84 protein-coding genes and 4 pseudogenes (1 of these 88 running past the window's edge) are annotated in these 115343 nt (G+C 71.4%); 31 read left to right on the top strand and 57 right to left on the bottom strand.

Annotated features, from left to right (window positions below; all coding sequences use genetic code 11):
* Together QQM72_RS22805 and QQM72_RS22810 are read right to left on the bottom strand one after the other, a co-directional pair.
* Nucleotides 1–4159 (bottom strand): beta-ketoacyl synthase N-terminal-like domain-containing protein (locus tag QQM72_RS22805; protein WP_314222719.1); only part of this gene is annotated, 4159 nt, incomplete at its 3' end.
* Between the two features lie 585 nt (nucleotides 4160–4744).
* Nucleotides 4745–5377, bottom strand: a complete 633-nt coding sequence (locus QQM72_RS22810; RefSeq protein ID WP_314222720.1) for an FMN-dependent NADH-azoreductase — start codon at nucleotides 5375–5377, stop codon at nucleotides 4745–4747.
* Nucleotides 5378–5644: 267 nt separating this feature from the next.
* On the opposite strand from QQM72_RS22810, the pseudogene QQM72_RS22815 reads away from it, so the two are divergent.
* A pseudogene (locus QQM72_RS22815) lies at nucleotides 5645–6124 on the top strand (metallophosphoesterase); the annotation flags it as partial.
* Nucleotides 6066–6242 (top strand): annotated as a pseudogene (locus QQM72_RS22820) (4'-phosphopantetheinyl transferase); the annotation flags it as partial. The pseudogenes QQM72_RS22815 and QQM72_RS22820, both read left to right, overlap by 59 nt.
* On the opposite strand, the pseudogene QQM72_RS22825 reads toward QQM72_RS22820, so the two are convergent.
* Both QQM72_RS22825 and QQM72_RS22830 read right to left on the bottom strand, forming a co-directional pair.
* Nucleotides 6230–6354: pseudogene (locus QQM72_RS22825) on the bottom strand (IS5/IS1182 family transposase); the annotation flags it as partial. The pseudogenes QQM72_RS22820 and QQM72_RS22825 sit on opposite strands and share 13 nt — an antisense overlap.
* Nucleotides 6355–6423: 69 nt before the next feature.
* Nucleotides 6424–7389 (bottom strand): helix-turn-helix transcriptional regulator, encoded by a 966-nt coding sequence (locus tag QQM72_RS22830; RefSeq protein ID WP_314222721.1) that lies wholly within the window; start codon nucleotides 7387–7389, stop codon nucleotides 6424–6426.
* A 1135-nt stretch (nucleotides 7390–8524) separates the two neighbouring features.
* Between QQM72_RS22830 and QQM72_RS22840 the strand changes: the two genes are divergently transcribed.
* Nucleotides 8525–9286, top strand: coding sequence for an isocitrate lyase/PEP mutase family protein (locus QQM72_RS22840; protein WP_314222722.1), 762 nt, complete (start codon nucleotides 8525–8527; stop codon nucleotides 9284–9286).
* 528 nt (nucleotides 9287–9814) lie between these two features.
* On the opposite strand, the gene QQM72_RS22845 is transcribed toward QQM72_RS22840, so the two are convergent.
* The 9 genes from QQM72_RS22845 to paaA are packed head-to-tail and all read right to left on the bottom strand — an operon-like array spanning nucleotide 9815 to nucleotide 17510.
* The gene (locus QQM72_RS22845; protein WP_314222723.1) at nucleotides 9815–11065 is read right to left on the bottom strand and encodes a kynureninase; all 1251 of its coding nucleotides are present in this window, start codon (nucleotides 11063–11065) and stop codon (nucleotides 9815–9817) included.
* Nucleotides 11062–11946: an alpha/beta hydrolase family protein gene (locus QQM72_RS22850; protein WP_314222724.1), complete on the bottom strand. Its 885-nt coding sequence runs from the start codon at nucleotides 11944–11946 to the stop codon at nucleotides 11062–11064. Before QQM72_RS22850 ends, QQM72_RS22845 begins: the two co-directional genes overlap by 4 nt.
* Complete coding sequence (locus QQM72_RS22855) at nucleotides 11936–12781, bottom strand: tryptophan 2,3-dioxygenase (protein WP_314222725.1); 846 nt, start codon at nucleotides 12779–12781, stop codon at nucleotides 11936–11938. Before QQM72_RS22855 ends, QQM72_RS22850 begins: the two co-directional genes overlap by 11 nt.
* 53 nt (nucleotides 12782–12834) lie before the next feature.
* Nucleotides 12835–13611, bottom strand: coding sequence for an SDR family oxidoreductase (locus QQM72_RS22860; RefSeq protein WP_314222726.1), 777 nt, complete (start codon nucleotides 13609–13611; stop codon nucleotides 12835–12837).
* Nucleotides 13612–13657: 46 nt separating this feature from the next.
* The gene (locus QQM72_RS22865) at nucleotides 13658–14803 is read right to left on the bottom strand and encodes a 2Fe-2S iron-sulfur cluster-binding protein (RefSeq protein WP_314222727.1); all 1146 of its coding nucleotides are present in this window, start codon (nucleotides 14801–14803) and stop codon (nucleotides 13658–13660) included.
* Nucleotides 14800–15300 carry a 1,2-phenylacetyl-CoA epoxidase subunit PaaD gene (paaD, locus tag QQM72_RS22870; RefSeq protein WP_314222728.1) on the bottom strand — a complete coding sequence of 167 codons (501 nt, stop codon included), beginning with the start codon at nucleotides 15298–15300 and terminating at the stop codon, nucleotides 14800–14802. Before paaD ends, QQM72_RS22865 begins: the two co-directional genes overlap by 4 nt.
* Nucleotides 15297–16097: a 1,2-phenylacetyl-CoA epoxidase subunit PaaC gene (paaC, locus tag QQM72_RS22875; protein ID WP_399078254.1), complete on the bottom strand. Its 801-nt coding sequence runs from the start codon at nucleotides 16095–16097 to the stop codon at nucleotides 15297–15299. Before paaC ends, paaD begins: the two co-directional genes overlap by 4 nt.
* The gene (locus QQM72_RS22880; RefSeq protein ID WP_314222729.1) at nucleotides 16081–16422 is read right to left on the bottom strand and encodes a 1,2-phenylacetyl-CoA epoxidase subunit B; all 342 of its coding nucleotides are present in this window, start codon (nucleotides 16420–16422) and stop codon (nucleotides 16081–16083) included. Before QQM72_RS22880 ends, paaC begins: the two co-directional genes overlap by 17 nt.
* On the bottom strand, nucleotides 16419–17510 hold the full coding sequence (gene paaA, locus QQM72_RS22885) for a 1,2-phenylacetyl-CoA epoxidase subunit PaaA (RefSeq protein WP_314222730.1): 1092 nt from the start codon (nucleotides 17508–17510) through the stop codon (nucleotides 16419–16421). Before paaA ends, QQM72_RS22880 begins: the two co-directional genes overlap by 4 nt.
* Before the next feature lie 322 nt (nucleotides 17511–17832).
* Between paaA and QQM72_RS22890 the strand changes: the two genes are divergently transcribed.
* Nucleotides 17833–18081 carry an acyl carrier protein gene (locus QQM72_RS22890; RefSeq protein ID WP_314222731.1) on the top strand — a complete coding sequence of 83 codons (249 nt, stop codon included), beginning with the start codon at nucleotides 17833–17835 and terminating at the stop codon, nucleotides 18079–18081.
* Nucleotides 18081–19559: a class I adenylate-forming enzyme family protein gene (locus tag QQM72_RS22895; RefSeq protein ID WP_314222732.1), complete on the top strand. Its 1479-nt coding sequence runs from the start codon at nucleotides 18081–18083 to the stop codon at nucleotides 19557–19559. The genes QQM72_RS22890 and QQM72_RS22895 overlap by 1 nt, the downstream gene beginning before the upstream one ends.
* Before the next feature lie 188 nt (nucleotides 19560–19747).
* On the opposite strand, the gene ccrA is transcribed toward QQM72_RS22895, so the two are convergent.
* The 3 genes from ccrA to QQM72_RS22910 are packed head-to-tail and all read right to left on the bottom strand — an operon-like array spanning nucleotide 19748 to nucleotide 33448.
* On the bottom strand, nucleotides 19748–20977 hold the full coding sequence (gene ccrA, locus QQM72_RS22900) for a crotonyl-CoA carboxylase/reductase (protein WP_314222882.1): 1230 nt from the start codon (nucleotides 20975–20977) through the stop codon (nucleotides 19748–19750).
* A gap of 2 nt (nucleotides 20978–20979) precedes the next feature.
* Nucleotides 20980–24858 (bottom strand): type I polyketide synthase, encoded by a 3879-nt coding sequence (locus tag QQM72_RS22905; RefSeq protein ID WP_314222733.1) that lies wholly within the window; start codon nucleotides 24856–24858, stop codon nucleotides 20980–20982.
* Nucleotides 24851–33448 carry a non-ribosomal peptide synthetase gene (locus tag QQM72_RS22910; RefSeq protein WP_314222734.1) on the bottom strand — a complete coding sequence of 2866 codons (8598 nt, stop codon included), beginning with the start codon at nucleotides 33446–33448 and terminating at the stop codon, nucleotides 24851–24853. The genes QQM72_RS22905 and QQM72_RS22910 overlap by 8 nt, the downstream gene beginning before the upstream one ends.
* 425 nt (nucleotides 33449–33873) lie before the next feature.
* Here QQM72_RS22910 and QQM72_RS22915 point away from each other — a divergent pair, with 425 nt between their 5' ends.
* Together QQM72_RS22915 and QQM72_RS22920 are read left to right on the top strand one after the other, a co-directional pair.
* Nucleotides 33874–35163, top strand: coding sequence for a phthiocerol/phthiodiolone dimycocerosyl transferase family protein (locus QQM72_RS22915; RefSeq protein WP_314222735.1), 1290 nt, complete (start codon nucleotides 33874–33876; stop codon nucleotides 35161–35163).
* A gap of 55 nt (nucleotides 35164–35218) precedes the next feature.
* Complete coding sequence (locus QQM72_RS22920; protein ID WP_314222736.1) at nucleotides 35219–35737, top strand: RNA polymerase sigma factor; 519 nt, start codon at nucleotides 35219–35221, stop codon at nucleotides 35735–35737.
* Between the two features lie 445 nt (nucleotides 35738–36182).
* Here QQM72_RS22920 and QQM72_RS22925 read toward each other — a convergent pair whose 3' ends face one another.
* Entirely contained in the window at nucleotides 36183–36833 is a 651-nt protein-coding gene (locus QQM72_RS22925) for a LuxR family transcriptional regulator (RefSeq protein ID WP_314222737.1), read from the bottom strand.
* Nucleotides 36834–37255: 422 nt separating this feature from the next.
* Between QQM72_RS22925 and QQM72_RS22930 the strand changes: the two genes are divergently transcribed.
* From QQM72_RS22930 to QQM72_RS22955, 6 genes are all read left to right on the top strand, one after another.
* A complete protein-coding gene (locus tag QQM72_RS22930) occupies nucleotides 37256–38503 on the top strand; it encodes a helix-turn-helix domain-containing protein (RefSeq protein ID WP_314222738.1) in 1248 nt (415 codons plus the stop codon).
* A gap of 627 nt (nucleotides 38504–39130) precedes the next feature.
* Nucleotides 39131–40195, top strand: a complete 1065-nt coding sequence (locus tag QQM72_RS22935) for an MBL fold metallo-hydrolase (RefSeq protein WP_314222883.1) — start codon at nucleotides 39131–39133, stop codon at nucleotides 40193–40195.
* Between the two features lie 63 nt (nucleotides 40196–40258).
* Nucleotides 40259–41068 (top strand): alpha/beta hydrolase, encoded by an 810-nt coding sequence (locus tag QQM72_RS22940; RefSeq protein WP_314222884.1) that lies wholly within the window; start codon nucleotides 40259–40261, stop codon nucleotides 41066–41068.
* Nucleotides 41065–41871, top strand: a complete 807-nt coding sequence (locus QQM72_RS22945) for an SDR family NAD(P)-dependent oxidoreductase (protein ID WP_314222739.1) — start codon at nucleotides 41065–41067, stop codon at nucleotides 41869–41871. The genes QQM72_RS22940 and QQM72_RS22945 overlap by 4 nt, the downstream gene beginning before the upstream one ends.
* Before the next feature lie 62 nt (nucleotides 41872–41933).
* Entirely contained in the window at nucleotides 41934–42929 is a 996-nt protein-coding gene (locus QQM72_RS22950) for an alpha/beta fold hydrolase (RefSeq protein ID WP_314222740.1), read from the top strand.
* A 25-nt stretch (nucleotides 42930–42954) separates the two neighbouring features.
* A complete protein-coding gene (locus QQM72_RS22955) occupies nucleotides 42955–43431 on the top strand; it encodes a cupin domain-containing protein (protein WP_314222741.1) in 477 nt (158 codons plus the stop codon).
* Between the two features lie 424 nt (nucleotides 43432–43855).
* On the opposite strand, the gene QQM72_RS22960 is transcribed toward QQM72_RS22955, so the two are convergent.
* The 3 genes from QQM72_RS22960 to QQM72_RS40925 are packed head-to-tail and all read right to left on the bottom strand — an operon-like array spanning nucleotide 43856 to nucleotide 49848.
* Complete coding sequence (locus QQM72_RS22960; RefSeq protein WP_314222742.1) at nucleotides 43856–46636, bottom strand: ATP-binding protein; 2781 nt, start codon at nucleotides 46634–46636, stop codon at nucleotides 43856–43858.
* 57 nt (nucleotides 46637–46693) lie between these two features.
* A complete protein-coding gene (locus tag QQM72_RS22965; protein ID WP_314222743.1) occupies nucleotides 46694–49495 on the bottom strand; it encodes a helix-turn-helix transcriptional regulator in 2802 nt (933 codons plus the stop codon).
* On the bottom strand, nucleotides 49414–49848 hold the full coding sequence (locus QQM72_RS40925; protein ID WP_399078349.1) for a chaplin family protein: 435 nt from the start codon (nucleotides 49846–49848) through the stop codon (nucleotides 49414–49416). Before QQM72_RS40925 ends, QQM72_RS22965 begins: the two co-directional genes overlap by 82 nt.
* 341 nt (nucleotides 49849–50189) lie before the next feature.
* On the opposite strand from QQM72_RS40925, the gene QQM72_RS22970 reads away from it, so the two are divergent.
* From QQM72_RS22970 to QQM72_RS23000, 7 genes are all read left to right on the top strand, one after another.
* The gene (locus tag QQM72_RS22970) at nucleotides 50190–51836 is read left to right on the top strand and encodes a protein kinase domain-containing protein (protein ID WP_314222744.1); all 1647 of its coding nucleotides are present in this window, start codon (nucleotides 50190–50192) and stop codon (nucleotides 51834–51836) included.
* Nucleotides 51833–52546 (top strand): hypothetical protein, encoded by a 714-nt coding sequence (locus tag QQM72_RS22975; RefSeq protein ID WP_314222745.1) that lies wholly within the window; start codon nucleotides 51833–51835, stop codon nucleotides 52544–52546. Before QQM72_RS22970 ends, QQM72_RS22975 begins: the two co-directional genes overlap by 4 nt.
* A 537-nt stretch (nucleotides 52547–53083) precedes the next feature.
* Nucleotides 53084–53254 (top strand): hypothetical protein, encoded by a 171-nt coding sequence (locus QQM72_RS22980; RefSeq protein ID WP_314222746.1) that lies wholly within the window; start codon nucleotides 53084–53086, stop codon nucleotides 53252–53254.
* A gap of 295 nt (nucleotides 53255–53549) precedes the next feature.
* Nucleotides 53550–54575 (top strand): transporter substrate-binding domain-containing protein, encoded by a 1026-nt coding sequence (locus QQM72_RS22985; protein ID WP_314222747.1) that lies wholly within the window; start codon nucleotides 53550–53552, stop codon nucleotides 54573–54575.
* A 260-nt stretch (nucleotides 54576–54835) separates the two neighbouring features.
* Complete coding sequence (locus QQM72_RS22990) at nucleotides 54836–56068, top strand: MFS transporter (protein WP_314222748.1); 1233 nt, start codon at nucleotides 54836–54838, stop codon at nucleotides 56066–56068.
* A gap of 87 nt (nucleotides 56069–56155) precedes the next feature.
* Complete coding sequence (locus tag QQM72_RS22995) at nucleotides 56156–56992, top strand: LLM class flavin-dependent oxidoreductase (protein WP_314222749.1); 837 nt, start codon at nucleotides 56156–56158, stop codon at nucleotides 56990–56992.
* Nucleotides 56993–57027: 35 nt separating this feature from the next.
* Nucleotides 57028–57576, top strand: a complete 549-nt coding sequence (locus QQM72_RS23000; RefSeq protein ID WP_314222750.1) for a nucleoside deaminase — start codon at nucleotides 57028–57030, stop codon at nucleotides 57574–57576.
* Nucleotides 57577–57648: 72 nt separating this feature from the next.
* Here QQM72_RS23000 and QQM72_RS23005 read toward each other — a convergent pair whose 3' ends face one another.
* The 9 genes and pseudogenes from QQM72_RS23005 to QQM72_RS23045 all read right to left on the bottom strand — a co-directional run bounded on the left by QQM72_RS23005 (nucleotide 57649) and on the right by QQM72_RS23045 (nucleotide 70655).
* Entirely contained in the window at nucleotides 57649–58101 is a 453-nt protein-coding gene (locus tag QQM72_RS23005; protein WP_054244704.1) for a cupin domain-containing protein, read from the bottom strand.
* A gap of 114 nt (nucleotides 58102–58215) precedes the next feature.
* Nucleotides 58216–59439 carry an MFS transporter gene (locus QQM72_RS23010; RefSeq protein ID WP_314222751.1) on the bottom strand — a complete coding sequence of 408 codons (1224 nt, stop codon included), beginning with the start codon at nucleotides 59437–59439 and terminating at the stop codon, nucleotides 58216–58218.
* Nucleotides 59440–59490: 51 nt separating this feature from the next.
* A complete protein-coding gene (locus QQM72_RS23015) occupies nucleotides 59491–60747 on the bottom strand; it encodes an ATP-grasp domain-containing protein (protein ID WP_314222752.1) in 1257 nt (418 codons plus the stop codon).
* An 81-nt stretch (nucleotides 60748–60828) separates the two neighbouring features.
* Complete coding sequence (locus QQM72_RS23020) at nucleotides 60829–62103, bottom strand: ATP-grasp domain-containing protein (protein ID WP_314222753.1); 1275 nt, start codon at nucleotides 62101–62103, stop codon at nucleotides 60829–60831.
* Entirely contained in the window at nucleotides 62100–63434 is a 1335-nt protein-coding gene (locus tag QQM72_RS23025) for a cysteine synthase (protein ID WP_399078352.1), read from the bottom strand. The genes QQM72_RS23020 and QQM72_RS23025 overlap by 4 nt, the downstream gene beginning before the upstream one ends.
* Before the next feature lie 21 nt (nucleotides 63435–63455).
* A pseudogene (locus tag QQM72_RS23030) lies at nucleotides 63456–64340 on the bottom strand (ATP-grasp domain-containing protein); the annotation flags it as partial.
* Between the two features lie 82 nt (nucleotides 64341–64422).
* Nucleotides 64423–65031 (bottom strand): serine O-acetyltransferase EpsC, encoded by a 609-nt coding sequence (gene epsC, locus QQM72_RS23035; protein WP_314222754.1) that lies wholly within the window; start codon nucleotides 65029–65031, stop codon nucleotides 64423–64425.
* Nucleotides 65032–65093: 62 nt separating this feature from the next.
* Nucleotides 65094–69113: an amino acid adenylation domain-containing protein gene (locus QQM72_RS23040; RefSeq protein ID WP_314222755.1), complete on the bottom strand. Its 4020-nt coding sequence runs from the start codon at nucleotides 69111–69113 to the stop codon at nucleotides 65094–65096.
* Nucleotides 69114–70067: 954 nt separating this feature from the next.
* Complete coding sequence (locus QQM72_RS23045; RefSeq protein WP_314222756.1) at nucleotides 70068–70655, bottom strand: DUF4383 domain-containing protein; 588 nt, start codon at nucleotides 70653–70655, stop codon at nucleotides 70068–70070.
* 489 nt (nucleotides 70656–71144) lie between these two features.
* Between QQM72_RS23045 and QQM72_RS23050 the strand changes: the two genes are divergently transcribed.
* The 4 genes from QQM72_RS23050 (at nucleotide 71145) to QQM72_RS23065 (ending at nucleotide 74756) form a co-directional block, all read left to right on the top strand.
* Nucleotides 71145–72185, top strand: a complete 1041-nt coding sequence (locus QQM72_RS23050) for a MerR family transcriptional regulator (protein WP_399078355.1) — start codon at nucleotides 71145–71147, stop codon at nucleotides 72183–72185.
* 383 nt (nucleotides 72186–72568) lie between these two features.
* On the top strand, nucleotides 72569–73063 hold the full coding sequence (locus QQM72_RS23055) for a MarR family winged helix-turn-helix transcriptional regulator (RefSeq protein ID WP_314222758.1): 495 nt from the start codon (nucleotides 72569–72571) through the stop codon (nucleotides 73061–73063).
* Nucleotides 73064–73518: 455 nt separating this feature from the next.
* Nucleotides 73519–74325 carry an MBL fold metallo-hydrolase gene (locus tag QQM72_RS23060; protein ID WP_314222759.1) on the top strand — a complete coding sequence of 269 codons (807 nt, stop codon included), beginning with the start codon at nucleotides 73519–73521 and terminating at the stop codon, nucleotides 74323–74325.
* Entirely contained in the window at nucleotides 74316–74756 is a 441-nt protein-coding gene (locus tag QQM72_RS23065) for a nuclear transport factor 2 family protein (protein ID WP_314222760.1), read from the top strand. Before QQM72_RS23060 ends, QQM72_RS23065 begins: the two co-directional genes overlap by 10 nt.
* A gap of 327 nt (nucleotides 74757–75083) precedes the next feature.
* Here the strand turns inward: QQM72_RS23065 and QQM72_RS23070 are convergent, their stop codons facing one another.
* From QQM72_RS23070 to QQM72_RS23085, 4 genes are all read right to left on the bottom strand, one after another.
* Complete coding sequence (locus QQM72_RS23070) at nucleotides 75084–75689, bottom strand: dihydrofolate reductase family protein (protein WP_314222761.1); 606 nt, start codon at nucleotides 75687–75689, stop codon at nucleotides 75084–75086.
* A gap of 239 nt (nucleotides 75690–75928) precedes the next feature.
* Nucleotides 75929–77914, bottom strand: a complete 1986-nt coding sequence (locus tag QQM72_RS23075) for an ABC transporter ATP-binding protein (protein ID WP_314222762.1) — start codon at nucleotides 77912–77914, stop codon at nucleotides 75929–75931.
* Nucleotides 77915–78295: 381 nt separating this feature from the next.
* Nucleotides 78296–81439 carry an AMP-binding protein gene (locus QQM72_RS23080; RefSeq protein WP_314222763.1) on the bottom strand — a complete coding sequence of 1048 codons (3144 nt, stop codon included), beginning with the start codon at nucleotides 81437–81439 and terminating at the stop codon, nucleotides 78296–78298.
* Nucleotides 81440–81626: 187 nt separating this feature from the next.
* On the bottom strand, nucleotides 81627–82919 hold the full coding sequence (locus QQM72_RS23085; RefSeq protein WP_314222764.1) for an MFS transporter: 1293 nt from the start codon (nucleotides 82917–82919) through the stop codon (nucleotides 81627–81629).
* Between the two features lie 274 nt (nucleotides 82920–83193).
* Between QQM72_RS23085 and QQM72_RS23090 the strand changes: the two genes are divergently transcribed.
* Nucleotides 83194–84972, top strand: coding sequence for a condensation domain-containing protein (locus tag QQM72_RS23090; RefSeq protein WP_314222765.1), 1779 nt, complete (start codon nucleotides 83194–83196; stop codon nucleotides 84970–84972).
* 6 nt (nucleotides 84973–84978) lie between these two features.
* On the opposite strand, the gene QQM72_RS23095 is transcribed toward QQM72_RS23090, so the two are convergent.
* Nucleotides 84979–86442 (bottom strand): condensation domain-containing protein, encoded by a 1464-nt coding sequence (locus QQM72_RS23095; protein ID WP_399078280.1) that lies wholly within the window; start codon nucleotides 86440–86442, stop codon nucleotides 84979–84981.
* A gap of 78 nt (nucleotides 86443–86520) precedes the next feature.
* Between QQM72_RS23095 and QQM72_RS23100 the strand changes: the two genes are divergently transcribed.
* Nucleotides 86521–86826, top strand: a complete 306-nt coding sequence (locus QQM72_RS23100) for a phosphopantetheine-binding protein (RefSeq protein ID WP_314222767.1) — start codon at nucleotides 86521–86523, stop codon at nucleotides 86824–86826.
* Nucleotides 86827–86862: 36 nt separating this feature from the next.
* Here the strand turns inward: QQM72_RS23100 and QQM72_RS23105 are convergent, their stop codons facing one another.
* The 16 genes from QQM72_RS23105 to QQM72_RS23180 form a co-directional block, all read right to left on the bottom strand.
* The gene (locus QQM72_RS23105; protein ID WP_314222768.1) at nucleotides 86863–88173 is read right to left on the bottom strand and encodes a condensation domain-containing protein; all 1311 of its coding nucleotides are present in this window, start codon (nucleotides 88171–88173) and stop codon (nucleotides 86863–86865) included.
* A 324-nt stretch (nucleotides 88174–88497) separates the two neighbouring features.
* A complete protein-coding gene (locus QQM72_RS23110) occupies nucleotides 88498–89901 on the bottom strand; it encodes a condensation domain-containing protein (RefSeq protein WP_314222769.1) in 1404 nt (467 codons plus the stop codon).
* Nucleotides 89898–90770: a glycosyltransferase family 2 protein gene (locus tag QQM72_RS23115; RefSeq protein ID WP_314222770.1), complete on the bottom strand. Its 873-nt coding sequence runs from the start codon at nucleotides 90768–90770 to the stop codon at nucleotides 89898–89900. Before QQM72_RS23115 ends, QQM72_RS23110 begins: the two co-directional genes overlap by 4 nt.
* The gene (locus tag QQM72_RS23120) at nucleotides 90767–91732 is read right to left on the bottom strand and encodes an ROK family protein (protein ID WP_314222771.1); all 966 of its coding nucleotides are present in this window, start codon (nucleotides 91730–91732) and stop codon (nucleotides 90767–90769) included. The genes QQM72_RS23115 and QQM72_RS23120 overlap by 4 nt, the downstream gene beginning before the upstream one ends.
* Complete coding sequence (locus tag QQM72_RS23125; protein WP_314222772.1) at nucleotides 91729–93876, bottom strand: AMP-binding protein; 2148 nt, start codon at nucleotides 93874–93876, stop codon at nucleotides 91729–91731. The genes QQM72_RS23120 and QQM72_RS23125 overlap by 4 nt, the downstream gene beginning before the upstream one ends.
* On the bottom strand, nucleotides 93873–94343 hold the full coding sequence (locus tag QQM72_RS23130) for a type II 3-dehydroquinate dehydratase (RefSeq protein WP_314222773.1): 471 nt from the start codon (nucleotides 94341–94343) through the stop codon (nucleotides 93873–93875). Before QQM72_RS23130 ends, QQM72_RS23125 begins: the two co-directional genes overlap by 4 nt.
* Complete coding sequence (locus tag QQM72_RS23135; protein WP_314222774.1) at nucleotides 94340–94999, bottom strand: HAD-IA family hydrolase; 660 nt, start codon at nucleotides 94997–94999, stop codon at nucleotides 94340–94342. The genes QQM72_RS23130 and QQM72_RS23135 overlap by 4 nt, the downstream gene beginning before the upstream one ends.
* Complete coding sequence (locus tag QQM72_RS23140; RefSeq protein WP_314222775.1) at nucleotides 94992–96212, bottom strand: DegT/DnrJ/EryC1/StrS family aminotransferase; 1221 nt, start codon at nucleotides 96210–96212, stop codon at nucleotides 94992–94994. The genes QQM72_RS23135 and QQM72_RS23140 overlap by 8 nt, the downstream gene beginning before the upstream one ends.
* Nucleotides 96209–97279, bottom strand: coding sequence for a Gfo/Idh/MocA family protein (locus QQM72_RS23145; protein WP_314222776.1), 1071 nt, complete (start codon nucleotides 97277–97279; stop codon nucleotides 96209–96211). The genes QQM72_RS23140 and QQM72_RS23145 overlap by 4 nt, the downstream gene beginning before the upstream one ends.
* On the bottom strand, nucleotides 97276–98487 hold the full coding sequence (locus tag QQM72_RS23150; protein ID WP_314222777.1) for a DegT/DnrJ/EryC1/StrS family aminotransferase: 1212 nt from the start codon (nucleotides 98485–98487) through the stop codon (nucleotides 97276–97278). Before QQM72_RS23150 ends, QQM72_RS23145 begins: the two co-directional genes overlap by 4 nt.
* Before the next feature lie 23 nt (nucleotides 98488–98510).
* Nucleotides 98511–100238, bottom strand: a complete 1728-nt coding sequence (locus QQM72_RS23155; protein ID WP_314222778.1) for a carbamoyltransferase family protein — start codon at nucleotides 100236–100238, stop codon at nucleotides 98511–98513.
* A 40-nt stretch (nucleotides 100239–100278) separates the two neighbouring features.
* On the bottom strand, nucleotides 100279–101025 hold the full coding sequence (locus QQM72_RS23160; protein ID WP_314222779.1) for an FkbM family methyltransferase: 747 nt from the start codon (nucleotides 101023–101025) through the stop codon (nucleotides 100279–100281).
* Nucleotides 101026–101044: 19 nt separating this feature from the next.
* Nucleotides 101045–101296 carry a phosphopantetheine-binding protein gene (locus QQM72_RS23165; protein ID WP_020129798.1) on the bottom strand — a complete coding sequence of 84 codons (252 nt, stop codon included), beginning with the start codon at nucleotides 101294–101296 and terminating at the stop codon, nucleotides 101045–101047.
* Nucleotides 101297–101390: 94 nt separating this feature from the next.
* The gene (locus QQM72_RS23170; RefSeq protein WP_314222780.1) at nucleotides 101391–102542 is read right to left on the bottom strand and encodes an aromatic ring-hydroxylating oxygenase subunit alpha; all 1152 of its coding nucleotides are present in this window, start codon (nucleotides 102540–102542) and stop codon (nucleotides 101391–101393) included.
* Nucleotides 102539–103390 carry a shikimate dehydrogenase family protein gene (locus QQM72_RS23175; RefSeq protein ID WP_314222781.1) on the bottom strand — a complete coding sequence of 284 codons (852 nt, stop codon included), beginning with the start codon at nucleotides 103388–103390 and terminating at the stop codon, nucleotides 102539–102541. Before QQM72_RS23175 ends, QQM72_RS23170 begins: the two co-directional genes overlap by 4 nt.
* Nucleotides 103391–103398: 8 nt before the next feature.
* A complete protein-coding gene (locus QQM72_RS23180) occupies nucleotides 103399–104445 on the bottom strand; it encodes a 3-dehydroquinate synthase family protein (protein WP_314222782.1) in 1047 nt (348 codons plus the stop codon).
* Nucleotides 104446–104750: 305 nt separating this feature from the next.
* On the opposite strand from QQM72_RS23180, the gene QQM72_RS23185 reads away from it, so the two are divergent.
* Entirely contained in the window at nucleotides 104751–105848 is a 1098-nt protein-coding gene (locus QQM72_RS23185; protein WP_314222783.1) for a radical SAM protein, read from the top strand.
* On the opposite strand, the gene QQM72_RS23190 is transcribed toward QQM72_RS23185, so the two are convergent.
* Genes QQM72_RS23190 through QQM72_RS23205 form a run of 4 tightly spaced genes read right to left on the bottom strand, consistent with a single transcriptional unit; the run spans nucleotide 105830 to nucleotide 109960 of the window.
* Nucleotides 105830–106777 carry a Gfo/Idh/MocA family protein gene (locus tag QQM72_RS23190; protein WP_314222784.1) on the bottom strand — a complete coding sequence of 316 codons (948 nt, stop codon included), beginning with the start codon at nucleotides 106775–106777 and terminating at the stop codon, nucleotides 105830–105832. The two genes, QQM72_RS23185 and QQM72_RS23190, sit on opposite strands and share 19 nt — an antisense overlap.
* Nucleotides 106774–108516, bottom strand: coding sequence for a B12-binding domain-containing radical SAM protein (locus QQM72_RS23195; protein ID WP_314222785.1), 1743 nt, complete (start codon nucleotides 108514–108516; stop codon nucleotides 106774–106776). Before QQM72_RS23195 ends, QQM72_RS23190 begins: the two co-directional genes overlap by 4 nt.
* Before the next feature lie 56 nt (nucleotides 108517–108572).
* Nucleotides 108573–109319, bottom strand: coding sequence for a 4'-phosphopantetheinyl transferase family protein (locus QQM72_RS23200; protein WP_314222786.1), 747 nt, complete (start codon nucleotides 109317–109319; stop codon nucleotides 108573–108575).
* Complete coding sequence (locus QQM72_RS23205) at nucleotides 109316–109960, bottom strand: hypothetical protein (RefSeq protein WP_314222787.1); 645 nt, start codon at nucleotides 109958–109960, stop codon at nucleotides 109316–109318. Before QQM72_RS23205 ends, QQM72_RS23200 begins: the two co-directional genes overlap by 4 nt.
* A 119-nt stretch (nucleotides 109961–110079) precedes the next feature.
* On the opposite strand from QQM72_RS23205, the gene QQM72_RS23210 reads away from it, so the two are divergent.
* Both QQM72_RS23210 and QQM72_RS23215 read left to right on the top strand, forming a co-directional pair.
* Nucleotides 110080–111153, top strand: a complete 1074-nt coding sequence (locus QQM72_RS23210; RefSeq protein ID WP_314222789.1) for a PIG-L deacetylase family protein — start codon at nucleotides 110080–110082, stop codon at nucleotides 111151–111153.
* A 12-nt stretch (nucleotides 111154–111165) separates the two neighbouring features.
* The gene (locus QQM72_RS23215) at nucleotides 111166–111861 is read left to right on the top strand and encodes an alpha/beta fold hydrolase (RefSeq protein ID WP_314222790.1); all 696 of its coding nucleotides are present in this window, start codon (nucleotides 111166–111168) and stop codon (nucleotides 111859–111861) included.
* A 10-nt stretch (nucleotides 111862–111871) separates the two neighbouring features.
* Here the strand turns inward: QQM72_RS23215 and QQM72_RS23220 are convergent, their stop codons facing one another.
* Nucleotides 111872–112273: an S-adenosylmethionine decarboxylase family protein gene (locus QQM72_RS23220; RefSeq protein WP_314222791.1), complete on the bottom strand. Its 402-nt coding sequence runs from the start codon at nucleotides 112271–112273 to the stop codon at nucleotides 111872–111874.
* A gap of 216 nt (nucleotides 112274–112489) precedes the next feature.
* Between QQM72_RS23220 and QQM72_RS23225 the strand changes: the two genes are divergently transcribed.
* Complete coding sequence (locus QQM72_RS23225) at nucleotides 112490–113596, top strand: BtrH N-terminal domain-containing protein (RefSeq protein WP_314222792.1); 1107 nt, start codon at nucleotides 112490–112492, stop codon at nucleotides 113594–113596.
* A gap of 145 nt (nucleotides 113597–113741) precedes the next feature.
* Here QQM72_RS23225 and QQM72_RS23230 read toward each other — a convergent pair whose 3' ends face one another.
* Together QQM72_RS23230 and QQM72_RS23235 are read right to left on the bottom strand one after the other, a co-directional pair.
* Entirely contained in the window at nucleotides 113742–114809 is a 1068-nt protein-coding gene (locus QQM72_RS23230; protein WP_314222793.1) for a bis-aminopropyl spermidine synthase family protein, read from the bottom strand.
* 86 nt (nucleotides 114810–114895) lie between these two features.
* On the bottom strand, nucleotides 114896–115252 hold the full coding sequence (locus QQM72_RS23235) for an acyl carrier protein (RefSeq protein ID WP_314222794.1): 357 nt from the start codon (nucleotides 115250–115252) through the stop codon (nucleotides 114896–114898).
* 67 nt (nucleotides 115253–115319) lie between these two features.
* Between QQM72_RS23235 and QQM72_RS23240 the strand changes: the two genes are divergently transcribed.
* A protein-coding gene (locus tag QQM72_RS23240) for an acyl carrier protein (RefSeq protein WP_314222795.1) crosses the window boundary here: on the top strand, nucleotides 115320–115343 show its beginning. It continues 228 nt past the right edge of the window; 24 of the gene's 252 nt are visible here — the first part of the coding sequence; its start codon is at nucleotides 115320–115322; the stop codon falls past the right edge of the window.

Raw genomic sequence — 115343 nt, forward strand, 5'->3', positions numbered from 1 at the left:
CGATGTTCGACTTCAACGACCCCAGCCACAACGGCCGGTCCTCGGGCCGGTCCTGCCCGTAGGTGGCGATCAGCGCCTGCGCCTCGATCGGATCGCCGAGTACCGTGCCCGTGCCGTGCCCTTCCACTACGTCGACCTCAGCCGCCGAGAGACCAGCCGACGCCAACGCCTTACGGATCACCCGCTGCTGCGAAAGACCATTCGGCGCCGTCAGGCCATTCGACGCGCCGTCCTGATTCACCGCGCTGCCGCGGATCACCGCAAGGATCCGGTGCCCGTTGCGCCGCGCCTCCGACAGCCGCTCCAGGACCACGACACCGGCGCCCTCGGCCCAGCCAGTACCGTCCGCGGCATCCGCGTACGACTTGCACCGGCCGTCCGAGGACAGTGCACGTTGCCGCGAGAACTCCACGAACGTGGAGGGGTCCGCCATCACCGTCGCGCCGCCTGCCAGCGCCATGGAGCACTCGCCCTGGCGCAGCGACTGGACCGCCAGATGCATGGCCACGAGGGAGGACGAGCAGGCCGTGTCCACGGTGATCGCAGGGCCCTCGAAACCGAACACGTACGACACGCGCCCGGATGCCACGCTCGACGCCGTGCCCGTCTCGCCGAAGCCCTCGAGTTCCGCCGGAGCCGCACCCGACAGCCCGTACCCTTGTCCCATCAGGCCTGAAAAGATCCCGACGTCACGACCTTTCAGCGCCCATGGGTCGATCCCGGCCCGCTCCAGCGCCTCCCACGAGGTCTCCAGCAGCAGCCGTTGCTGCGGATCCATGGCAAGTGCCTCACGCGGTGAGATCCCGAAGAACCCGGCGTCGAAGAGGCCCGCCTCGTGCAGGAAGCCGCCCTGATCGACATACGACGTGCCGGTCTTCTCCGGGTCAGCATCGAACAGGCCGTCCAGATCCCAGCCTCGGTCCTCCGGGAAGCCGGACACACCGTCCCGGCCCTCTCTGACCAGCCGCCACAGGTCCTGGGGGCTCGCCACACCGCCTGGAAGGCGGCACGCCATACCCACGATTGCAATCGGCTCCGCGGGGTTGGCGGCCCCGGTCCGATCCTTGTCAGCCGTCGCCTCCCCGGCCGTGTCGTGCAGACCCAGGATCCTGGCCCGAAGGTGTGCGGCAAGGGCCTCGGGAGTCGGGTGGTCGAAGGTCACGGTTGTGGGCAGACGCAGCCCGGTCCGTTCGGTCAGCCGGTTGCGCAGCTCGACGACGGCGAGGGAGCCGAGGCCGAGGTCGCGGAAGGACCGGCCCACCGGGGTTGGTTCGGTGCTCGTGTGGGTGTGGACGGCGGCAGTCTCCTTGCGGACCATCTCGCCGAGCAGGGCAAGCTGGGCCCGCTCGTCCAGATCGGCCAGGCGTGCGCGTAGGGCGGCGGTGATCGTCTCGTCGGCCTGGGCGGTGGCGCGGGCCTCTTGTTCCGTCAGAGTGTCGAGTAGCGTCTGCACTCGGTCGCCGGGGTTGATGGTGTTCGGCCAAAGCGCCAGCAGGGCCGGGGATCCGGTCTCGATCAGCGCGTCGAAGGCGGCGGGGCCCTCGTCCGGCCGGCCGAGGGCCAGCAGCGAGCCGGGCAACCCTTGCAGTCGGCGGTTGCGGACCACGGCCTCGGTGAGGGCGGCGGTGACCACCGTCGAGGCGAGGCCGTCGGACCGCGCGCCCACCAGTGCGGCAGCGTCGGTCACCACGACGAACGCGGTGAGATCGTCGTCGGCGGTGAAGTCGTGCAGCGCTCGGGCGAGTTCGGAATCATCAGCGGTGTGGACGACCGCGGTCACCGGACCGGTCCTGGTCAGCGCCTCGTACAACTCCAGCGAATCCGAGCCGTCGGCCACGACGCGGACGATATCCACCCCCTCCGGCAGTGGCTCGTCCTGGCTCCACTCGTCGTAGGTATGCGTTGCCTGGACGAGCACGAGGTGTCGTGTTCCGTGCTCGGTGACCAGGTGGCGGGCGAGGACCGAGCCAGTCTCGGTGTCGGCACCTGTAACGACCACGACGCCGTCGATCCCCGGCGTGGCAAGATCCGGCCTGTCGGCGACGGGGAGGCGCACGAGCCTGGGCCGCATCAGTTCCCCGTCCCGTACGGCGAGCTGGGGCAGGCCCGAGGAGACGGCGGCGATCAGCGCCGCAGCGTACTCGGACTCCGGGGTGCAGGCTTCGACGTCGACGATTGTCAGCGGCGCGGCGTCACCCCCATCGGCCTGTGCAGCCCGTGCGGCTGCCCACAGGGCAACTTCGGCGCCATCTGGCGTCTCGTCCCGGTCGGTGACGCCCATCGCGCCCCGGGTAAGGACGACGAGGCGGGACCCGGTCTCCTTGCTCCCTCCAGCGCAGGTCGGCGTCAATGTGTCCGCGTCTGCCTCTGCGAGGACCGTCACGTCGGTGGCCGTGTCAGGGGTGGTGCGTGACGTTGAAAGGTCAGCGTATTGCCGTACGTCGGCGACGCCGGCCTTCCGAAGAGCGGCGACCAGGCCGTCGGTGACGGCGGTCCGACCGACTACCGCCCAGCGCAGCTCTTCCGGCGCGTCAGGGGAGACTGCCACCCTGCTCCAGTCCCTCAGCATCAGTCCCTCGTGGTGACCGTCGGCGGCGTATCGCAGCCGGGCCGGCAAGTCACCGAGAAGGCGCCGGACGACCTTCCCCGAGGCGGTCCTGGGGATGGTCCGGGCCTCGTATATGCGCTCGGGGAGCTTGTACTGGGAGAGTTGGGTGCGGCAGTGGTCGAGCAGCCGGGCGAGGTCGACGCCGGCCGGACCAGGGACCACCCAGGCGACGGGGACCTCGCCGAGGGTGTCGTGAGGCATGCCGGCGACTGCGACGTCGGCCACGCCCTCGGCCACGCGCAAGGTGGCCTCGATCTCGTCGGGGTGGATGTTCTCACCGCCGCGGATGATGACATCCCTGAGGCGGCCGCAGATGGTGAAGTAGCCGGCTTCGTCGCGCCGGGCCAGGTCGCCGGTGTGGAACCAGCCGTTCTGCAGGGCCTCGGCCGTGGCCTGTGGGTTGTTGTGGTAGCCCACCATGACGTTCGGCCCGCTGACCCAGACCTCGCCCTCGTGCCCGGCGGGCACGTCCTGCCCGGTGCGGGGGTCGACGATCCGGACTCCGACACCGGGCACGGGAAGGCCGCAGGAGCCCTCGACCAGGTGGCCGTCGGGCGGGTTGATGGTGATGGCCCCGCAGGTTTCGGTGCTGCCGTAGGCGTCGACGAGGGGGATGCCGAAGGTCTCCTCGAAGGAGCGGCGCAGTCCAGCGCCGGTGACGGCACCGCCGACGAGGCCGACCCTGAGATCGGGCAGCGAGAGGCCGGTGCGGCGGGCGCTGCCGACCAGGTGGTGGTAGGTGGTGGGAACGCCGGCCAGGAAGGTGGACCGGTCCTCGCGTAGGGCAGTCAGAATGTCGTCGGCCGAGCTGCCGTCCATGATCCGGGCGGTGGCGCCAGAGACAGTGACGGACAGGACGCAGGCGATGTGAGACAGGCTGTGGAAGAGCGGCAGTGGCCACAGCACGCGGTCATGCTCGGAGAGTCCGGGCACGGGAATGTAGCAGGAGGCAACGGAGTAGAGGCAGTTGCGCTGGGTGGAAAGGACGCCCTTGGGGCGGCCGGTGGTACCCGAGGTGTAGAACATCCAGGCCACCTCGTCAAGGCCGAGGTTGTCCGGGGCATCGTTGACGGGCTCGGTGGCGACGAGTTCCTCGAACGGTACGGTGCCCGGCGGCAGCATGTGCCCGGCACGGGCGCCGGGGGCGCCGGCCACGACGACGGACACCCCGCGGGTTGCACGGGGAATTGACTGAAGGAAAGTTTCCGCGTGTGCAGTGCCGGTGAAGGCGAACGCCGCTGCGCTGTCGGCCAGGAGGTATTCGATTTCCGCAGGGGCGGCCTGTGGGTTGATCGGTACGCCGATGCCGCCAGCCCGTACCACGGCGAGGTAGCTCTCCACCATCGCCACCGAGTTGCCGAGACACAGAGCCACCCGGTCGCCACGCCGGACACCGAGGCCGACCAGGTGACCGGCCAGTCTCCTCGTCCGTGCGTCGAGTTCCCTGTAGGTGACCGCGTACCGGTCGTCCTCGAAAGCGATCTTGTCCGGGAACCGGCCCGCGTTCTCACTCAGGATGACCGGAAGCGGGGTGATCAGGTCGGGAAGCACCTTGACTCGAACTCCTAACCGGCTTTCGGGGACGGCCAACTGCTGCTCGGCAAGCAGGGATGTCCATAGGGGTGAGTCAGCTCGACCGTGTGATGGTCGGCCTCCGAGCTTGCGATGTCTTGGACCGGCTGGCGCAGCCTGAGCGGGGCCGAAAGACTCCGGATGGTCCGCGAAGGTCGAGGACTGACCTGCATGACACCAGACAGGACGGCCTTCGCGGGGCATCCCCTGCTCTGGCGCTGTCCTCCAGGCGCACCACATCGCCCCGGTGGTACTCCGGCAGACGCACACCCGCCACATCTCCCGATGTGACCTCCTCAGAGAGGAGAGCGCTGATGATCTCGTTCACAGGCTGTCTTCTTCTTGTGGTTGCGTCATCGGCCTGCGCCGGTCACCTGCAGCAGGGCGCGGGCCGCCAGGCCACCGGGGCGATGATGTCGGCTGCACGGTCGGCGAGGAAGAAGTGGCCGCCCCGGAAGACCTTTGCCCTCGGCCGGCCGGCGATGCGCTTCCGCCCGCCCGCGGTCTCCAGCGGGCTGCGGCAAGCGGGTGCGGACTCCTAAGAGATCTGCGGGCATGCAGGCATCAGGCGGCGAGCTTCTTGAGCGTCTCCTGGGCAGTTGCCAGGGACTTCTCCCCCAGCGGCTTGAGCTCCGCCATGGCCGGCACGATCGCGGCCAGGGTCAACTCGGCGTGCACAAAGGTGAGGTTGTCCGCGAGACCGATCGCCTTCAGGATGTGCCGCAGGTACGGCTCCTGGTAGTCATGGCCCTCGCGCGGGGTCCCCGGAGCGTAGGAGCCGCCGCGCGCGGTCACCACGATGACCGCCTTGCCGCTGAGCGGACCGGAATCGGCCCCCGGGAGGATCGCGTGGGCCGGGCTGACCAACAGGTCGATCCAGGCTTTGACGTTCGACGGGATCGTGTAGTTGTACATCGGCACGCCGAGCACGATCGTGTCGGCGTCATGCACTTCAGACACCACCGTGTCGACGAGCGCCTTCTCCTCGTCCGTCTGACCGTGATCGCGGCTGGGGTCCAGAACGTACTCGCGCACGGGATGGGTGAGATGGGGGATGGGCTGGGCGGCCAGGTCGCGGTGGACGTAGCCGGCGTCAGGGTGGTTCTGCCGCCACCGGGTCGCGAAATACGAGGTCAGCTGACGCGACGTGGAACCCTCGTGGCGGATGCTCGCATCGATGTGGAGAAGAGAAGACACAAAGACCCCTGAAATTTGCTGGGCAGTTCGTCAAGACCGCAGTTGGTCCGCGAAACCGAGAGCTGACCTGCACCACACTAGACAGTGCGGTCTTCGCGAGGCATCCCCTGGTCTGGTAGCTCCTGACCGAAGGCATGAGACCCATGAAGACGGCATGTAGGTTTGGCATCATGCGTAGCTCAACAGGCATTTCCCAGCACCGGGCTTGGTCTGGGCCCGGCGCTGTACCGATGGGCCCCTGGACTACGGCCGGCTCGGGCAGCGCGGGAGGGACTCGCGCACGGCACCGGGGTCGTGTGCTCCGACGAGTACCTGCTACACCCCGATCCCTATCCCAGCCGTGAGGCGTGGTGCCGGACCCGGGTAACTGCGACCCAACGCAGGCTGGAGGAGATCCCCGGCGATCTCCCCGTGGTGCTGGTGAACCACTATCCGCTGGACCGGCATCCCACGCGAGTCCTGCGCTACCCGGAGTTCGCCATGTGGTGCGGCACCCGCCTGACCGCCGACTGGCACCGCCGTTTCCGGGTCGCATGCATGGTCTACGGTCATCTGCACATTCCGCGGACCACCCACCACGAAGGCGTCCGCTTCGAAGAGGTGTCGTTGGGCTACCCCCGGGAATGGGGACCGCGCGCACAGCCGCCGGGAAGGCTGCGTCAAATTCTCCCGAGGGAGGACCAAGCACGTGTTCGAGGAGTTGCTCCCGGGGTCGGTCGCGGTGGTGGTGGAGACGCTGGGCAGTGACGCCCTCGGCGACGGCGTCATCCTCTACCCCGAGGAGGAGGCGGTCATAGCGCGGGCCGTGGAGAAGCGGCACCGCGAGTTCACCGCCGTTCGGGGCTGCGCACGGCTCGCCATGGAGAACTCGGACGGCCGGAGTGTGCAGTGTCGGCCACCCTCACGGGTGACGTTCAGGACGTCACCCACTCCACCAGTGCGTGCGGCAGATCGAGTGCGGCAGGATTCGGAACCAACAGCGCTCCTGAGCTGGCGAGTTGAGAGATAGACACCTCTCTCGACGGCACGGGAGCCCTGTCCGTTGCCTACGCGGTCCCGCCGTCACCCGTCCGGAGGCCACCCTGAAAACCCCCGATATTGGTCCAGTCCCTGGCTAGTTCCACACGTGAGGAGATCTGCAGCTTGCAGAATATCTTCTTCAGATGATAGGCCACAGTATGGGGAGATATGAAAAGGTGTTTAGCCGTCTGGGTGTTGGTCATTCCCTGTGCTACCAATTGAGCCACCTTGGCTTCTGTTTCGGTGAGATTAGCGATCGCCGACGGTGGGGTTGCGCGCCAACGGGATTGGTGGTGCCTAACACCGAGACCCCACAGTCTCTTCTTGATTCGCAAGGCATCGAGTGGGGCTCCCGCCTTGATATAGGCGTCAGCGCTCTGCTCAAATATTCTTATGGCCTGGTCCTGTTGCGACCGCTCACGGGCCAAGAACTTTCCGATGTCTTCTATAGTCGAAGCTCGCGCCCAGGGGTGGACCTGCGCCTTCGCCGCGAGCCGGAGATCGACCAAATTTCGCTCGAATAGACTTTGCGCATGGAGGGCTGAAGCGGCTAGCGCATGGTGCTGCGGGTTCATTTCAGCAAGTTTCTGAGCCAGCTTCACCGCTTTGTGCGCCGTTGGCTTTTGGTCGAATTTCAGCGCCAGCCGCACGATCCAGGGGGCGGCAGCCGACTGTGACAGGAGTACGCTCCTGCTGACCGGGCCGAAGTCAACGAGTTCCTCGATGACTGGTGCGACGCCCTCGGCTCCCCTTTGGGCTTCGCGTATCCGCACGTTTACCCATGCACACTGTCCCGCCAGCAGGGTGAGACGCCCCATGAATGCGTCGTCGGCTATCATCTGCATGTGCGACGAAGCCACATTCACTTCTGCACGCCGCAAAGCGATCAATGCCAGGATGAGGTGGCTCGCGATACGGATTTCAGAGTTACCGTCGGCTTGCGCAAGCACCTGATCACTCAGGGCCGCTGCCGCGTCCAGGTCTCCGGCCATGAAAGCCAGGTGTGACCGGGCTAGCGAGAGTCCGGCCGGCGAGATAACCGGGCCGAAGAGACTGCTATTCGGATTCTCGGGATGGTAGAGAAGTTTCGTTACGCGTTTGAATTCTCCTCTCCTCGTCAGCACGAAAGACAACCACATTCCAGTAAGCAGGGCACAGTCGCATGAAGAATCAGGGGCTGTCTTGGCAGCAGATTCTTCGGCAAGATACAGACTGCGGTCGGACCAGCCATTCAGCCAGAGAGCTATCGCCTGTCGGATGAGTTGACATTTTGCGCATGTTCCAGCATTGGGAAATATGCGCGCAGAATCTGCCAGAAATGACCTTGTCGGCATTTGAATTCCTCCCCCGTCCCCTCAGCGAGGAGGCTTTCAGGTTCGATTTAAACTTTCAAGTGCCCTTCCTGGCCTTCATGGCTTGATGTGATCGCTCTCGACAACGACCGTAAATATTGACGGAGCCGTTTCAAACCTGCCACTCCAGGGTATGGGCGGGGCCGCGGCGATTGACGGCATTCGATTCGAATCGCACCGGGGCCTGCGGAAGATCCGGCACGCCTTCAGCCGTGTGACGCCGCCGTCGACCGGCGCCCGTGCTGTGGCCAGGGCTCGGTCGACGGTTTGCCGAATTGGCCAGATCTTGTCGTTTAACCCGCGGCTGTCGAATCAGGCTCCAACCCGTAGGTGACATGAACTGATTCTCGACGTCATGACCGGATCGCGAGTCCCGGCCCTGTCTCGAGTTCCGTGGAATTCCGAACTCAGCCGGCCGAGGCGGAGGGTGATCATTCCTTCCGCGCGGAACAGCCCTGGTCTCGGTCTCCTGGGAGCTCGCGGGTACGTGGGCCGTACACGTCTTGGGCGCCGCCTCGCTGGAGACCGCCGACCTGATCATCGAGGAGACGGCACGGCAGCTCGGCGAGGCCGCCGGTGAGACCGCCCTCAGTCAGAGGATCAACGGCTGAAGCCATGGAGCCGATCACGTCCGGAGCCAGATGGGGCATCCCTCAGACCGCCCCGCCCACTGCCCACCTCGGCAACCCGGAAAGGATCCAGGCTGCGTCTTTCCGTCACCGGGCGGCGCCCTGCGGCACGTTGTTTGTGGCAATCCAGGTGTAGCGTCCTTGGCATGGACTCTCGCACCACTGTTGAGCGCGCTCAACGCCTCAAGCAGCTGCACGCCGAGTACAAGCCGCTCGTGCTGCCGACCGTCTGGGACGTCTGGTCCGCCCGGACGGCAGCCGCCGTCGGGTTCCCCGCGCTGACGATCGGCAGTCATCCGCTCGCCGACTCCCGGGGAGCCGACGACCACGAGGGGCAGACCTTCGAGGAGGTACTCACCGCCGTCAGGCCGATCATCGCGGCGGTCAACGTCCCCGTGTCCGTGGACCTGGAGGCCGGGTACGGACAGAAGCCGGCGGATCTCGTCGCCGGGCTCATCGAGGTCGGCGGCGCCGGTCTCAACATCGAGGACACCGTCCACTCGGACGGCGGCCGTGTGCGCAGCACACAGGAGCACGCGAGCTACATCGCCGGCCTGCGCGCGGCGGCTGACGACGCCGGAGTTCCGGTCTGGGTGAACGGCCGCACCGACCTCTTCCTGCACGCGAAGGACGCTGCCGGCGTCCTCGACGAGGCGATCGAGCGGCTGCGAGCCCTGGAGCAGGCCGGCGCCGACAGCGTCTACCCGGTGGGTATTCAGGACGACGACGACCTGCTCGCGGCGGTGACCGGCGCCGTCGCCGTTCCCGTGAACTCCACCGCCCATCCCGTCAGGCACGATCTTGAGCGCTTCCGCCGCCTGGGCGTCGGCCGGATCACCTACGGCCCGCTGCTGCAGTTCGCAATGACGGATGCCATGAAGGACATGCTCGGGCCGTGGACGCCCTGAGGAGCTGATCGAGCGACGGGACCGGCCGTCGGTGTCCTTCGCCTCACGGCGGAAGTGACGCGTGTGCTTGTCGAACTCGGCTGCGCCGACCGGGGCTTCCTCGGTGCAGCCCTCGACCTCGACGGACAGCGGCGGCCGCCTGGCCTTCACCAAGTGACGGCCGGGCTCTTCGGGCGGGTCGTCGCGGCCGTGGCGCGCCACCGTCTCATCCCGCCCCGCCCCGCCTCGATGTCGAACCGGACGCGTCCTGCGCGCCGCGGCGTTCCTGCACCCCGTTCCTGAGGCCGCTCCCCTCCCTGAACGTCCGGTTCGCGTGTGCCGTCACCATCGCCTGCACGCACGCGAGCTACGAGGACATCGACGTCCCGTACGGCGAGCAGGTCGAACTGTGCAAGGACCTCATCGCGGGCAAGGACACCGTGTCCGGTACCGCCGGCCGCATCCGTTCCTGGCGCGTCCGACCGGGACCGCAGGGCAATTCGAGGGTCACGGCGGGCAGGAGGCGGGAGTTCGACACGGAGTTCAGGCTCAGGTGACCGGGCCCGACCGTGAGGGTGCGGGGTCGTAGGACGACTCGCGCACGATGGCGCTCAAGCGCTGTACGGCGGTGAGCAGTTCGGTGTGGGTGGTGTAGAGCGCGTTGACGCCGAAGCGGAGCAGGTCGGGGGCGCGCATGTCGATGACGACGCCCCGGTCCGCCAGGGCCCGGGTCAGGCCGAGGGCGTGCGGGTGACGCAGGGACACATGGCTGCCCCGGCGGGCCGCGTCGCGGGGGGTCACCGGGGTGATGCCCAGCGGGGTGAGCAGTTCCTCGGCGCAGGTCAGGAAGAACTCCGTCAACGACACGCTCTTGGCCCGCAGTTGTGCGAGGTCCACGTCCTCGAAGACGGTGAGGGCCGCCTCCAGGGCGAGCAGGGACAGGATGGGCGGGGTGCCGATACGGGCGCGGGCGATGCCCGGGGCGGGTGTGTAGTCCCGGTCCGTGGCGAAGGGACTCGCATGACCGTTCCAGCCGGTCAGCGGGGTGTCGAGGGCATCGTGGTGTCGGCGGGCGGCGTAGAGCCAGGCGGGCGCGCCGGGGCCGCCGTTGAGGAACTTGTAGCCGCAGCCGACGGCGAGGTCCACCTCCAGGGCGTCGAGGTGCAGCGGCATCGCCCCGGCGGCGTGGCACAGGTCCCACACCGCGAGCGCGCCGGCCCGGTGCGTGGCCTCGGTCAGCGCCGCCATGTCGCACAGCTCGCCGGTGCGGAAATCGACCGGTGAGTAGCTGACCGCCGCCACCCGGGAGCCCTGTTCGGCGAGGAACTTCTCCAGGTCGGCCGGGGGTATCCGGCGCACTTCCAGGGCGTCGCCGCGGCGGGCCACCGCGTCGGCGAGGTAGCGGTCGGTGGGGAAGTGGCCGGGATCCGTGACCAGCAGGGGCCGGTCGGGGCGCAGCGCGGTGGCCGCGCTGAGCGCGGTGAACAGCTGCACGCTGGTGGAGTCGCCCGCCACCGTCTGCCCCGGCGCGGCGCCGACGAGGCGGCCGATGGCGTCGCCGATCCGCAGGGGCGCGTCCCACCAGCCGCTGTCGTTCCAGGAGCCGATCAGGCCGGTGCCCCACTGGCGGGCCACGACGTCCGCCAGGGCGGGCGGGACGGCGGCGGGCAGCGGGCCCAGGGAGTTGCCGTCGAGGTAGATGACGCCCTCAGGGAGGACGAACCGCTGGGCGAGCGGGGCCAAGGCGTCCTCGGCGTCTGCACGGGCGGCCCGGTCCTCGAGCGGGGTGGCGGCGGTCATGGGTGCGTGGCCCTCCCTGGGGCGGTGCCGGTGTCGGTGCGGGGGGCGGTGGCCGTGTCGGCGCCGTCGCGCGGTGCGGCGAAGCCGGCGGACATCTCCCACAGGGTGTCGGCGACCGCGCGGGCTCCGGGGGCTCCGGGCTCGATGAGGGTGTAGTGGCCGGTGCCGGGCAGCACGACCGTCCTCAGGTCCTCGTGCACGGCCGCGTAGTCGGTGAACTGGGTGAGCGGGACCTCCTCGTCCACGGCGCCGTGGAGCAGCACCGTAGGCACACCGGTGGTACCGGCCCCGCGCAGCAGGGTGAGGGGGTCGACGGCGGGCAGCCGTTCCTCGAACACGGCTTCTCCCCCGAGGAGTTGCAGGGCCGCGTCGTTGCTGAGGCCGTCCCGGCGGGTGGCGGTGAGGTCCGTGATCGGGGCGAGTGCGAGCACGCCGGTCGGGAGGGTGCCGGTGTGCCAGCGGGAGCCGTCGGGCAGCAGGCCGCGCGCCGCGCACCACAGGGCCAGATGGCCGCCGGAACAGTGGCCGGCCAGGACGTAGGGCCGCCCTTCGGGAAGGGTGTCCACGATCCGGGCCACGTCGTCGAAGGTCTCGGGATGGCCGCCGGCCCCGCCGGAGCGGCGGAAGCCCGGCAGCAGCACGTCGAAGCCCTGCTCGCAGAGGTAGGCGGCGAATGGAGTGAGGTGCATGCGGTCGTAGCGCCAGTAGCCGCCGTGCAGCAGGATCACCAGGGGGGCGCCGGGGTCCCCGGCAGGCCAGGCGTCGTAGGCCTGGTGCGGGTGGTCGCCGTAGCGGCCGTGCGCCGGAGCCAGCACCGGCTTCAGGCTCAGTACCCGCTTCTCCTCCTCCGCCGCGAAGGCGGAGATCACCCTAGACCCCACCGCGCACCTCCCACAGCTCCGGGAAGACCGGCCGGTTCACCCGCTGTTCGAGCCAGGCGAGGCCGGTGGAGCCGGCGCTGCCGCTCTTGGCGCCCATGGCCCGGCGGACGACCATGACGTGGTCGAAGCGCCAGCGCAGGACGAGTTCGGCTATGTCGGTGAGCAGTTCGCCGAGGACGAGCAGCGGATGGTGCTGGGGGCCGGAGTAGATCAGCCGCCACACCTCCACGACGCCCGGGTCCGACGTGTAGGGCGCGCTCACGTCGCGTTCCCGGACGTGTTCCGGAACGGGCAGCCCCCGCCGGTGCAGACAGCCGAGCACCTCGTCGTAGAGGGACGGCTGGCGGTGGGTGTCGCTGAGCGCCTCGTGCACGTCGGGGTCGCCCTGGTGCAGGCGGAGCATCGCCTCGGACTTGTCGCCGAGCAGGAACTCCAGTTGCCGGTACATCGCGGACTGGAAGCCCGAGGCCTTGCCGAACGCGGCTCGGAAGCCGTTGAAGCGGGCGGGGGTCAGCGCGGCCAGGGGCGCCCAGGCGGCATTGAGGGCGGTCAGGGCGCGGCGGCTGCGTGTCAGGGCGTCCATGGCGGCGTCCAGGTCGTCCTTGGCCAGGGCCGTGCCGGCGCTGCGCCACTCGTGGACGATCAGGGTGAACCACAGCTCCATCACCTGGGTGGTGACGACGAAACCCATCTCGTCGGGTGCCTCGGTGAGGGGCTGCTGGAGGTTGTTAAGGACGGACGCGTGCACATAGGCGTCGTAGGGGCTGGCACCGTCGAAGGGCCGGGTGAGTGAGTCGTCCGCGGCCCGGGGCGGTGCGGACGTGCCGTCGTTCATGGTGAGGGCCTCCTGTTGCTGCCGCGGGCGGCGCGGCGGGACGGGCGCGGGGCTCACGGGCCGAGGTGGACCCCGCCGGAGGCGTCGATCCACTGGCCGGTCACCCAGCGGGCGTCGTCGCTCGCCACGAAGGAGACGACGTCGGCGATGTCCGCGGGGGCGCCGAGCCGGCCGAACACGGAGGCCGCCTCGTACCTCTGGCGGATCTCCGGGACGGCGAGCGTCGGGTTGATCTCCGTCTCGGTGTAGCCGGGCGCGACGCTGTTCACCGTGATGCCCCGCGGTCCCAGTTCCTGGGCGAGGGCCAGGGTGAGGTAGTCGAGGGCGGCCTTGGTCATGGTGTAGGCGATGATCGGCGGGAAGGCGACGCGCGTGGCGACCGAGGAGACGTTCACGATCCGGCCGCCGTCGCGCAGCCGGTCCAGACCGCGCTGGATGATGAAGAACGGCGCCCTGGTGTTGATCGCGAACGCACGGTCGTAGTCGTCCTCGGTGACGGCCGCGATCCGGCGCGGGACGGTGATGCCGGCGTTGTTGACGAGGATGTCCAGGCCGGGTGCGGCGTCCTGCCCGGCGAGGGCGTGGTCGAAGGCCGTCCACAGGGTGTCGGCGTCACCGGGCACGCCCAGTTCGGCATGGACCGGGAAGGCGCGTCCGCCGTCGGTCTCGATCTCCTTGACGGTGCGCTCGGCCGCCTCGTGGTCGTGTCCGTAGTGGACGGCCACGAGGGCGCCCTCGCCGGCCAGCCGACGGGCGACGGCCCGGCCGATGCCGCGGCTGCCGCCGGTGACCAGAGCGGTCCTGCCCGTGTGCCGCAGGGGGGTGGTCATCGTGATCTCCTTCTGCTGGGGTGGGTGGTGGCCGGGGCGGGTGCCGTCATGCGTCGAAGTCGACGGTGACCTCGCTGCCGAGGGGCCTGGCGCGGCAGGTGAGCGTGTAGCCGGCGGCCAGTTGCCCGGCGTCGAGGGCGTACTGGGGGCCGGTCGCGACCTCGCCGGTGAGGACCTTGGCACGGCAGCTGCCGCAGATGCCCTCGCGGCAGGCGTACGGCACGTCCGGGTGGTCGCGCAGCAGCGCGTCGAGGAGCGCGGGGTCCCGCGGCCCGGCGGTGACGACCCGACGGTGGCCGTCGTAGAGGGCGGTGACCCGGGTGCCCTCAGGGGTGCGCGGCGCGCCGGGTCGGGGCAGGGTGCCGGGCACCGACAGGCCGCCGGGCACGGGCGGGAGCGGCGGGGTGTCGCCGAGGGCGAACAGCTCGGAGCGGACCAGGGCCGGGTCGGCTCCCGCGTCCGTCAGCACCCGGCGGACGGTGGCGATCAGACCGGCCGGACCGCACAGGGCGAAGGTGGTGTCCGGGCCCGGCCTGATGTCCAGCGCGGCGAGCAGCCGCGGCAGGCCCTCGGCATCGATCCGGCCGCCCAGGGGCGGGCGTCCTTCGCGGGTCAGTATGTGGAGCGCGGTGAACCGGCCGACGAACGCGTCCTTGAGCAGGGCGAGTTCGTCGGCGAGCAGGGCGTCCGCGGCCGTGGGCACCGAGTGGACGAGATGGACCCGGCAGGTGGGGTCCGTGCGCAGCGCGCTCGCGCCCATGGCCGCGAGCGGGGTGATGCCGGAGCCGCCCGCGATCAGCACGTGGTGGGCTCCGGGCAGCTCGGGCAGGGCGAAGGCGCCGGCGGGCGCGGAGAGTTCGAGGCGGTCGCCGGGTGCCAGCCGGGTCAGCGCGTACGCGCCGAAGCCGTCCGGGGCGCCCCGCTTGATCACCAGCCGCAGCGCGCCGGGCTCCTCGGGCGGCGGGCACACCGAGTAGCTGCGGCGCAGTTCCTCGCCCGAGCGGCGGTGCCGGACGACGACGTGCTCGCCGGGCCGGTGGGCGAAGGTGGCGCGGAGGGGGTCCGGTACGTTCAGGGTGACGGCGACGGCGTCCCCGGTGAGGTGCTGGACGGCGGTGACCGGGAGCCGGTGCCAGCCGGTGCGCCGGCGGGCGCCGTCGGTCGCGAGGAGGGGGTCAGGACGCGTCCTCATAGCGCGCTCAGGTGGGGGAACAGCTCGCGGCAGGCGGTGCAGCGCAGCATCGACTGGCAGCGGGTGGGGCCGAACGCACTGTGCGGCCGGGTGGCTCGGGAACCGCAGTGCGGACAGGGAACCCCGGTGAGCCGGACGAGGACCGGGCCGTCTCCCGGTGCGGGCGTGGGCGGGGCGATGCCGTGGGCGGCGAGCTTGGCGCGGCCGGCCGCGGTGATGCGGTCCGTCGTCCACACCGGGGACAGCACCTGCCGTACCCGGGCGTCGGGGTGGCCGCAGTCCGTCAGGACGTCGCGGATCGAGGAGGCGATGGCGGCCTGTGCCGGGCAGCCCAGGTAGGTGGGGGTGAACTCCACCTCGAGACGTCCGTCGGCGGCAGGGCCGACCGAGCCGATCACTCCGAGGTCGCCGAGGGCGATGAAGGGCAGCTCCGGGTCCGGCACCGCCTCCACCCGGGCGCGGACCTCCGATGCCGCGACGGCCGTGCCGCCGTTCACCAGGTACCTCCGGGGAACTGGCGTCGCACCGACTGGAGTTCGGCGACCAGGGACGCGAACTCCTCGGTGTGCAGGCCCGCACGGCCGCCCCGGGCCCGCCAGCGGGGGGACGGCACGGTGAGTCCGGCCCGGGTGATCACCTCTGTGGTGCTCCGCTCCCATGCCGGGCGCAGCGGGGCGGGCGAGGGGGCCGTTCCGGCGGCGGCGAGGTCGCGTACCGGGTCGTCCTCGTCGAAGAGTTCCGCCGTGTACGGCCACACGTGATCGAGGCCCTCCTGCATGCGGCGGGCGCTCTCGGGGGTCCCGAGGCCGAGGCGTTCGGTCCAGGTGTCGGCGTGCAGCCGGTGGAAGGCGGTCTCCTTGGCGGCCCGCTGTCCGAACGCGGCCAGCTCGGGGTCCGCGCAGCCGCCGAGCGCCCCGTAGTAGGCCACGGCGTAGTGGGTGTAGACGAGTTGCCGGGCGACGGTGGCCGCGAAGTCGCCGTTGGGCAGCTCGGTGAGCAGGGCGTTGGTGAACTCGCGGTCGGTCCGGGCGAAGGCGAGGTCGTCCTCGTCGCGTCCGGTGCCGTCGAGGCGTCCGGCGAGGGTGAGCAGCAGCCGGGCCTGGCCGACGAGGTCGAGGGCGATGTTGGACAGCGCCAGGTCCTCCTCGATGGTGGGCGCCCGGGTGATCCACTGGCACAGCCGCTGGCCGAGGACGAGGGCGTCGTCGCCGAGGCGCAGCAGCTGGACGGCGAGCCCGGGGTCGGTGCGGCCGTCCGCCTCGGCGGCGGCCGCCCGCTCAGTCGTCGTGGCCACCGTCGGGGCTCCTCTCGGTCGTCAGCGGCACGAACTGCTGGGGGTAGCGGTACGGCTTGTGCCGCGCGTTGGCGAAGTACGCGTCGCGTTCGTCCGGGGAGGCGGTGTGCACCGCGTCCGAGCGGACCACCCACAGCGACAGCGGGTCGCCCCGGCGGGTGTAGAGGTCACGCGCCCTGAGCAGGGCGGTGTCCGGGTCGTAGGCGCGTACCGATCCCACGTGCTGGTGGGAGAGTCCGCGCCGGGGCCGCAGGAAGACCTCCCAGGACCCGGGTACGCCCTCCGTCCGCGCCACCGGGGCGCCTTCCGGCTGCCCGCCGCTCATGCCCGTACCTCCGTGCGGTCGTGGCCGTGCCCGTGGCCGTGCTCGTGCCCGTGCTCGTGGGCACCGGCGTCCTGGCCGGCCGGCCCGTCGCCGTCCCGGGTGCGGGCGGCGTACGCGGCGGCGGCCTCCCGTACCCAGGCGCCGTCCTCGTGCGCCGCGCGCCGGTGGGCGACGCGCTGCCGGGCCCAGTGCGTGTCCTCGCCCAGGGCGCGCCGGTAGACGTCCCAGTCGACCGGGGTGAAGTCGTAGTGGCCGCGTTCCTCGTTCCAGCGGATCGCCGGGTCGGGCAGGGTCAGGCCGAGACGTTCGGCCTGCGGGACGCAGCTGTCGACGAAACGCGCTCGTAGTTCGTCGTTGGTGTGCCGCTTGATGCCCCAGGCCATGGCGCGGCGCGAGACCGCGGCACCGACCGCCGCGGTGCGCGCGTCGGCGCCGCCCGCCTCGGTGTCGGGCGGGCCGAACATCAGCGCCACGGCCGGCAGCCACCAGCGGTCCACCGCGTCCTGCGCCATCGCCTTCTGTGCCGGTGTCCCCTCGCACAGGGCGCGCATCAGGTCGTAGCCCTGCCGTACGTGGAAGGCCTCCTCCTGGCAGACGCGCCGCATGGCCCGTGCGTAGGGTCCGTACGAAGTACGGCACAGCGGGGCCTGGTTGATGACGGCGGCGCCGTCCGTCAGCCAGGCGATGGTGCCGGTGTCGGCCCAGGTCAGCGCGGGGTGGTCGAAGGTCGCCGAGGCGCGCTGGCGGCCCTGGTGCAGGGCGTCCAGCAGGTCGTCGCGGTCCACGCCCAGCGTCTCGGCGGCGGAGTACAGGTACAGGCCGTGGCCGGCCTCGTCCTGGACCTTGGCGATGAGCACCGACTTGCGGTGCAGGGAGGGCGCCCGGGTGAGCCAGGCGCCCTCCGGCTGCATGCCGATGATCTCGGAGTGGGCGTGCTGCGCGAGCTGCCGGAGCACCATGCGGCGGTAGCCGTCGGGCATCCAGTCGCGCGGTTCGACGGCCTCACCGGCGCCGACGAGCGCCTCGAACCTCGCCGTCAGTTCGTCCTCGCCGGCGGCCGCGGTGTCGGCGGGCCCTACCGCGCTCATGCCGCGCCTCCCCGGCCGGTCCGCGCCGGGGCGGGGACGTACACGCCCCTGGACCGGACCCCTCGCCTGGGCACTGGCATCACTCCTTCGGTGCTTCCCGGGCGCCGGTGCGCCCGCCTCGCCCGGTGGATCGGGCGCGGCCTGCCTCTGGGAAAGAGGCCGTGCGGGAGGCCCGCAATCCCCCGGCGGGCCGGATGGGGCGCGTGACAAACGTCACGCGGGGGTGCGGGGATTGCGGTTCGGCGCGGGGGCCTCTTGTTCGGGTGACAGGCGAAGGACGCGATCCGCTCGGCGGTCGGCCTGCCGGGCGAAAGGGGTAACCATGAGCACCGTCAGGGAGTTGCTGGTCGAGCTGACCGGCACGGAGGAGTTCGCCGACGCCACGCGGGTCGGTGACGACCTCGACCTCGCCGCGAGCGGCATCGACTCCGGGGACCTGGTGCGGCTGGTGCTGCTGGTCGAGCAGCGGGCCGGAGTGGAGATCACCGCAGACGACATGGAGAAGCTGCAGACGATCGCCGACTACGAGCGTTTCGTGGCCGAGCGGTCCGCGGCCGGTGGCGGTGCCTGATGTGGCTCACGCAGCTGCTGGAACGCAATCGGCAGTGCTTTCCCGGGCGGACGGCACTGGTCGACGAGCGGCGCGCGGTCACCTGGGCCGGTTTCCACGACCGTACGCTCGAACTCGCGCGGGGATTCGCGGAGCTGGGAATCGAGCACGGTGACCGTGTCGCCGTGCTCTCCAAGGACCGCATCGAGGTGCTGGAGACCTACTTCGCGCTCGCCCGCCTCGGCGCGCTGTTCGTACCGCTGAACCACAGCCTGGCCGTGCCCGAGGTCGCCGACATCGTGGCCCGCGTCGGCGCGGTCGCCGTGTTCGGCGAGTCCGAACTGCTCGACCGCCAGCCGGAGTTCCCCGCCTCGGTGCGGATCACGATGGCGTTCGACAAGCCGGCCTTCGAGGCACTGGGCAGTGTGGCGGCGCGACGGGAGCTGCCGCCCGTGGCCGACACCGATCCGGTGGCCGTGCTGCACACCTCGGCGACCACCGGGCGGGCCAAGGGCGTCACGGTCGACAGCGCCTCGTTCCGCGCCATCGCCCTGGGCTGGCTGGTGCAGGCCCGGCCCACCGACGACATCGTGATGGTCAACTGCTGCCCGCTGTACCACGGCAGCATGGTGGTGTCCCTGACCTACATGGCGACGGGCGCCACCATCGTGCTCATGCCGGGCTTCACCCCGCAGCGGGCGCTGGCCGCGGTGGAACGGCACCGGGCGACCCACATGTGGATGGTCCCGCAGATGGTGCGCTTCATGCTCCAGGCCAAGGGCGCGGACCGCACCGACCTGTCCACGCTCCGGGAGATCCTGTACGGCGCCGCCCCCATGCCCCTGGACGTGTACGAGGAGGCCGTACGGCGCCTCGGCTGCGGCTTCCGGCAGGTGTACGGCATGACGGAGGTCGGCGGCCCGTTCGTCACCCTCGGCCCCGACGAGCACCCCTCGCCCGGGGACGCCGCCGCGCGCATCCCCTGCGGTCGCGTGATCCCGGGTATGTCCGCCCGCGCGGTGGGCCCGGACGGGACCCAGTCGCCGTGCGGCGAGATCGGCGAGATCGTGGTGCGCGGACCCGGTGTGATGCAGGGCTACTGGAACGATCCGCAGGCCACGCGGGAGATCGACCTCGACGGGTGGATCAGGACCGGGGACCTGGGGTTCGTGGACGAGGCGGGACGCATCCACCTCGTGGACCGCACCAAGGACGTCATCATCCGGGCCGGCCAGAACGTCTACCCCTCGGAGATCGAGCGCGCCCTGATGAGCCACCCGGCGGTACGGGACGCCGCGGTCGTCGGGATGGCGGACGAGGACTACGGCGAGGTGCCGCTGGCGTACGTGGTGGCCGAGCCGGACACCGGCGCCCGGGAACTGCTGGGCCACGTCTCGGGGTTGCTCGCCCCCTACAAGAGGCCGCGGCGAGTGGAGTTCATCGAGCAGGTGCCCCGCAACCCCGCGGGGAAGATCGTCAAGAAGCTGCTGCGGACCTGAGGGCACGCGCCTCCCCGCGGCCTGCCCGACCGTCGGCACCGGGCCCGGCCACCGCTCCCCCGGTGGCCGGGCCCGGCCGGTGCCGAGTCCCTCGCGGGCCGGCTCGCCGTGCCGGGGCCGGACCGCGGGTCTTCGGTCGGAGGGGCGGGGGCCGGGGCGGCCGTCGGACGGCCCGGCCACCGCACGCCCTACTCCGACGCGTTGACCAGGACCGCCATGTTCCCCATCGGGTGACGGTTCTCGTGGATGAGTTGGTGGGCCAGACCGATCTTCTCGAAACCGAAGGTCCGGGACAGGCACGGGTCGATGACACCCTGGTCGATCAGCCGGGTGATCTCACGGGCCTCGCGGGCGCAGGCGGCGTGCGAGCCCTGGAGCCGCTTCTGCCGCATCCACAGGAACCGCAGGTCGACGTCGCCGTTGTAGCCGGTGGTGCCGCCGCAGATGACGACCATGCCCGCGTTGTCGCACAGGTAGACGGAGGTGGGGATGGTGTCGGCACCGGAATGCTCCAGCACGATACGGGGGCTGCGCCGCTCGCCGAGCACGTCCCAGAAGCGCCGCCCGAAGGCCCGCGCCCCGGACAGCCAGCGGCTCATCGCGGCGTCGTCGGAGGTATCGGGCATCCGGCCCCAGTGGTCGAAGTCGCGCCGGTCGATCCAGCCCTCGGCGCCGAGCCGCATGCAGAACGCGCCGCGTTCCTCGCTGGAGACGACGGCTACCGGGATGCCGCCGACGTGCCGGACGAGCTGGATGGCGATGCTGCCCAGGCCACCGGCACCGCCCCAGATCAGCACCGGGTCGCCGGGCCGGACGGTGTGCGGGTCCCAGCCGAACAACTGCCGGTAGGCGGTGGCCGCGGTCGCCATGTAGCAGCCGGCGGCCGCCCAGGACAACCGGGCGGGCTTGGGGTGGCACATGTAGTCGTCCACGACCGCGAACTGGGCGAAGGAGCCGTAGTTCTCCTCATAGCCCCACACCCGCTGGCTTACGGACGCGGCCGGGTCACCGCCCAGGCGGATGTCCTCGGCCGACTCGTCCCAGCGGCTGGCGAGCACGACGACCTCGTCCCCGAGCCGGACGCCCCTGACGTCCTCTCCGACGGCCCACACGATGCCGGACAGGTCGGAGCCGCCGATGTGGAAGTCCTCGACCCCACCGGCCTTCTGCCGGGTGGCGATCACGTCGAGCGGCTTCCCCAGCGCAGCCCAGACGTTGTTGTAGTTGACGCCGGCCGCCATCACCTTGACCAGCACCTGGCCACGGCGGACCGGGGGGACGTCGACCACCTCGGTGCGGAACGCGTCGACGGGCTGCCCGTAGCGCTCCCGGCGGATCAGCGAGGCGTACATCTTCCGTGGCACGGTGCCCGGTTCGGGCGCGTCACCGAGTTCGTAGAGGTCCTGGGGTGCGGTCACGGTCATGCGGGGTCTCCTGGACGGTCGGGGCCCCCGGGGGGCGGAACGGATACGGGCACGGTGGGATCGGCGGTGCCGCGCAGTGCCTTGGCGACCGCCGTGCCGATCAGGGCGAGGGGCTCGGGTTCGGTCATCTCGTAGTGCCCGCACGGCACCCGGTGGTCGTGCAGGGTGCCCCGCACGTGGGCCCGCCAGGCGTCCGCCTTGCCGGGCAGTACGGCAAGGTCGTCGGCGAAGTCCGTGGCCGGTTCGTCGTCGGCGCTGAAGAACAGGACGTCCCCGTGGAAGACACCGGGCTCGAACCGGGGCGCGAGGCGCAGGTTGTTGCGCATGACGTCGGCGACTGCGGCGGCCTGCGCGCGGTCGACCGGAGAACCGGCGGGATCCGCCGTGACCTTGGCGTCGATGCGGTCCAGGACGGCAGCCACCGCGGGCGGTTCGCCGTCCGGGGGCACGGGCAGGCCGGCCACCCGCATCAGCAGGGCCGCCACCTGGCGCTCGGCCGTCCCGGCGTCGTACGCGCCGGCGTAGGGCTGCGGGGCGTCCAGCATGGCCAGGAGTTCCACCCGCTCCCCCTGTTCCTGGAGCGCGCAGGCCATCGCGTGGGCGACGAAGCCGCCGTACGACCAGCCCAGCAGCCGGTAGGGGCCGTGCGGCTGGACCTCGCGGACCAGATCGACGTAGGAGGCGACCATGGCCGGGGCGTCGGGTGCGGGCGGCCGGGTGCCGTCGAGCCCGGCGGCCTGGATGCCGTACACCGGCTGGTCGCCGCCGAGGTGGGGCAGCAGGCCGGTGTAGCGCCAGGAGACGCCGGCGCCGGGGTGGACGCAGAACAGCGGTGCGGCGCCGCCCTCGCGGCGCAGCGGCAGCAGGGGGGCGAGGGCGTTCGCGGTGCCGCCGGACCGCTGGTCGTCGGTGTCCTCGGTGGCGGCGAGGACACCGGCTACGGTCGGCGCGGCCAGCAGGGTGGCGGCGGGTACGTCGAGCACTCCGGCCCGGCGGAGCCGGCCCGCCAGCAGGACGGCCCGCATGGAGTCGCCGCCGAGGTCGAAGAAGTTGTCGTGGACGCCGATGCCGCCGATGCCGAGGGTCTGCTCCCACAGCCGGACGACGGCCTGTTCCCGCTCGGTGCGCGGCGGCACGGCCTCGGTGGTGAGCCGGGGCCGGGGCGCGAGGTGCGGCTCGCCTTGGACCGTGTCGGGGGCGTCGGACGCGGTGGAGCGGGCGCCGGGGGCGTCGATCCAGTGCCGGTGCCGTTCGAAGGCGTACGGCGGCAGCGGCACCGGCCGCGGCGTGCCCGGCACCGGCGGGAGCGCGGTGTCCGCACCGGCGCTCCACAGCCGGCCCAGCGCCTCGGCGAGGACGAAGCCGTCGCGGGCGTCGGCCTTGGCATGCCGCATGGTGGTGACCGTCACCGGTGTGTCGGGGTCCAGCTGGGCGGTGGCCAGTCCGGTCAGGGTGTCCGCCGGTCCGATCTCCACGAGGACCGGGCGCCCGCGCTCCCACAGGGCCGTGACGGCGTCGGTGAACCGCACGGTACGGCGGGTGTGGTCGAGCCAGTGCCGGACCGAGGTCGCCTGGGCGTCGGTGATCCAGGTGCCGGTGACGCTGGTGACGAACGGGATGCGGGGCGGGCTCAGGGTGACGCCGCGCAGGTGCCGCTCGTACGTTCCCAGCACCGGGTCCAGGACGTGGGAGTGGGCGGCGGCCGGTATCCGCACCCGGCGGAACGGGAGGTCCCGGCGGGCGAGTTCCCGCTCGAAGCGGGCCACGGCCTCCTCGTATCCGGCGACGGTGCAGGCGGCGGGCCCGTTCACGGCGGCCAGTGACAACTCCTCGTCGAGCAGCGGCAGTACCTCCTCGGCCGGGGCCGCCACACCGACGGTCGCTCCGCCCGCCCCGCTGATCAGCCGGATCCGTTCGGTGACCAGGGGCAGCATGTCCGCGAGGTCGATGACCCCGGCCAGGCAGGCCGCCGTGTACTCGCCCAGGGAGTGGCCGATGAGCGCGTCGGGGCGGACCCCGGCGGCCATCAGGGTGCGCGCGAGGGCGTACTCGGTGACGACCAGGCCGAGGAAGGTGGCGGTGTGGTCGGCCGGTGCGCCCTCGAAGAGGGAGGTGCGCAGGTCGGTGCCGAGGACGGGGCGCAGGATGCGGGCGCACTCGTCCACGGTGTCGCGGTAGACGTCCTGGTCGCGGTAGAGCTCGGCGCCCATGCCGGGGTACTGGGTGCCGCCGCCCGGCAGCAGGAACGCCACCCGGGCGGGTTCGTCCGGCACGGCCGGGGTGGCGGGGGCGGCGGCCCGCAGGGCGGACAGGGCCTCCTCGCGGGAGGCGGCGCTGACGGTCAGGCGGTGGCGCAGGGCGGGGCGGGCGGTGCGCAGCGTGTGCGCCACGTCGTCCAGGCGCAGGTCCGGGCGGCGTTCCAGGTGGCGGGCGAGGGCCTCGGCCTGGCCGCGCAGGGCGCCGGCGGTCCGGGCGGACAACGGCAGCACCAGGCGGCCGTCTTCCTCGGGGGCGCGCGGCGGTACGGGCGCGGGAGCGGGGGCCTCCTCCAGGACGACGTGGGCGTTGGTGCCGCCGATCCCGAAGGCGCTGACCGCGGCCCGCCGGGGGTGGCCGGCGGCGGGCCAGTCCTCCAGCGCGGTGGGGACGCGGAACGGTCCGGCCGCGAAGTCGATGAGCGGGTTGGGCCGGTCGAAGTGCAGACTGGGCGGGATCTGCCGGTGTTCCAGGGCGAGGACCGCCTTGATGAGCCCGGCGATGCCGGCCGCCGCGCCCAGATGGCCGATGTTGGTCTTCACCGAGCCCAGCGCGCAGTAGCCGCGCCGTCGGGTGGACTCCCGGAACGCCTCGGTGAGCGCGGCCACCTCGATGGGGTCGCCGAGGCGCGTCGCGGTGCCGTGCGCCTCGACCAGGCCGATGCTGTCGGCGTCCACCATCGCCTGGGCCTGCGCGGCCAGCACGACCTCGGTCTGTCCGGCGGAACTGGGCGCGCTGAAGCCGACCTTGCGCCGTCCGTCGTTGTTGACGGCACTGCCCCGGATCACGGCCCGGACGCGGTCGCCGTCGGCCAGGGCGTCCGCCAGCCGTTTGAGGACGACCGCGCCGACGCCGTCCCCCGAGGAGGTGCCGGCGGCGTCCGCGGCGAACGCCCGGCAGTGTCCGTCGGGCGAGAAGGGCCCGTCGGGTACGTGCCGGTAGCCGAGCGCGGCCGAGGGGTTGAGGGAGACGGCGGCGGCGAGGGCGGTGTCGCAGCGGTGGTCGAGCAGGTCCTGGCAGGCGGTGTGCACGGCGACGAGCGCGGTGGAGCAGGCCGTCTGGAGGGACACGCTGGGGCCGGTCAGACCCAGTTCGTAGGAGATGCGGGGGGCGAGGGTGCCCAGGGAGTTGGCGGTGGCCGCGTGCACCAGCTCGACGGAGCCGGGCTGTCCGGCGTGGCGGGGGTGGACGTGGGCGGGGTAGTACCGGCTGTCGCCGGCGCCCGCGTAGACGCCGAAGGTGCCGTGATCGGTGCCGGGTGCGAGGCAGCCCGCGTTCTCCAGGGCGTGGTAGGCCGTCTCCAGCAGCAGGCGCTGCTGGGGGTCGACCACGGCGGCCTCGGCGGGCAGGTAGCCGAAGAACCCGGAGTCGAAGCGGTCGATGCCCTCGACGACGGAGGCCATGCGGATCAGCGACGGGTCGTCCAGGTCGCGCGGGTCGCCGCCGGCGGCCAGGAACTCCTCGTCGGTGACGGGTCGTACGGCTTCGCGGCCCGCGGCCAGGTTGTCCCAGAACGCGTCGAGGTCGTCGGCGCCGGGAAACCGGCCGGCCATGCCGATGACGGCGACGGCCGGCAGGTCCTCCTCCGGTGTGTCCAGCGGCCCGTTGGTCTCATGCATGGCCTTGGCCCTTTCCGTTCCGTGCGGAGCGGCGGGTCCGGGCCGCGCGCTGCCGTCGTGCCTGTTCCTTCGCCCGGTCCAGCCCGCTCGGCGGGTCCCCGGCGCCGTCGGCCGGGGTCCCGGGGGCCGTCGTACGGCCGACGAGGTGGCGGGCCAGGTCGCGCACGGTGGGGTGCGCGAACAGGTCGACCACGGTCAGGTCGCAGCCGAACTCCTGGTTGACGGCGCTCTGCGCGCCGACCAGGAGCAGGGAGTTGCCGCCCAGGTCGAAGAAGTTCTCGTCCCGGCCGACCCGGTCGCGGTGCAGCACCCCGCACCACAGCTCGGCGAGCCGCTGTTCCAGGGCGTGGATCCGTCCCCCGGTGTCGTCGGCGGCCGCCGGCCGTTCGGCGCTGCCGGCGGCGCGCAGCACCCACGGGGCGACGCCCGCGGCGTCGGCGGCCGCCCGGTGCAGGGCGCCGAGGTCGGCGCCCTCCTCCAGCGCGACGCGGGCGGCCAGCCGCCGTACCTGCCGGGCCGGTTCGGCGACATGGCTGCGGACCCAGGGGGCGGTGCGGTCGGCGCCGATCAGCAGATGGGGTTCGTCCAGGGTGCGGGCGAGATCGAGGGAGCGCAGTGCGGCGGCCGGGTCCAGTACCCGGTAGCCGCGTGCCTCGGTGAGTGCGGTGAGACCGTAGCCGCTGCTCATGCCCCGTTCGTGCCACATGCTCCAGGCCAGGCTCTGCGCGGGCAGGCCCCGGGCGCGGCGGTGCAGGGCGAGCGCGTCGAGGTAGGCGTTGGCCGCGGCGTAGGCGGTGTTCATGGCGCCGCCGAACCAGCCGTTGACGGAGGAGAACAGCACGAACGAGGTCACCGGATGGTCGGCGCTGACCCGGTGCAGGGTCCAGGCTCCGTGCGCCTTGGCGTCCAGCGCCGAGCGCCAGGCGTCCGGGTCCAGGTCGCCGACGGGCCGCTCCACGAGTGCGCCGGCCAGATGCCAGACCGAGGTCAGGGGGACGCCCCAGGCCTCGGTGGCCTCGTCCACCGCCGCCCGCACCTGGTCCTCGTCGGTGACGTCGGCGCGCGCGTAGCGCACGTCGCCCGGCTCCCGCAGCCGCTGGTGGGTTCCGCCGTCCTCGGGCAGCGGACTGCGGCCGAGGAGGAGCAGGCGGGTGCCGGGGGTCGCGAGCAGGTGGGCGGCCAGTGCGCCGCCGACTCCGCCGAGCCCTCCGCTGACGAGGTGGAAGCCGTCGGTGGCGGGCGGCTCCCTGCGGTCGGGCGCCTCGGGCAGTGGGGCCAGCCGGCGCACGTGACGCCGTCCGCCGCGGTGGGCCACCTCGGTGTCCACGGGCTGCTGCGCGGCCTCCGCCGTCACGAGCGGTACGGGGTCGGTGTCCCGTTCGACGTCCAGGTGGACGCAGCGCAGCCCGGGTGACTCCTCCCGCAGCGATTTCAGGACCGCGCCGGCCATGGCCTGGGCCGGGGAGGGCGCTTCGCCCGCGCCGACCGCCTGGGCGTCCACCGTCACGTGGAGCAGGTCCGCCGGCCGGGTGCCGAGCGCCCGGGCGAGCGCCAGCAGGGTGCGGGCGGCCGACTCGTCCGGCGCCGCGTCCCCGCCGTGCGGGGCGGTGAGGTGGACGACGGCGTCGACCGGCCGCTCGTCGGCGGCCAGGTCCCGCAGCAGCGCCGTGTGGTCGGCGTCCTCGGCGGGCCGGATCCGGTAGCGGGCGGCGTCGAGGCGTTCGTAGGACGGTCCGTCCGTGGCGACGGTGCAGCGGGCGCCGTCGGCGCGCAGGGCCCGGGCCAGGCGGTCGGCGAGGCCGTGGGTCCCGGGGCCGTCGCAGGCCAGGACCAGGGTGTGCCGGCCGGGCGGCAGGACGCGCGGGGCGCGGGGGGCGGCCGGCTGCCACACGGGCTTCAGGAACCAGTCGGGGAGGGTGGCGGCGGTGCCCAGCAGCAGGTGAGCCGCACGGACGGCGTCGTCGAAGTCTCCCGCCTCGAAGCTCTTGCGCAGCTTGGTCCGCTGGATCTTGCCGATCTCGGTCTTGGGGATGTCACCGGGGCCGACCGGGACCAGGAAGGCGGGGCTGACGCCGATCTCGCGGGTGACCTTGCCCGCGATCTCCCGCAGCGCGGCGGCGCGGTCGGGGACGGGGGCGAGGTGGAAGAACAGGGCGAGTTCGTCGGTGGCTGCGGACGCGTCGGAGCGGACCGCGCAGGCCGCGGTGAAGCTGCGGACCACGGCGGGCAGTTCCTCGACGCAGGTCTCGATCTCGTGGCTGTAGTGGTTGACGCCGTTGACGATGATGACGTCCTTGGCGCGGCCGGTGATGAACAGCTCGCCGTCGCGCAGGAACGCCAGGTCGCCGGTGTCGAACCAGCCGTCGTCGGTGAACGCCTCGGCGTTGGCCGCCGGGTTGTCGTGGTAGCCGCCGGTCACGGAGGTGCCCCGGACCTGGAGCCGGCCGGCCTCGCCCTCGGTGAGCACGGTGGTGTCCTCGCCGACGACGCGCATGGCGAAGCCGGGGTAGGGCAGGCCGCAGCTGACGAACGTCTCGTCGGTGCCGGGCGGTTCGGCGGGCAGCACCGCGTCCGTGACCACCGAGCAGGTCTCGGACATGCCCCAGCCGGGGTGCATCACGTCCTGCGGCAGTCCGAAGGGCCGCAGCGCGTGCAGGAAGCCGCGGGCGGCGGCGGCCACGACGACCTCGCCGGCGTTCATCACCAGCCGCATCGGGGTCAGGTCCCAGTCGCGGTCCGCGAAGCGCGGGGCCTGTCCGGCGAGCAGCCCGAAGGCGAAGTTGGGGGCCCAGGTCACGCTGACCCGGTGCCGGTGGGCGAGGTCCATCCAGCGCGGCGGGTCCTGGAGGATCCAGGAGGTGGGCGCGTGGATCTGCCGGCAGCCCAGATACAGGTCCCGCAGGTGGAACATGACGACGCCGGTGACGTGGTCGAGCGGGATCCAGTTCAGGGTCACGTCGTCGGCGCCGAGTCCGTTCATGGCCTCGGTGGCGGCGGAGCGGGCCAGCACGTTGCGGTGGGTCAGCCGGACGGCCTTGGGCAGGCCGGTGCTGCCCGAGGTCATCAGCATCAGGATGAGGTCGTCCGGCCGCGCGGCGTACCAGTCGCGGTCCTCGGGCGCGTCCCGCAGGGCGTCGGCCGTGGTCAGCCGGAGACCGGACCCGCCGTCGTGGCCGATCCGGTCGCGCAGGCCCGCCTCCAGCGCGGGCGAGCAGACGATCCAGGGCCGGCCGAGCATCCGCCAGATGCCCTCCAGTTTGGTGAGGGCGGCCGAGGGGGTGTCGTAGGAGGCGGGCACGGTGAGCGGTACGGCGACGAAGCCACCGAGGATGCAGCCCCACAGCACCGCGAGGAAGTCCTCACCGGCGTCGCACTGGAGGATCACCTGGTCGCCGGGGCGCAGTCCGGCACGCCGGAGTCCGGCGAGGACCCGGGATGCCTCGGGGACGAGGGAGGCGTAGTCACGGCGGGTCTCGCTGCCGTCGGGGTGGACGTGCACGATGTCGCCCCGCGCGTGGTCGGCGGCCCGAACCAGGGCCTGGGCCCAGGTGGCCACGGTGGGTTCGGCCTGCTCGGGGCCCTCGCTGAGGGCGGGCCGTGTCCCGGCCGCCCCACGGGTGCCGCCGTCGGACGCCGGCGCGGCGCGGCGCGGGACGCCGGCGTGCCTGCGGGCCAGTTCCCGCGGGGTGTCCTCGACCCCTGCCTCGGCGGCGCCGACACCGGTGACGCGGGCGAGGCGCTGCTGCCAGGCCCCGGCGGCGGCGCGGTCGACGGCGGGCAGGGCGGTGAGGGCGGCCGGGTCGAGGGCGCCGTCGGCATCGCGGGGCAGGGTGCTGACGGCGGTGACGCCGACGGTCGTGGTGCCGGTGCGCTCCAGCAGGCGTTCGACGGCCTCGGTGGCCTCCGCGCGGCCCGGTACCACGAACAGCCGGGGCGCTCCGCCGTCGGCCGCGGGCAGCGCGACGGCGTCGCGGATGCCGGGCACGGACCGGGCCATCTCGGTCAGACCTGCGATGTCGGGGCCGGGTGCCTCGGCCGGTGTGCGCGGCGCGGGCGCCGGGAGTCCGCCGAGGCGTACGTCCGGGTCGGCGCTCACGGCCGCGAGCAGCCGGCCCAGCGAGCGGGCGAACTCCTCGGCGGTGGACGGGTCGTACAGGTCGGTGGCGTACTCGATGTGCAGGTCCAGGCCGTCGGGGGTGCCGTCGGCGGTGTGCCGTTCGAGGACGTCCACGAAGAGGTCGAACTTGGCGGTGCCGGTGGCGGTGGGCCGCAGCAGCGTCGAGTGCCCGTCGAGGCGGAGCACGGCGGGCTCGTTGTTCTGCAGGGCGAGCATGACCTGGAACAGCGGGTGCCGGCCGGGCCGGCGGGGCGGGTTCAGTTCGTCGACCAGCCGGTCGAAGGGCAGTTCCTGGTGGCCGAGCGCGGCCAGGTCGCCGGGCCGGACGCGGGCCAGCAGTTCACGGAAGGCGGGGTTGCCCGAGGTGTCGGCGCGCAGCACCAGGGTGTTGGTGACCAGGCCGATCAGATCGTCCAGGCCGGGTTCGGAGCGCCCGGCGACGGGGACGCCCAGCACGATGTCCTCACCGGCTCCGCAGCGGGTGAGCAGGGCGCTGACGGCGGCGTGCAGCAGCATGAACAGGCTGCTGCCCTCGCGCTCGGCGAGGCCGGTGAGGTCGCGGTGCAGGGCGGCGGGTACGTGCTCGGTGACATGGGCGCCGTCGCGGGGAGCCGTGGGCCGGGGCCGGTCGCCGGGCAGGGTGCACTCCTGCGGTGCCGCGGCCAGCGCCTGCCGCCAGTGCGCGGTGAGCCGCTCGGCGTGTCCCGTACCGTCCGGCCCGGGGGCGAGGAGTGCGCGCTGCCAGAGCGCGTAGTCCGCGTACTGCGCCGAGGGCGCGTCCCACGCCGGGGCGGTGCCCGCTCGGCGTGCCGCGTAGGCCGTGGTCAGGTCGTCGGCGAGGGGCCGCAGGGACCAGCCGTCGGCGGCGCTGTGGTGCAGGAGGAGCAACAGGGTCCGGTCCTCGCCGGTGCCGAACAGCCAGGCCCGCAGGGGAGGTTCGCCGGTGAGGTCGAAGCGGTGGCGGGAGGCGGCGGCCAGGTGCGCGCCGATCTCGTCGGCGGGGCAGTCGACGGCGGGCAGCGGCGGGCGCGGCCCGCCGGCCGGCAGGATCCGCTGGTACGGCGTGCCGTCGTGGTCGGCGAGCACCGTGCGCAGGATCTCGTGCCGGTCGGCGAGGTCGCCCAGCGCGGCTCGCAGCGCCTCGGTGTCGGCGGCGGCGCCGAGCGGCACGACGAGGGGGATGTTGTACGTCGCCGTGGAGCCGTCGAGCCGGTTCAGGAACCGCATGCGTTCCTGGGCGTAGGACAGCGGGAGGCGCTCCGGGCGGGGCCGCTCGCCGAGAGCGGGCCGGGCGGGAGCCGTGCCGGGGCGTCCTTCGAGGAGCCGGGCGAGGGCGGCGGGCGACGGACCTTCGAACAGGGCGGTGATCGGCACGTCGGTGCCGGACCCCTGGCGCAGCCGGGCCAGCAGCCGGGTGGCGAGCAGCGAGTCGCCGCCGAGGTCGAAGAAGTTCGCGTCGATGCCGACGGTGTCCCGGGGCAGCTTCAGCACGTCCTCGAACAGGGCGCACACCAGCGCCTGTTCGGTGTTCGTGGGGCGGGTGCCGGCCGCCGTACGGTTGAGGTCGGGCGCGGGCAGCGCGTCGGTGTCCAGCTTGCCGTTGGCGGTCAGCGGCAGGGAGTCCATGAGCACACAGGCGGCGGGCACCATGTGCTCGGGCAGGTGGGCGGCCGCGTGGGCGCGCACCTCGGCCACTGCGGGCGGTCGTTCACCGGTGGTCACGAGATAGGCGACGAGCTGTTCGGCGCCGTGGTCGGCACGGCGCAGGACGACGGCGGCGCGGGCGATGCCGGGGTGCTCGGCGAGGACGGCCTCGATCTCGCCGGGCTCGACCCGGAAGCCTCGCAGCTGCACCTGCCGGTCCGCGCGGCCGAGGTGGTCGAGGGTGCCGTCGGCGCGGAGCCGCGCCAGGTCGCCCGAGCGGTACATGCGGCTGCCGGGCGGGCCGTGGGGGTCGTCCAGGAAGCGGTCGGCGGTCAGTTCGGGACGGTGCAGATAGCCGGGGGTCACCCCGGCGCCGGCCACGTACAGCTCGCCGACGGCGCCCGGCGGCACGGGCCGGCCCTGCGGGTCCAGGAGGTACACGCGCAGGTCGGCGAGCGGGGTGCCGACGACGTTGCCCCGGCGGGGGTCCGTCAGGTCGTCCGGGGTGAGGCGGTGGTGGGTGACGTGCACGGTGGTCTCGGTGATGCCGTACATGTTCACCAGGGCCGGCCGGTCGAGGCCGTGCCGGGCGGTCCACGGGCGCAGCCGTTCGGGACGCAGCGCCTCCCCGCCGAACACGACGTAGCGCAGCGCTCCGGCGGTGGGCTCCTCGTCGGCGTCCACCAGCTGTTCGAAGGCGGACGGTGTCTGGTTGAGGACGGTGACGCCCTCGTCGTGCAGCAGCCGCAGGAAGTCCCGTGGGGAACGGCTGACGGCGTACGGCACGACGACGAGCCTGCCGCCGTGCAGCAGGGCGCCCCAGATCTCCCAGACGGAGAAGTCGAAGGCGTAGGAGTGGAAGAGGGTCCACACGTCGTCGGCGCCGAAGTCGAAGTGCTCGGCCGACGCGGCGAACAGCCGGACCACGTTGGCGTGCGGGACGGGCACGCCCTTGGGGCGGCCGGTGGAGCCGGAGGTGTGGATGACGTACGCGATGTGCGTCGGGCCGGTCGGTCCGCCGCGGTCGGCGTCGGTCAGGTCTGCGGCCGGGCGCGCGGCGAGGTCGGCGGTGACGGCGGGCTCGTCCAGGACGACGGCGGTGACGTCACCGCCGAGGTCCGCGGCGAGGCCGCCCTCGGTGACCAGGAGGACGGGCGTCGCGTCCGCCATGACCAGGCGCAGGCGTTCGGCCGGGTGGGCGGGGTCCAGCGGGAGGTAGGCGGCTCCGGTCTTGAGGACCGCCAGCAGGGCGGGCAGCAGTCGCGGGCCCCGGTGCAGCGCGAGGGCCACCGTCCGACCCGGTCCCGCGCCGCGTTCGACGAGCAGCCGGGCCAACCGGTTGGCCTCTTCGTTGAGTTGCCCGTAGGTGAGGTGTGCGCCCTGGTGGGTGACGGCGATCCGTCCGGGCCGGGCGCGCACCTGCCGTTCGAACAGCTCGGTGAGCGTGCCGGTGACCGGGAACTCGCGTACCGGCCGGTCGCGCGGGTGCTCGCCGGGCAGCACCAGGTCCAGATCGGCGAGCGCGGTGGTGGGCGCCGCCTGCGCCAGCCGCCGCAGCAGCGCGAGGAACCGTTCGCCGTGCAGGGCGAGTTCGTCCGCCTCGTACAGGTGGGGGTTGGCGTCGAAGGCCAGCCAGAGGGCGCCGGGCCGGGTGCCGGGCCGGACGTTGATCTGGAGGTCGTCCACGGCGCCGCCCGACAGGTGGTGCCAGGTCGCCGCGCTGCCGGCGAAGTCCAGTTCCTCGGTGAAGGGGACGATGTTCAGCACGGGTCCGTACAGACGGCGCCCGGTGCCGAGGAGGCCGAGGTCGCGGCGGATGAACTCGCCCCGGTACTGCTGGTGCCGTCGCAATGCGGCCAGCTCGTCGGCCACCGTGCGCGCGAACTCCGCCAACGGGGTGCCCGGTCGGGCGGTGACGCGCAGGGGCAGCACGTCGGAGGCGGTGCCCGGGGTGCGAAGGGCGGCGCTGCCGAGCCGGCTCATGGTGGCCATGCCGAGGACGAGGTCGTCCGTGCCGGTCATGCGGTGCAGGTAGACGGCGAGAGCGGTGGCGATCAGGTCGGCGCGGGTGATCCCCAGGCCGGCGGCCGCGGCGGACAGCGCGTCGGCGTCCGGGGGTCCGAGTTCGACGGTGTGGCGCAGGAACGGGGCACGCGGCGGGGCCGTACGGCGGGTGAGGCGGGCCGGTTCCGGCAGGTCCGCCAGGCGGCGGGTCCAGTGGTCGCGGTCACGGTCACGGCGTTCGGAGGCGAGGTAGGCGGCCTCCTCGGTCCGCAGCCGGCCGACGGGCGCGAAGCCGCCGGGGCCGGGGTCGCGGCCCTCGGCCAGCGCGTTGTGGACGTCGGCGAGGCGGCGGCCGAGGAGCTTGTAGCTGTAGCCGTCGAGGAGCAGGTGATGGGCCCGCAGCAGCCAGATGTGGCGGTCGGCGCCGAGGGTGAGGAGGGTGTGCGCGAACAGCGGGCCCTTGTCGGTGTCCACCGGGGTCGCGAGGTCCGCGCGGATCAGTTTCCAGGCGGCGGCCTCCGGGTCCGCGGCGTCGCTCACGTCGACCCGGTGCAGCGGCCAGTCGTCGGCGTCAGGCGCCGGACGGCAGCGGGGGCCGTCGTCGCTGTCGAGGAAGCGCAGCGCGAAGGTGCCGGCCTCGCCGACCGTGCGGCGCAGCGCCGCCTCGAACAGAGCGGTGTCCAGGCCGCCGTGGATCTCCACCGCCTCCGCGGTGTTGTACGCGGCGCTGTCGGGGGCGAGCCGCTGCGCGTACCAGAGGCCTTCCTGGGCGCCGGACAGCGGTCGACGTTCGTCCTCGGGGAGAGACTCCTCGTGGAGTGACATAGCACAACCCTCACGTGGCAAGCCGTAACGGCCCGGCCGGAAAGAGCCCGGTCGGTCTGACGGGGAAGCGGCCCCGGCCCACCGGGCCGGCATTCACGGCCGTGCTCCGGGGACGTGGCCGTATCGCGGCCCGCCGCCGGTTCACGAGGTCCTCACGCTGGGGCTTCCTGGCGAACCCGGTCAAGCCCGATCCGGCCCCGCGGACGGAATTCAGGTTTTTCCCTAAAGAACGCGGGTTACGGGATAGCCGCGCCCACGACGAACTTTAGGGAAAACACGAGACTTTCCCCGGGCGCTCCGCATCGGGTGGATTCGCACCGGCCCGACCGTGCACTCTCGAAAGGACGTTGAGCCGGATCCGCGGCGCCGGCCGATGGTCGGCGCGCGGCTTCCGGGAATGAGCGGACGAAAAGAGGGCCTGGGTCATGCGCCGTGCGTTGTGTCCGGTAGAGACGCTGTACGTCGGGCAGCGAAGCCGAGCGGTGCTCTCCTGCACCCTGCGCGGCCGTCTCGACATCGAGGCGCTGTCGGCCGCGTTCGACGCGGTCACCGAGGCGCATCCGGCGCTGCGGACCCGTATCGTGCCGGACGGCGAGGGCTTCGCGCTGGAGCTGCTGGACGAGGCCGAGCGCCCCCGGCTGAGCACCCGGACCGGCGCCGCCGAGGACGCCTACGCCACGGAGCTGAACACGCCGCTGTCCGTCGGCGGGCCCCTGAGCCGGGCGGTCCTGGTGAGCGCGCCCGAGGAAGACGGCCACCTGTTCGTGCTCTCGGTGGACCACACCGTCGTCGACGGACACAGCGGTATCGCCCTGCACAACGAGATCTGGGAACGTTACCGGGCGCTGGCCGAGGGCGAGGAGCGGCCCGGCGCCGCGGACGGCATCCCTGGCTGGGCGGTGCCCGTGAGCGAGTTGCTGCCCGCAGTGGACGCGGCGGCGACGGCCGCGTACCTGGAACGGCGGGTGGACGAAGCGCGCCGGCACCCGGCGGAGCTGGTGGCGTACGACGTCACGGATCCGTCCGCCGTCGAAGGCCGTATCGAGGTGTGCCGGCTGACGCTGGACGAGGAACGCACCGGCCGGCTGCGCCGCGCCGCCCGCGCGGCGGGCGTGACCGTGCACGCCCTGGTCGCCGCGGCCCTGCTCACGACGGCGCGCCGGCGTCTGCCCGGCGGCGAGCCGCGTGCCCTGCGCTGCCTCTCCCCCGTCGATCTGCGCTCGCGGCTGTCACCGCCGCTGCCCGCCCTGGCGATGGTGCCCGCCGTCACCAGCCACCTCCAGGCCCTGGACGTCGCCCCGGAGTCGGACCCGGTCGAGCTGGCCCGCACCGTCCACTCCCGGCTCGGCGACTTCGTCACGGGTGACGGCCCCTACCACGAGATGCGGATCACGCCCGAGATCCCGCGCGACCCCACGCTGCAACTGGCGACGGTGATCGCCACGAACATGGGCGTCGTCCCGGGACCCCGGCTGCCGGAGGGACTGGAGGCCACCGACGTCCGGCTGGTGCCCGCCCGGGAGCAGTACTTCCCGGCGGCCGGGCGCAGCCCGGTGATGGCCTGTGTCGTCTCGTTCGAGGGACGGCTGGCCATCGAGTTCCCGTACTTCACCGCCTGTTTCAGCCCGGAGTTCGTCCGGGCCTTCCGCGACGGGGTCGGTGCGGTGCTCGACGCCTGCGCCGCCGTCGAGCCCGTCCCCACGGCGGCGGGCTGAGGCGGCCCACCGCACCCCGCACCTCACCGGCCACCGTAAGGAGCCCTGCGCCGACATGAGCGACGTCAGCGACATCCCCACGCCCCTGGCGCTGCTGCCGCGCGCCCAGGCGGGCGACGAACAGGCCATGAACCAACTGCTGACCGGGATCGTCCCGTACGTCGCACGACTGTGCCGGTCCATCACGCACGACGACGGCGCGGACGCCACGCAGGAGGCGCTCCTCGCCGTCTACCGGGGTCTGCGCACGCTGCGGGAGCCGACCGCGTTCTACGGCTGGGTGCGTTCGGTGACGGTCCGCGAGGCCGTGCGCACGCTGAAACGCGCCGGTGAGGAGGGGCCGTACCAGCGGGTCGAGCCGGGGCACGAGGCGAACCCGCTGGACGCCGTGCACATCAGCGACGTACTGGACCGGCTGTCCATGTCCCACCGGCAGGTCCTCACCCTGCGCGCCTACGGCCTCAACGAGGAGGAGATGGCACGTGTCCTGTCACTGCCGGTGGGCACCGTACGGTCCCGGCTGCACCGCGCCCGACTGCGCTTCCGCGAGGCCTGGCAGCCCTCGGCGGCTTGAGGCCCGTCCTGTGGATGCCGCCGCGCCCGGAGACAGTGCCTTCCGTCCGGCCCGAGCGGGATCCGCCGCGCGCGGGCACGAGGCGGAGGAGGCGGTCCGTGCGGAGTGTCCGGGCGTGACGGCGGCGCGGCGCAGGCGCCTGCCGAGGCCGCGCCCCGCGACAGGACCGGGGAGGAAAGCCCTGGCGGCCCGGCGGGCGGCGGGCGTCCGGGCGCGCCGTCCGGCAGGCCCGTCCCCCGCCTGCGCCCGGAGCCCGGGTGCACGCCGCACGAAGGCGGCCGGCATTCCCCGAGCGCTTCGGGCAGGTGCCCGACGGCGCACGCACGGGATCTCGCCCGCCGACGGGCGCACGGTGCCCGCCGGGTCCCGGGACGGACGCAACGGTGGCCGCCGGCGGGATCGTCCCGCCGGCGGCCACCGCCCGCCGTGTCCCCCGTCGTGCCCGTTACTCGATGAGTTCCGGCAGTACCCGTGGGGGCCACTGGCCCGGCGCGAACAGCCCGAGCGCGTGGGCGCGGGCCACCAGGGCGGGCCGGTTGGGAGCGTCGAAACGGCGCAGCAGCAGGCGCACGCGGTACTCGACGCCCTGACGGCTCAGGTACAGGCGGCCGGCCAGCTGCACGGTCGACGCACCACCCGCCACGCCCTCCAGGACCCGCACGTCGAGTTCGCTGAGCGTCAGTTCGCGGGGGTAGGGCTCGCCCGCCGCCCCCAGGGGGCTCAGCAGGAGCACCAGTCCGGCCGGCCCGGTCGCGCCGGTGACCGCTATCGCCGTCAGGTCGGCGGCGAAGACACGGCCGCTGCCGTGCCGGCCGGCCACCCGCTCGGTGAAGCAGCTGGTGCGGCCCTCGGAAAGGTCGGTGAAACGATGACGCAGCAACTCCGGCGTGCCCGCCCGGAGCAGATCGCTCAGCGTGCGGTCGCATATCTCGCCGGGGCTCGCCCCGAACTGTGCCGCGAAATCGGCTTCCGCGGCCGTGATGGTCATGCCCTTCGGACATACATGGGCCGTGTAGGTGCGGCGGCGGTTCACGCCGGCGCCCGCCTTGACGACGGTGGTGGATGAGGCGGTGATGCTTGTGGTCACCACGGACATACCGTCTTTCCCTCTGCACATGGGGTTTCGATGCACCCCGCCCTTTCCGGCAACCCGCGAGACAACGTTGTCTGTGCGTCATTTTCGCGTGGTCGCCTCCGGGTTGGGGCGATATCACATCAGGTCGGCAGCTCGGAGGCTATGGCCGGACAACCCGGCTGGCAAGTGTTTGCCTATCCGGGCATGTCCATTGCCAACTCTTTTGGCCATGGGGCAATTTCAGCCAAACAGTATCCTCCGCCCGGTCGTTCCGAAACTCGGTACGCAGGGAGCCATGGCAAATGACAGGAGAACCCTCGCGTGCGCAACCATGTTGCCCCCATTGCCCAGCCTCCCTAAGGTATGGGCAACTTCCGGACGTGGCCTCGGAAACACGGGCCGATCAGAAGACTCAAAAGGACCTCAGGGGATCAGAGGGCGAAATGCTTGAGCAGCCGCACTTCGGCCGGCAGCTGAGGAAGCTCAGGCTCGAGCGGGGCTTGAGCCAGGCTGCGGTCGTCGGTGAGGGCATGTCCACCGGATACCTCTCCCGTCTGGAGTCGGGCGAACGCCGGCCCACCGGACGGACCGTCCGCTATCTGGCACAGCAACTCGGCGTGGACGTCACCGCGCTGACCGAGCCGCGCGCGGGCGGTTGCCTGAGGCGCGCGCTCGCCGCCGCGACCTCGGCGCCGCCGGGCACGGACAGCGCCACCGCCCTCCTCCAGGCGGTGCGCGACGACGAGCACGACGACCCCGTCGGCCGCTGGCAGGCGCTGTGGCTGCTCGGCCGGATCAGCTGCGGCCAGGGAGACTTCGAGCAGGAGCGCGGCCATCTGCGCGAGCTGATCGAACTGAGCGAACTGATCGCGGCACCCGACCTCCGGGCGCGGTCCCATGTGCAGTACGCGCGCTGTCTGGTCGCCCTGGGCAAGGCCCGGGCGGCGGAACCGGTCGCCGTCACCGCGCTCGCCGTCGCACGCGCCGAGGGGCTGCCGACCGCCGACGTCATGGCCGCCCAGACGGTCCTGATCGCCGTCGAGACCGGGCTCGGCCGACTGGAAGCGGCCGAGCGCCATGTACGTGAGCTGGAGAGCGAGTTGCTGCCCACGGCCGCTCCCCAGCCGGCCGCCGAGGCGTTGTGGACCGCCTCGGTGGTCGCCGATCGACGGGGCGACCACCGGACCGCCCGGTCCCGGCTGGAGGCGGCGCTGGCACTGCTCCGGGGCGGCGACGACCTGACCCTGTGGACCCGGCTGCGTACGGCGGCGACGTCCGCCGCGCTCCAGATGTCACCGCCGTGCGTGGCGGCGGCGGAGCGGTGGCTCGGCGAGGCCGACGTGGTCCTCGAACTCATCGGCACCCCGATCCAGTTGCAGGAGGTACGCGCCCTGCGGGCTCATCTCGCCTTCCACCAGGGCCGGTTGGACGAGGCCCGGACGCTGTGCGGCGCGTTGCCGCCGGACGGCGAACTCCGGCTGCCGCACGAGGACCGGGTACGGCTGGCGGTCCTGGAGGGCCGTCTGATGATCCTGGAGGGCCGGGTCGACCAGGGCGTCGCGGCCCTGCGCCGCCTCGGGCAGCAGGCGACGGACGCCCACAACCTCGATCTGGCCACCCACGTCTGGCGGTCCCTGGCCACCACACTGGCCGACGTACGCGCCCCGGGCGTCGGAGGCGCCGTGCGCTGACCGCCGTCTCCCCGGTCGGACGACGGCGAGTCCGTGGTCCCGGGTGGCGGGTCCGCTCCGGCACGGCAGACGTGGGCCGCGTTGCACCCCGCCGCCCGCCGCCCGCCGCCCGCCGCCCGCCGCCCGCCGCCCGCCGCCCGCCGCCCGCCGCGAGGGGCGTACCGCCGCCGTCGCCGGTCATGCCCATCGCCGTGGCGCATCGACGACCTCACGGATGAGTTCTCAGGACTTGGGGCGCGTGGTGCGGGTGCTGAATCTCGTCGAGGTCAGGGGCGTTGAGGGCGGCTGTGCAGCGCAGGGTCCGGGGCCGGACGCGGCGGGCGCCCGGCGTGGGTCGGGGTCACCTCATCACGGCCCGTCTCGGCTTCGCACCGGGGCCGATCCCCAGTGGTGCCACGTTGTTGCGGCGTGCCAGGACAGGGGTCCTACCCCGGTGCGAACGGACCGGGGCAGCTGATGTCCTGTCGGCGGTCGAGTGAAGCTCTGTCGGCATCGATGCCCGTTGGGCCTCGCAGCGGCCTGGCCTGCGGTGGCCGCGATCGCGCGGCACGGCCGGCGGTCCGCCGCACGTACCCGTAACCGCTCGGCGCCGCACCTCTGATCGGGAAAGGCAAGTCTGTGGAACCGATGCCCTGGAACGCCCCGGCGTACCGCCGGACCCTGCTGCGCACGGCGGCCGCGCTGCCCTTCGCCGCCCTCGCCGGCGGTGCCCTGGAGGGCACGGCCGCCGCGACGGACGCTGCCGGCCTTCCCGACTTCGCACCGGTGCCGGCCGCCGCGATCGGGCCGGAGCTCAACGGCTCGGGGTACTTCGTCGGCCGGATCGGCGGAAACCTCCACTGGGTCACCGACGGCTTCTACCAGGCGATGTTCCTCACCACCCGGGAAGGCGTCGTCCTGGTCGACGCGCCGCCGACGATCGGGCACAACCTCCTGCGGGCGATCGCCGAGGTGACGCGGGCCAACGGCCGTCCGCCGAAGGTCACGCACCTGGTCTACTCGCACTCACACGCCGACCACGTCGGGGCCTCGTCGCTCTTCGGCAAGGACGTCGTGCGCATCGGTCATGCCGAATGCCGGCGCCTGCTGCTGCGCGCCGCCGACCCGAACCGTCCGGCGCCGGCCGTCGTCTTCGAAGACCGCTACACACTCCAGGTCGGCGGCGAACGCCTGGAGTTGGCCTACCACGGCCCCAACCACAGCCCGGACAACATCTTCATCCACGTCCCTGAACACAAGACCCTGATGGTCGTCGACATCCTGTACCCGGGCTGGGTGCCGTTCAAGAACCTCGCGGTCTCCCAGGACATCCCGGCCTGGCTCCGGGCGCAGGACATCGCCATGGGATACCCGTGGCGAACCCTCGTCGGCGGCCATCTCGGCCGACTCGGCGTGCGCGCGGACGGCGACCTCCAGCGCGCCTACATGGCCGACCTCGAAGCCTCCACCCGGGCCTCGATGAACCTGGATCCCACGCCCTACTTCGAGAAGTACCGCCTGCAGGGCAACTCGTGGGCGGTCTTCAAGACGTACCTCGACGCGGTGGCGGTCCAGGCCGCCGCGCCGGTCGCCGCGAAGTACACCGGGGTCCTCGCCGCCGCCGACGTGTTCACCCTTGACAACGCGGCGACCTTGGTCGAGTCCTTCCGCATCGACTCCGGGCTGCTCGGCCCGTTCGGCACCCGCCCCTGACCCGCGCGCCGGCATCGACAGACCCGCATCCGCTGACTCCCCTCCGAGAAAGGCCTCATGGCCATGACCAGCCCGATCCCGGTCCTCTTCATTCACGGCCTGTGGCTGCACAGCACGTCCTGGCAGTCGTGGACCGACCTGTTCCGCAAGGAGGGCTACGCTCCGTCCGCGCCGGGCTGGCCCGGCGTTCCCGAGACCGTTCAGGAGGCGCGGGAGAACCCGGAGAGCATCGCCGACCACGGCATCGACGATGTCGTCGATCACTACGCGGCGATCATCCGCGGCATGGAGACGCCGCCGATCCTCGTCGGCCACTCCTTCGGCGGCATGATCGCCCAGAAGCTCCTCGGCCAGGACCTCGCCGCGGCTGCCGTGGCGATCGACGCGGCCCAGATCAAGGGGGTCCTGCCGCTGCCGCTGTCCGCGCTGCGGGCGACGCTGCCGGTGTTCAGGAACCCGGCGAACAGACACCGCGCCGTGTCGCTGACCATTGAGCAGTTCCGCTTCGCGTTCGGCAACGCCCTGACAGAGGAGGAGTCCGACGCGCTGTACGGGCAGTGGACCATCCCCGCGCCGGGCAAGCCGCTGTTCGAGGCCGCCGCGGCGAACTTCGATGCCCACTCGCCCGCGAAGGTCGACACCGCGAACTCCGGGCGTGGTCCGGTGCTGCTGATGTCCGGCGGCAAGGACCACACCGTCCCTCGGTCCGTCACCCTCGCCACGCTCAAGCAGTACCGGCACTCCGAGGCCGTCACCGACTTCATGACGTTTCCCGACCGCGGGCACTCTCTGACGATCGACAGCGGCTGGCGCGAGGTCGCGGACGCGGCGCTGGCTTGGCTGCGGCGGCAGGGTCTGGAGACCTCAAGGTGACCGCTCCCGCCTTCGACCTGGGCCTTGCGGGTCAAAGGGCCGTGGTCACCGGTGCCGGTCGCGGTATCGGCCTGGCGGTCACCGAGGGCCTCCTGGCAGCCGGTGCCCGTGTCGTCGCCGGGACCAGGAGACGTACCGAGGAACTCGATGACCTCGTCGACGCGGGCGCTGAGCTGACCGTCGTGGAGGTCGACCTGGCCACCCCCGACGGCCCGGGTGCGCTCGTGGCCGCCGCGACCGGGCTGCACGGTGGGCTCGACGTCCTGGTGAACAACGTCGGTGGGGTGCGGCCGCGGGTCGACGGCTTTCTGGCCACGACCGACGCGGACTGGGACTGGACGTTCATGGTCAATGTCATGGCCGCCGTCAGGGCCACCCGTAGCGCGCTGCCGCACCTTGTCGCGTCCGGCGACGGCCGCATCGTCACCGTCTCCTCGGTCAACGCCCGGCTCCCCGACCCGCTGGTCATCGACTACAGCGCTGCCAAGGCGGCGCTGTCCAACTTCTGCAAGGCGTTGTCCAAGCAGGTGGGCCCGCAGGGCGTGCGCGTCAATTCGGTGAGCCCGGGCCCGGTCGAGACCGCGCTGTGGAAGGGCGCGGACGGGGTGGCCGCGACCGTCGGCGCCGGCCTGGGCCTCGATCCGGGCACCGTTGCCGCGGCCGCCGCGGCCGCCGCCGCCACCGGCCGTTTCACCCTGCCCTCCGAAGTGGCCGACCTGGTCGTGTTCCTGGCCGGCCGGCGTTCGGGCAACATCACCGGCGCCGACTTCGTCATCGACGGCGGCATGACCGACACGCTCTGATCCCGGAGCGCCGTCAGGTCCCGCCGGCGTTCCGACACCCACCACCCATCCAGGAGTACCGCATGAGGTTCCCCCTGCCCGGAAACCGCCGCCTTCTCGGCGCGGCCCTCGCCGTGGCGGTCGCCGTGGGCGCGACGACGATCACTGCGGCCGCGACCACCGCGCCCACCGCCTCGGCCTCGTCCGCCGGCGAGAAGATGCCCGCGGGGTTCAGCGAGCACAAGACCCGCGCCGCCGGCATCGGCCTGCACTACGTCATCGGCGGCCACGGGCCGACGCTGCTGCTGCTGCACGGCTATCCGCAGACCTGGTACGAGTGGCACGGCATCATGCCCGCACTCGCGAAGCACTACACGGTCATCGCTCCCGACCTGCCCGGCGCCGGGAAGAGCGACGCCCCGCCCTCCGGCTACGACAAGAAGACGATGGCCTCCGAGCTGCACGCGCTGCTGGCATCGCTCGGCAAGGACGACGACGTGCGGATCGTCGGCCACGACATCGGCACCATGGTCGCCTACTCCTACGCCGCCCAGTACCCGGCCACCGTCACCAAGCTCGTCCTGAGCGAGGCGCCGATCCCGGACCCGGGTATCTACAAGATCCCCTCGCTGACCGACCAGGGCCCCGGTGTGTGGAACTTCGGGTTCTTCAACCTGACCGACGGCCTGCCGGAGAACATGATCAGGGGCCGCGAGGTCGCCTGGACCGCCGGCTTCATCGGCGGGTACGAGAAGGTCCAGGGCGCGGTGAGCCCTGCGGACATCCGGGTGTTCGCCCACTACCTGCGCGACCCCGCACACCTGAGGGCGAGCCTGGCCTGGTTCCGCGTGTTCCCGCAGGACATCCGCGACAACGAGCAGTTCCGGAAGACCCCGCTGCGGATGCCGGTGCTCGCCATCGGCGCCTCGGGCAGCCTCGGCGGAGCCGTGGGTGATCAGGCCGCGCAGTACGCCTCGGACGTCACCGGGGTAACCGTTGCGGACTCCGGCCACTGGATCTACGAAGAACACCCCGAGGAGCTGACCACCATGCTGCTCGATTTCCTCGGCCGCCCCTGAACGCCCCGCCTCTGAAGGAGCACGCGTGATCAAGGACTTCCCCGGCTTCGAGCCCACCCCCGAGCGTGAGCCGTTCTGGTTCCTCGGCGGGCAGGCCAGGATCCTCCTTCCGGGCTCCGCGACCGGCAACGCCGTGAGCCTCATGGAGTTCTCGGACCCGATGGGCCATGCGCCGCCGCGTCACGTGCACGAGAACGAGGAAGAGCTCTGGTTCGTCCTCGACGGCGAGGTGTCGTTCTTCGTCGGCGACGAACGCCACGACCTGACCTCCGGACAGGTCGCCTACGGCCCGCGTGGCGTGCCGCACAGCTACCTGGTCCGCTCCGAGGGCGCGCGGATCGCCGTCGTCTTCAGCCCGGCCCTCATCGAGGAGTGGTTCAAGGCCAACGGCACCCCGGTCGCCGAGGCCGGGGATCTCCCGCCCGCCCTCGACATGGCGGCCGTCGTGGGCTCGGCAGAGGCCTTCCGGCTGCGGGTCACCGGGCCGCCGCCGACGCTGTGACCGGTCCCCGAGACCTCGAGATCAGGAAGGAAACCGACATGACGTATCTCCGCCCCGTCCCGTCCCGACGACTGCCGCGGCACAAGTGGATCGCGCTCCCCGCACTGGTGGCCGCGGCCCTGCTCGGCGCGTAGGCGAGTTCCGGCGCCGCCGCGAACCCGGCAGCCCCGGCTGCCGGCGCCGGGAAGGCGGCCAGGCCGACGATCGTCCTGGTGCACGGCGCCTTCGCCGACTCCTCCAGCTGGGACGGCTTCACCGCCCGGTTGCAGGGTGCGGGCCATCCCGTCGTCGGCCTGGCGAACCCGCTGCGCGACCTGGCCGGCGACGCCTGACCCGGTGACCACCCGTCGGGAGGACCGCGCGACCACCGCGCGGCCTCCCGGCTTCGTCCGGAAGGAGCAGGTCCTCCGCCCGAGAAACGGCGTCAACTGATCGAAGGCGGCCAACGCGAGGACCGATCACCGTGGTCGGTCAGCGCGGACGCCAGCTGATGACGGGAGGCGATTCCGAGTTTCGGGAACATGCGGTACAGGTGCGAGCTGACCGTCCGGTGCGACAGGAACAGGCGCTGTCCGATCTCACGGTTGGACAACCCCTGCGCGGCCAGCTCGGCTATCTGGGCCTCCTGCGGCGAAAGCAGCTCCCGCGGGCTCGAGGTCGGCTGCCACCCTCGTTCGCCCGTCGCACGGAGTTCACGGTCGGCTCGCTGCGCCCATGTGCGAGCGCCCAGGGCGTCGAACGTGTCCCTGGCCGCCCGCAGCGGTGCACGGGAATCGACGACGCGTCGTTGCCTACGCAACCACGAGCCGTGGGCAAGCTCGATGCGAGCCCGATGCCAGGGCAGCTCGCAAGCCGCGCCGGCCATGGCTGTCCGGAAGAGCGACTCGGCCGAGGCGCGGTCGGCCAGCACCGCTCTCGAGTACTCCAGGGCTATGACCGAACCCGTGGAAGGGCAGGCACCGGCGACCTGTTCGATGGAAGTCAACACGGATCTCGCCTCGGCCCGGTGATTGGCGCGGACGGCGGCGTCTGCCAGGTAGCTGAGTGTCCACACCTGCTGCACCCGTTGGAACGCGGGGTCGGAGGGTACGAACACCCGACGAAGCTCGCTGTACGCCCTCTCGTGTCGGCCGGCGCCCAACTCGTCCATGCCACGCGTCAGTTGCACGCCGGCCAGAAGGGACGACGCGGCATTCGGGGTCCGCAGCGCCACGTGCTCGGCCTCCGAGAGCAGATCACGGGGAGTGCCCGCACCTCCGCGGACCGCGTCGATCAACGCCACGGCGATGCGTGCGGTGGCAGCCCACAACGACTGACCCGTCTCGTCCGCGAGCCTCATGGCCTCGTCGGCCGAGCGCGCCGCGTCGAAGACCCCCAGGTAGATCTCGGCCCACGCCCGTATCGCCAGTGCCTCGGCAAGCAGACTCATGCGGCCCTGAGCGCGGAGCTCCTGAACGGGTGTGGACAGGAAGGCGACGGCATGGCGGAAATCGCCCGTGCAGAACGCGGCGATGCCCAGCAGGCCGGCCAGATCCGATCGTCCGCCGGCGTCTGCCGGCCACCGAGCGAGTTGCTCGATGACCCCCGCAGTGTGCTCGTCGGACTGGGAAAGGGCGTAGATGGCCAGCAGCCTCGGGTCGCCGGCCGGCAGACTCACCTGCTGGGCGGCCTGGACGATCTCGTACCGTACCGTCGCGCCCGGATCGCGCCACCACACCCTCCGAGCCGCGCCGACCAGCAGCTGCATGGCAAGGTCGACGTCCTGCGCGCCTATGGCGTGCTGCGCCAGGCCGACCAGGTGACGTACTTCCGCAGGCTCACCCGTGGAGCCGTCGTGGAAGACGCCCTCGAGCCCGGCCAGCCTCGACCGATCCCGGTGCCGGAGCGTCATGCCGCTGACCTGGGCCTTGATCTGCTCGACCTGGCGGAACCGGCCCAGCTGATAGCCGAGTTCCGCGGCGCTGAGCAGACGGGCGGCCTGCGCCTGTGGGTCGGGGCTCAGCGCAGCCGCTCGCTCGAGCCACGCTGCGGCCGAGGCGACCGCACCACGGCGCTGGGCGTTCTCGGCAGCCCGTTCCAACTCGGCCGCGATGTGTTCATCGCGTCCTGACACCGAGGAGGCCCGGTGCCACGTCGCGCGGTCCGGATGATCGGCCAGGACGCGCGCGAGCGCGGCGTGTGCCTGCAGGCGTGTGGCCAGTGGCATGCCCTGCCGAAGGGCCGACCCGACGAGCGGGTGGGTGATCCGGTACCGCCCGCCGAGCACGGTCAAGAGCCCGTGCTCGAAGGCCGGCTGTGCCATGACGAGGTCCACCGGCGAACCGAACAGGATCCCGGCGGCCGCCAGGACGGTGTTGAGGTCGTCGCCGTCGTCGACCGCGGCTACGGTCAGGACCGCGCGCACGGCCGGCGCGAGGCGCTCAGCCTGCGTGGCGAACGTACGTTCCAGGCGTGCGGTCATGGGCAGGTCCTCGTCGAACTCGGTCCAGGTGGACCGCCCCGACTCCAACGCCCTGCCGAACTCGAGCAGGGCGAGCGGATTGCCACGGGCCTCCCGCAGCACTCGATCGCGAACAGGCGAAACCAGGTGCGGCGCCCGCGCGTCCAGCAACGCCGCCGCTGCGGCCTCGTCGATGCCTTCCAGCTCCACCCATTCCATCGTGTGCGCGTCAGCGAACGGCAGCGCCTCGGGTCTCGAGGTGCACAGCACGATCACCCGCTCGCTGGCGATGCGACGGCTGACGAAGGCCAGCACGTCGATCGACGGCTGGTCCATCCAATGGAGGTCGTCGAGACACACGACGACCGGCGTGTGTCCGGCCGAGTCGACGAGCAGCTCCAGGACCGCCAGGGATGTGAAGAACGGCTGTACCTCGATCGAGTCGCTCATGGCGAAACAGGCGAAGAGGGCGTCGCGCTGCACGGCCGGAAGTCGGTCGACGCGGGGCAGCAGGGGTCGCAGCAGCTGATGGAGGCCGGCGAACGGGAGGCGGGTCTCGGACTGGCTGCCCCGCGCGGTGAGCACGGTGAATCCGGCGGATCGCGCGTGCTCCACGACCTCTGCCTGCAGAGCGCTCTTGCCCACCCCGGGTTCTCCGAACAACCCGATCACGCGCCCTCTGGAATCGACCTCGTCCAGGTGGTCGAACAGGGATCGCAGCTCTTCGTCTCGCCCGACGAGACGCCGGCCGTTGGTCGTGCTCACAGAACGATCATCCGATCGGCAGCGCCTGCTGTCCACCACGGACCGGACGGAACAAGCCTATTCGGACGTCGAGGGACCGCTCTCGAATCCCGGCCGGCCGAGTGCGGTGGCGATCTGCCTGCGCGAGGTGAGGCCGAGTTTGCGGAACACCTTGTTCAGATGGAACTCGACCGTCGAGGTCGTGATGAACCGCCGGGAGGCGATCTCGGCGTTGGTCAGTCCCGAAGCGGCCAGCAGGGCCACCTGTCGTTCCTGGGGCGTGAGGTCGAATCTGGTTTCCGGGACGCGTCTGCGCGCTGTCTCCCCTGTCGCGAGCAGCTCGATCCGGGCTCGCTCGGCGAACAGTGAGGCGCCCCACGAGTCGAAGGACTCATACGCCGCCCGCAGGTGCACCCTGGCCTCGGATCGGCGCCTGCGCCGACGGAGCCACTCGCCGTACAAGAGGCGTGACCTGGCGTGTTCTGCGGCGAGGGGGACCGTTGCCAGGAGGTCGATCGACTCCCGATAGCGCTTCTCGGCGTCGGCGGTCTCGTCCATCAGGGCCCGGCATCGGGCCAGGAGCCCCAGCGCCCACGGCGTTCCGGCAAGCTGTGCGCGGTCCTCGAGCCGCTTCAGCGCAAGGGCCGCCATGTGTCGGTCGCCCGCGCGGACGGCGGCTTCCACCACAAGCGGCAGCACGAGATTCCCCTGTGACGGCACATCCTCCTCGTAGGTTGGCAGCGCGTGGCGCAGCGCCTCGTCGTAGCGCCCCATGCCCAGGTCGAGAATGCAGAGTGCGTGAAGTGCAAGGTGGCGCAGCATGCCCAGTCCGTATGTCGTGGCGACGACATCCATCATCGCCACGACGGCGTGCACATCGCTCTCCCTGCCCATCCACGCGTACAGCAAGGCCCTGTTGAGGTCTCCCTGATTCGTCAGCCCGATGGCCGTGGCGTAGTCGTCGGCCTCGGCGAAGAGCGCATCGGCCGTGGTCAGCCGGCCGTTGCGGATCTCGGTGTAGGCCAGGACCGACAAGGACAGACTGAGGCCGTACAGCGCTCCGTGGCTGCGGTCCGTGGCCGCGAGCCGGCCGACGATCTCGACGGATGCGTCGATGTCCCACACGTCGTCCGCTGCGAGGCTCACGATGATGCTGAACGGGCTCGCCACGTCGTGCAGTTCGGCTGAGGCGCACAGCTTCGCCAGGGCCTCCTGGATCGTCGCCACGCTGCTCTCGTAGCCGTCGGCCGTGCGAAGAGCCAGGCCCTTGATCAACTGGTCGGGGCTCCAGGCGGGGGCGTCCGGGCGGTGCGGGGTGGCGACCGTGGCCTTGGCCACGTCCGCCAAGGTCGTGCGGTGCATGGGGTCCCGGGCGATGACGGCGGCGTGCATGGCCTCGTAGAGCAGTTCCCAGGCCATGTGGGGATCCGTGTCGGCGAGTTCGGCCACGGCGTCGAGCATCATGGCGGGGACGCGGTCGTTGCCGGTGCTGAAAAGCTCTGCGGAGGCCCGGATCCGGTGCGCTCGGGCGCGGGCGGAGGGGTGTTGGAGGGCGGGTACGGCGAGGTCGAGCAGGGGGTGCACCGCGGCGTGGTCGCCGGAGGTCAGATGGGCCTGAGCTGCGGCGAGGTAGCGCTCGGCGCGTTTGGCCGGGTCGGTGGTGAGCTCTGCGGCCTTGGACAGGAACAGCGCCTGAGTGGAATATCCACCCCTGGCCCGGGCCCAGTCCGAAGCGGCGTCCAGGTCCGCGGCCGCCGCGTCGTCGGGGCCGAGGGCCGCCTGGCCACGATGCCAGGCTCGCCGGTCGGGAACACGGGCCGGATCGCTGGCCGCCTCGAGGGCGGCATGGATTCGCCGCCGGTCGTCTGCGGGAGCCGCCGCGTAGACCGAGGACCGGATGAGCGGATGCCGGAACCCCAGGCCGCCACCGTGGTCCAGGATGCCGGCCTCGACCGCCGCGGCGGCGGACCTGGCCGGCAGTCCCAGGACACCCGCCGCATGCCAGACCACCGCCATGTCGTCGGTCGGCGCCGCGGCCATGAGGAGCAGCAGCATCCGGGTGTCCGTCGGCAGCGCGGCCACCGACTGCCGGAAGTGCTCCTCCAACAGCCTGCTCACCGGCAGCGGCTCGGGCATCGGCGCGACTCCGGCCAGTTGTTCGGCGGCGAGCCGCGCCGTCAGTTCGATGAGCGCCAGCGGATTGCCCCCGGTGCCGGCCACGATGCGGTCCGCGACCGCCGTATCCAGGTGCCCCTCCACGGCGAGGGACAACAGCTCCCGGGCGTCGGCGGCGGGCAGCCCTCCCACCCGCAGGCAGGGCAGGGCGTCGAACAGCGTGTGGTCGCCGAGGTCGTTCCTCGCCGCGAAGATCAGTCCCAGTGAGTCGGCGTGCAGCCGCCGGGCGACGAAGGCCAACGCTTCGGCCGACTCGCGATCGAGCCAGTGGACGTCGTCGATCAGGCACAGCATCGGCAGCTCCGACGCCGCGGAAGACAGCAAGGCCAAGGTCGCCAGACCGACCAGGTGCCGGTCCGAGTGAGCGGTGTCGGCCAAGCCGAACGCGGCCTTCAACGCGTCCTGTTGTCCGGCCGGAAGCCGGTCGATGCGGTTGAGGTGGGGCCGCAGGAGCCGGTGGAGCGCGCCGTGGCTCAGGAGTTGCTCGGCTTCGACGCCGACCAGCCGCGTCAGCCGGACACCGGCGGCTCGGGCCGCCGCGTGTTCCAGCAGCTGAGTCTTGCCGATCCCGGCTTCGCCCACGAGCACCAGGACTCCGCTGAGCCCCTCCCGCGCCGCGTCGATCAGTCGCCCGATCGCTTCCCGTTCGGCGAAGCGGCCCACCATCGGCCGTACCGCCCCGGGACGAGCCCCGCGCCGCACCATGGGAATCCCCCCGTCGTCCGGATCCTGACGTGAGAAGAGGCTAGGCGCGCGGTGATGTCGTAATCGAGCGTCACATGACGGTGCTTTGACTCGGGGCGCCAGTTCCTCTGCTCACGTGGCGGAGGTGCGCGAGGGCCGCCGCCGCGGCGGTCGCTGTGAGTGTCGCCGGGTGCGGCGAATGCGGGGCTTCGGCCCGGTCGAGGAAGGCGAGGGTGTGCCGGAAGCAGGGCGCCCCGAACACGGTCGCAGCCACTGACCCCGTTGCCACGGACGTTCACCGGGACGCTGATCGGCACCTGGATCAGGTTGCCCGCCCAGCACGCCCTGTGAGCCGACAGCCGCACCCTGTGCATGTCGGGTTTCGGCGGCGTGCTCCACGCGGTCGCCACCGCCCTCGACGACCCCGGCCCCTGGCACGGCTTCACCGGCTAGATCGTGCGGCTGCCACCGCGTGGTCGACATCGGCGGGGAGCGCGCTGACCGATGATCTCGGTACACCAGCCGAAGGCGCGGGCCGAGTGCGGATTCCATCGGTGGCGGCGCATACGACAAGCGGGGTGCCCGGCCCGTCCGGGATCCGAGCGCGTGCGGTTGCAACCGTGGCGGCCGAAATCGTGTCTCTGTCCGCGTGGTCCGACATGCCGGAACACGGCACCGGGAACACTCCGCGGACTGCGTGGGCAGGGGGACGACGATGAACGCATGGGCGGTACCGGGGTACGCCGAGGCTCTGGAGCTGGGGTCCGGGGCGAGCGGGCGGGTCGTGCGCGCCGTGCACGAGCCGACCGGCGTACCGGTGGCGGTGAAGTACCTGAGCGAATCGCTGCGAACCCGACCCGGCTTCGTGCACGGCTTCCGGGCCGAGGCGGAGTTGCTGGGCAGTCTGAGCAGTCCTCACGTGGCCGGGCTCTACGAGTACATCGAGGCCACGAACGGCGCCGCCATCGTGATGGAGCTGGTGGAGGGCGTGTCGCTGCGGACCCTCCTCGCCCGCAGGGGCCCGCTGACCCCCGAGGCCGCCCTCGTCGTCCTGAAGGGGTCTCTGCTCGGTCTTGCCGACGCGCACCGGATCGGGGTGGTGCACCGGGACTACAAGCCGGAGAACGTCCTGGTCGAGCCGGACGGTGGTTCCAAGCTGGTGGACTTCGGTATCGCGGTGGACGCGGGCGTCCGGGCCGGAGTGGCCGGAACGCCCTCGTACATGGCTCCCGAGCAATGGACCGGTGCCCCCGCCTCGCCCGCCGGGGACGTCTACGCGGCCACCGCCACCTTCTTCGAGTGCCTCACGGGGCACAGGCCCTACACGGGCGACAACATGGCCGAGCTGGCGCTGCGGCACGTCGAGAGTCCCGTCCCGGTCGAGGAACTGCCGGAGGAGGTGCGTCCGCTGGTCGGGCGTGGGCTGGCGAAGTCGCCCGGCGAGCGTCCCTCGGACGCGGCGGCCTTCGTCGAGGACCTGGAGCGGATCGCGGTGGGGGCCTACGGCCCCGACTGGGAGGAGCGTGGACGCGGACGGCTCGCCGCACTCGTGGCGCTGCTCCTTTTCCTGCTGCCGTCCGCCAGGGAGGAGGCCCACGCCGGGACCGACACCGCCCGTACGGTCCTCAGGCAGGGGACGGGGCCCGGCCGGCTGGGTCCGTGGCGCCCCACCTGGCCGGGCGTCCTCGTGTCAGCACTCGCCGTCCTGGTGGCGCTGCTGGCCCAGGGTTTCGGCGGGAAGGACGGCACCGGGGTGGCCACCGGTCAGGCGGCCGAGGTGCTGGCGACCACGACCGCCACGCCGGGCGCCCCGTCCGCAAGCGGTCCGGTGTCTTCCCCGCCCCCCAGCGGATCGCCGTCCTCCGGCTCCGCCACACCGTCCGCTGGTACGAACGACGCCTCCCCCACGCCGTCCGCGTCCCTCACGCCAGCCACCGATCCCGTGCCGACCACTTCCAGCGGCGGTACACCAACCGAGGAGCCGTCGGCACCGCCCTCCTCGAGTGGCACAGCCACGAGCCCCTCTCCCCCGCCGCGGACCGGGGTGAAGGACGTCGCCATCGCAGGGTTCCGGCAGACCGGCACCAGCACAGGCACAGTGTCGATCACGGTGACAACGGACGGCACCGGCCCGGTCTCGGTGACCGTCGGCTGGTTCTCGGGCGACGCGTCCGGGCAGCCGGGTACCTCTGACGGGGCTGCCGACGTCCGCAGGCTGAGCGGCTCCACCCAGTACGCCCTCACCGTCGAGCACTCCTTCGCCGGGACCGGCTGCTACTGGACGGTCCAGGTCACCACCGATCCCGTCGCCGGTGCCGAAGCCTCCCAGCAGCTCCTGACCCGGCGGTGCGACATCCGATGAACAGACCCGACCCGCACGACCGGCCCGCGTCCCCGCCCCTTCCTCCGGCGCCTCCGGCTCCTCCGGGTGACAACGAGGACTACAGCGCCACGGTGCTGGCCAGCCACTGGATCCAGCGGCCCGAGACCGACCCGACCTCCGTCCTCGACGACCCCACACCCGTCGAGGACGGGGCCTCCTTCGGGGGTCGGACCGCCGTCGCACCGCCGTCGCCACACGACGACGGCACCGTGCTGCGTTTCGGCCCCGGAGTCACCGCCGCGCTGGCCCGCCAGCCGCACCGCACACTGCCCACCGTGCCCGCGCCGCCCGCCCTCCGGCGCGGCCGACTGCGCCGGTACGCGCTTCCCGCGCTGGTACTCGTCGCCGCTGTCCTTTTCCTGCTGTGGCGGGAGAACACAGGGCCCGGAGTGCAGAACGTGTCGGTGACGGCGGCGCGGGACACCCTGGAGTGCGACTCCACGGCGGGCATCGTGGGCGTGGTCCGCACCGACGGCCGCCCCGGCACGCTCACCTACCGCTGGCTGCGCAGCGACGGCACCTCCTCCGACGTACGGCACGCCGATGTCGTCCGGGGACAGCGGACGGTCCGGCTGGAACTGCTGTGGACCTTCGAGGGACCGGGCCGGCTGCGGGCCGTGGCGAAACTGCGCGTCCTCACCCCCGAGCCGCACGGGGCCGAGGTCCGCTTCACCTACGACTGCCCCTGAGCTCCGTCCGCGCCAGGCCCGCCCGCCGCGGGGCGCTGACCTGATGGTCGGATTCTGACCGACGGTCGAGATCCGCGCTGGCCGGTGAGCATGCGTCGAGTGCCGTCCGGACCGCTCGTCGACGGGACCGGACGCTCACGTGGTGCCTCTGCAACACCCGCCCCGAGCCGCGACGTACCGGGTGGCGACCATTCGCTCACCCCCCCACCCGGCTTGTACGTTCCCGCGCTCCAGGCGCCACCGAAACAAGTGGAACCGTCGGCTCCTGACGTGGCGCGGCGGGCCCCGGCGCGGGCGGCGCCGCCCGCGCCCGGTCGACCCGCCCGGAAGCTTCATGCACCTGCAATGATCCGCCTCGGTCCGGGCTGGTAGACATGGTGGCGTGAGCATTCCAGTGCTGCTGCACCGCAGGTTGTACGTGGATCTGGCGCGTGTCGACGCGTCGATGTGTCGTCGCGTCTGACGTCGCCTTCGCCTGTCCGGCAGGAGGCGACCCGGCGTGAGATCCCCGTAACGGCAGCACACCGAGGGAGAGCCATGAGCACTGTCGCGCGCTACGAGATCCGGCGGGCAGGACCGCGGTTCGGTGCCGAGGCGACCGGCATCGATCTGAAGGCGGGCGTCGACGACCGCACGGCCGACTACGGCGGCGCCCGCGCCTACCGCAAGGTCATCGGAGTGGAGCCGGTCCGGCAACCCGCACTCTGACCAGGGGCGGTGAAGTCCTGGCCGTCACCGAGGACTTCGCGCCCATCCGTACCGTTCTGGGTGCCGCTGCCCAAGAGATCGTCCTCGCCCGCGCGATCGCCGGCCCGATCGTCTTCGTCGAGGCGGCGAGACCGTCGGCCCCGCGCGCCCTCCATGCCCTCGACAAGCCCGAGCACGAGCGGACCAAGGACCTCCTGAGCAAGGCCTTCCGACCCACCGCAGTCCACCGCGACCCCACGGCGCATCCACGACCTCCCCCACTCCACCGCCTACTCCCGAGCGACAAGGAACGGCCATGTCAAACCACTTCACCCGACGTAGCCTGGTACGAGGCATCACCGTGGCGACCGCCGTCGCCACCCTCGCCACCGGGCTTGCCGCCTGCGGTGGTGACAGTGACGCCGCCACCAAGACGGCCGACGCCGCCTCCGGCAGCGTGACCATCGGTCAGTTCTCGAACGGCGCCGCCACCGAGACCACTCTCCAGGTGTCCGAGGTCAAGTCGATCAGCGCCGAGCTGCCCGATGCCATAAGAAAGAGCGGCAAGCTGGTGATCGGCCACGGCGCTCTGCCGTCCGGTTCCGCCCCGCTCGACTACGTGGGCGACGACCAGAAGACCCTCACCGGTTCCGAGACCGACATCGGCCGCCTGGTCGCCGCGGTTCTCGGCCTCGAGCCGGAGAGCAAGAACTTCACCTGGGAGAACCTCTTCATCGGCATCGACGGCGGAAGGGTGGACGTCGGCTTCTCGAACGTCACCGACACCGAGGAGCGCAAGGAGAAGTACGAGTTCGCCTCCTACCGGCAGGACAACCTCGCCTTCGAGGTGCTGAAGTCCGGCAACTGGAAGTTCGACGGCGACTACCGGAACCTCGCCGGCAAGACCGTCTCGGTCAGCTCGGGCACCAACCAGGAGCGCATCCTCATCGAGTGGCAGAGAAAGCTGCAGAGCGAGGGCAAGAAGCTCACCATCAAGCACTACCCGGACAACAACGGCGTCTACCTGGCGCTCGACAGCGGCAGGATCGATGCCCACTTCGGCCCCAACCCGAGCATCTCCTATCACATCACCCAGACCGCGAAGACGAACAAGCCCACGGTCAACGCGGGCACCTTCTCCGGCGCCGGTGAGACGCTCCAGGGCCTGATCGCTGCCACCTCCAAGAAGGGCAGCGGTCTCGCCAAGCCGATCGCCGACGCGATCAACTACCTGATCAAGAACGGTCAGTACGCCAAGTGGCTGGCCGCCTGGAACCTCTCCAACGAGGCCGTCGCCAAGTCCGAGGTCAACCCGCCCGGGCTGCCGCTCGACAACTCCTGATCCGCTGCCGCCTCCGGGCCCCGCCATCGTCACCTGCGGGGCCCGGAGGCGGGCCCGGCCACACCCCGGGCGGGTCCTCGTCGGTCGCGGGCCGCGGAAGGTGCCGTCGCGAAGAGCACGTCGGCTCGTCGTCCCGCCAGGCAGAGAAGGGGCTTGGGCACAGTGCTTGCGCTGACTGATCTTCCTTTCGCAGTAACGGCGTTCCGTAACCGGTACCGGCGCTCGATGCGCACCAGGCTTCTGGGCACAGCCGGGTCGCGATGATCACGCCGGCAGACTCGTCCGCCTCGACCGCCCCCTGCCCGGCGCCCTCCGCCGGGCGGAGGCGGACAGCGATCGCCGGCACCCTGATCGCCGCGTTCGGCGGCTTCGCCGGCTTCAATCTGACGCTCTCCGCGATGCCCGCGTACGCCGTCCGGTCCGGCGCCGGACCGTCGGGCGCCGGAATGCTCACCGCCACCCTGATGGCGGCCACCTTGGTCGTACAGCCCTTCACGCCGTGGCTCTTCGCCCGCCTCGGACGAAGGCACGCACTCGCCATGAGCGGTGCGCTGCTCGGGCTGCCGTGCCTGGTTCTGCCGACCGTCTCCGCACTGCCCGCCCTGACCGGTCTCGCGGCGGTACGCGGGCTGGGCTTCGGCGTGTTCGTCGTCGCCGGCGTCACCTTCACCGCTGAGCTGTTCCCGTCCGGCAAGCGGGGGCGAGCCCTCGGCTGGTACGGCGCGGTGGTCGGTGTCGCCGGCGTCCTGGGAGCTCCGCTGGGCATCGCCCTGGCCCGGCAGGAGGCGTACGCGCTCGCCTTCGCGCTGACGGCGGGCACGGCCGCTCTGGTCCTGGTCGGCTCGTTCGGCCTTTCTCGCGCCGCAGCGCCCGTCCGGGCGGCCGGACCTCGCTCCGGCCGCCCACGGACCCCGCACGGAACATGGCGGTCACTGCGCCCCATGACCGGCCCCCTCATGGTGGAGGCCGCCTCCACCACGGCCTACGGCGTCGTCTTCACCTTCCTGCCGCTGACCGCCTCGGCCGCGCCCGGTGCGCTGCTTGCCGCGCAGGCCTCCACCGTGCTCTCCCGGCTCGGCGCCGGGTGGCTCATCGACAGGTACGGAGGACGCCAGGTGCTCCTACCCGCCGTTGTGGCCACGACGATCGGCACAGCAGCGGGTGCGGCCTCTCACGACCCCGCTCTGTTGCTGGCCGGTACCGCCCTGTTCGGAGCGGGCTTCGGCGCGGTCCAGAGCGCCACCCTGGTCCTCGCCATGCAGGCGGCCGGCGACCGCCCCGGCGGCCTCGGCATGGCCGGGGTCGCGTGGAACGTCGCCTTCGACGGCGGTACCGGGATCGGATCGCTCGCGGGCGGCCCGCTGCTCTCCCTCGGCGGCCCGTCCGCCCTCTTCCCGGCGACGGCGGCCGTACTGGCCGCATTCTTCCTCCTGGACCTTCGCAGAGCGCATCTGCCGGATGCGAGGAATTGCGGTTCGGCTCAGGACAACTGACCGGCCGTCACGTGCCGCGCATTCGCTCTTCCGAAATCCTGTGGAGACAACTGCACGCCAATGTCTGCCAGTTGCTAGTGTTGGGCCATGCGGATCGGTGTGAATGTCCCCAACTTCGGTCCGGGTGCGAACCCGGACAACCTGGCCCGCTGGGCCAAGACCTCGGAGGGTCTCGGATTCGACCTGTTGATGCTCTCCGACCATGTGGCGATCACATCGGATGTCGCCCGGCAATATCCCGCCCCATTTTACGAACCGTTCACAACTCTCTCCTGGCTGGCCGGAATCACGACGAGGATAGAGCTGGGCACGACGGTGCTCATCGCGCCCTACCGGCCCCCTCTCCTGGTCGCCCGCATGGCTGCCAACCTGCAGCAACTCAGTGGCGGCCGACTGATCCTCGGCGTCGGGGTCGGTTGGGCACGGGAGGAGTTCGAGGCGCTGGGCGTCCCGTTCGAACGGCGTGGCGCTCTGACCGACGAACACCTGCGGACCATACGTGCCGCATGGGAGAACGAAGACGACTATCGCTGCGGACAGATTCCCATCTGGGTCGGTGGCAACAGCGACGCCGCAATACGGCGTGCCGTCCGACTTGGTTCTCCATGGCATCCACTGCGGTTCACGATGCCCTGGTTCAGGGACGCCTCGGTTCGGCTGAAGGATATTTCGGCCGAGCTCGATCAGCCGGTGCCGGAGTTGGCGCCGCGCATCTTTCTCCGGCTCACGGAAAAGCCGATCGCCGACCCGGATCGCCGGGCAGGCGAGGGAACCCTGGAACAGATTCTCGAGGACATCGAGGAATTGCGCCGTGCCGGTGCCGAAACCGTGCTGCTCGATCCGTACCACGGCGATCCGAACGAAACCCTGCGGCCCGAGGCGGCGTGGCAGGCACTGGCGACCGTGGCCGCGCACCGGCCGTAGCCGACACCCCCTCAACGAGACGAGACGGAGTATCAGTGGCCCTCAACGACCACGACCTTCCCGCGAGCGGCGCCGACCGCTCCACCACCGTCACCGAAGCCGAACTGCCCTATCTGCGCCGCTGCATCGAGCTGGCGGCCGAGGCGGTGGAGGCCGGCGACTGGCCGTTCGGATCCGTGCTCGTCGATGCGGACGGCAAGATCCTCGCCGAGGACCGTAACCGCGAGTCGACCACGGGCGACCCGACCCGGCACCCCGAATTCGAACTCGTCCGCTGGGCCGCGGCCCACCTGAGCGCCGAGGAGCGGGCCACCGCGACCGTGTACACGTCGGGTGAGCACTGCCCGATGTGCGCGGCCGCACACGGATGGGCGGGACTGGGCCGCATCGTGTACGCGAGCTCGTCCCAGCAGGCTCGGGACTGGAAGGCGGAGTGGGGCGTGCCGATCACCTCGCCCCTGAGTCCGCTGTCCATCAAGGACGTCGTGCCCGGTCTCGTAGTGGCGGGTCCCGTCCCGGAACTGGCCGAGCAGGTGCGTGAGTTGCAGTGGCGCTTCCGCACCCGGAGCAGCGCGAGCGACTGACGGCGGCGCGAACACCGGGGCCTGGCAGCGCAATCGCTGCCAGGCCCCCGTTCGTTGGCGTGGGTTCGCGGGTCAGACCATGAACTGGTCGTACTTCGCCATGTGCTCCTGGAGTTCCTCCAGGCTGGGGTTGCGCCCGTTGGCCGTCAGGCGCCCCAGGCCGCGGAAGTAGTCCTCACGGTTGTAGATCGGGTAGAACATGATCAACAGCGTGGCATCCTCGTTGCCCCTGTTCGTGAAGCCGTGCGGCTCGCCCTTGGGTATGTAGGCGAACGCGCCGGGCTCACCCACCACCTTGCGGTCGCCGATGGTGAACTCGATCTCGCCCTTCACCACGTAGAACATCTCGGTGGAGTCCTTGTGGATGTGCGGGCTGGCACCGCTCGCCTCCGGAGCCATGTGGTGCTCGAAGAAGCCGAACTCACCGTTCGAGTCAGGCGTGGTGAGCTTGAGGTACGTCCTCTTGGTGTCCCGGATGTTGACGAACTCGCCTTCGCCGGAAGGTACATACAGCGGAACGGACACGTCTCTCCTTGAGTGGTGATCAACCGTGCCGACCCGACTACGGGAGCGGCATGCATGGTGGTTACGTGGCCTCGGCCAGGCTCGGGTCCGGACGGAGCCTGCCGGCCGAGGTGGTTACGTGGCTTCGGCCAGGCTCGGGTCGGGGCGGTGCCTGGCTGCCGCTTGTGCCTGAGCCCATCGGCCGATGGCCGGCGCGGTGAGTCCGCAGACGGCGAACAGCGCGGCCAGGACGACCCATCCGGTGGAGCCGGCCGTGACGACCAGGCTGACCAGCACCGGCGCCGCGATCTGCTGGACGGCCACGCCGAGCCAGAAGACCGAGAGGTAGACGCCTTCCTGGCCGGGCACCGCGAGCAGGTAGGAGCCGCCCCAGCCACCGGCGGACTGGAACAACTCGCCGCCGGTCAGCGCCACCATGGCCAGCAGCAGCACGCCGACGGCCAGGAGGACCGGCAGCTTCGGCGCCGCGACGAGCAGCAGGCAGCAGACCGCGAGGGAGACACCGGCCCACACCAGGGCCCGCGCGGCGCCGGGGATGGTGTCGGTACCCCGGCTGGCCCGCACCTGCAGGGCGACCGCGAGCACGGTGTTGACCGCCACCAGGGGGGAGATCAGCGCCGAGGAGACGTCCGTGTGCCCGACGATCCACAGCGGGATACCGATGCTCAGCAGGGTCATGTGCATGGTGAGCACGGCGTTGATGCCGGTGAACGACAGGAACGATCCGTCCCGCAGCACACTGACCGAGAAGCGCCGACGCAGGCTCTTCGCCGACGCGTGGAGCACCGGGAGCCGGGCGGCCAGGCTCGCGAGCACCGCGAAGGAGGCGGCGTTGACCAGCAGGATCGCGGTGTACCCCGCCCGGGTGTCGATCAGCAGCCCGATACCGCCCAGGAGGGCGCCGAGGGTGAAGCCGACGTTGCGCAGCGACCGGAGGATCGCCACCACCCTGACCCGGTCGTCGGTCGCCGTCGCCTGACCGACGAGGGCCTGTTCCATCGGTGCCGCCGCCTTGTCGACCAGGCCGAGCAGGCACACGACGGTCAGGAACTGCCACAGGTTCTGGACGAGCGGGTAGACCACGAAGCAGGCGCAGCGCCACAGGCTCACCCCGACCAGCACCTTCTTCGGGCCGATCCGGTCGGCCAGGATGCCGATCGGGATGGCCGTGGCCAGGGCGATGGCGGCCGACAGGGCCAGGCCGAAACCGAGGTTGCCCTCGGACAGGTGCACCGACCTGGTGACGAACGGCACGGAGACGGCCAGGAAGGCGCCGGTGCCCACCGCGTCGATCATCGCCATCACGGCCAGCCTCGTGCCGACCGACCCTCCGGGCATGGACCCGCGCCATCCGCGGACGCGTTGCCACAGAACAGACATTGTGTTTCCTCAATCGGTAGCGATGCGGATGGCCGCGTCCGCGTCCAGGACGCGCTGACGGGTGGTGTCCGCGTCCGGCCCGGTCGCGATGACGTGCCCGGCGCGGTCCCAGGAGGACGCCCACGGCCGGACCTCCTGGCCGGCCTCGACATCCACCTCCGCGACCTGGACGCCGGGCAACCCCTGCGCCGTGTCCACGCCGGCGACCTCCGTCACGGTGCCCGGCTCGGCGGCCAGGAACCGGATCGCCGAGGTCTGCCGTGCGGAACGGGGCAGCGTGACCGTACGGCCGGCGAGCAGGTCGATCAGGGTCAGCCTGATCCGTGTGCCGTAGGCCAGGTCGACGAGGTCGATCAGGTAGTCACCGGGGCAGCGGCCGGCGCATTCGACCAGCGTCGGGCCCGCCTCGGTCAGGATCCACTCCGCGTGCAGGATGCCCGTCCGGAAGCCGATCGCGGCGACCAGCGCCCGCATGGCCGTCTCGAACGCGGCCTGCGTGTCCTGGTCGAGCGGAGCAGGCAGCAGATGGCCGAGTTCGACGGGATACGGCCCCGGGACGACGGTCTTGGCCGTGACGTTCTCAAAGATGATCTCGCCCTGCCGTACGAGTGCCTCCACGCTGTACTCGGGACCCCGCAGGCGTTCCTCGGCGAGGAAGCGCCACGCCAGCTGCCGGTCGGGCACCTGCTCGTACTCGGCGGCGGACGAGGTCCGCTGCCATGCCTGTGCCGCGGTGGCGGCGTCGACCGAGTCCAGCAGTTGCACGCCGACACTCGCCTGCCGGTTCGCCGGCTTGACCACGACCGGACCGTCGCCGGCGAACTCTAGGATGTCCGCGGGGCCGTGCACCTCGCGCCAGCGCGGATTGCGGACGCCGCCCGCACCCGTGACCTCGCGCAGCCGGACCTTGTCCCGCAGTGCCTGCGCGGCCGTTTCGGCCGCGCCCGGCAGCCCGAGCTTCTCGGCCAGTGCGGCCGTCGCCGGCACCGCGTACTCCAGCCCCGGGACGACGGCGGCCACCGGCCTGGCGGCCGTCAGCTCGGCCGCCAGGTCGAGGGCCTCGGCCGACTGCTGGTAACCCGCCGGGACGATCCGGTCCAGGCAGTCGAAGCGTGCCGCCGCGTCCTGCAGCCGGCGCTTGCGGATGATGTCGGGTTCCTCGATCACCACGACCGACCCGCTCGGGACGCTCCCGTCGATCGCGCGCAGGTAGGCCGCGTTGTAGCCGACGAACACCACCTGTGCGTCGGTGGCGGGGGTGCTCATGGCGACCTCCTGGTCGTGGGTGTGGACCACTGCATCGTCACTGCCTTTCTTCGGGATGGGGGGACTCGTGACCGGCGGGGCTCACACGGGCGTCCCGAGCGCTCCGGCGCGGCCGTCCGCTCGTACGGGTGTGTCGTCGATGACGACCTCGATGGCGGCGAGCACCTCCGCGCAGCGGGCGCGGGCCTCCTCGGGAGAGGCGCCGAAGACGATGACGTGCCCGTGCCGGCTCTTGGAGTCGACGACCGCCGGTACGGTGTCGCCCGGGCGCAGCCGCAGGCTCAGCTCGTCGACGTGTCCGAGCCGAGCGGCTGTCTCCAGGCCGTGGATCGCGTCGACGCGGCCGGGCGGAAAGGTGAAGAACCGCACGATCGCGGTCGCCGTCGGCTCGGCGGGCTCGGCCGGTCTGTCCGCCAGGGCGGCGAAGATCGCCTGTTCGATGTCGAGTCCGGTGGCCAGTTCGACGAGTCGCGGTATCCGGTCACCGCCGAGCCGGGCCTGCGACTCGACGATGCGCGGGCCGTGCTGTGTCCAGATCACCTCGGTGTGCGCGGGGCCGAACCGGTACCCGCACGTCGTGAGGAACTCCGTGGTGAGTTCCTCGACGGCCCGTCGGCGGTCCCGGGGCAGCGGCGCCGGATGGACGTGCCCCACCTCCACGAAGAGCGGCGGTGGTCCCAGCAGCTTCTCCGTGATGCCGATGACCTGGTGCCGGCCGTCCCTGCTCAGCGTCTCCACGCTGTATTCGGGACCCCGCAGATATTCCTCGACCAGGAACGGGCCGTCGTAGCCGTACCGGTCGACGAGTGCGGTCCAGGCCGCGCGGTCCCGCGCCTCCTGCCACAGGAACACACCTCGGCTGCCGGCCAGCGCGGACGGCTTGACCACGGCCGGGTAGCCGATGCGCTCGACGGCGTCCGGCACCTCGTGCCGCGTCGGTGCGGCCTCGTAGGACACCGGGGACAGCCCGCGCCGGGCGAGCAGGTCCCGCATCGCTCGCTTGTCGGCGAGGAGGCGGATCGCCGCGGCCGGGTTGAGCTCGGTGCGCAGGTCCTCGGCCACCTCGTAGGCGGTGACCATCGTCTCTTCCCTGCCGATGTGGTAGATCAGCGTGGCGCGGTGCTCCCGTGCCACCTCGTGGAGGGTGTGGCGCAGCAGTTCCGCGTCCCGGAAGTCGGCCGACACGAACAGGTCCGCCAGAGCGCGCACGTCGTCGAGGTACTCCGGCGACTCCAGCCGGGGGTCCCAGACCGCACCGACCCAGAACCCCTCGGCCTGTGCCTTGCGCACGAACTGGCGGTACGGCATCACCATCAGCAGGCGGGGCCGGTCATCGGTGGGGCCGGGCGCCGTCACCGGGCACCGCCGCCGTGCGCGGCCGCGGCGGCTACCGGCTCGGCCTCCCGGCCGAGCAGGCTCAGGTACCGCTCCCCGGTGTCGGGCAGCAGGGTCACGATGCGCCGGCCCCGGTACTCCGGACGTGCGGCCAGGAGACCGGACGCGTGGACGACGGCGCCGGCCGAGACACCGACCATCAGTCCGGCGCGCAGCGCGAGCCGCCGGGTGGTGTCCAGGGCGTCCGCGTCGGAGACCGCGATGACCTCGTCGATGAGGTTTCGCTCCGTGGTGGGAGCGATGAAACCGCCGTTGAAGCCCGGGATGGTGTGCGTACCGGGCTCGCCGCCGGAGAGCAGCGGCGAGCCCGCCGGTTCCACCGCCACGATCCGGACCGCGGGATGGCTCTCGCGCAGGTACCGCCCGGCGCCGCTGAGCGTGCCGCCGGTGCCCACTCCGCAGACGAACACGTCGATCCGCCCGTCGGCGTCGCTCCAGATCTCGGGGCCGGTCGTCTCGTAGTGCGCGCGCGTGTTGTCCGGGTTGTCGTGCTGGCGGCAGAACCACGACCCGGGTGTCTGCCGGTGGAGTTCCTCGGCCTTGTCGACCGCCGCCTGGTAGCCGCCCGTGTGGGGGGTGCGTACCACCTGGGCGCCGAGCGAGCGGAGCATGGCCACCCGCTCCTGAGTGGCGTTGTCCGGCAGCACGATGACGCAGCGGTAGCCGCGGGCCGCCGCCAGCGCGGCCAGCGAGATGCCGGTGTTGCCCGAGGTCGCCTCGATGACGGTGCCGTCCCCCGGGGTGAGCAGCCCCCGTTCCTCGGCGCCGCGCAGCATCGACAGCGCGGCCCGGTCCTTGCTGCTGGACCAGGGGTTGAACAGCTCCAGCTTCGCCAGCACCTCGGCATCGGCCGGGACGCCGTCCACGATGCGGTGAACCGGCAGCCGGAGCAGCGGCGTCCCGCCGATCAGGTCGACCAGGGAGTCCGCGACCGGGCGTCGGACGACGGGCTCGGTCCGGATGCTGATCTCCTGCGCGGCCGCCTCCGCGGTGCGCGCCGCGAGCTCGGCGGTCTCGGCCACCACGAGCACATGTCCGGCGCGGTCGCCGTTGCGGCGCAACTCCCGCACCACGGAGCCCGGCTCGGGCTTGACGACGACCTCCTCCACGCCGGGCAGGGCGCCAGCCCGCTGCTGCCCGCCGACCGACACGACGCGGCCGGGCCGCGCGGTCAGGTAGCGGATGGCGGCGCCGCCGACCGGCCGCTCGGGCAGCACCCGGGCCGGCAGCGGCTGCCCGAGGTACTGCCTGGCCACCAGCTCCAGGGACCGGATGCCCAGAGCACGGTCCACGAGGTAGGTGATCTTGCCGCCGGCGGGCCTCGGGTTGATCTCGATGAGCTTGGGCCCGGACCCGGTCACCTTGATCTCGACATGGGCCATGCCCAGGTCGAACCCGACCGCGCGGAGCGCTTCCACGGCCAGGTCGCCGCAGGCGCGCACCACCGGCTCGGGCAGGCCGGAGGGGAAGGTGTGGGCCAGCTCGACGAAGTAGCCCTGGCCGGTGACCGACTTGTCGGTCACCCCGAACACCTCGTACCGGTCGCCGTCGGCCAGTAGCTCCACACTGACCTCGGGGCCGCTCAGGTACTCCTCGACCATCAGCTCGTGATAGCGGGCCTGGCCGCGGGTGTTCTCCACCCGGGACCGGATCAGTGCGACATGCTCAGCCGCCTGGGCCGCGGTCTCCACCAGCCGGACGTCGGCGCTGCTGGTCTCGTCGGCCGGTTTCACCACACAGGGCAGGCCGATCTCGGCCGCGGCCGCCTCGGCCTCGGCGGGGTTGCGCACGGTGCGGAACGCCGGTATCGCGACGCCGAGTTCGGCGCAGCGCCGGCGCATCAGCGCCTTGTTGCGTGCCGTCGCGACGCCGTCGACGCTGACCGTGGGGAGTCCGAGGTGGACCGCCACCTCGGCGGCCACGACCACGTCGTACTCCGCCAGGGTCAGGAACGCGTCGAAGGGGTGCTCGGCCCCGGCGGCGTGCACGTGCGGCAGGAGGTCCTCGAAGGTGTTCGTCTCACAGTGCACGATCTCGTCGACGTAGTCGTCGAAGTAGGCCGGTCCGCCCGGCACTTCCAGGTACCGGTCCAGGTCGCGGGTGAAGAAGGTGACGCGGCAGTCGAGTTCCTTGATGATCTGCAGGCCTTCGAAGCCGGATCCGGAGAGGTTGCTCTCCACGACACCGACGTGAATCATCTATGCCTCCGATGGCATGCCGACACGTGGTCGGGTGGGACGACAACGACAATGGCTGAACGGGGAACGGAGCCGGGGGCCGTCACCAGCACCCGGAGGTGGCCAGCGCGCGCAGCAGCTGGTCGGCCTCCTCGCGATCCGCGGCCGACAGCCGCTGCACGACCTCGGCCTCGGGGGCCGTCACCCGGGCGGCTGGTGGCACATCGAACAGTACGAGCGAACCGGCGCCGATCAACGCGTCGTCGCCGACGGTGACCGGACCGAGCACGATCGCGTTGGTGCCGAGCACCACCCGGTCGCCGACGGCCGGATGCCGGCGGGCACCGGGTTCGCGGCGCCCGTCCCGCCACCAGCCGACCGCGCCCAGCGTGACCTGATGGAAGATCGTGACATCGTCGCCGACCTCGGCCGTCTCCCCGATGACCACCGCGGCCCCGTGATCGATGAACACGCGCCGGCCCAGCGTCGCGCCCGGATGGATTTCGATGCCGCCGGTCACCGCGCGGGCCAGGTAGGACAGGATCCGGGCGAGCTGACGGTGCCCACGGATGTACAGGGCATGTGCGAGCCGGTGGGTCCACAGCGCGGGCAGCGCGGGGTGGAGCAGTGCCTCCGCGCGGGTGCGGATCGACGGGTCCCGCGCGACGATCACGGTGAGGTCTTCCCTCGCCCTGCTGATCACCCTACGCATACGATCCTCCGTAATGGCATGTCCTGGTTTTCCTGTGTTGTCGTCGAATTCGACGGCCGGACTCAGTAGTTCGGGGATTTGACCAGGCGGCCGGTGCCTTCGACGATCTCCGGTATGTACACCCGCTCGGTCCAGACGTCCTGGGCCACCGGTTCGAGGGCGATCGACACGGCGCCTTCGTCGACCGAGAACGCGGTGCGGACCGCGCTGGTGATCGCGTCGACGAGGACGGAGATCTGGTCGGCTTCGAGGTTGTTCGGGAAATGCTTGATGCTGACGTGAGGCACTCCGATGGCCTTTCTGGGGAGTCGTGCGGCCTGAATGGCGGTGATGAGTTCGGTGATTCCGTTCGTGCGCAGCAGTTCGTAGTGATCAGCCCTGAGTCGGCTGGCCCTGAGGGGTGAACTCGACAGGGTGTGGCCGGAATCGATGAAGGAGTCCTGGTCGCCGTCGGCCCGCAATACCGTGATCGGTGCCGCGATGGTGCGCTCGGCCAGTTCGTGAGGGGCGTACTCGAAGAGAAAGGTCTGCCGCACCACGCCGACGATCCTGCGCACCAGTTCCCGCTCCAGGTGCTCGAACCGGCCGCAGACGAATGCGATGAAGGAGTCTTCGTCGTGGGTTGCGGCCAGGCACGCGTCGACCGCCGACCGCTCGAGGTTTCCGGCGAACACCGAATAGAGAATCGCGACGAAGGTGTTGTCGGCGAAGCTGACCGCCGCCTCGGTGGGCGTCTCGGCGCGGGTTTCCACGGGCGGCTTGCCCGGTGCGATCAGGATGACCTCGTCGACCCGCTCACCGGCGCGTTCCAGTTGGCGGGCCGTCTCGAACGCGACCCGGGCCCCGAAGGAGTAGCCCCACAGGGTGTACGGGCCGGCCGGCTGGACCTCCCGGATGAGTTCGATGTCCTTGGCGACCATCTCGTCGAACGTCGGGTACGCGATCTCGCCCGCGTTGACGCCGTAGGCCTGGATTCCGAGGAACGGCCGGTCCAGTTCCAGCCTGCCGGCCAGCAGCCGCAGGCTCATCGGGTAGCCACCCAGCCCGGGCCAGCAGAAGACCGGCCGTCTGCCGTCTCCGGCTCGCAGACGTACGAGCCTGGGCAGCGCGGTCGCGGGTTCACGGTCGACGCGTCTGGCCAGCTCGGCAATGGTCGGCGCGTCGAACAGCACCTGGAGCGGCAGGGAACTGCCGAGCTCCCGGTTGATCCGGCCGACCAGGTTGACCGCGGTCAGCGAGTGGCCCCCGGCGGCGAAGAAGTCGTCCCGGATCGAGACCCGGTCCTGTCTGAGCACCTTGCGCCACAGCGCGGCGATGGCCTCCTCGGTGGGAGTACGCGGGGGGACGACCGGCGCCTCGGTGTCCTCCATGGCGGCCTTGTCCAGCTCGCGCAGGGCCTGGTGGTCGATCTTGCCGTTCGGGGTGAGCGGGAAGGAGTCCAGCACGGTGACCCGGTTGGGCACCATGTACGCAGGCAGGGACTCGGCCAGGTTGTCCTTGACGATCTCGGCCGGCCCCCGCATGTGGACGGAGTCCTCCTTCATGCCCTCGCTGAGCCGCTGCTCGGCACTGATACGGCCGCCGACGGCGAAGTAGGACGCGGCGTCCGGGCCGAGGCCGACGAGGTTCGCGATGCGCCGGGCGGACGGCAGGGGGTTGCCGGTCTCCGAGCTGTAGCCGGAGGACATCAGCCCCAGGTCGAGGTCGTTCATCTGGAGGCGCTGCAGTTCCCGGCCGAGGTCGGCGTAGCGCTGCCAGGGTTCGGACGCGCGGCCGATCACGCTGATCCCGAAACTCGCGCGGTCGTAGACCTCCTGGTTGATGGCGATGACGTCCTGCTTGCGGATCAGGTGGTCGGACACGCGCACCAGTTCGGCGCCGTCGTACCGGTACTGACCGCGGTCCAGATCGGCGATCCGGTCGGGATGGGCCTGCACATAGAGGTCGACCGGGCTGTCGACGGCCGGGGCGGCGGCCGTCTCCACCTCGTACGTGCCCAGGTAGTGGTCCTCGTCCGGGCAGCGCAGGAGATCCTTGACCTCGGACTCCCCCGGGCGGGCGTTGATGCGCAGCCCGTACCCGGGGAGGACCTGGTCGAACAGGCCGACCATGTGGCCTGCTTCGAAGTGGAGAACTTCCTGGATGTTGTTGCGGTACACGGGCTCGATGGCCGACCGGCGCCCGATGAAGTGGACGCGCAGCCTCGGGGCGCCGACCGGAGCGGGGCTGATCAGCACGAGCCGGTGGTTGATCGGGTGGTGGTAGTAGTAGCCCGGTTCGAGACCCGCGATACCGGACAGCTCCAGGTACAACTGCGTCGCGTACAACGAGCCGGGAGAGGCGTACCCGTATTTGGGAAGCAGCCGTTCGCTGCTGGGGAACTGTCCGAAATAGCGCAGCAGGGAGCCGAGTTCGGACAGCGTCAGGGTGTCCGGGTCCCGGGGGGCGGCCGGTTGTCGCGTCGGGTGGGCGAGCAGGGCCATGATGTCGGCCCGTTCGACCTCGCCGCCTTCGTAGAAGCGGTACGTCTTGCGGGCGAACACCGTGCGCCGCTGCCGGGCCGTCGCCGAGCGTCCGGGCAGCTCGACGACGGCCGCTCCGTCTTCCTGGCGCACACCCAGATTCGCCAGCTGCGCCTTGAGTTGCAGCCTGCTCTGCTTCGACTGGTGATGGGTACCGTGGTTGCCCTGGTCCATCAGCGCGGCCCGGTGGGGGTCGAGCTCGATGAAGGCGATGAGATTGGCGCCGACTCTGGCGTCGTCGCGGACCAGGACGGCGGCGCGCTTGACCCAGTCGTGCTTCTCGATGGACACCTTGATCTCGTCCAGCTCGACCCGAAAGCCCCGTAGCTTGACCTGGCTGTCGGTACGGCCGAGGAACTGCACCGTGCCGTCGTCGTTCCACCTGGCCAGGTCGCCGGTGCGGTACAGCCGGGCGGATTCGGGATCGGTGGAGAACGGGTTGGTGATGAAGCGTTCGGCGGTCAGCTCGGGGTTGTTCAGGTACCCGCGGGCCAGTTGGCGGCCGGCGATGTGGAGTTCGCCCGACTCACCACGTGCCACAGGCCGGCGGGCGGCGTCGAGGATGTGGAAGCTCATGCCCCGGACCGGTCGGCCGATGGAGATGTGGTCGGGACCGTGCTGGACGGTGCCGCGGTCCACGGTGTGGGCCGACGCGTTGATCGTGCACTCGCTCGGTCCGTACAGGTTGACCAAGCCCAAGTCCGGTAACGCGTCTAGCAGTTCGATCGCCAGGTTCCTGGTGAGCGACTCACCGCCGCTGAAGACATGGGTGAGCGAGGTGCAGTCGGACAGCCGTCCGGTGTCGACGAGCCCCTGCAACAGCGTCGGCACCCCCTGAAGGGTGGTCACCCGGTACGCCACGATCAGGTCGATGAGCCCGGCGGGGTCGGCGTAGAGGCCTGGTCCGCTCATCACCACGCTGCTGCCGCAGGCCGGTGCCAGGATCTCCCACTGGGCCGCGTCGAAGCTCAGGGGCGTCTTCTGCAGCACCGTCCTGCGCTCGTCCAGTCCCTGCTCGTCGGCCAGCCAGCGCATCTGGCTGACGATGCTGTGGTGCTCGATGCCGATGCCCTTCGGGTTGCCCGTGCTCCCCGAGGTGTAGATCACGTACGCGAGGCTGTGGCCCTGTGCGGGCGAGGGGGCGGGCGGAGCGGCGGAATCGGCGTCCGGGGGGGCCTGGGTCTGCGCGACGGTGACGATCCTCGTTCCCGGTGGCGTGATCGCGGCCAGTCGGGACGCCAAGGACTCGTCGACCAGGATGACCTCGGTCCCCGAGTCCGCGATCACGTAGCGGACACGTTCATCCGGGTATTCCGGCGACAGCGGCAGATAGGCGGCGCCTGCGTGCAGGACGCCCCAGACACTCGCCATGAGGTCGACGGACGGCTCCATGAAGATGCCGACAGGCTCGTTCACCACACCGAGCCGCCGGAGGTAGCCGGCCGTGTTCCCGCTGCGCTCACTGAGTTGCCGAAAGGTCAGCCGCTCCGTGCCACAGGAGACGGCAGTCCGGTCGGGCTGGGCGACGGTGACCGCGCCCAGCATGTCTGACAGGGACAATTCCTCGGACCCCGTTAGTTTCGCCATCATCCTTCGAACCTAGAGTTCGTCAATTTTGAGTCGACGCGCGTAACACGCTCGCGAAATCAGGCATGCGAGAAGCACGAGCGCCGATGGGCTTCGCCTTGGATGGAAGCAGTCGAAATCACGTGACGTTTACATGATCGGCCGGAGGAAGACCCTGCCGTGACCATAGGGCGCCAGGGCGGCGCTCAGCGCCTCTCGGTACATCGCCCACAGAGGCGCCGCGTTCGCTCAAGGGGTCGTGCAGACATGCCTTTTACGCCTCCCCCACACAATTTTCATGCCCGTCACGATCTTGCGCCTTCCCCCCGGAGGGCGCTGCGCAGGCCAAAACAAGTCAGTCATCTCCGCAAGCAATCGGAAGGTACACGATGCACATGACCGACGCGAGATCGAGAAACGAACGCGCTCATCCCTTTTGGGGCGATTGCCGCCGCCACTCTCGGCCAGGTCAGGATGGCCGAAGTGTTGCGGGGTGCAAAGCGAGGGAGGTTGCTCCAGTTGTTCGCCGTCGGCGCGACGCGGCAGGCCTGCGGCCGGTGTCGCAGGGGCCTGATTCATGACAGCCGATGCGAGTCGGCCGACCACGCCTCATAGGAACGTTTTCTGGCCGTCTGCTGGAGCGAATGCCTCATGCAGCAGGTTCCGCGTTGCGGCCGACCGATGAAGTCGGGGCCTTAAAGAAGCGTTCACGGACTTGCAACGGAGGGCGCCACCGGAGCAGTTGGTACCGCTTCGGTGGCGCCCTCCCGGCGACGCGGCGTCCGAGGCCGGCGAACCGACCAGCGCGACGCCGACGTCCAGCAGGAATCTCTGGGCAGCACCAGCGAGGCAGGCTCCGCGTTTCGCTGAGCGTCGCCGGGGTCGGGGCTCCTTGCGGGAGGCAGGGGTTCCGCTCGCGGTAGCGGGCGGCTGACGCCTGCCAGCGCGTCAGTCGCGGGCACCTGCCGCTTCGGACGCGTTCGACGCGCCGGGCACGGACCCGACTGCTCGTCGGCCGCCGTCACCGAGCGGGTTCACGGATTGCCGGCGGCGGGCCAGGGACTCCTTCGCGGCCTCCCGCGCGTGGCGCCGGCGCCAGTAGGGGTTGTCGTGCGACAGCTTGCTGGAGACCCGGCCGTACATGCCGAAGGTGAGGATGACCAGTCCCATGACGAAGCTGAACATCACGTTGCTCATCCCGAAGTCGAGCACGTTGGCCGGCCGGTCCAGGACGAAGACATGAACGAAGCCGCTCAGCAGGAACAGCGTGCCCACCGTCATGTTGAGCGTCGACGCGAAGTTGCCTCCGACGATGCCCCCGCCGATGAGAACCAGCCCGACGACCACGGAGATCAGGCTCAGGACGCCGTTGGTCGACATGCCTGCGAGATGCTGCCCCTCCGTGTCGAACGGACTCAGCCGGTCGGCGAATCCCAGGACGCCGAAGACCAGCAGGACCAGGCCGCAGAACGCGGCGCCGTAGCGGTAGACCGTGGCAAGCTTGTGGTCGACGGGCAATTCGTCGCTCAACTTCATGGCGGATCCTTTCCGGAACCGGGGACTCTTCATCCCCCTGTCGGGCTGCGCCATTCCGCAGTCGCACTGACCCGTCTTCTCCTCCGCGGACGTCGGTGGTTGCACTCCGGACGGGTGACTTCGCGAAGCCTGCCTCTGTCGACCGCAGCGGCGGCGGAGCGACCGATGCGACAACTTGCATCGTCTCTGCATCGCTTGTTCCGGCGGCCGGCCGGAGCGAGCGGCGCAGGCATGTCGCGCAGAGTCGCCGTGCTGAGCCTCGAACCGGCGTCCTGTTGCAGAGCGACCGGAGCCCGGCCACTCGTCCGTGCCCCCTCCGCGCATCCGTTCGGCCGCGTTCGGCAGAAGATCAGTCGACCGACGCGGGCGGCAGGTCCGCACCCGAGCGAAAGAGGCGGAACCCATGGCGAACGAGCACTTGTCGCGGTGCGGATGCCCGCCCTGGCTCCCGTCCGCGGCCGCCCTCGTCGCAGAGGCCGAACGACCGTGATTGCTCGCCCCGCGGCGAAGCCGGCCGGCACCGGCGTCACGACAGGTGCTCTGGCCCGCGTCCTGGGCGTCTCCCCGACCACTCTCCGCTCCTGGGACCGCCGCTACGGCCTGGGTCCCGCCGTGCGTGCGGACGGCCGTCAGCGCCGATGGTCCCCGCAGGACGTGGCCATGGTGAAGGAGATGTGCCGCCTCACCGCCACCGGTGTGCCCCCGGCCGAGGCGGCGCGGACCGCCATGGGACAAGCCCGGCGCGAACTCGACGAAGGGACGTCCCACGCCGACGCCACCTCGCCCGTTCCTCGTACCTGCGAGCCCTCACCAGGGCCCCGCAGCGGGACGACAGGCGCAAGTGCGTCCCGCTCCCCGAGCGCGCTCCCCCTCGGGTCCGCCCGGCAGGAGTGCCGCGGCCTGGCCCGATCAGCCGTCCGCCTCGACGCCTCGGCCGTCCACGAACAGCTCACGGCCGCTGTGCGCTTCTACGGACTCGTCACTGCCTGGGAGGAGGTCATGGCACCCACACTGCGCGCCGTCGGCCGCAAGTGGGAGTCATCCGGCGACCGCTACGTCGAAGTCGAGCACCTTCTGTCCTGGCACGTCTCCACCGTGCTGCACCACGCCTACGCCGCCTCCCAGCACATGCGGCACGGCCAGGACACCCCGCCCGTGCTCCTGGCCTGCCTGCCCGGCGAGCAGCACACCTTGCCGCTGGAGGCTCTCAACGCCGCACTGGCCGAACGAGGGGTGCCGACGCTGATGCTCAGCGGGGCCGTCCCCGGCGAGGCGCTGGACGGGGCCGTGCGACGGGTCGGTCCCGCCGCAGTCGCCCTCTGGGCCCAGTCGAGATCCACGGCCAGTTTTCCGCTGGCCCAGCACATCGCCTCGGCCCGGTGGGGAATCCGCGGCGCCCGGCGGCACAGCCCGGTCCTGGTGTGCGGTCCCGGCTGGGAGCGCGGCTCGTCCCGGGAACTGCTGCGCCCGACGGGACTGCGCGACGCGGTCCGTATCCTCGAATCGCTCCACGGCTCGGCCAGGCCGTGACGGTGGTCGCCCGCCGCGCCCGCCCGGGCCGCCATCGCGGTCCGGTTTCCGCCTGGGCACACGCTGAGCCGTCGCACGGCCCGGCGGGGCGGCAGCCCGGCGGGCCGTCGCCGGGAGCACCCGCCCGGTACCCAGCCTGTTCGAGGGAGGCGTCCTTGCGTCAGTACCGTCCTCACCGGGCCAGGCCCCGCAGGACAGCGGTGCGGCCCTGAGGGGAACAGTCCAGAGGGTTTGGCCACGGGAGTGGCTCCGAGGCCGCCCGCCGAGGGCTTCTCGGCCTCAGCCCGCGGCGCGGGGCGGGCCCCCGTCTCCACCGTCACCCTGCCGCTCTCGTACATGATCGGTACGGTGATAGCCGGAACGGTGAGAGGGGCGGCGCGACCGTGAGCGAGCAAGCGGGGATCGGGTCGGCGAAGGAGGCCGCGGATCACGAGTCGATCCTGGCGTTCGGACGGCTACAGGGGGCGGCCAACCGGCTGGAGTACATCCTCGGGCGCGCACTCGAGGAGGAGTGCGGTGTCAGCCATCTGATGTTCGAGGTGCTGCTGATCCTCGGGCGGGCCGGCGCGCCGGGCCTGTCGATGCGTGCCATAGCCCAGGAACAGGTCCTGACGACGGGCGGCGCCACCCGTCTGGTGGACCGCATGGAGGGCGCGGGTCTGGTCACGCGTGCGGATTCCCCCGACGACCGGCGCGCGAAGCTGGTACGGCTCACCTCGCTGGGCGAGGAGACGACGGTTCGCGCCGCACGCGTGCACGTGGAGAACATCGAGCGGTATTTCATGGAGCCGCTTCCGGCGGAGGACCGTCGGCGGTTCGCCGAGGACCTTCGCCTCCTCAGTCACTCGGCCCGGGACGTGTTGCCCCGCCTGCCCTGACCTGCAAAGCAGGCTCACCGCGGGGCGCTGGGGGCACGAGATGCACTCTTCCCGCGTGACGCGAAGCACAATCATGCCGAAATATCTGACTGGTCAGTTACTGTTTCCTCAGGTGAATCGTCCGCACGAGGCGGGCGCCACACCCTGGCGAGGTCGTCGATGAAGCTGGTCCACGTTTTCGATGCCTGCTGCGGTTGGCCGCACGGTTTCGCCGGAACGTTGCGTGAGGTCGCCTCCCGCCACCCCGAAGTGCAGGTGGAGGTCGTCTCCGGCAGCCTCTTCCTGGAGGACGGCGGGTGCCGATGAGGATGTCCGGCCACATCGAGGAGGCCAACGGCGTCATCGGCAGGCCGCCCGGTACCGAGTCCGCAGAGGGCTGCCGGCGGCTCGTCGCGGCACGACGCACGGCTCGCACGTCCTGAATCTCCGCCCGCAATCCCGCCCCAGGAGCACTCATGAGCACGCTGTCCTTCAAGGTCCTCGACCTCGACTTCCCCGCCGGCATCAAGAACAAGACCGCCACCCTCGTCACCGGCGAGAGCCAGGCGCTGCTCGTCGACGCGGGCTTCACCCGCGCCGACGGCCACCGACTGGCCGCCGAGGTACTCGACTCCGGCAAGAAGCTGACCACCGTCTTCATCAGCCACGGCGACCCCGACTTCTACTTCGGCGCCGAGGTCCTCTCCGACACCTTCCCCGACGCCAGGTTCGTCGCCACCGACCACGTCATCGAGCACATCCAGCACTCCTACGAAGGCAAGCTCAAGGCATGGGAGTCGCTCGGGGCGAACCTGCCCACCCGCCTCGTCGACATCGAGCCGCTGACCGAAGACATCACCCTCGAAGGCCACCGCTTCCACCTCAGGGGCGGCGGAGCGGAACTGCCCGACCGCCACTACCTGTGGCAGGCCGAGCACCGTGCCCTTCTCGGCGGCGTCCTGCTGTTCCAGCAGGAGCACGTATGGGTCGCCGACACCGCCAGGCCCGAGCAGCGGGCCGCGTGGATCGGCCTGCTGGACGACATGGCCACCCTCGATCCGCAACTGGTCGTCCCCGGTCACCGTCTGCCGGGCACGCCGGCCGACGCGTCCGCCATCACGGCCACGCGTGACTACCTGACCGCCTTCGAAGAGGAGCTGGGCAAGGCCGCCGACGCGGCCGCGCTGACCGACGCTCTCGTCCGGCGCCACCCCGACCACGGCATGCTGATCGCCGCACAGATCGGTGCGAAGGTCGCCAAGGGCGAGATGGCATGGGGCTGACGGCCATGACCACGCCGAACAACACCGAATTCGCCAACTCCGACGCCCCCGCCGACATCGTCCGCCGGCAGTACCTGGCCTCGGCGGCAGGCGATCTGGCGGCCCTGCGCGCCACCCTCGCCCCGGACGTGGAGTGGACCGAGATGGCCGGCTTCCCGCTGGCCGGCACGTACCGTACCCCCGAGGGCGTCACCTCCGGGGTCATGGAGAAGCTCGCCCAGGAATGGGACGAGTGGATCGCGCACGACGACACCTACGTGGCCGACGGCGAGAACGTCGTCGTCCTCGCCCGCTACACGGCCGCGAACAAGGCGACCGGAAAGCGACTCGCCGTCCGCGTCGCCCACCACTTCGTCGTTCGTGGCGGCAGGATCGTCCGCTTCGAGCAGTTCGTCGACACCGCGCTCGTCCGCGACGCGATGACCGCTTGAGCCGCTCCGGAGTTCCCGTGCCGTGACCCATGGCACGGGACGTGCGCGGAAGTGCATGCCCTCACGCCGCGGCGTGAGGGCATCCGGCGTACCCGAGGACCCGGAGATCGTGAAGTGGCTCAGCGCGCGGCGGCTGGACGGCTGAACCGGAGCGCCCGCGAGACCAGCGGCCCGGCGCCAGCGCCGCAGCACGGCCTCGCGCCGGTTCCTGGCCCACCGGCTCCGCCGGTGGCCGCCCCCGGCGCCCATCGATCAGCATGTCGGCGACCGTGTGCCCTCCACGCCGCGGGCATTGTCCAGACCGCCCGGTGATCCGAACGAGATCGCTCAGTAGCTGTCGTAGCCGGGCTTGCCGCTCGGCCGGTAGACGCCGACGACGGTGCCGCCCTTCGTCGTCGAGACGCTGACCGGCTCCAGCGCCGTGGGGATCGCTCCGTCGGCGAACAGCCGCTTGCCGGTGCCGATGATCACCGGATGGACGGTCAGCCGGTACTCGTCGACGAGGCCGTGCCGCATGAGGGTCTGGGCGAGGTCTCCGCTGCCGACGACGTTGACGTTGCCGCCGTCGGACGCCTTCAGCTCGCGTACGGCATCGACGACGTCGCCCTCCAGCAGCGTGGAGTTCTGCCACTCGACGGAGGTCAGAGTCCGGGACGCCACGTACTTGTGCATGCCGTTCATCCGATGGGTGAACGGGTTGCCGGGATCGGCGCTCGGCCAGTACGACGCGAAGATCTCGTACGTCTTGCGGCCGAGCAGCATCGCGTCGGCGTGCTCGTACCAACCGGCGATGGCCGCGCCGACCTCGTCGTCGGTCACCGGCTTCTGCCAGCCGCCGTGCTCGAAGCCGCTCTCAGCGTCCTCGTCCGGGCCGCCCGGCGCCTGCATGACGCCGTCCAGCGTCAGGAACGTGCAAACGATGATCTTGCGCATGGTGCGCTCCCTTCGTCGACAGGTAGACGGCACCACCGCCAAGAACTCATCGGCGGCACATCCGAGGCACAGCGCAGTGCTGGATCAGGCAAGGTTCGCCCTGTCGCCGACGGCACGGGGGCGTCGGACGTAGGTGTGGCGGATTCGCCGGATGATCCGGCGGCGGCGGATCACGCTGCCCTGGTCTTCGTGGTCGGCGTGGTCCGGCCCAGGCCCCAGCCGCGCCAGGCCCTCTTCGGTCAGACGGTCGAGTCGGGCATGATCTCCCGGACCTCTTGCGCACAGCGGCACGCGGCAGTGGATCCGGTGCTCGTACGAGCGTGCGACGACGTCCCGCGGTCCCCGTCCGGCGCCGGGTCGGCCGGTCCCGCCGGGTCGGCCGGTCCGGGCAGCCCGCTGGAACCGGCTACCGGGATCGGGCATCCGGGGGCCGGCTCGCTTTCGCCGAGGAAGCCGCCCGACTGGTGCTGCCACAGCTTGGCGTAGGCACCGTTCGATGTGAGCAGCTCCTCGTGGGTGCCCTGCTCGACGACGCTTCCGCGGTCGAGGACGACGAGACGGTCCATACCGGCGACGGTGCTCAGACGGTGTGCGACCACGAGGGCCGTACGTCCGTCCATCAACCGCCACAGGGCGTCCTGGACGAGGAGTTCGCTCTCCGAGTCCAGTGCGCTGGTGGCCTCATCGAGCAGCAGGATCGGGGCGTCGCGCAGGATGGCCCTGGCGAGGGCGACGCGCTGACGCTGACCGCCCGAGAGTTTCACTCCCCGCTCCCCCACCAGAGTGCCGAAGCCGTCGGGAAGTTGGTCGGCGAACTCCGTGACGTGCGCGGCCGCGGCCGCGGCGTGGATCTCCTTGTCGGTGGCGCTGGGCCGGGCGAAGGCGATGTTGTCGCGCAGGCTGCGGTGGAACATGGCGGGTTCCTGCGGGACGTAGGCGATGAGTGAGCGCAGGTCGGACTGGCGCAACCCGCTGATGTCCTGACCACCGATCAGGATGCGTCCGTCGCCGATGTCCGACATGCGCAACAGAAGCCGGGTGAGTGTGGTCTTGCCTCCGCCGGACCTGCCGACCAGACCGATCCGTGCGCCTGGGGGCACGTCGAGGTCGAGCGCCTGGAAAATCGGCTTCGCGCCGGCATGGGCGAAGGTCACCCCCTCGAAGCGGATGCCCGTGTCCCGCAGTGCGAGCGGCTCGGGTTCCGTCGGGTCGAGCACGGTGGGCGGATCCAGCAACAGCTCCGTGAACTGCGCGGCTTCGGTCATCGAGCTCTCCAGACGCCGATAGATCTGGTTGAACTCGAACATGATCTGGGTGGCGTTGGAGTAGTAGGTGAAGGCGACGACGACCTCCTCCACCCCCTGGCCCGGACCGCCGAAGGCGATGGCGACCAACAGGCCCAGCACGTTGGTCAGTACGGACATGGGAGCGATCAGGGTGTCGACGCGCAGATTGCCGTAGTCCCACGACCGCAGCGTCAGGCGCCGGGAGTCCGCGACACGGCTGCGGTGTTCGTCGGCCTCCCGCCGCTCGGCCGCGAACGCCCGGATGGTCTCCATGTTCATGAGGCTGTCGGCGACGTGACCGGAAACCCTGGCGAACGCCGCCTCACGCTCGTTGACGAGCCTCTGCCGACGACGGATCAGAGGCGTAGCGGCCAGCACCGTCAGCGCGATCATCACCAGAAGGCCGACGACGAGCATCGGTTCGTAGCTCCACAACACCACGGCGCCGAACACCAGAGGGACGAGACTGCCCACGATCCGGTACGTCACCGTGTCCACGAAGTCCTCGAAGCGCTTGCCGAAGCTCAGCACCCGTTTGGTCAGCGATCCGGCGAAGTTGTCATGGAAGAATGCCGCGTCCTTGGCGAGAAGTTCCTCCATGCCGCTCACGTACAGGTGCTCCATGCCGAGGGCGTCCACACGGTTCAGGCAGTGTTGCCCAACCCGCCACACGGCCTCGGCGAGCAGCAGCGTCACGCCGAAGCCCAGCACGTACGGCAGCGCCGAGCTGAGGGTGAGACCGTCTTCGGCGGCCTGGCCTGCCAGCTTGGCGATCAGCAGGGGGGCGACGTAGCGGGTGCCGATGTTGCCCACGGCGGGCAGCGCCATCGCGGGCAGGGCCAGCCGTCGTAGTCGCAGCAGTTCCCGACCGTAGCGGCGCAGTGCCAGAACGACCGCGGTCCTGCCCGGCGTCGGCCCTCGCGTATCTGTGGTCCCCATCACACTCCCGGTGGTTCGGAAGTCGGAAGTGTCCCGTTCGAGGGGGTCCTCAGTCCAGGCATTTACCGCGGACCGGCGAGAACCGGACACCGCTGCGCTCAGTGTGCGCAGCGGACGTGTCCTTGCCGTAGCCGGTGCAGCCGCATCCCGTTCACTCGTACGGCTGACCCCCATGACGTCGGGGTCGTGCTGGTCGTCAACGACCGAGCGCTACCGGGAGGCGGTCGCCGCACTGCTGCTCGGCGAACGCATCGCGGACGAGCAGTTGTCGATGACGGGCTGGGTGGGTTTCAGACGGCTGCGGGCCGTTCGACGACGTGGTCGTTTTCAAAGTCGGCGCCGGGGCGGACGAGCGGATGCGGGGCCGCCGGGACATGCGGCTCAGAGTGGCTGTGCGGCGTGGCGCAGGAGGCGGGTCCATTCCCTGAGCAGGGCGTCGACGGTGTGCGGCAGGTAGAGGCCTTCGTCGAACACCGCGTCCAGGCCCGCGGTCCCCAGCGGGCTCGTCCACGGGGTGAGAGCGAGGGGGAACTGGATTGTGGGCGCCGGGACGTAGCGGGTCGTGGCGCGGGTGCCCGCGAAGTCGATCTCGCGTGTCTCCGTGTCGTCGAGTCCGAACGTCGTGGTCAGGAACGAACCCTTCGGCAGGACGGAGGCCAGCTCGCCGAGGGAGATCTGCCGGTGGGACAGCGCCGTGGCCATGGCGGCGTGCACGGCGGTCACCGTGTCCGAGAGCCCGGCCGCCGGTCGCAGCAGGATCGGCAGGAGACCCAAGTGACAGCCCACGGCGGGAGAGGCGCCTGGGACGCGGCGCGTCGTGACGACGCCGGTGAGGAACTCCTCGGGCGCTCCGACTGCGTGCGCAGCGTGTGCGAAGGCGCCGATGATCCTCGCGAACCGGGTGACCGTGCCGCTCTCGGGTGCGCTCCGGTGCGGGCGCAGCACGTCGTACGGGAGCTCCAGGCGCCGGTGAACCGGCCGGCCGGAGGGAGAACCGCCCTCGCGCCGCAGCCAGGTCGTATGGGCCGCGGTGACACCCGCGAGGGCTGATCTCCAGTGCGCAAGTGTGGCGGCGTCCGCCGGGCCCGGACCGGGTGGCGCCGCGTCCGGGGCCTTGTCCGTCGCCTCTTCCCCGGCCTCGTCCGGGGTGCGGTACCAGTGGGCCAGATCGTCGATGACCGTGTGTATGCCCGCGGCGTCCACCGCGTGCTGGTGGAACGCGACCACCAGTCGGTCCCGGCTCGGGCCGCGTAGCAGGGCCACGCGGATCGGCAGGTCCGTTGCCACGTCGAACGGCCGGTCGGCGAAGGCTCGTTCACTCGTCAGTGCGCCGGTCCGCGTCTGCGCCCCGCCGACGACTTCGTACTCGAACGGGGTGAGCCAGTCCTGCGGACGGTGGACGAAGATGCGATCACGCTTGCGCTTCAGGAGTGAACGCAGTGCCGGGTGGCGGGCGATGGTGCGCCGCAGGGCGTGTCGCAGTCGTGCGCGGTCCAGCGTGCCGGCGACGTCGAGGGCGATCGTCACGTTGTACGCCGTCGGGTCGCCGAGCCGTCCGGCCAGCCAGATCTCGGACTGCACGGTCGACGCGGGGAGCAACGGCGTCGGTCCCTTCCCGGATGCACCGGCGGGCGCGGAGGGGACGGGTGGAACGGGCGTGACGGGCGTGACGGAGTGATTCGCCCCGTGCGGCGGCCGGTTCTCGTCGGGCTCCTCCCAACCGCCCGCCCGCAGCTGCCCGGCCAGGTCGGACACCGTCGCGCCGCCCAGCAGCAGGTCGATCGCGGGCGTGCTGCCGAACTCGGCCGCCAGTTCGGTCATCAGGGTCATCGCCTGAAGCGAGCTGCCGCCCAGGGAGAGCAGGGAATCCGCCGCGAGAACCCGATCCAGGCCCAGCACCGCGGCCAGGCGACCGGCGATCCGCGCCTCGTCAACGGGCAGTGCGGGCCCCGAGACCGACTGGGCGGCCGGGACTGCCCGGTCGACGGGGCGCTCGGCCAGGCTTCTGCGGTCGATCTTGCCCGTGCCGGTGCGGGGCAGCGCGTCGCACAGGACTATACGGCTGGGCACCACGGCCTCGGGCAGGCGTCGGGCGAGTGCGCCGCGCAGGGCGTCCGGGTCCACGGTGGTTCCGGGCGCCGGTACCACGAAGAGCGCCATGGTCCGCGTCCCGCCGGGCGTGTCCACGGCCACGGCGGCGACTTCGGCGAGGCTCGCGGCACGGCCGGCGAGGATCTCGATCTCGCCGGGCTCCACCCGGTGGCCGCTGATCTTCACCTGGTCGTCGATCCGACCGCGCAGGACCAGTTCGCCGCCCTCTATCCGGCCCAGATCACCGGTGCGGTAGCCCCAGCGTCCACCCAGCGCTTCGACCGGGCCGAAACCCGCCCCCGGCGCTGTGGACGCCGGCCCCAGATAGCCGAGCCCCACCGGCGCGCCGACGACGCTCACCTCGCCCTCGTCGCCCAGCGGTACGACGGCGCCCGCGGAGTCCAGCAGGGCGACGACGGTGTTGTCGAGGGCGACTCCGGCGGACGGCGTACGCGGCCAGCCGGCCGGATCCCCGGTGAGGATCGCCTCCGTGACCACATGGGTCTCCGTGGGTCCGTACTGGTTCGTGAGCCGGGCAGACCGCGCGCCGGCACTCAGGAGTCGCTCCAACGCGGCTGTCACATAGGGCTGTTCGCCGGCCGTGGAGATCTCGACGAGACGCGGCAGCGAGGCCCTCTTGTACTGCGCCCACTCGGCGAAGGGGCGCAGCGCCGCGAACGGCAGGTGGAGCCGCTGGACCTGCCCGTCCTCGCAGAACCGCAGGAGGTATTCGACGTCCGCCCGGCGGGACTCGTCGAGCACCAGCAGCTCACCGCCGGTGGTCAGAGTGCCGAGCACCTCCGTGAGAAACACGTCGAAGCTCACCCGGGAGAACTGGACCGTGCGGGCCCCCACGCCCACGCTCGCCGTACGACGCAGCCAGCAGACCAGATTCGACAGGGCACGGTAGGGAAGCCGGGCCCCCTTGGGCACGCCGGTCGATCCCGACGTGAACAGGACGTAGGCCGGATCGTCGGGGGCGGGGGGCGGTGCGGTGGCGGGGACCTCGTCCCCCGGTTCGGGACGGAGCAGATCGACGGCTTCGACGCCCTCGAACGGCGCATCCCCACAGACGAGTACGCAGGTCGCACCGGCGGCACGCAGGGCGGCCCGGGAACGTTCCAGCGGGTGGTGCACGTCGAGCGGCACATAGGTGGCGCCGAGCCGCAGGACGGCCAGCAGGGCACTCACCGCGTGGACGCCACGCTCCACGTACACCGCGACCGGCGTACCGGAGCGTACCCCTCGACGGTGCAGCAGGGCGGCCGACTTCTCTGCGGCAGCGTGCAGTTCGCGATAGGTGCAGGCCTCGTCGCCCTGCCGGACCGCCGTCCGCCCGGGATGGCGTTCGGCCTGCGCGCGAAAGAGTGCGTACACATCGTCCGGGACGGGGCTCACGCCTCCGGCGATGATCGAAAGAGCGGGCTGCGGCATAGACTTCCCTTTCGTTCCTTGCCGTCGGACGGCTTCCGGCACGAGGACACGCCACGGCGGGAAAGCTCTTCGAGCACGTCGGGGATCGCATGGCGGAGCGATGCCGGCCACCCGGGAGAGCAACGCCGGCCCACTCCCCCGAGGCGGCAGAGATGAATCCGCCGCCCCTGATCGCCTGTCACGCTTCTCAGTGCGTCGAGGAGGGCTCCCGAGCCTCCGGGGCGACTGCGCCGTCCCCGTCCTTCTCCGATCCCGGCGCGGACCGGCGGATCTGCGGCAGCGTGACCATCACGGCGGCGCTCGCCACGGTCCACACCACGCCGAACCAGAGCAACGGCGTGGCCCCGACCCGGTCCGCGGTCGGGGCCGCCCACCAGTAGCCCACGGTCATGGACAGCACGGTCGCCACACCGTCGTACGCGCTGACGCGGGACATCGCGTCGGACGGCACATCGGCCTGCAGGCTGCTCGTCCAGAGGATGTGCAGCAGCGCGAATCCCGCGCCGGACAGCAGCGAGCCCACGACCAGGACGTACACGGGCGCGCGCACGGCGAGGAGGCCGGCGAAGGCTCCCAGACCGAACGTGCAGAAGACTGACGCCAGCAGCGGCCTGCGGAAGCGCAACCGCATTCCCACGAATCCGCCGAGGAGTGAGCCGACTCCCTGCGCGGCCATGACGGTGCCCCACTGGGCGGCGCCGTTCTCCTTGCCGCCGACGAAGGCGATGCCCAGCACCATCACGGGCCCCAGTACGAAGGTGGACGCAAGCGACGTGTAGGCGAGCAGGGACCACAGCCAGGTGCGTGAGCTGAACTCCCGCCATCCGTGACGCAGTTGCTGAACGAAGCTTTCGTCCTCCCGGCCGGACTTCGTGGCGGACGACGAGGTGCGCACTCCGGCCAGGAACAGCGCGCTGGCCAGGAAGGTGGCCGCGTCGATGGCGATGACCCAGGCCGGCTCGGTCCAGGCAACCAGCGCGCCGGCGACGGCGGGTCCGAGCAGCGAGCCGATCGAATAGAAGGTGGAGCCGAGGGCGTTGGCCTCCTGGAGGCGTTTGCCGGAGACGACCTCCGGGACGAACCCGTGGAAGGCGGGGTGGAAGAACGCGGCTGCCACCGAGAGCGCCGCGGCGAATACGACGAAACCGCCCAGCGGCATGCCGACGGTCAACAGGACGACCACGACGGCGATTTCGATGGCCGCGCGCGCGAGGTCGCTCCCGATCATGGTGACCCGGCGGCCCCACCGGTCCGCCAGCACACCGCCCGCCAGCAGGAACACGATGAGGGGCGCGGTCTGCGCGCCCAGGACCAGGCCGACCCCGCTCGCCCCGCCGCCGTGCTCCAACACGGCGAAGGACAGCGCGATGGGCATCATGCTGCTGCCCAGGACCGAGGCGGCCTGCGCGCAGAACAGCCGTCGCAGGTTCCGCTCGCGCAGCAGGTCCAGAGGTAGTCGAGCCGCCAGACCGTTGGTCATCGCATGTCCCCCGTCGAGTCCGTTTCCGGACCTCGTGCGTGACTCACCCGTCCGCTCCTCTCTCGGCCTGCCCGGCGCGACCGCGCCACGCAACGCCCTGTGTATCCGAACGCGACGCCGGACAGAATATGTGAGTTCGATCGGGTGATCACCGGTCCTCGGGAATCTTCACACCACTGTCTTCCAGCCGTCCCCGGCAAGGCAGTTGGCGCGCCAAGGCCGAACCCCCGCAGCAGTCCCGTACGACCCGAGCGACCGAGGAGCCGGCCGACCGATGAATCGCCACGAAACCGAACTGGTCCCCGTCGAGTTCAACGCCGCCACCTGGGGCGCCGCCGACCTCACCTGGGGTCAGGATCAGGTGTGCCGGTGGATGGAGAGCTCCGCCCCGTACACGGAGCACATGAACCTCGACGTACTGATCGAGTGCGAGGCGCACACAAGGACGACGCTCGACGACGTCCGTGAGGCCCTCCGGGTGGTGATCGAGCGCCACGAGTCTCTGCGGACACGGCTCAACGTACACAAGGACGGCGGGTACCGGCAGTTCGTCTGCGCCAGCGGAAGGGTCCCTGTCCGGGTCCACCACTGCGCCACCCACCAGACGACCGGGGCGGTCCTGGAGGAGCTCCGGCGCCTTCCCTTCACCGTGTTCGAGTGGCCCCTGCGTATCGCGGTGGTCACCGTCTCCGGGGTCGTTCGCGGGGTGGCGTTATGTCTCTCCCATGTCGCGACCGACGGCTGGGGCGTCGAGGTGATCGCCGGTGACCTCAGGGAGCTCCTGGCGGCGGACCCCGGGGAACGTGCCGCCCTGTCCGCCCGGCCTCCCCGCCCCCTGCTGCAACCGAGGGAGCACGCCGCGGCGCAGCGCCTGGCCGGCGGCCGGAGCGAGGCCCGGGCCGAGGCGTTCTGGACCGCCCAGCTCTCGCGCTTCCCCAACGACCGTTTCCCCCTTCCTCTGCGGACTCCCGAGTCCCCCCGTTTCCCGAAGATCACGATGCGTTCCCGCGCGGCGGCGCGTGCGCTGACGGAGGCCGCCGCACGCCACGGCACGACCGTCAACGCGGTGCTGACCGGCGCCCTCGCGGTGCTGGTCAGCGCGATCAGCGGGCTGGAGGACGCCACGTTCCGGCTGTTCTGCGCCAACCGGACGTCCGCGGAGAGCCGCAACTCGGTCGGTACCTTCTTCCAGATCATCCCGGTGGCCCTCACGGTCGCGGATCTCCCGTTCCGGGACATCGCGCACGCGGCGTGGCAGGCGTCCCTGCGTGCCTACCGCGTCGGCGAGCGCGACCCGCGCCGGCTCGACGTGCTCACCGAATCGGTGGCGTCCGCCCGAGGCGTCGACCTCGATCTGGAGTGCTTTCTCAACATCCACGGATACGGCGGTCAGGGAGAGGGCAGGGCTCCGACGGCCCGGGACACGGCGCACACGATCACCTCCTTCGACGACGACGGTGGCTTCGAGGAGTGGGAGCCGGGCAAGTTCTACGTCGACGTGTGGCGCGTGTCGGAATGCCTCGAGGTCACGCTCTCCGCGGACACGGCACTGTTCTCCCGCGACCGGCTCACCGGCTTGCTCACCTGCCTGGAGGAAATCCTCCTGCGGGCCGCCGCGGACGACGCGCCCCGACCGAAGGACCTCGTCCGGGGCACCGGGGCGCTCTCCGGGCTGGGCCGACGCGAGGACCTGGTGCTCGTGGACGGCTGCTGGATCGATCCGGTCGAGGTACAGACACTGCTCACGCGGACGCTGTGCCCCCGCTCCGCCCAGGTCTTCGTCGAACCCGGCCCCACCGGCCGCCCGGGACTGACGGCGTACCTCGTACCCCGGCAGTCCCGGCAGCCACCTGGCCCGCGGGAGGTGCACCGACTTCTGCTGGCCGCCCTGCCCGGGCACAGATTCGTCATGACCCCGCACCGGTACGTCATCTGCGGGTCGGGTCCCGAGGCGCCGGCCACGGTGGAGGAGTGGCGCCGCTACGAGGTCCTCGCGCAGGGGCCGGGCCGGGAGTCCCTCGCCGGGCGCTCCCCGGACACGACCCGGGCCTGACGGGACTCACGGCCTTCGGGCCCCGGCCCGTGCCAGATCCGTCAGACGCCCCCGGAAGCCGTCCGCCAGGGCCTCGGCCGTCCGGCGACCGTGATACGTCGTCTCGTAGCGCAGCGCGCCGGTCAGCCGGCCGGCCTCCATGGTGAGGCCGACCGAAAAGGTGGCCGCGGCGGACAGGGAGGACTGTGGTGTCGCGTATTTCAGCCGGGAGAAATCCTGGTGGTAGGGGGCGAGACCGGTGCGCAGTCCGTGCATGGGTATCTCGTGTTCCCGCCGGTCGACGATCCAGCCGGTCACCCCGTAAAGGCGCAACTCCGCGTGCGCCAGGGCGTGGCGGTGGAAGGCCGCGTCGCCCCGGCGGCCCAGGACGGCCTCGGCGAGCCGGCCGAACGGCAGGTCGACGACCGCCGAGGCGTCCCGCAGGACTCCGTCGACCTGCCGGAACAGTCCGTTCGGTGGGGTCCGGCCCAGGTCCACCGGTACCTGGATCATGTTGGAGAACAGGCCCAGGGCGGAGCGGGTCTCGGGGCGTACACGGCCGTGCGAGGGCGTGGAGAGGATCAGCCTCTCGCGGCCGTAGAAGCCGCCCAGCGTCCGGGCCAGCGCCGCCGCGAGCAGCGCGTACAGGGAGACCCGCTCGCCGCGGGCCGCGCGCAGCAGGCGCCGGGACTCCTCGGCCGACAGGTCCACCGGGACGCTGTCGTAGTGGTGCTGGAGCGGGAGGAACCCGGTGGTGCGGCCGGGCAGGAGGTCCCCGGAGCCGTGGGCGCGCAGCCGGTCCGCCCAGCCCGCCAGGCGGGACGCGGTGTCTAGGCGGGCTCGAGGTGTGTTCTCGGTGCGGACGAAGTCGACGTAGGACAAGGCTGGTCGGACGCTGTCGGCGCCGGGGGCGGCCACGCGGCGGTTGTAGAAGTGGGCGAGGTCGCGCAGATAGACCTGATGGCTCGGCTCGTCGAAGACCAGGTGGTGGAAGCTGGTCAGCAGCACGTGGTCGTCAGTGGCCAGCCGCAGCAGGGTGGCCCGGGACAGCCATTCGGTGACCTCGAAAGGGCGTGTGGTCAGGTCGAGGAGGATCTCGTGCAGTTCCCGTCGGCGCAGTGCGTCGCCCAGGTCCATGGTCTCCAGGGGGAACGGCTCCGGACGCAGGGCCTGCCGCGGTCGGACCACCTGCTCGATCGGCGCCTTGGCGTCGAGCAGCCGCAGCCGCAACGCATCATGGCGTAGGGCGACTTCGGCGAGCGCCTCGCGTAACGCGCCGACGTCCAGGGGACCTTGCATGCGGAGCGTGGTCGAGCAGTCGAGGGAGACGGCCTTGGGATAGAGCTCGTCGTAACACCTCTCCCACTCCCAGCACCATTCCTGACGCGAGGAGAGGGGAAGTCCTTGATCTGGCTCATGGGATGTCGCCGTCATGACCTGCCTTGTGGAAGACGCCCTAACGCCGCCGACGCTACCCGCGGCGCAGGGCATAGCCCCTCGTCAGAGCGGTCATGCCACACAACTGTAAAACTCCGGATGCGGGTGAGCGGGGTGCGTTATGTTCCTGCCATGGCGGATGTGGACACCTCGGCGACGCGGCAGGGCCCGAAGGGACTCGACGGTCTCGCGGCGGCCCTCGCGCAGGCATGGCACGGCGTGCTCGGCTCACTCCCGGAGGAGGACTCGGACTTCTACGAGGCCGGAGGCACCTCGATCGACGCGGCCCGGATCGCCTCGCAGGCAGCGGAGTTCGCTCCGGACGTCGAGGACTTGGACGTCACGCTGATGAGCGCGCTTCTCGACGAGGCGCGCTTCGGGGACGTACGACGGCTGGGGCTGGAGTCGATCGACCGCGCACGTGGCGGATCGGCCTGACCGAGCGACGGTGGCCCGGCCGGGCCGTGGGCCGGATCAGCCGCGGCCGGTCGCCAGGTCGGTGAGCAGGTCGGCGGCGAACCGTTCGCACCACTGTGCGCCGAAGCACCGGCGGTCGTAGGTGAGGACCAGCTGCGGCTGCGCTGCCGACAGGTTGAACTCCAGGTCCAGCTGGGACGGGCGGACCACCGGCCCGGCGGTGCCCTCGTCCTCCTCTTCGACCTCCCCTTCGCCCTGGTCGTCGTCCAGGTCGAAGAGGGTGAAGGCGAGCCCCGCCACGGAACTCTGCCAGGAGTCCGCTGTCACGCTCACGCTCAGCGGGGCCAGGTCGTCGCGTGCGACGCCCATCCCGTCCGTGAGCAGATCGACGATCTCCTCGAACTCCACGCCCTGGTGCGCCATTCCCTCGCGCAGCCCGCGCCGCACCTGTGCGAGCACTCCCTGGTCACCGTGCGGGGCCGAGGGACCGACGCGGACGAGGACCGCCTGGGCGAGCGGGCCCACCGCGTCGGAGTTCATGCGGTTCGCGGACATGGTGCCGAGGACGAGGTCGGCGGCCCCGGAGCGCTCCAGCACCCGTCGGGCCGCCGCGGCGGTGACGTACACCGTGGGCGTGCAGCGCGCGGCGCGGGCGTTCGCCTGGAGGAGGCCGGACAGGTCGGGGTCGAGGGGAACGCGCAGTTCGGCCCCGTCGGGCAGCCAGCCCGGCTCCGGCCGCCGCTCGCCGATCCACGGCGTGGGGAAGCCGGACAGCTCCGTGCGCCAGAACTCCCAGTCGGCGGACCTGCGGTGCTCGCGCGCCGCCAGGAGCGCGGAATACCGGTCCGCCGGCGCGAGCGGCTCGTCCGGTCCGCGCCGGTAAGCCTCCTGAAGGTCCGTCACCACCTGGTGCAGGGAGAACAGGTCCATCACGAGCCGGTGGAAGGTGAGGAGCAGGACGCCGCTGCCGTCACCGAGAACCGTCAGGTGTGCGCGCGCCAGGGGCTCGCCGGCAAGGGGGAAGACCTCCGCGTGGGCCGCGGCCGCCGCTCGGCGTACCTCGGCGAGATGTCCGGCCCTGTCGGCACCCAGGTCCGGGCGGTGCAGGACGCGCGGCTCGTGGTGCGTGGCCGGGCCGAGGGTCAGCGTCCCGCCGTCCGCGCGGAAGCCCGTGTTGAGCAGTTCATGCCGCCGAAATACGGCCGTGACGGCGCGGCAAAGCCTTTTCTCGTCGAGCATTCCGTCGAGGCGCAGCGCAATGCCGGTGTGCAGCAGCGCGCTTCCTCGAACCACGCATTCCACTTCCCAGAGCCGTTGCTGCTGGCGGCTCAATTCCATGGTGTAAGCGCTTCCACTCGCCCGGTCCATGCGCTCCCTCGCCCGAAGGTGCGACGAGTGCCGCACGGGAAGTCGTGACTCCCGTACGGCACTTGTCGGTGGCCCTACTTCGCCTCGGCCGCGGCCTGGCGGCGGAGCTGCTCGAGATTGATGAGAGCGAGGCTTACAGAGTTGACCTTCGTCATGTCAACATCCCCTCTTTGTAGGCGGGTTCCTCTGCCACCGGTCGGTGGCAGGGGAATGCTTCCAGGCGAAGTGATCTCCCGTCAACAAGGCTTGCCACAAAGCCGTGTCGGTTCCGGATTTCGTCCGGTCCCGACAATGCCGTTCACGGAAGCAGTTTCTGACGGCGCATCACGGAAATCCGCCCTCGCTCAATCGCTCTATGAAGTGCATGAATATCTCGCCCACGCGTGCCGCCCTTGTGGCGTCGTGATAGTGCTTCTCGTACCACAGCGAGCCCGTGAGGGCCCCGTCCGCCATCTCCAGGTCGGCGAAGAGGGTGCTGGCGCATGCCAACGCCTGCTCGGGGCCGGCGAAGACCGGGAACGGGTGCTCGGGATACAGGTCCTGCGGGGTCACGGCGAGTCCGGACGGCAACGCCTGCACAGGGTTCGGCTCCTCCGGCAGCCAGCCGGTCACTCCGCTCAGCCGCAGTTCCAGGTGGGCCAGAGCGCTGCGGTGGTAGGCCCCGTCGCCCGGCGGGCGGTCCAGGACGTGGGAGGCGATCTCACTGAACGGCAGGTCGGCGGAGTCCGACGCCCGCTGGACGCCGCCGTGGACGGCCTTGAGGAACTCCGGCAGGGACCGGTACTCCGTGTCGAACGGCACCGGGACCACGGTGCTGAACAGGCCGAGCGTCTCGCGGGCGCTCGCGGAGGTCCGCCCGTGCGTGTACACCGAGCACACCAGGCGGTCCCGCTCGTACACCGTGGCGACGGCGTGACCGAGGGCCGCCAGCAGGACGGTGTGGAGTGTGACGCGCTCGGCGCGCGAGCGCCGCAGCAACAACCGGGTCCGCTCGGCCGTCAGCGCCAGCGGCAGGGAGCCGAACTCCGCCTCGGGGACGACCGCCCCGGCGTCGCCCGCCAGCGGGTCCGCCGCACCGTACGCCCGCAGTTCCCCGGCGAGGGCGGCTGCCCGCCCGTGCACGGCGGAGCGTACCTCGGGTGCGTGCTCCCGGCTGATCAGGCCGGTGTAACTCGCGGGCTCGCCACGGCGCTCGGCAGCGCCGCCGCCCGGTGTGACGCGCTCGCGGTAGCCGTGGACGAGCAGGTCCCGGAAGAGGCGGTGGGACGTGCTGTCGAAGATCAGGTGGTGGAACTGCGTCACGAGGACGTGTTCCTCCTCGGCCGTGCGCACCAGGGTCGTGCGCGTCATGCGGTCCGTCAGGTCGAGAGGCCGTGAGAGGACCCGCGTCACCTCCGCCGCACGGTCCTGCGGTGCGGCCCGTACGGTGTCCAGCGGCCCCGGCCCGTGCCGCAGTCCCTGTCCGGGCCAGAGCGCGGACGGGTCCGGCCCGGCGCCTGCCACCAGGTGCAGGCGCAGCGCCTCGTGCCGGGTACCGATCTCGGCCAGCGTGTCCCGCAGCGCTCCCGTGTCGAGCGGCCCTTGCAGCAGCAGGGTCTCGGACGACTCGATCGGCGTGGAGTCACCGGTGTAGCTGCGGGTCCACTCCCAGCACCAGTCCTGGCGGGAGAACAGGGGCAGCGCGGCTCGGCCGGCCGGCAGAGGGTGGGTCCTGGCTTCGTGGTTCATGGGCGGGCGCTCTCTTCCAGGGTCCGCACGGCCGTGACGTACCGGCGGCTGTTTCCCGAGGGACCGAGCAGCTCCGGCAGGGCGCGTACGGCGGGCACGGGGTGTTTCTCGGTGAACCGGGTGAGGTTCACCGTGTGCTGTTCCCAGCGGTCGGCGCGTTCGTGGGTGAGGTGCACGCCCGGTGCGGCGGGAGCGAGGCGCATCCCGGCTCCCGACGACCAGAGGCGCAGGCCGAGTTCGAGGTCCTCGCACCCCCAAGTCGTACCGAACGTCTCGTCGTAGCCTCCGGATTGCTCCCACAGCCCGTACGGCATCGAGGTGTTGGCTCCGATGCAGGTCAACCATGGTGCCACCGGCTCCAGTTCACCCGTGGTCATGCCCGTCACCAGGGTTTCCAGGGCGTTCGCCACCGTGCGCCCGAACCGGCCGCTCGTCGCCGCCGCATGGGGATCGGGCAGGATTTCGTCCCGTGAGGCGGCCAACAGTCTGCGGGCGGCGGGCAGTTCGCGGACCGGTCCGTGGACGCAACCGGGCTCCCGGCCGGTGTGCTCGGCGACGTGGGCCGCCAGGGCCGCCGGCGGGAGCAGGATGTCGTCGTCCAGGAAGATCAGCAGGCCGCCGCGGGCCGCCGCGGCCCCGGCGTTGCGTGCGGCGGCGCGGCCCGCCCGTGGTCCCGCCACGGTGTGCAGGGGCAGCCGTGCGGCGGCGGCCGCCACGACCTCGGCGGTGCCGTCGGTGCAGCCGTCGTCGACGACCACGATCTCGTGGGGCTCCGGGCACACCTGACGGGCCAGGCAGGCCAGGACGAGCCGCAGGCTGTCCGCCTTGTCGCGGGTCGGGATGACCACGCTGACCGTCGGCCGGGTCATGACGGGCTCCCCTCGCGGAACAGGTCCGCCCCGCCGAGCAGGCTCGCGCCGTGGGCGGCCAGCAGGGCGGCGCCGGCGAGGGAGGAGTGCGGACCATGGACGGCCGGACCGACCTCGGGGAGGGGCCGGCCCGGGCGGGCCGTCGCGGACAGGCGTCGCGCGACCCTGCGGGGCAGCGGCTCGAGCGCGGCTCCGAGGCCGCCTCCGATGCGTACGTGCGCGGGCTGGACGAGCTCCACGAGGACCCGCAGCGCGCGGGCGATCGAGTCGGCCGCGTGGTCGAGGGTGCGATCCGCCCACGGTTCGGCGCGGTCCACGCCCGCCACCAGCTCGGCGCTCGTCGTGGGAAGTCCGCGTGCCGCGGCGGCGTGAGCGGCCAGCGCCTCGGCCGAGACCACGGCCTGAAGGCAGCCGCGCGTGCCGCACCGGCAGCGCGGGCCCTGCGGGTCGACCACCAGGTGGCCCAGCTCGCCCGCCGTGCCCCAGGCGCCGGTCAGCAGCCGGCCACCACTGACCAGCCCGCCGCCGACGCCCGTCCCGATACCCAGGTAGACCAGGTCCCGACTGCCCGCGGAAAGGGCCTCCGCCAGCCCGGCCAGCGTCGCGTCGTCGCCGAACACGACCTCGGCGCCACTGCCCGCGAAGGGGGCGCTCAGCGAACGGCCGACCCAGTGGGGCCGGTTGGGCCAGCTCACCACGGACCCGTCGGTGCCGACGTTGGGCGCCGCCGCCACGCCGATCCGGACGGGGGCTCCCCCCAGCGCGCCGACCGCCTCGGCGACGGACGCCTCCATCAGCTCCGACTCGCCTCCCGCGTCGCCGCCGACGGGCCACACCACGGTGCGCTCGTACACGGCCGCACCGGCGGCGACCGCGCGCAGGGCGAGCTTGGTGCCTCCGATGTCCACGGCGAGGACGCCGCCCGCCGTGCCGGGGCGCGTGCCCGGAAGGGTGCCGGTCACGACGGCTTCCTGGCGACGAGGATCGCGTACGGCGCCTGCTCGGCACCACGGCTCTCCTCCACCCGTAGCCCCACGGCCTCCAGCCCTGCCCGCAGCTCCTGCGTCGTCCACCAGTGGAGGTGTCCGTCGACGAGCCAGCGGACGGCCGTCGTACGGCTCATGTCGTCGGTGAGGGCGAGCGGGTCGGGGACGAAGGCGTCAGCGACCACGAGCAGTCCCTTCGGCCTCAGCAGTGCGGCGAGTGAGCCGAGTCGGGCGGCCGGGCCGTGGACACCCCCGAGGACCACGCAGGCGCCGTACTCGGCGTCGGCCGCCGGTGGGGCACCGCCGTCGCCGATCTCCAGGAGCGCCCCGTCGACGGCGGCCTCGGTCAGCAGCGCCTCGACGCTCGCACGCAGGGCCTTCTCCGGTGCCGGGGGTCCGGCGGGCGCGGCCGGCGGCGCCGGTGGCTCGCCCGCCGCTTCGCCGCGCACCCGGGCCGCCAGCGCCCGGCCGGCCGGCACGACGTCCGGGGAATACGCCCAGGCGTCCGGCGCACCCGCCGAGGCGGTGTCCGTGACCAGCAGTCCCAGCGCGCAGGCGGTGTCCAACACGGGCGACAGCACGTCCGCGCGCAGCCCCGCCGTCCCGGCCAGGTCGGCGGCGGTGCCGCCGTGGGCCAGGCGCGGGGGCAGGCCGAGTTCGGTGAGGGCCGCCGCCAGGACCTGCTCGGCCGTGGTCCCGGGGCGGGCGGCGCGCGCGAGGCGGTACACGGGGGCCGCCTGTGCCTTGCCGACGGCGGAGCGGCGCAGCCGGTAGCGGGTCTGGAAGCTGTCGGGCACCTTGTACGCGGCCAGTTCGGCGCGGGCGTACGCCTGCACCCGTGCCGGAGCGGCCAGTTCGGCGTCGGCGGGCACGTACTCCACGGTGAGCCCCTGGTCGTCCGAGTCGTCCGGGCCCGTCGCCGTGACCGAGACGTCGGCGACGCCGGGGGCCGCCCGGAGCACCGACTCCACCTCCATCGTGGAGACCCAGCGGGCCCCTCGGCGGACCACTCCGAGCCGGGCTCTGCCCAGGATGCGGTGAACGCCGTGCTCGTCGCGTTCGGCGAGGTCGTGCATGCGGTGGGCCGAGCCGTCCTCCAGGACGACGGCGATTTCTCCCTGGGCCGCGTCACGGCCGGGCAGAGGCGTGCCGTCGGGGTCCAGCAGGTCGACCCGGACGCCGGGCATCGGGTGGCCGACGGCTCCCGACGGCAGTCCGGGGTCTCCCCACAGCACGGAGCCCGTCTCGCTGGAACCGAAGTTGCGGGAGACTCCCACACCGATGGTGCGGGTCCACAGCGCGTCCAGTTCGGCGTCGACGTATCCGGCGCCGGCCATCACCCGGCGCAGCGCGGGGAACGGAGCGTCGTCGGCCAGAGCCCGGCGGCGCGCCAGGACACGGGCCAGGCCGGGCACGGTGACCAGGACCGTCGCCCGCTCGCGCAGCCGGCTGTGCACGGCGCCGACGGCACGCGGCGGCACCGGGTCCACGTGCGCCCCGGCGACCAGCGCGCCTGCCAGCCAGCCGAGCGCGTAGGCGTGGCTCAGCGGCAGCGGCAGCAGCACGCGGTCGTCCGGCCGCGCCAGACCGGCGTGGTGGTAGCGCACGCCCTCGTCGAGCACGGAACGCGGCGACCGTGCCACGAGCTTGGGCGCCCCGGTCGACCCGGAGGAGACCAGCACGACCGTGCCGGGGGCGTGGGCGGCCGCACCGGAGTCCGCGCCGGCTGCGGTGGTCCCGTCGCCGACGAGCCCGTCGTCCGCGCCGCCGTCCTGCGCCCGCAGTACCGCCCCGTCCGCCTCGCCCGGGTCCGCCACCAGCGTCCGGCGGGCCCCGGCGGCCCTGAGCAGCCTGCGGGTCTCCGCCGGCGGCGACTCCGCGGGCAACAGCAGGGGGCAGGCGCCCACCGCCGTCAGCGCGAGCAGGCCCAGCACCCATTCCGGCTGGTTGGGCCCTTGGAGTCCGACGGCCTCCGCGGGCCGTACGCCCTGTGCGCGCAGCCGTTCGGCCAGCTCGGTCACCCGTGCCACGGCCGCCCGGCGGGTCAGGTCGCCGAGCGCGAGTGCGTCCGGGTTCAGGTCCGCCCGGGAGAACGCCTCCCACAGGTCCGCGGGGGTCACTTCGCCGTGCCCCGCGCCGTCTCCAGCCGCCGTACCAGTGCCTCGGCGGCGAGTTCGTACCCGTGTGTGCCGAAGCCCGCGATGACGCCCACGGCGAGGGGTGAGAGGACGGAGTTGTGCCGGAAGGACTCGCGGGCCCAGACGTTGGAGATGTGCACCTCGGCCCAGGGCGCCGGGTAGTCGGCGAGGGCGTCGCGCAGGCTCCAGCCGGCGATCATCAGCGCGCCGGGATTGACGATCGCTGCGGCGGTGTCCCGGTGCTTGTGCAGGGCGCGGATCAACTCGCCCTCGCCGTCGTGTTGTTCGCTGCGCAGTCCGTACCCGGCGCGGGCCAGCAGCTCGGCCACCGACTCCTCCACCTCGGCGAGGGTGGTGGTGCCGTAGATCCCGGGTTCGCGGGTGCCGAGCGTGCCCAGGTTGGGGCCGTTGAGCAGCAGCAGGTCACGGGAGGTCGGGGCGATGGTCACGCGGGGGTCCCTTCACGGCGGTGCAGCAGGGCGGCCAGTTCGGCGCACGAGCCGGCCACCAGGTCGGGCCGGTGGGCGAGCAGTTCCTCCCGGTCGCCCTGGCCCCAGAGGCCGGCGGCCGTAAGGGTGCCTGCCGCGCGGCCGGCCCGCAGGTCCAGCGCGGAGTCGCCGACCATGACGGCGCCCTCGACGGCGGCTCCGATCTTCTCCAGGGCGAGCAGGACGATGTCGGGCGCCGGCTTGCCGTGCGCCACCTCGTCGCTGCCGCACACCGCGTCCACCAGGTCCAGCAGTCCGGTTGCCGCCAGTGCCTCCACGGCACGGCCATGGGTCTTGCCGGTGGCGACGGCGGTCGCAACGCCGGCCTCGCGCAGTCCGGCGAGCAGTTCCGCGGCGCCGGGGCACGGCTCGATCTCGTGGACCAGCTTGCGGCTCTCCACCACGAACGGCTCGTACATCCCGCCGGGCAGGCCCATGATCGCCAGGGTGTCGGGCATGTGCCGCCCGAGGTGGGTCAGGTACTCCTCGAAGGGTGCCTCGCCGTCGCCGACCGTGAGGTCGTACGCCCGCTGGAAGGCCCTGCGCATCACGTGGATGCTGTCGATGAGAACGCCGTCCAGGTCCAGGACGACGGCCCGCGGCCAGAGGTCACTCACCGTTCGCTCCCTTTCGGACGGCCTCGGACGCCGTCCGCAGGCTCGCCACCAGATGGGCGACGTCCTCGTCCGTCATGGTCGCGCCGAGTCCGACGGTGACGGACCGGCCCAGGACGGCCTCGCTGGCGCGCAGGCGCGCGGTGGCGTCCCAGGCGACGCCCCAGGGGGTGCGGCCGGCGCGGACGGCGGGGTTCTGCTGGACCAGGCGGCCCGAGTACAGCGTGGCCGCGGGGATGCCGGCCGCGGTGAGCACGGTGACGAACCGGCGGGCGGCCATGCGGTCGTCCAGCAGGACCGTGAGATCGCCGCCGCTGCCCTCCTCGTCCGGCAGCCGCCGCCACTCGAGCTCCAGGTCGGCGAGGTCCGCGCGGACGGTACGGGCGATGTCGCGCAGCCGTCGCAGCATCGGCGCGAGCCGTTCCAGCTGTACGGACAGCAGGGCGCCGGCGATCTCGGTCATCCGCAGGTTGGCGCCGAGCAAGGCCTCGCCGGAGGCACCGCCGCGCTCGCCGCTGCGTGAGGTGGTGAACTGCCCGCCCTGGTCCTGGTAGCGGACCACACGGTCGTGGACGGCGGGGTCCGTGGTGACGACGGCGCCGCCCTCGCCGGCGGTGATGTTCTTCTCCAGCTGGAAGCTGAAGGCCCCCGCGTCGCCGATCGAACCCACCGGGCGCCCCCGGTAGCTGACACCGCAGGCCTGGGCGGCGTCCTCCAGGACCCGGATGCCGTGCTCACGGGCGACGGCCAGGATGGGGTCCATGTCGGCGGCGGCGTTGTTCAGGTGGACGGGCATGACCGCGAAGGTCCGCTCGGTGACGAGCTTCTCCCACGCCGTCGGGTCGAGGGTGAGCGACTCGTCGATGTCGGCGAAGACGGGGATGCCGCGCGCGGCCACGATGGCGTTGACGCAGCCGATGAAGGTGGCCGACGGCACGATGACCTCGCCGCCCTCGGGTATCCCCAGGCCGATCAGGGCGCAGGTCAGGGCGGCCGTGCCGGAGGACACGCCGACCGCGTGGGGCGCCTGGTGCAGGGCGGCGAACCGCTCCTCGAACCGCTCGACGCGGCGCTGCAGCGCGGGACCGTAGTAGCGGAACAGGGAGCGGCTCTCCAGCACCTCCAGTGCGGCGGCCTTCTCCTCCTGGCCCCACAGGGCGAGGCCGCGCAGCGGCTCGTAGCGCAGTGCCGTGGGCTCGGACGGGGATGCAGTCATGAATTCGTCTCCGGTGCTGTCCAGCGGGCGGTCGTGGCGCGGTAGCAGGCCTCTACGACGGCCAGGGCTTCGCGGGCCTCGCGCAGGGCCCGGTCCGTGGCATCGGGCCGGGCCAGTTCGGCGGCCAGCGCGCCGAGTTGCTGGTCGTACTCGTCGCCGACGCCGGCCGGGGGCAGCGGCACCCGGCGCTCTCCGCCCTCCTGGCGGAGTGTGAGCGTCGGTTCGCTCACACGTCGGGGGCTGAAGCCGAACGTGGTGGTCAGCTCGGCGGTGCCCGCGGTGCCGTGCAGCACCAGCCGGGTGCGGTCGACGGCCTCGTGCGAGGCCCAGGCGAAGCGCAGGTGCATTCCGTATCGCTCGGTGGCCACCAGGGCGGTGAGCTGGTCCTCCACATCGGCGTCCCGGAGGCCGCCCGTGCCGGTGTGCCAGTCCGCGCCCCAGCCCGCGCGGGTGAGGAAGTCGCTGGAGGCGAGGGCGGTGGCGTGGCGCACGCCGGAGGCGCCCCACAGGTGGTGCAGGACGTCGATGACGTGCCAGCCCAGGTCGACCAGGACTCCGCCGCCGGCCGTCTCCCGGCGGGCGAACCAGTCGCTGCCCGGAATGCCCCGGGAGCGCACCCAGCTCAGCTCGGCGTGGCGGGGCGTGCCGAGCGCCCCGTCGGCGACGAGACGCGCCAGCTCCCCCACGTCCGCGCGGTGGCGGGCGGCGGTGGACAGCATCAGCCGCCCCCCGCCGTCGCGGGCGGCGTCTTCGAGGAGCCGCAGGTGGCCGAAGTCGGTGCCGGTGGGCTTCTCCAGGAACACGGCGAGGCCCTGGCGCAGGAAGTGGCCCGCGAGGGCGCCGTGGGTGTGGTTCGGGGTGAGGACGAACACGAGGTCGGCCTCGCGCGGCCCGAGCTCCTGGTACCCGCCGTACACCCGCGCCCCGCCCACCAGGGCGGCGGCCCGTTCGACGGCCTCGGGCCGCGGCTCCACCACGGCGACGACGTCGAAGTCCGGGTGCTTGACCAGCCGGGGCAGCCATACCTCGCGGGCCACCCAGCCCAGCCCGATGACGGCGACCCTCATCGAGCGGAACGCTTCTTCCCCGCCAGTTCGGTCAGCACCTTGGCCACGGCCTCCGCGACGTCGGCGCAGTCTGCGTCCGTGCCGAGCAGCACCCGGTGGTGCAGCCAGAAGCCGTGCGCGCCCAGGTGTTCGCTGACCGGGTTGCGCTCGGCGAGCTCGGCCGTGTCCGGCAGTCCGTTGCCGCGCAGCGCCTCGTGGGCCTGGGTTCGGTAGACCGGCGGGTAGTTGACGAAGGCGGGGATGCCTTCGGCGACCAGCGCCCTGACCACCAGGTCACGGTCGGTGCCGGGGTGCGCCGCGGGGTCGAGGGCGGCCATGGCCATGTAGTGCGGGTTGAGGTCACAGCGCGGATCGCGGCCCTGTGGGACCACGCCGGGAATCTCGCGCAGCGCCGCGGACAGCGTCTTCCAACGGCTCTCGCGGCGTGCGTTCTGCTCGGCGAGCCGTCCGAGCTGGGCGCGCAGGACGGCCCCTGCGAACTCCGTCATGCGGTAGTTGGAGGACGGGGTGCGGTGCTCGTAGTTCGTGTCGCCGAGGGGGCGGCCGCAGCTGTGCCGGGCGAACGCCTCGTCGAACCACTCCCCCGACGGCAGGAGCAGCGCCCCGCCCTCGCCCGCGGTCATCAGCTTGCCGTTCTGGAAGCTGAACGCGGCGAACGTGCCGAAGTCGCCGATGCGCCGGCCGGACCAGACGGCGCCGTGCGCGTGCGCGGCGTCCTGGAAGACGACGATGTCGTGCCGGGCGGCCCAGGAGCCGATGGCGTCCATGTCGGCGACGTGGCCGGCCATGTGCACGGGGATGACGACGCGCGTCCGTGGTGTGCGGACGGCCTCCAGCGTCTGCGGGTCGAGGCAGTACGTCACGGGGTCCACGTCGACCGGGACCGGGACGCCGCCCGCGCGCTGTACCGCGATGGAGGTGGAGATGAACGTGAAGGCGGGCACGATCACCTCGTCGCCCGGCTTCAGGCCCAGCAGTTCCAGGCCGAGTTCCAGGGCGTGGGTGCCGTTGGTGACGGCGAGCGTCGTGCCGCCGTGGTACTCGCCGAACTCCGCCTCGAACGAGGTGGTCTCGGAGCCGCCGACTCGCCACCACTGGCCCTGGTCGATCGCGCGGATCAGCGCCGCGCGTTCGGTGTCGTCGTGGTACGGCCAGGCCGGAAAGTCGTGGCGGCGGACCGGATTCCCACCGTCGAGTGCCAGAGCCACAGGTGCGTCCCTCTCAGTCGGTCTCAGTCGGTGGCGGGGCTGCCGGTCGTCGGCGACGGGGAGGACGCGAGGGCGTCCAGGTCGTCGGCCGAGTGCGCCACCACGTAGTTTTCGATGATCATCCAGTCCAGCCGGCTGCCGCCGTAGAACTCGAGGGCCTGCTGCGGGGTCTCGACGATCGGCTGACCGTTGTCGTTGAACGAGGTGTTGAGCACCACCGGAACTCCGGTCAACCGGTGGAAGTGCGCGATCAGCCGGTGGTACGCGCCGTTGTCCTCGGCGGTCACGGTCTGCACCCGTGCGGTGCCGTCGACGTGCACGATGGCCGGGACCTCGCCCTGTTTCTCGGGCCGGACCGGGGCCACGATCAGCATGTACGGCGACTCGATGTCCAGGTCGAAGTAGTCGGCCGCGTGCTCGCGCAGCACCGCCGGGGCGAAGGGACGGAAGGGCTCGCGGTGCTTGACACGGGCGTTGATGATGTCCTTCATCTCGGCGCGCCGGGGATCGGCCAGGATGCTGCGGTGGCCCAGGGCGCGCGGCCCGAACTCCGACCCGCCCGTGAACCAGCCCAGCAGCTTGCCCTGTGCGAGGAGTTCGGCCCCGATCCGGGACGGCTCGTCCACTTTGCGGTAGGGCAGTCCGCAGGCGTCGAGCGCGGCCCGTACCTCGCGGTCGTCGTAGGTGCGGCCCAGGTAGGCGTGGCGCTGGGCGGTACGGGCGGGCTTCTCGCGGGGCCGGCCGGCGATGACGTGGTAGCCGTAGTAGGCGTTGCCGACGGCGCAGCCGCCGTCGCCCGCGGCGGGCTGCACGAAGACGTTCTCGAAGGGGGTCTCGCGCAGGAGCCGGCCGTTGGCCACGCAGTTCAGCGCGACTCCGCCGGCCAGGCACAGGTCGGTGAGCCCGGTGTCCGCGTGGAGCCGGCGGGCAACGTGCAGGAGGGTCTCCTCCAGTGTGTCCTGGGCCGCGTAGGCCAGATCGGCGGCGCGGGCGAAGCGCTCGTCGCCCGTGTAGCCGTCGAGGGCGTGCTCGATGAAGTCGAGCAGTCCGCCGTTCTTGAGGTGCAGTTCGTAGCGGCCGTCGGGCAGCAGCGTGAGGTAGTCACGGAACTCCTTGCAGTAGCGCGGGGTTCCGTAGGGCGCGAGGCCCATCGTCTTGCCGTCCTCGGACAGGTACCAGTGGCGGCCTTCGTACTCGTTCTCGTACAGGACGAAGCCGATGGCCTTGCTGACCGCTTTGTACATGTAGCCGAGGGAATGGTCGCTGTCACCGGCCTGGTAGACCCGCAGGGCGCTGAGGCCGTCGGTGGACCAGTTGGTGCCGAGCACCTTGGACAGCTCGGTGATGGTGGTGCCCTCGCCGACGGCGGTGGTGAGGGTCTCCACGCCCTGGTCGTCGATCAGGCTGCCCGCCCCGTCGACCACGAGAATGGCGGCCCGTTCGAAGGGCGAGGGGAAGAAGGTGCTGGCGGCGTGCGCCATGTGATGGCGTATCAGGTGGATGCGCTTACGGAAGGGAAAGTACGCGGGTGCCAGCAGCGTGTCGTCGGCGACGATGACGTCGACGTCCGCGAGGCGTGCCTGCGCCATGTCGAGGCAGTACCGCCACGACTGGTTGAACAGCGAGTTGACTCCGACCGAGTACTTGACCCGGCGTACCCGCTCCTCCTCGATTCCGGCGGCGATGACGCCGTCGGAGACGAGACAGGCGGCGAAATCGTGGTTGGACCCGCCCAGGCCGAGTGTCAGCATCCCGGTGTTCCCCCTCTTTGAGCTCGCAGGATTCCTTGTGTCACGGCCGCACGGCGTGGATCAGGTGGTTCAGCGTGTCCTCTCCGTCCGCCATCGGCGGTTTCAGAACACTGGGCTCCAGGCCCATCTCCCGCAGATACAGACAGAGTTCGGCGACCCGGCCGTGCACGTCCTGGACGTCGATGAACACGTTGCGCAGCAAGGGGCGCAGTTCCGCGTCGACACCCCGCAGGATCTCCAGTTCGGAGCCCACCGCGTCGATCTTCAGCAGATCGACGGGTCGGTCGGTGCCGATGTGACGGGAGAGCCGTTCGACGGTGACGGTGGTCTCGCGTCCCTGGAACATCCGCTCCACGACCCGCGGCGGAAAGCTCCTGCCCAGCAGTTCCCTCAGCTGACCCTGATCCTGCGGGTACAGCGTCGAACTGCTGGGGAGCAGCGGGTAGTAACGGAAGGACACGCCGGCCGCCTCCTCGCTCCCCAGGGCCGTCTCGTGCACGGACACGTCGTGGAGGCCGAACTCCGCCACGTTGGCGTGCAGGGCCGCGACGAGTTCGGGCAGCGGCTCGAAGGCCACGATGCGCGCCTTGGGCCGCCGCTGCTTCACGAAGAGCGTGAAGAGCCCGATGTTCGCCCCGACGTCGATGACGAACGGCTCGTCGGGAAGGGAAATACCGGCGTAGGTTCCGCCTTCGAACATCTCGCGGTACAGAAAGCGCGCGTCCAGCGCGCTGACGGCGTGCACGGAGAATCCCTCAGCGACTTCCGTCAGCTTGGGGGGTGTCATATGGCGGGGCTCCCGGTACTCAGCCGAGACGTTCGACGACGTAGTCGGCCAGCCGGTCCTCGGAGGTGAGCGTGTCCTCGGTGAGGTCCTCGTCCTCGAAGGTCACACCGAAGCGCTCCTCGAGGAGAAGCAGGAACTCCAGCGCGTCCAACGAGGTGAATCCATAGGCTTCGAGGAAGTTGCTGCTGTTCTCGTTCACCGTGCGACCACTGGAGGCGGCAAACTCCTTGGCGATTTGGTGGATCTCCTGGAGCACTTCGTCGCGGTTCACAGACAGCCTTTCATTCGTTCGGACGAGTGACAATCTATCCGGTGGGTCAGAGGCTGTCCATCCTGACTAAGCCTCAAAACTGCTCTTTCAGCGTCTAGTTGGTGTCTGCAAGCAGGCGGTCCAGCCAGCGATGGTGATGCTGCAACGCCAACTCGTTGCGCCCGAACACAAAGTGCGTATTCGCCCCGGAGGACAAAGCTGCCTGTACGTCAAATCCGGTGCGATAGTCCTCGTCCGCCACCCCCCTTTCGACGAGTTCGCTGAACTCCGCCGTGTAGCGCCGGTCCTCCTCGGTGACCGGAGGCACGCGCGTCAGGATGGTCTGCACGGTGCTGCTTCGGTCCACGCCCGGGCCGGGCATGATCTGGGAGACGACTCCGTGTCCTTCCCAGGTGCCGGCGATCGACACGTTGGGGAAGACGGTGTAGACGGTGCCGCAGTGCGGGGCGGGGTCCCAGTCCTCGACCGGGACGTCCCGCAGCGTCCGGAGCGACTTGACCGGGTACAGGATCCGCTGGTGCGGCCCGAAGGAGTCCACGACCATCAGGTTGGAAGTGGACGTCGGGGCGAACGTGGTGCGGTGCAGTGCCTGGATGTGGTAGCTCTCCAGATAGCCGTCGAAGGCGACTTTCCAGCCGGGTCCGGCCAGTTCGCGCTGCTCGTAGACGTGCCACTTGTCGAGTTCGAGCCGCTCCAGCTCCCGCGCGTACTCCCCGAGCCAGGCGTCCAGGTCGATCGTGGCGCCCGGGGTGAGACACACCCATACGAAGCCGAGGCTCTCCACGACGGGCAGGGGGCGCAGCCCCAGTTCGGCGGTGTCGACGTCGCCGAAGGTGCCGGGCTTGTGCACGGCGACGAGGCCGCCCTGGTCGTCGTACACCCAGGCGTGGTAAGGGCAGCGGAAGCGGTGCCGGGTGCCGGTGCCGGCCGGGCACAGCTGGGCGCCGCGGTGGCGGCAGACATTGAGGAACGCCCGTACGACGCCGTCCTGTCCACGGGTGAGCAGGACCGGGGTGCCCAGGGCGTCCAGGGCCTTGTAGGAGCCGGCGCCCGGGAGTTCGACGGAGAGCGCGAGCGCGAGCGGGACCCGTTTGAAGACGACGTCGACCTCCCGCCGCCACCGGTCGGGGTCGAGGTACTCCGTGACGGGGACCCGCAGCACGTCGTCGGCCTGGTCCGTCGTGCCGGCCTCCAGGTGCGCCAGGGCCCGCTGCGCGAGGGCCACTGCCTGGGCATGGTCGATCACGGCTCCCACCTCCCGTTTCGTTCCGGTGCGTGCAGTGCGAAGAACTCCTCGTAGAGGAGCACCTGGCTGTCGAGCATGTGGCGGCCGTACACGACGGGACGTCCGCTCTCCCGGGCGGCCCTGAGCAGGTCGGTCTCGGCCGGCTTCATGATGATGTCGGCGACCGCACAGCCATGCGGCAGGCGTGCGAGGTCGAAGGGCAGCGGGTCACCGGGACGCATACCCAGCGGCGTCGCGTTCACCGCGATGTCGGCGCCGTCGCCGTCGAAGTCGCCCTGCGCGCCGACCGTCACGCGACCCGGCCAGCGTGCGTCCAGCCGGGCCAGTACGTCTTCCCGGCGGACGGAGTCGGGGTCGTACAGCCGCAGCCGGGCGATGCCGGCGGTGAGCAGTGCCGCGGCGACGGCCCGTCCGGCGCCGCCGGCCCCGGCCAGGACGACGGTCGCCCCCGCGGGGTCGTGGCCGTTGTCTCGCAGCCCGTGGACGAAGCCGGCGCCGTCGAAGTTGTCGGCGAGCCAGGTCCCGTCGGGGTTCCTGCGCAGGGCGTTGGCGCTGCCGGCGACTTCGGCGGCCGGGCCCAGCAGGTCGGCGTACCGGCACACCTCGATCTTGTGCGGCACGGTGACGAGGATCCCGTCGAGGTTGTGCATCCGGCGCAGCCCGCGCATCACCTCCGCGAGGCCGTCGGGGCCGACGTGCACGGGGACCAGCACGGCGTCCCGCGCGGTACGGGCGAACAGGTCGTTCAGCAGGGCGGGGGCGCGCACCTGGGCCACCGGGTCGCCCAGGACCACGTAGAGCCGGGTCGTGCCCGAGATGGCGCTCGGGCCGGGTGGGGCGTCGGGCATGGCGCTCCTCAGGCCGAGGTGGGGGCGGCGCCCGAAGGCAGCTCCGCCAGGACGGAGGAGACCAGGTGCTCGTCGACCCCGGGCACCAGCTCGACCCCACGGGGGCCGTCCAGGACGAACGTCAGTCCGGCGTCGGCGTCCTGCCCCTTCTTGTCGCGCCGCATCAGCTCCACCAGGGTCGCCACGGGCACACCGGACGGCAGCCAGGTGGGCAGTCCGAAGCTCTCCACCATCCTCTGGTGCTCGGCCACCCGGTCCTGGTCGACGCGGCCCATCCGCCCGGCGAGCAACCCTGCGAACACGGTGCCGACCGCGACCGCCTCGCCGTGTCGCCAGGCGTAGTCGGTGGCCCGCTCGATGGCGTGCCCGAGGGTGTGGCCGTAGTTGAGGATGTGGCGCGGACCCCGGTCGCGTTCGTCGCGGGCGACGACCGACGCCTTCAGCGTCACGCTCGCCACGATCTGCTCGGTCAGGTCGAGCCCACGCAGATCGCCTGCGCCGATGAACGCGCAGCGGGCTATCTCCCCGTATCCGCTGAGCAGTTCGCGCCGGGGCAGGGTGTGCAGGAAGTCCGTGTCGCACAGCACCGCGCTGGGCTGCCAGTAGGCGCCGACCAGGTTCTTGCCCTCGGGCAGGTTGACCGCGGTCTTGCCGCCGACGCTCGCGTCGACCTGGGCGAGCAGCGTGGTCGGCAGGTGCACGACCTTGATGCCGCGGTGGTAGAGGGCGGCGGCGAGGCCGACGGTGTCCGTCGTCGTGCCGCCGCCGCAGGCGATCACGGCGTCGGACCGGGTCAGCCCCGCCCCGACGAAGGCGCGGCAGTACGACTCGACCGACGCGAGCGTCTTGTGCCGCTCGCCGTCGGCGACCGGCACGACGGTGAACGGCACACCGGGGTCGGGGAGTTCCGGCTCCGGTACGGCGCTGACCAGGGCGACGCGGCCGACGCCCAGTTCCCTCAGGACGGCCGGCAGCAGTCGACGAGCGCCGGATCCGACATGGACGGCGTAGTCGTGGTCTTTCAGCGTGACGTCGATACGGCGGATTGCGCTCATGCCTTCAGTGCCCCCGTGGCTGTCCGGCCTTCACCGACCGCATGCTAACCAACGGTGCCGATCAAGGTCCACCCCCAGATCGTGTAGACCGCCGGTTCCTCACATGTACAGAATGTTTCTCGCTCGTGGAGCTCCAACTTGGTGCTATGGCTACACGGTTGACGAACAGTTAGGGTTGACCGGTCGAGCGCCCTGGCCGTAAATCCCAAGCCGACCGCAAAACGGGGACTTTCATGCGCCTTAAGGAAAAGTTTCGTGCCGCACTCACCGCCTCGGCGGCGGAAGGCGGTCGACTCCCGTTCCTGATGAACGACATGGTCATCGAGGAACAGCTCTGCCAAATGCGCTGTTCCTACTGCCTCACCGAGGAGTACAACCTCCTCATGAACGTGCCGGACGCACGGCTGCGGCTCACCACCGATCGCCGTCAGGACTGGCACGAGATACTGGACATGTACCACGAGCACGTGGACGCGCCCATTCTGCGGCTCTCGGGCGGTGAGTTCTTCTGGCTGAAGGGGTCCACCGAGTTCGTCCAGGAGGCCAGCCGCCGCTACGAGACCGTGCAGGTCATCACCAACGGCGTGTTCCTCAACGAACGGCGCATCGAGGCCCTCGCCGCGATGGGCAACGTCCAGCTGAACATCTCCCTGGACGGACACACGCTGGAGCTGAACCGGCACCGCCTGCCCCCGAAGCAGGCCAAGCTGCACGACGTCATCATGCGCAGCCTGCACGCGGCGGCCGAGGCCGGGCTGCGCATCGACATCCAGTCGGTGCTCACCGACGCCAACTACGCGGGCCAGCTGGAGTTCGCCCAGTACCTGCGCGACGAGGTCGCGGGCAGCACCACGCTGTACTTCTTCCCCGTGCGCGGCGACACCGCCGAGCGCATGGGCCCGCCGCCCGGCGACCACCTGATGCCGCTGGTGGAGCGCTACGACGAGTTCGCGGACGTCCTGCCGCCGCGCGCCTACGTCGAACACATGGCCGAACAACTCAAGACGAACGTGCGTACCCTCGGCTGTTTCGTCACGGCGACCATGGCCCAGCTGTTCGGCCAGGGCGACGTCTCCGCATGCCCGCACGCCTGGGTCAAACCGATGGGCAACCTCGCACAGGACCGGAAGTTGCTGCTCGACCAGTACGGCTCGCACCAGCACTACGACCTGTTCATGCACGACCGGCCGCGGTTCAGCTTCTGCAAGACCTGCGCCACGCCGTCCGACGTCATCAACCTGTTCTTCCTGGACCGGATCACAGAGGAGGAGATCGGCGCGACGCACCTGTACTCGGGGGAGCGCTCACGCGCCCGGCTGCGGGAGCTGAAGGAGACGTTCCGGCCGGTCATCTCCGACGCCCCCGCAACCGGACAGGGCGTCACTCAGAGCGTCAGCTCCTGATCGCACTCGGCGTCGGCGTACAGCGCCGCGATGAGTTCCTGCACCTCCAGCGCCTGCGCCGGGGCCACCGTGCGGCCCCGGGCCCGGCCCGCCACCGTGTCCAGGAAGCCGCGGATCGCCGCCAGCTCGGGCCGGCGGTCCTCGGCCGTGACCGTGCCCGCGGCGCTGCGCACCTCGCCGCGTCGCAGGTCCAGCACGGTGCTCTCGCCACTGGCGGCGGTGGCCTCCAAGGTCAGGCCCATGACCCGGCTGCGGCGATCGATGCGCAGCTTCGCATGGCCTGCCGGGAACTCCAGGTCGGCGACGACCCGCTCCTCCACGCCTGCCGCGTCGACCCGGCAGGAGAGCGGGCGGGGCCGGCCGAAGACGGTGATCAGCAGGTCCAGGGCGTGCGCGCCGAGGTCGACCAGTGCCCCGCCGCCGGCCCGCGCCGCGTCGCCGTACCAGTTCGTCACCGGCCGCCACAGCCGCTGGCCGGCGGTGGTGAAGGTCAAGGTGATCTCACAGGGGCCCTCGGGCAGCGCCTTCAGGAACGCCGGCACCAGCTCGTGGAAGCGGTAGGGCAGGTTGACCGCGAGCCGGTCGGCGCCGGCCGCCCGGGCCAGGTGCCGCGCCTCGGCCACGTCGGCGGCCAGCGGCTTTTCGCACAGGACGTGCGCCCCGGCCGCGAGTGCGGCGAGCACGGGCTCGGTGTGGGCGTCGTTGGGGGTGCACACCGCCACCACGTCCGGCCTGCCGACCGTGAGGAACTCCTCCAGGCTGGTGGTGACCAGGACGCCGTCGGCCGCCGCGCCGAGGACCGAGCGGGCACTGTCGGCGTCGGTGTCGCAGGCGGCGACGAGGGTGTAGTCCTCGTGTTCGGTGACGACGGGCAGGTGATAGCGCTGGAAGACGCGACCACAGCCCACCACTCCGTAGCGCAGGGTCATCGGCCCACTCCCGCCGCGACGAGGGCCTCGGCGCCGCAGACGCGCTCCACCCGCTCGCCGAACTCCCCGAAGGACTCGCCGAGGTGTTCGGCGTCGTAGTCGGCCACCAGGTCCCGCAGATCGGCGGTGAGCCGGGTGGCGAGGTCGGGCGGGTCGGTCTCGGCGAGGACGAGTCCGTAGTTCATGAAGGCGAGGAACAGCTCCGGCAGCCCGTTGCGCCAGGCCCGCAGGCGGCTGAGGAAGGCGCGCGGATTGTGCTCCGTCCCTCGTAGCCGGCGGGCGCCCAGGGCGATCTTCTGGGCGATGAACGGCAGGACGTTCTCCTTGCGGTCGCTGATCTCCTCGCCGACCTCGCTCCACGCGCTCCACAGTGCCTCGACGCGGGGGTCCGGCACCCGGTAGTCACGGCGAGCGGTGCGCAGGATCTCGTAGGCGTCGCCCTCCAGGCCTTCGATGTCGGCCAGCGGCAGCGGCTCCTCGATCTTGTCGTACATCTCGGTGCCGCGCAGCGCGATGGCGCGGTTGATCAGGAAGAACGGGTTGTCCGCCTCGTGGATCCGAGCGGCCACGATGAACTCGAGGTTCTCCCAGAGTTCGTCGATGGTGGTCTTCGGCTCGATCATGATCCAGCCCGGGTCGAGGCCGAGGCCCTTGCGCTTGAACATGCGGGCCGCGTCCAGGTTGTAGGCCACCGTGGTGCCCTTCTTGAACCGCCGCAGCATGCCGGGAGACCCGGACTCGATACCCAGCAGCGCGGACGAGAGCCCCGCCCGGTGCAGCAGGTCGAGGGCCTCGTGGTCGATCAGCCCGGAGTCGACCCGGAACTCACAGTGGAACTGGAACTTCAGACCACGGCTGAGGACGGTCTCGGCGAACTCGACGGCGTGCGCGAAGCCGTCGCCGAACGCCCCACCGAAGTTGTCGTCGTTGAACCAGATGAAACGGGTCCCGAACTCCCTTTGCAGGAACTCGATCTCGTCGACGACGTCACCGGGCGGTCGCATCCGCCAGAAGCCGTCCACCACTCCGGGCTGGCGGGGCGCGTAGCAGAAGGTGCACTTGGCGTGGCACCCTCGGCTGGTGAACGTGGAGGCCACGGGCGTCGCGATGCCCGCCGCCTTGTGGTACTGCAGCACGTCACGGGCCGGCCAGACGAGGTTGCCGAGGTCCGGCAGCACGGGCATGCCGCTGCTGCGCACCCGGTCGCCGTCGCGGTAGAACAGCCCGGGCGTCTCCCGCCAGTCGGTCCCGGCGGTCAGCCGGTCCATGATCCCCACGACCGTCAGCTCGCCCTCGCCGAAGGTGACGCAGTCGGCCTCGGGTACCTGCTCGGCGATGAGTTTCGCGTTGTAGGTGCAGAAGGCGCCGCCGATGGCGATGAAGACGTCCGGGTCGGCGATCCGGGCGCACCGGATGAGCCGGATGGCATCGATGATGTGCAGGTCGTACATGATGCTGATGCCGATGAAGCGGGGGCGCTCACGGCGGATGAGGTCGATGATGGCCTCGTCGCTGGGCGTACGGCCGTGCAGGTTGAGGGATGTGACGGAGTGTCCGGCATTGCGCAGGTATCCGGTAATGCAGGCCAGGCCGAGATTCTCCCGGACCTTCTCGTAGAAAATCCGCAGTGCCGGGTCGAGTTGGACGTACTCCTCGTCCGTGACGGTCACGTTCTGGTTGTTCAGGCTGAGTGCCCCCGTGGCTATCTCACGCGGGGTCAACAGCACGACGTCCGACATCTGACCCTAACCCTTCCCCGTGGTCCGTAAAAGAAGTCGATGCAGAATAAACGGAGTTACCGCCACGCCCGGAGCATCGCCGACGTGTCGTGCTGTACGAGTGTCACTTCGGTTGTTCCCGTCACCGAGACCGACGCGGGGTGCGTCGTATCAACCACCGTATCCGCCATGCGCACTTCTTGGCGTGCATCCATCTGTTCAGGCCAACTCAACACGGCCGGTGGCAGCTTGGGATCCGACACCTCAAGTCGGCGCAGCGGAACACGCAAGCCGACGCCGATCGCCTTCAGCACGGACTCCTTGCGCGTCCAGTAGCGCAGAAAGGCCGCCGGCCGTTCGGCGGGCGTGCGTGCGCGCAGAGCGGCCAGTTCCGTGTCGGCGAGGACACGGGGGGCCACCTTCTCCACATCGGTGTCGGCGCCGTCCTCGACGTCGAGCCCGACGTCCGCGCCGCGGCAGACGGCGAACCCGACCACATCCCCGCTGTGCGAGACGGAGAAGCGGACGTCCGCGTGGGCGCTCCCGGCCGGTAAGCCGAGCGTGACCTTGCCGTGCGGCCCGCCGCAGCGCGGACACACGCGCCGCAGGGGCACGTCGGCGGGCCGCAGGTCGAGCATTTCGCCGAGCACCACCCGGCTGACCGCACAGCCTGCGAGGAAGCGGCGCCTGTTGCCGGGATCGGCCGTGGCCTCGTAGCGGCCGAGTTCCACGGGATCGAGCAGTCCTGCCAGGTCCGGGTGCGCGTCGGCCAGGCGGGCCCACCACACCTGCACCGGGCGCGGAGGGATGACCGCCGCTGTCACGCGCCGGCCTTGAGCCGCACTTCCCCGACGAGCCGGAACCCCATGTGCGGCACCTTGAGGATCTGGGCGCCCGAGCCGACCTCACGGAACCGGGCCCGCAGCGACTCGATGACGTCCCGCGGGTCCTCGCCGGTCAGCCGCAGCAGGTCGGGCCGGGGGACGATGACGGCCCGGCGGTCGGCGAGCGCGCGCAGCGCCTTGGCCTCGGCGTCCGACAGCCGCACGGACGCGGACGGTGTGGTGAGCGCGCCGGTCTCGTCCAGGTCGAGGATCTGGGCGGACGCGGGGGCGGCGACGTCCCGCAGGTAGGTCAGGAAGGACACGAGGCGTTCGACGCCGAGCGGCGCGGCCATGACGAAGCCCGCGCCCGAACGGACCGCCGCAAGCGTGCCCTTCGCGGTCGGCGCCGGCTGTACGAGGACCGCGTAGGCGCCTTCGCGGGTGATCTCGCGCAGTTCGGGCGGAGCCGAGCCGTCCGCCTCGGCGGCCACGAAGGCGACGAGAAGGTCGTCGGCGACGTGCGCGGCCGACTCCCGCCGGTCCTGCGCCGCCGCCTGCCTCAGCGGCAGTCCGGTGCGCTCACAGGCCTCTCGCAGACGGGCGGCTTCCGGCGCAGCAAGTCCCCGGGTGAGTACGTACATGCTGTTCGAGCCTCTCGTCGCGGGCGGATCACGGAGTGGACAACAGACCTGTCGCGTGTTCCAACTGTCTTCCTCCTTCCCATAGTTCCATGATCGACCCTTGGTCTACACTCCTGCGCATGCCAGAGCGCCCCTCCCCCGTCCCCCTGGTCCGGCGCACAACGCACGCACTCGTGGCGGACGACCGGCCGATTCGGCTGCCGCACACCGACTTCGACGGTGCCGAGGTGCGGTTCCTCGGCGAACCGGTCGATCCGGCCCTCTTCCCCTCGTCTGCCGCGCAACTGTGGCACGCGTGCGACGGCACCCGGCCGTACCGCTCCTGGCCTCTCCAGGAAAGGGAGTTGATCGCCGGCTGGCATGCGGCGGGTCTGGTGGTCGCCGCTCCGCGGCCTCGCTCGCAGCCGTCACGCGCCCTGATCCTGCTGTCTCCCCACCCGGACGACGCCCAACTCGCCCTGGGCGCAACTCTCGCCCGGTTCGGCGGCCGGGTGGTGGACGTCTTCTCCCAGGAGACGTGGACGCGACGCCCGCACTATCAGAGCCGTCCCGCGCTCGCCTCGCGTCTGCTGTTGGCGGAGGAGCAGGTGGCGTGCGGGGTGCTGGGTGCGGAGCTGACCGTGCTCGGTCACACCGATGCCGCCGACCGCGCCGCCTGGCGGGACGGCTACTTCCTCGAGCCGCAGGCCGTGGAAGCGGCCCGTGCGACGGAGCCGGAGCTGTTCGAGCGCGTCACCGCCGACCTGGCCGCCGAGGTGGCGGGCGGTGGCCCGGTGCTCGTACCGCTGGCCGTGGGCGGGCACGTCGACCACGTGCTGACCCGGCAGGCCGCGCTGGAACTGATCGCCCGCAAGACGCTGGAGCCCGAACGGGTCGCGTTCTACGAGGACATGCCGTACTCGCTGTTCGCCGACGCCACGGCCGAAGCCGGCCGCCTCGCGGTCGGCCACGGGCAGGCCGCGCCGGTCCCGGTGCTGATCCCGGCGTCGGAGTCGGCGGTACGCACCAAGCAGGAGGCCCTGTGGCCCTACCGGCTCCAGGTGCTGGAGGCGGTCTCGAAACGGATCGTCCGGCACGGCCGCCGGCTCGGCGCGCCGGGGTGGGCGGAACGCCTGTGGGTGCTGCCGGAATCCGCCGACGTCTTCGCTGAGTTGGCGGCCACGGCGGCGGAGGAAGCCGCCGCGGCCGGGTGAGGGCGGCGGGGCATGCGACTGCACACACGGGAGTGGGGCACCGGCGACCGAGTGGCCGTCCTCGTCCACGGCCTCATGGCCGACCACCGTACCTGGCACGAACTGGTGCCGGTCCTGACCGCAAGGGGCTATCGCGTCCTCGCCGTGGACCTGCGCGGTCACGGCGGCAGCGGCCGGGGCGTGTACGCGCCGCACCTGTTCGCACAGGACCTGCTGGAGACACTGCCCCGCGGCCCGGAGCTGGCCCTGGGCCATTCGCTCGGCGCACTGGCCCTGGCGCTCGCCGTGGCGGAACTGGAGCCGGAGCGTGCCGTCTACTCGGAGCCCGCCTGGCGGCTCGGCGGCCCGGACGGCACCCTCGACCCGGCCGTCTTCACCCTCTTCAAGCGCGCGCCCCGGCTGCTGATCAGGAGTCTGCGCCCGCAGTGGGGAGAGCGGGAGGTCGCGGCCGAGCTGGCGGCGCTGGACGCCTGGGACGAGAGGTCGGCGCTCGCCCTCTCCGCGTACCGCGCCGCCGATCACACTCCGGAGAAGCCGCTCGTCCGCTCCCTCGTCCAGGCGGCGGAGCCGAGCACACTGGTGAGCGGGGAGATGCGGGCGGAGCTGACACGGCGGGGGTTCGAGGTGCGGACCGTGCCGGACGCCACGCACGCCATCCACCGGGACAGCTTCGACGCCTTCCTCACGTCGCTGGCGGGATGGCTGTGAACGGCGCGGGTCAGTGCACCGCGCGCAGCATGCGCGTCACGTTGATCCTCGTGGGCGAGAGACCCAACTCGACGCTCTGCATCATCCGTTCGCCGTTCAGGCGGCCGTACGCGAGCAGGTCGATGTTGGCGAGGCTGAATTCCGGCCAGGTGTGGATGCTCAGGTGCGAGGCGGAGAGAAGGAGGATGGCGGTGACGGCGCCGTTCGGGAAGATGTGCGAGGACTCGCCGAGTACCGTGGCGTTTCCCTTTTCGGCGGCCGTGCGCAGGACCTTGAGGAGGCGCTGTTCGTCGGTCAGGATGCTGTGGTCGCTCACCCATACGTCGACTGCGTACGAGCACAGATCGTCGACGTTTATTCCCTCGGTGGCGGGACTGCTGGAGTTGGTCATGGGGAACCGGAGGCCGCTCAACGCTCGCCCCCGTCTCCTTTCAGATAGGTATGTGCTGGTCTGACGGCCGAAGTGGAAGGTAGGCGGGGCCGGTTCACCGACGGCCCGGCGGGGCGCAGCGTAGCATCCGGCGCGCTGTACGGCTCGCGGGCACCCTGCGTCAAGGGGATCACGGGGGGTCGCGTCGGATTGGCCGGAACACTGCGGACGGCGATGGACAACGAAGGAGCGGGGTTCTTGGAGCGGCAGGGCGCATCGGACCGGGATTTCCTGGCACTCGACTGCATTTCGGCGACTTTCGGCATCACGGCGGCCTGGCTCGGTCACGATCCGAGCGTTCTGGGAGATCACTGGGGATACCACCGCAGGACGGACGCCGTCGACTCCGAATGGCCCGTGGAACAGATCGGGATCCACCGTCGGACGCCCGAGGAGATCCTGAGCGAATGGCACGGCCTGACCGCCGACCATATTCACCACGCCGACTCGCGACAAGCCGAGGAATACATTCGGGCTGAGCTGTCGGACGGGAATCCGGTGATCGCCTGGGTGGACACCTTCCACGTCCCCCACAGCTCGTTCCACGGCCAGCAGCACCATTCACACCGGATAGTGATCCGTCCCTGGGACGGCGACGACGCGGAGAAGTCGGGTGTGCTGCGGATCGTCGACCGCTATCAGGGGTCCCTCTTCGACGGCTTCATGGAGAGCGGCACGCTGTTCACCGCCATGTCCTCGGACGCGCTGGGAGAAGCCCGCCGGGGCGACCCGGACTGGCGGAACCGCACGGTGGTCCTGAAGCCCCGACCGCTCGAATCCGGGGACGCACACAAGGCGGCGCGGAAGGAGACACGCAAGGAGAGGCGCCAGGAGCGGTTCCGCTCAGCCGTCGCAGGGAACGCGCACTTTTCCGCCGGCGCGGATCTGGCGACCGCATGCGCCGACGAACTGCGCGCCACCCCGGACGCCTTCGCCTCACTCAGTCCCGTGGGAACGATCGAGGTCAGTGCCTGGTTCGGCGAGTTGGCCAGCCAACGCGCCCTGAACGCACGCTTCCTGCGGGCCGCCGCCGAAACCTGTGCACTCCCCGCGCTGACCGATCGGGCCGCCGACGCGGAAGCCCTCTCCCGGCGCTGGGAAATGACCCGGAACTATTTCTTCCTGCGCTTCCGCAAGGGATCCGTGGCAGTACAGCGCATCGCCGATCTCATCACCGAGACGGTGACCCTGGAAAGGGAGTGGAACGCGCGACTGCGGGAATCCCTAGCCGAGTCGGGCCAACGGTCGGCCGACCCCGCATCGATGGGTCCTGATTCCCCCGGTCCGCCAGGAATCGCCTTGTGACGGAAGCCTCTCGACACCGTTGGCGGGCTACCGCGGATTCCGTGCTCACCCGATGACCGGCTTCGGCGGGGAGTGGGTCCCCGCGGATCGCCCGTCCCGCGCGCCGACTTCGCGGCGCCGCCTCCCGGGATCCCGTGACCGGCTTTCAGCCGCCGCCCGAGGCAGGCACCGCGCTCTGCAGGAACCCGAGGTAGCGGCTCGCCAGCCGCCTGCTCGCAGGGCCGGTCTCGATGCGGGCGAGCGAGATGGGCCTGAGCTGCGCGTGCGGGAATCCGGGCTGGTAGAGCAGCAGGTCGGCACCGGCGGGCCGCTGGGCGAGCAGTGTCCGCAGCCGTGCCCCGAGTTCCGTCGGGGAGGCGGCTTGTCGCGCCGCGCCCCGAGTGGCCTCGCCCAGGTCCGCCAGGACGGAGTCCTCCAACAGCCCGTCGTCGCCGGGCAGGAGAGCGGTCACGGTGCAGTCGAGCCGGTCGAACATCCGCAGCACCTCCCGCTGCGCCGGTTCCCCGCCCTGGCCGGAACCGCCGCCGGCCCGGTACACGTCGAGATCAAAACTGACATAGCCGGCCGCACCCGCTCCTGACACGGCCGACACGGCGGTCGCCACGAACAGGAAGAGACCACCGGGATCCTTCAGCCCGCTGACGAAGAACGTGTCCACGCCGGGGAGTTTCGGCCGGTCCCGGCGTACGTCGACGACGTGTGTGGTGAGGCCCAGGGCAAGGCGGTCCGCTTCGTCCCCGATGGACCTGAGCACCCGCTCGTCGGTGTCCGCGACATGCACGTGCCGTACGCCGTCCGCCAGGCCGATGGCCACGCCGAACATCTCGTCGTCGCCGAGTTGCAGCACCGTACGGCCGTCGAGGTCGTCGTAGTAGTCCATGACCGCGAGCCGTCGCCGCAGCGAGGCGAAGGTGTCGAAGCTCTGGTGCAGCTCCGGGTCAGGTGCGTAGGTGCGCCGAGTCAGGACCTCGGCCAGGACATCCCAGTCGACGAGTCCGTCGGCGAGCGTGAGGTCGACCAACCCCGGCGCTCCGTCGTCGCGGGCGGCCGGGGTCCCGGTGCCGGGCCGCACCGTGCCGTCGGGGTCGACGCGCGCCGCTCCGTCCCGGCACAGCCGTGAGAGCACCCACAGCCCGGAGTTGACCGTCATCTGGCCACGGACGATGTCGTCGAGCCGTCCGCCGCCCCGCGCGCGTCGGACGACCTGGGCCACCGCGCGTACCGTGGCCCGCGGATCGCACACCTCGTCCGGCCCCGCATTCCGTAGGACCCGGGACCATTCGGCGTGCTGCTCCGCACTCACCGACCGTCCCCGGCCTCTGCCTGCCGCGAGGCGACGTAGGCGACGATTTTCTCCAGGGTGGAGAAGCGGTCGACGACGAGATCCTCATCGGGAATGGAAACGGAGAACCGCTCCTCGAGCCGGTTCAGGAACTCCAGCAGCTGCAGGGATCCCAAAGTGAGGGAAAGCAAATGCGCATCGGGCGCGATGCGCTCCGGATCGAATGTGTCGTCGACCGATTTCAGAAGTATGGATACGTCATGGAATAATTCATCCCTCTGATGACTCGTCACACCCGCATACTTGCTCGGGGAAATCATTGGCCAAACATGAACAGATTGTTTCAGAAAGGGCTCCCCTTCTTGATCGCGCACGGACTACCCTGACCGGAACGGGGGCGCAGTCGTCGCCCGCAGGCCCCACAGCATGGAGGAGCAGCCCGTGAACGACCTTTCCTACAGCGAC

The sequence above is a fragment of the Streptomyces zaehneri genome (assembly GCF_032248645.1).
Taxonomy (GTDB): Bacteria; Actinomycetota; Actinomycetes; order Streptomycetales; family Streptomycetaceae; genus Streptomyces; species Streptomyces coriariae.

Excerpts from the sequence above, each read along its gene's own strand:
- QQM72_RS23215 (WP_314222790.1), top strand. The coding sequence starts at position 111,166 with ATGCGACTGCACACACGGGAGTGGGGCACCGGCGACCGAGTGGCCGTC.
- QQM72_RS22865 (WP_314222727.1), bottom strand. The coding sequence starts at position 14,803 with ATGAGGACGCGTCCTGACCCCCTCCTCGCGACCGACGGCGCCCGCCGG.
- QQM72_RS22920 (WP_314222736.1), top strand. The coding sequence starts at position 35,219 with ATGAGCGACGTCAGCGACATCCCCACGCCCCTGGCGCTGCTGCCGCGC.
- QQM72_RS22925 (WP_314222737.1), bottom strand. The coding sequence starts at position 36,833 with ATGTCCGTGGTGACCACAAGCATCACCGCCTCATCCACCACCGTCGTC.
- QQM72_RS22990 (WP_314222748.1), top strand. The coding sequence starts at position 54,836 with ATGATCACGCCGGCAGACTCGTCCGCCTCGACCGCCCCCTGCCCGGCG.
- QQM72_RS22940 (WP_314222884.1), top strand. The coding sequence starts at position 40,259 with ATGACCAGCCCGATCCCGGTCCTCTTCATTCACGGCCTGTGGCTGCAC.
- QQM72_RS23100 (WP_314222767.1), top strand. The coding sequence starts at position 86,521 with ATGGCGGATGTGGACACCTCGGCGACGCGGCAGGGCCCGAAGGGACTC.
- QQM72_RS23010 (WP_314222751.1), bottom strand. The coding sequence starts at position 59,439 with ATGCCCGGAGGGTCGGTCGGCACGAGGCTGGCCGTGATGGCGATGATC.
- QQM72_RS22880 (WP_314222729.1), bottom strand. The coding sequence starts at position 16,422 with ATGAGCGGCGGGCAGCCGGAAGGCGCCCCGGTGGCGCGGACGGAGGGC.
- QQM72_RS23015 (WP_314222752.1), bottom strand. The coding sequence starts at position 60,747 with ATGAGCACCCCCGCCACCGACGCACAGGTGGTGTTCGTCGGCTACAAC.
- QQM72_RS22950 (WP_314222740.1), top strand. The coding sequence starts at position 41,934 with ATGAGGTTCCCCCTGCCCGGAAACCGCCGCCTTCTCGGCGCGGCCCTC.
- QQM72_RS22980 (WP_314222746.1), top strand. The coding sequence starts at position 53,084 with ATGAGCACTGTCGCGCGCTACGAGATCCGGCGGGCAGGACCGCGGTTC.
- QQM72_RS23180 (WP_314222782.1), bottom strand. The coding sequence starts at position 104,445 with ATGAGCGCAATCCGCCGTATCGACGTCACGCTGAAAGACCACGACTAC.
- QQM72_RS22985 (WP_314222747.1), top strand. The coding sequence starts at position 53,550 with ATGTCAAACCACTTCACCCGACGTAGCCTGGTACGAGGCATCACCGTG.
- QQM72_RS23080 (WP_314222763.1), bottom strand. The coding sequence starts at position 81,439 with ATGCCGCAGCCCGCTCTTTCGATCATCGCCGGAGGCGTGAGCCCCGTC.
- QQM72_RS22890 (WP_314222731.1), top strand. The coding sequence starts at position 17,833 with ATGAGCACCGTCAGGGAGTTGCTGGTCGAGCTGACCGGCACGGAGGAG.
- epsC (WP_314222754.1), bottom strand. The coding sequence starts at position 65,031 with ATGCGTAGGGTGATCAGCAGGGCGAGGGAAGACCTCACCGTGATCGTC.
- QQM72_RS22840 (WP_314222722.1), top strand. The coding sequence starts at position 8,525 with ATGGACTCTCGCACCACTGTTGAGCGCGCTCAACGCCTCAAGCAGCTG.
- QQM72_RS23085 (WP_314222764.1), bottom strand. The coding sequence starts at position 82,919 with ATGACCAACGGTCTGGCGGCTCGACTACCTCTGGACCTGCTGCGCGAG.
- QQM72_RS22965 (WP_314222743.1), bottom strand. The coding sequence starts at position 49,495 with ATGGTGCGGCGCGGGGCTCGTCCCGGGGCGGTACGGCCGATGGTGGGC.
- QQM72_RS23145 (WP_314222776.1), bottom strand. The coding sequence starts at position 97,279 with ATGAGGGTCGCCGTCATCGGGCTGGGCTGGGTGGCCCGCGAGGTATGG.
- QQM72_RS22860 (WP_314222726.1), bottom strand. The coding sequence starts at position 13,611 with ATGACCACCCCCCTGCGGCACACGGGCAGGACCGCTCTGGTCACCGGC.
- QQM72_RS22855 (WP_314222725.1), bottom strand. The coding sequence starts at position 12,781 with ATGAACGACGGCACGTCCGCACCGCCCCGGGCCGCGGACGACTCACTC.
- QQM72_RS22975 (WP_314222745.1), top strand. The coding sequence starts at position 51,833 with ATGAACAGACCCGACCCGCACGACCGGCCCGCGTCCCCGCCCCTTCCT.
- QQM72_RS23060 (WP_314222759.1), top strand. The coding sequence starts at position 73,519 with ATGAGCACGCTGTCCTTCAAGGTCCTCGACCTCGACTTCCCCGCCGGC.
- QQM72_RS23195 (WP_314222785.1), bottom strand. The coding sequence starts at position 108,516 with ATGTCGGACGTCGTGCTGTTGACCCCGCGTGAGATAGCCACGGGGGCA.
- paaA (WP_314222730.1), bottom strand. The coding sequence starts at position 17,510 with ATGAGCGCGGTAGGGCCCGCCGACACCGCGGCCGCCGGCGAGGACGAA.
- QQM72_RS22935 (WP_314222883.1), top strand. The coding sequence starts at position 39,131 with ATGCCCTGGAACGCCCCGGCGTACCGCCGGACCCTGCTGCGCACGGCG.
- QQM72_RS22845 (WP_314222723.1), bottom strand. The coding sequence starts at position 11,065 with ATGACCGCCGCCACCCCGCTCGAGGACCGGGCCGCCCGTGCAGACGCC.
- QQM72_RS22915 (WP_314222735.1), top strand. The coding sequence starts at position 33,874 with ATGCGCCGTGCGTTGTGTCCGGTAGAGACGCTGTACGTCGGGCAGCGA.
- QQM72_RS23090 (WP_314222765.1), top strand. The coding sequence starts at position 83,194 with ATGAATCGCCACGAAACCGAACTGGTCCCCGTCGAGTTCAACGCCGCC.
- QQM72_RS23205 (WP_314222787.1), bottom strand. The coding sequence starts at position 109,960 with ATGTACGTACTCACCCGGGGACTTGCTGCGCCGGAAGCCGCCCGTCTG.
- QQM72_RS23070 (WP_314222761.1), bottom strand. The coding sequence starts at position 75,689 with ATGCGCAAGATCATCGTTTGCACGTTCCTGACGCTGGACGGCGTCATG.
- QQM72_RS22930 (WP_314222738.1), top strand. The coding sequence starts at position 37,256 with ATGCTTGAGCAGCCGCACTTCGGCCGGCAGCTGAGGAAGCTCAGGCTC.
- QQM72_RS22910 (WP_314222734.1), bottom strand. The coding sequence starts at position 33,448 with ATGTCACTCCACGAGGAGTCTCTCCCCGAGGACGAACGTCGACCGCTG.
- QQM72_RS40925 (WP_399078349.1), bottom strand. The coding sequence starts at position 49,848 with ATGCACAGGGTGCGGCTGTCGGCTCACAGGGCGTGCTGGGCGGGCAAC.
- QQM72_RS23110 (WP_314222769.1), bottom strand. The coding sequence starts at position 89,901 with ATGAACCACGAAGCCAGGACCCACCCTCTGCCGGCCGGCCGAGCCGCG.
- QQM72_RS23105 (WP_314222768.1), bottom strand. The coding sequence starts at position 88,173 with ATGGACCGGGCGAGTGGAAGCGCTTACACCATGGAATTGAGCCGCCAG.
- QQM72_RS23185 (WP_314222783.1), top strand. The coding sequence starts at position 104,751 with ATGAACGACATGGTCATCGAGGAACAGCTCTGCCAAATGCGCTGTTCC.
- QQM72_RS23065 (WP_314222760.1), top strand. The coding sequence starts at position 74,316 with ATGGGGCTGACGGCCATGACCACGCCGAACAACACCGAATTCGCCAAC.
- QQM72_RS22895 (WP_314222732.1), top strand. The coding sequence starts at position 18,081 with ATGTGGCTCACGCAGCTGCTGGAACGCAATCGGCAGTGCTTTCCCGGG.
- QQM72_RS22830 (WP_314222721.1), bottom strand. The coding sequence starts at position 7,389 with ATGGCCGGAGACCTGGACGCGGCAGCGGCCCTGAGTGATCAGGTGCTT.
- QQM72_RS23115 (WP_314222770.1), bottom strand. The coding sequence starts at position 90,770 with ATGACCCGGCCGACGGTCAGCGTGGTCATCCCGACCCGCGACAAGGCG.
- QQM72_RS23210 (WP_314222789.1), top strand. The coding sequence starts at position 110,080 with ATGCCAGAGCGCCCCTCCCCCGTCCCCCTGGTCCGGCGCACAACGCAC.
- QQM72_RS22995 (WP_314222749.1), top strand. The coding sequence starts at position 56,156 with ATGCGGATCGGTGTGAATGTCCCCAACTTCGGTCCGGGTGCGAACCCG.
- QQM72_RS23155 (WP_314222778.1), bottom strand. The coding sequence starts at position 100,238 with ATGCTGACACTCGGCCTGGGCGGGTCCAACCACGATTTCGCCGCCTGT.
- QQM72_RS23190 (WP_314222784.1), bottom strand. The coding sequence starts at position 106,777 with ATGACCCTGCGCTACGGAGTGGTGGGCTGTGGTCGCGTCTTCCAGCGC.
- QQM72_RS23160 (WP_314222779.1), bottom strand. The coding sequence starts at position 101,025 with ATGACACCCCCCAAGCTGACGGAAGTCGCTGAGGGATTCTCCGTGCAC.
- QQM72_RS23075 (WP_314222762.1), bottom strand. The coding sequence starts at position 77,914 with ATGGGGACCACAGATACGCGAGGGCCGACGCCGGGCAGGACCGCGGTC.
- QQM72_RS22905 (WP_314222733.1), bottom strand. The coding sequence starts at position 24,858 with ATGCATGAGACCAACGGGCCGCTGGACACACCGGAGGAGGACCTGCCG.
- QQM72_RS22970 (WP_314222744.1), top strand. The coding sequence starts at position 50,190 with ATGAACGCATGGGCGGTACCGGGGTACGCCGAGGCTCTGGAGCTGGGG.
- QQM72_RS23045 (WP_314222756.1), bottom strand. The coding sequence starts at position 70,655 with ATGAAGTTGAGCGACGAATTGCCCGTCGACCACAAGCTTGCCACGGTC.
- QQM72_RS23140 (WP_314222775.1), bottom strand. The coding sequence starts at position 96,212 with ATGACTGCATCCCCGTCCGAGCCCACGGCACTGCGCTACGAGCCGCTG.
- QQM72_RS23175 (WP_314222781.1), bottom strand. The coding sequence starts at position 103,390 with ATGCCCGACGCCCCACCCGGCCCGAGCGCCATCTCGGGCACGACCCGG.
- QQM72_RS23095 (WP_399078280.1), bottom strand. The coding sequence starts at position 86,442 with ATGCCCTGCGCCGCGGGTAGCGTCGGCGGCGTTAGGGCGTCTTCCACA.